Here is a 112,199-nt window from a genome sequence, read left to right as displayed (position 1 = left end):
TGGGATCGCCCTCGAACCGTTCGTGCCATGGCCGGGATCAGCCTCGCACGTGGCCGGGGGCCGTCGGCGAAGCATGGCGGGCAGGGTGGTGTGGTCGGTGCTCTCCATGGTCACGACGACTTCCCGGCCCGTGGAGGTCCCCAGCCACGTCACGAAGTCGCGGACGGGCGCGAACGTGTTGCGGTCCACCACAGCGCGGGGGTCGAAGGTGAACCCGATCTCCTCGATCTCGAAGAAGTAGGAGGTGAACCACATGCCTCCGATCTCGACGGCCAGGCTCACCGATTCCTCCGGGTCCTGTTCAAGCCGGGCCCAGACCGCAGAGGCGTCCGGAACGCCGGTGTCCGTGGTGCCGGCGAGCGTCCACGTCAGGACGTGCCGGCCGGGCAGGACGCGCAGCCCCTCGGTCATGCGCCGCCAGTCGTCGAGCGTGGTGCCGAGGACGCAGACGTCGCGCAGAGCTCCGTCGACGACGAAATGTTCGGGCCGGTACCGCAGTTCGTCCGCCCGGCGCCCGGCGCTCACCCCGTCCCGCCCGGTACGAGGGGGCGGAACGCGGCGAGGGTGGCTTGCCAGTCGGATGTGACCGTGTCCTCCGGAGGGAGGGCGCGCCCCAGGTCCTCCGCCGCGCGCAGCACGGCGGAGATGAGTTCCGGCGCCGTCGTCCGGGCGACGACGACGCCGTCCTTGCCGGCGACCGACAGACCGTCCTTCGTCCGCCGTACGAGAAAACCGAACCGCGTGTCGAAACCGGTGAAGTTCAGCACGCGGGCGTTGCCCCGGAGGAAGTCGCCCAGGCCGTCGAGCAGCTGGATGACCGAGAGGTAGATCATCATGCCCTGGTGGGGGACCTGGCCGGCCGAGTCGGCCGTGCCGAAGTCCCCGGTGACGGCCATGTCGCCCATGTCGAACCCGCTGTCCTCGCCCTGGCCGGGCCACACGGTGAACCGCACGGTGAACACGGGATCCAGCTCCTTCCTGTCGGGACGAGGGCGTGCGTATCGATCGGGTAACACCGCTCGCCGAGTGGGGTGTGATGCGCGTAGACAATCCCTGACCTGGTACATCACTCTCATCATTCAGATCCGGAGAATCCATGCGGAAGTCTCTCAGAACGCTCGCCGTCGGTGCCGCCTGTGTCGTCGCCGGTGGCGCGCTGTACGGCGCGGGCGCGGCCACCGCCGGGCAGTCGACGGCGAACTCCACCCACGAGCCCTACAACATCGGGCAGTTGGTGAAGGACATCGACACCTACTACGGCACCACCGCCGACAGCAACGGTGTCTACCAGGCGTCCCCGGACAGCCCGTACGCCAAGGATCTGGCGCACCTCGACGCCGACGCGAAGCGCTATATCGACAAGGAGGCCCGCAAGGCGTACCGGCACGGCGAGAAGCCGGCCGTCATGTTCGACATCGATGACACGCTGCTGCTCAGCCTGGATTACGAGAAGCGGTACAACTACACGTACAACTCCGGCACTTGGAACGACTATGTGAACCGTGCCGACCGCCCCGCCGTCTTCGGCAGCCCCGAGCTGGTCCGGTACGCCGAGTCCAAGGGCGTCGAGGTCTTCTACAACTCCGGTCTGACCGAGGCCCAGCGCACCGCCGCCGTCGCCAACCTGAAGAAGGTCGGCGCCGATGTGAACCTCGACGCCGACCACATGTTCCTCAAGGACGCGGCCAACCCGCCCGCCTACCTGTCCGGTTGCGCCACCCCGGGTGCCTGGAAGTGCACGACCGTCCAGTACAAGTCCGGAACCCGCAAGCACATCGAGGACGACCTCGGCTACGAGATCATCGCCAACTTCGGCGACCAGTACTCGGACCTGGACGGCGGCCACGCCGACCGGACGTACAAGCTGCCCAACCCGACCTACTTCGTCTCCTGACGGTCATCCCCAGGTCCTGAGCAGCCGCTCGTACCCGGCCCCCGCCACCGGCAGCGCCGCGCCCTGGCGGGGGCTCGCGGGAAGCGCGTGGTCGGATTCCGTAACACGCAGAAAACCTGAATCAGGCCGAACGAGGGAACAATCCAGCCAGCATCCGCACAGCGCCCCTCAGGCGACGAGGAGTTGGACCATGTCCCCAGCGCGGCACGGCGTCGACCGGTACTTCAGCATCTCCGCACGTGGATCGACGGTCGGCCGGGAGATACGCGGCGGCTTCGCCACGTTCTTCACCATGGCCTACATCCTTGTCCTGAATCCGATCATCCTGGGCAGCGCCAAGGACAAGTACCAGCACACCCTCGACACCGGCCAACTCGTCACCGCCACCGCCCTGGTGGCCTGTGTGATGACGGTCGTCATGGGGGTCGGCGGCAACCTCCCCCTCGCGATCGCCGCAGGCCTCGGCCTCAACGCCGTCGTGGCCTTTCAGCTCGCCCCGCTGATGAGCTGGCCGGACGCGATGGGCCTGGTGGTCCTGGAGGGCCTCGTCATCTGCCTGTTGGTCCTCACCGGGCTCCGGGAAGCGATCATGAACGCGATCCCGCAGCAGCTGAAGCAGGCCATCGGCGTCGGCATCGGTCTGTTCATCGCCTTCATCGGCTTCGTCGACGCCGGCTTCGTCAGCCGTGTTCCGGACGCCGCGAACACCACCGTGCCCGTGCAACTGGGCGCCGTCGGCCGGCTCACCGGCTGGCCCGTGCTGGTCTTCTGTCTCGGCGTGCTGCTGACCATCGGCCTGCTCGCCCGGAAGGTGAAGGGCGCGATCCTCATCAGCATCGTGACGATGACCGTCGTCGCGATCGTCATCAACGCCGTCGCCGACATCAAGAGCTGGGGTCTGACCACGCCCAAGGTCCCGGACAAGATCGTCGCCGCCCCGGACTTCGGACTCATCGGTCACTTCAGTCTGTTCGGCGGCTTCGGCAAGGCCGGCGTGCTCACCGCCGTCCTGCTCGTCTTCACCCTGATCCTGTCGGACTTCTTCGACGCCATGGGCACCATCGTCGGCATCAGCGCCGAGGCCGGGCTGCTCGACGAGAAGGGGCAGGTGCCCGGCATCGGGCGCGTGCTGTTCATCGACGGCGCCGCCGCCGTCGCCGGCGGTCTTGGCTCCGCCTCCTCCAACACCGCCTACATCGAGTCCGCGGCCGGCGTCGGCGAGGGCGCCCGCACCGGCCTCGCCAACCTCGTCACCGGCGGCCTGTTCGGCCTCGCGCTCTTCCTCGCCCCGCTGCTCACCATCGTCCCGCTCCAGGCGGCGGCGCCCGCGCTGATCGCGGTGGGCTTCCTGATGATGACCCACGTCAAGCACATCGACTGGGACCGGTACGAGATCGCCGTCCCGGCGTTCCTCACCATCGCCGCGATGCCGTTCACGTACTCCATCACCGATGGCATCGGCGCGGGCTTCGTGTCCTACGTCGTCATCAAGACGGTGCTGGGGAAGGCGCGGGAGGTCAACTGGTTGTTGTGGGGCGTCTCGGCGCTGTTCCTCCTGTACTTCGCGATCGATCCGGTGGAGCAGATCCTCGGGGTGAAGTGAGGGGGCTACTTCAGCGCCGCCTGCATCATCGCCTTCGCCACCGGCGCCGCCAGCCCGTTGCCGCTGACCTCCGACCGCGCCGCGTCCGACTGCTCGACCATCACCGCGACGGCCACCTCCTTGCCGTTGCTGTCCGACTTGCCGAACGACGTGAACCAGGCGTACGGCGTCTTGCTGTTGTTCTCGCCGTGCTGGGCCGTGCCGGTCTTGCCGCCGACGGTGGCGCCGTCGATCAGGGCGTTCGTGCCCGTGCCGTCCTTGACCACCGTCTCCATCGCCGACTGGAGCTGCTCGGCGGTGGAGGAGCTGACGATCTGCTTCGTGCCCGCACTGTCGTCGTAGTTGTGCAACACATCACCGCCGCTGTCGGTGATCTGGGACACCATGTGCGGAGAGACCAGCTTGCCGCCGTTGGCTATGGCCGCGGACACCATGGCCATCTGGAGCGGGGTGGCGGTGACGTCGAACTGGCCGATGCCGGAGAGGGCGGTCTGCGCCTGGTCCATGTGCGAGGGGTAGACGCTGGTGTAGGCCCGGACCGGCACGTCCTGCTTGTCGTTGTTGAAACCGAACTTCTCGGCCATGGCCTTCACCTTGTCCTGGCCGAGCTGGACGGCCATGTGACCGAAGACGTTGTTGCAGGAGTACCGCAGGGCGGTGCGGATCGAGGCGTTCTTGCAGGGCGCCGACTTGTTCTCGTTCGCCAGCGGGCGCGTCGTGCCCGGCATGATGTAAGGGTCGGGGCTGTCGGTGTCCTCGTCCACGTTCTTGTACAGCCCGTTCTCCAGCGCGGCCGCCGCCACGACCAGCTTGAACGTCGACCCCGGCGGCAGCGGCTGGCGCAGCGCGCGGTTGGTCAGCGGCTTGTCCTTGTCCGCGGTGAGCTGCTTCCAGGCGGTCCCCGCGGTGTTGGCGTCGGTGAGCGACGAGGGGTCGTACGACGGGGTCGAGACCACCGCGAGGATCTTGCCGGTCTTCGGGTCGATCGCGACGGCCGAGCCCTTCTTGTCACCGAGGGCCTGGTAGGCGGCCTTCTGCACGGCCGGGTCGATCGTGGTGAGCACGTTGCCCGGGTCGGCGCGCTCGCCGGTGAGCGTGTCCAGCACCGTCTTCAGCTGGGTGTCCGTGCCGTTCAGCAGGTCCGTGTAGATGCCCTCCAGCTGGGTGGGGGCGTAGGCCTGTGAGGCGTAGCCCGTCACCGCGGCGTAGAGCTTGCCGTCCGTGTACGTGCGCTTGTACGCGAGGTCGCTTCCCTTCGTCCGCGTCGAGCCGGTGATCGCGTTTCCGGCCACGATGATGTTCCCCAGCGGCCGCGAGTACGTCTCTATCGCGTTGCGCCGGTTGTCGTTGTCGTCCGCGAGGGCCTTGCCGTCGTAGAACTGCACCCAGGTCGCCCTGACCAGCAGAGCGAGCACGAGCAGCAGCGCGAAGACGGACGCCCGCCTGATCGTCTTGTTCATTCCGATGAGGAAGACGATCGGGATGGTGGTAATCGTTCCCGTCCGCCCGGTTTTCTCATCGGGCGTTCAGGTCACCGCGGGAGCGGACCCGAGGGCCAGGACGACCTCCTCGATCGGCTCGCCCCGCGCGTCCGCGAACCCGACGGTCCGTTCCGTGACCCGGAAACCGCACTTCTCAAGCACCCGCAGGGATCCCGCGTTGTCCGCCGCCGCCCGCGCGTACAGCGGCCGCTGAGGGACCTCGGCCAGCAGGGCGCGCAGCGCGGCCGTCGCCACCCCGCGCCCCCAGTACGCCCGGTCGATCCAGTACGTCACCTCGCGCTCGCCCGGGTCCCCGTACACCGACGCGCTGCCGACGGCCTCCCCGTCCGCGAGGACCGTGCGGACGACGAGGCCGGCCGACGCGCGCATGCGCCTCCAGCGGGCGTCGAAGGCGTCCCGGTCGGCCGGATCCCGCGCGGTGAACGCGGCCATCCGCACGGACTCGGGGTCGGTCATCTGCCGGAAGAACAGCGGCAGATCGCCGTCGCGGACCTCGCGCAGGGTGACGTCCATGGTCACAGCCGCCGCGTCGCCAGCGCCAGCCGGTCGCGCGCGTCGAACAGCGCGTCCCTGATCGTCTGCTCGTGGGCGGGGGTCAGCCGGGCCACCGGCACCGAGCAGCTGATCGCGTCCCGGGCCGGGGTGCGGTAGGGGATCGCCACGCCGAAGCAGCGCAGGCCCAGCGTGTTCTCCTCGCGGTCGACCGCGAAGCCCTGCTCCCGGACCTGGTGCAGCTCCTCGATGAGCTTCTCCCGGTCGGTGAGCGTGTGCTCGGTCAACGCGGGCAGGGTCTCCGGGAGCAGCTTGCGGACCTGCTCGTCGGTGTAGGTGGCGAGGATCGCCTTGCCGAGGGAGGTGGAGTGCGCGGGCAGCCGGCGACCGACCCGGGTGAAGGGGCGCAGGTAGTGCTGGGACTGGCGGGTGGCCAGGTAGACGACGTTCGTGCCGTCGAGGCGCGCCAGGTGGATCGTCTCCGTGGTGTCGTCCGACAGCCGGTCCAGCGTCGGGCGGGCCGCCGCCACCACCTCGTCGCCGTCGATGTACGACGTGCCGACCAGCAGCGCCCGCACCCCGATGCCGTACCGCGTGCCGGTCGCGTCCGTCTCCACCCAGCCCAGCTCCACGAGCGTGCGCAGCAGCATGTACAGGCTGGACTTGGGGTACCCCACGGCCTCCTGCACGGCCGCGAGGGAGTGCATACCGGGCCGGCCGGCGAAGTATTCGAGCAGTTCAACCGTCCGTACCGCGGACTTGACCTGCGCGCCGCCCCCTGTGTCGCCTGCCGTCATCGCCCTTGACCCCTTCGTTCGACGAGGACCTGGATATTTGAGGACCCAGATATGTAGTCTCCGAGCAGCATATTCATCATCAGAGACAGCGTTCAGTATATCGAACGCGGCCGATGAGTGACCGGCATCTTGCGGCCTTTACTGGGAGGGACCCGCGGTGGCAGCAGCACCAGTCTGGAGTGTCGACCCGCGCACCGGGAAGCAGCGTGAACAGGTTGCGGTGGAGGCCACAGCCCAGGAGGTGGACGCGGCGGTCCGGGCGGCCGACGCCGCGCGCGGCGCCCTCGCCGACCGCACGGTGCGTTCCGCGTTCCTGCGCTCGGCCGCCGCGGGCCTGGAAGCGGCCAGGGACGGTCTGGTCGAGACCGCCGACGCCGAGACCGCCCTCGGCCCGGTCCGGCTGACCGGCGAACTCGCCCGCACCTGCTACCAGTTGCGGGCCTTCGCCGGCATCGTCGACGAGGGCGCCTTCCTCGACGTCATCATCAACCACCCCGACGACACCGCCACCCCGCCCATCCCGGACCTGCGCCGCTACAAGGTCCCGCTCGGCGTCGTCGCCGTCTACTCCGCCTCCAACTTCCCCTTCGCCTTCTCCGTCGCCGGGGGTGACACCGCGAGCGCGCTCGCCGCGGGCTGCCCGGTCGTCGTCAAGGCCCACCCCGACCACCCGGCCCTGTCCGAGCTGGTCGCCAAGGTGCTGCGCCGGGCCGCCGTCGAGCACGGCATCCCCGAGGGCGTCGTCGGCCTCGTGCACGGCTTCGAGGCGGGCGTCGAGCTGATCGGGCACCCGCGCATCGCCGCCGCGGGCTTCACCGGGTCGGTCCGGGGCGGTCGCGCGCTCTTCGACGCCGCCGCCGCGCGTGACGTGCCGATCCCGTTCCACGGCGAACTCGGCTCGCTGAACCCGGTTCTGGTGACCGAGGCGGCCGTCGCCGAACGGGCCGAGGCGCTCGGCTCCGGGCTGGCCGGGTCCATGACGCTCGGCGTCGGACAGTTCTGTGTGAAGCCCGGGCTGGTGCTCGTGCCGTCCGGCGCGGGCGGCGACCAACTGGTGAAGTCCCTCACCGCCGCCGTCAGCGACACCGACGCGGGGGTCCTGCTCGACCACCGGATGCGGGACGACTTCGTCGCCGGCGTCCGGGAGCGGGCCCGCCTGGCGGACGTCGACTCGCCCGTCACGCCGGGCGCGGGCGGCGAGCACACGGTCAGCGCGGGGATCCTCACGGTGCCGGCGGTGCGGCTGGCCGAGCAGGGGGCGTACGACCTGCTGCTGGAGGAGTGCTTCGGGCCGGTCACCGTGGTGGCCCGCTACTCCGACGAGGCCGAGGCGGCGGCGGTGCTGTCGCGGCTGCCGGGGAACCTGACCGCGACCGTTCAGCTGTCCGCCGAGGAGGCTGCCGGACAGGGGCGGGGCGCCGAGCTCCTCGCCGAGCTGACTCCGCTGGCCGGGCGGATCGTGGTGAACGCCTGGCCCACGGGGGTCGCGGTGGCGGCCGCGCAGCATCATGGGGGGCCGTACCCCGCGACGACCTCCACGTCCACTTCTGTGGGCGGTACGGCCGTCGAGCGGTGGTTGCGGCCGGTGGCGTACCAGAACGCGCCCACCGCTTTGCTGCCGGCCGAGCTGAGGGACGAGAATCCGCTGGGGCTTCCCCGGCGGTTCGACGGGGCTCTGGAGCGCTAGTCCGCGAGGCCGGCCGTCCCCCGGTCGGCCCCAGGGCTCTGCTGAGAGAATCGGACGATGGACGTGGAACTCCCAGAACTCCCTTTCCCCCTCCGCACCTACGGCCCCGACGGACACTGGGCCCACGAGGACGGCGTACTGAGCGGATGGGCAGGTCCCCGGCAGGACCGGTTCGTCACGCCCACCGGTGAGGCCCTCGACCCCGCCTCCGACGCGCCCCGGCTGCTGGGGGCGCCCGAGGGGGACTTCCAGCTGATCGCCCGGGTGACCGTGGGGTTCCGGGCGGCCTTCGACGCCGGGGTGCTGTACGTGCACGTCGGCGAGCGGGCCTGGGCCAAGCTGTGCCTGGAGTACTCCCCGGATGTGCCCACCATCTGCACGGTGGTCACCCGGGGACACTCCGATGACGCCAACTCCTTCACGGTGGAGGGGAGTTCGGTGTGGCTGCGGGTCAGCCGGACCGGACGGGCCTTCGCCTTCCACGCCTCCCGGGACGGCGAGCGCTGGACCTTCGTGCGGCTGTTCACCCTCGGCGACGAGAAGGAGACCGGGGACGCGCTGGTCGGCTTCATGACCCAGTCGCCGCTGGGGCAGGGGTGCGTGGTGACGTACGACCACCTCACCTTCAGGACCGGCTGGCCGGACGACCTCCGAGACGGGAGCTGAGCCAGAAGGTCGCGGCGAGCAGGGCCGCCGCCACGAGCAGGCTCGACCGCAGTCCCGTGCCGAACCCGCCGGCGACCAGCGCCCCGAACACCGCGATCCCCAGCCCGCCGGACACCTGCCGTGCCGAGTTGAGCACTCCGGCCGCGAGGCCCGCCCGCTCGGCCGGCACGGCGTCCAGCATCACGACCGTCAGGGTCGGGATGGCCAGCGCGACCCCGAGGGCCATCGGGACGAGGAGCAGCGCCACCACCACCGTCGGTGTGCCGGCGTCGACGAAGAGCAGCGCCAGCAGTCCCGCCACCCCGAGTGCCTGGCCGAGCAGCAGCGGCAGCCGGGGGCCGTAGCGGCCCGCGAGCTTGCCGGACACGACGTTCGTCACCGCGATCAGTCCGGTCATCGGCAGGAACAGCAGGCCGGCGTAGAGCGCCGAGTGGCCCTGTACCTGCTGGAAGAAGAGCGAGAAGAGGAAGATCATCCCGTAGAACGCGACACTGCACGCGGCGCCCGTGGCGACCGCCACCCGCACCGCCCGGTCGCGGAACAGCGCGAGCGGGACCACGGGGTGCGGCCGGCGGGACTCGATCCGCACGAACAGGGCGCCGGCGGCGACCGCGACGACGAAGGCCACGATCCCCGTCGTACCGCCCTCGATGACCGCGAAGGTCAGCGCCGTCAGAGCGAGCACGGCCGTCGCCTGGCCCGGCAGGTCCAGCGGAGCGGGCCTGCGCTCCGAACGGGGCGCGCGCACCAGCAGCACCAGGGCCGCCACGCCGAGCGGCAGATTGACGAAGAAGATCCCCCGCCAGTCCCAGGCCGTGGTCAGCGCCCCGCCCGCCACCGGGCCGAGCGCCAGAGCCGTCGAGCCGCCGGCCGCCCAGGTGGCCACCGCGCGGGCCCGCCGCACGGGGTCCGGGTAGGCCTGCCGTACCAGGGCCAGTGAGGCGGGCAGCACCACGGCCGCGCCCACGCCCTGCACCGCCCGCGCGCCGATCAGGACCGGGAGGTCCGGTGCCAGTCCGCAGGCCGCCGAGGCGAGTGTGAACACCGTGATGCCGAGGGCGTACGCGCGACTCGCCCCGGTCCGGTCGGAGAAGGCGCCCGTGGACAGCATCAGGGCGGCGAAGGCCAGCGTGTAGGCGTCGACCACCCATTGCAGACCGGACATTCCGCCGCCGAGCGACGAACCGATCGCCGGGAGGGCCACGTTCACCACGGTCGCGTCCAGGGTGATGAGCGCGGAGCCGAGCATGGCGGCCGCCAGCGTGAGCGCGGGAGCCGGGCGCTTCGTCAACTCGCTTGTTCTGGCGGCGAGTTGGGGTTCGGTGCGGGTCTGGTTGGTTGGCATGCCCCTATGGTGCGGATCTTCGGGGGCGTAAAGTAGTGGCCCGAATGCCATGCACCCGGAGGTTCTGGCCATGCTGCGCGTCGCGGTCGTCGCGTCCCCGCCCGTGTCGATGTTCAACCTCGCCATTCCCGAGCTGCTCTTCAGCAAGGTCGAGATCGACGGACAGCCCGGCTACGAGGTGGTGATCTGCGCACCCGACCCCGGATCCGTGCCCAGCACCGGCACCGTCGACCTGCACGTCCCGCACGGCCTGGAGACGATCCGGGAGGCGGACACCGTGATCGTGGCGGGCACCGGCGAGCCCTTCTCCCCCGATCCGCGCGTGCTCGAGGCACTGCGCGAGGCTGCCGGCGCGGGCGTGCGCATCGCCTCCCTCTGCACCGGCGCCTTCTCACTCGCCGAGGCCGGTCTGCTCAACGGCCGCAAGGCGACCACCTACTGGGCGCACGCCGACGAGCTGCGCCGCCGGCACCCCGGCGTCGAGGTCCAGGGCGACGTCCTCTACGCCCAGGACGGCCAGTTCCTCACCTCCTCCGGCTACGCCGCCGGCATCGACCTCTGTCTCCACCTCATCCGCACCGACTACGGCGCCGCCGTCGCCAACACCGTCGCCCGCCTCGCCCTGGTCGCCCCGGTCCGTCCCGGCGGCCAGACCCAGTTCACCCAGACCCCGCTGCCGCCCGAGCGCGGCACCGTCTGCGCCGACACCCGCGGCTGGGCCATGCGCAACCTGGACAAGCCGCTCACCCTCACCGACCTGGCCCGGCACGCGGGCGTCTCGGTGCGCACCCTCACCCGGCGCTTCCACGCCGAGAGCGGGGTCAGCCCGCTGCAGTGGCTGCTGCACCAGCGCATCGAGCGCGCCAAGGAACTGCTGGAGACCACCACCCTGGCCATGGACCAGGTGGCCACCGCCTGCGGCCTCGGCACCGCCGACTCGCTCCGCGCCCATCTGGTGCGCCGCACCGGACTCACGCCGAGCGCCTACCGCGCCCAGTTCAGCCGCCATGGAACCGGCGCGGTCGCGGTCACGTCCTCCGTTGCATGATCAGCGACCGGACGCCCAGCGACCGTGTGAAGGGCACCCGCGTGATCCGCACCGCCCTGCCGGCCGAGGCCGAGAAGATCGCCGCCCTGCACCACCGGGCGCGCTCGACGTACTACCCGGACGGCCTGCCGGACGACGGCACCGACTGGACCGCCGCCTGGCGCGGCGCGGTCCAGCGGCCCGACGGCCAGGTGCTGTGCGCCGTCGAACAGGGCGCGATCACCGCCGTCGCCTCCTTCCGGAGCCCGCAGGACGGCCCCGCCGACACGGTGAAGCTCTTCCAGTTCCACGTCGACCCCGAGCGCTGGCGCTCCGGCACCGGCACCGCCCTGCACGCGGCCTGCGTCGAGCAGTGGCGGGCCGACGGCCGGCGCGCGGCCGTTCTCGACGTGCACGTGGACAACCGGCGGGCCCAGGCCTTCTACGCCCGCCTCGGCTGGGTCCCGGACCCGAAGAACCCGCCCGCCGAGGGCGACCACCACCTGTTCCTGCGGTACGCCGTACGGACCGGGGAATGAACCCAGCTGCTTGAACGTTCACGTACCGGGAGCGGGGAGAGCCTTCGCGCCCGTACGACCTGGAGAAGAGCCGAGCACATGCGCGTCGAGATCTGGACGGACATCGCCTGTCCCTGGTGCTACGTAGGAAAGGCCCGGTTCGACAAGGCGCTCGCCGCCTTCCCGCACCGCGACGAGGTCGAGGTGGTGCACCGCTCCTTCGAGCTGGACCCGGGCCGTGCCAAGGGCGACGTCCAGCCGGTGATCACCATGCTCACGAAGAAGTACGGCATGAGCGAGGCACAGGCCGAGGCCGGCGAGGACAACCTGGGCGCCCAGGCCGCCGCCGAGGGCCTGGACTACCGCACCCGGGGCCGCGACCACGGCAACACCTTCGACATGCACCGCCTGCTGCACTTCGCCAAGGAGCAGGGCAGGCAGGACGAGCTGATCCAGGTCCTGTACCGGGCGAACTTCGCCGAGGAGCGGTCCGTCTTCACCGAGGGCGACGAGCGGCTCGTCGAGCTGGCCGTGGCGGCCGGACTCGACGCCGAGGCCGCCCGCGGGGTGCTCGCCGACCCGTCCCGCTACGCCGACGAGGTCCGCGCCGACGAGCGCGAGGCGGGCCGGCTCGGCGCGAACGGCGTGCCGTTCTTCGTCCTCGACCGGAAGTACGGCCTCTCCGGCGCCCAGCCCGCCGAGGTCTTCGCCCAGGCACTGACCCAGGCCTGGGGCGAGCACGCTCCGCTGAAGCTGGTCGAGCAGGGCGGCCACGGGGACGGGGCGGCCTGCGGACCGGACGGGTGCGCGGTCCCACAGGGCTGAAACCGCAGGTCGGCGCGGATGTATAAGCACGTCTGAGAGGACCTCGGGAAAAATTCGCAATGGACGAGAGGTTCGCCGCCCCGCACAGTGGGATCATGGAGACCTTCGAGAGCCTCGTCCGCGCCGAGTTCAGCCCGAAGAACACCTATCTGAACACCGCGAGCAGCGGCCTGCTGCCCGCCCGTACCGTCGCCGCCCTGCACGAAGCGGTCGCGATCAGGGCGGCGGGCCGGCCGCTCGACCCGCTGTTCGACGACGTGGAGCTGGCCCGCGCCGCGTTCGCCCGGCTCGCCGCAGTGCCGGTGACCCGGGTCGCGGCAGGGCCCTCCGTCGCCTCCCAGACCGCCCTGATCGCCGCCTCGCTGCCGGCGGGCGCCGAAGTCCTCACGGTCGAGGAGGACTTCACGTCCGTCATCAACCCCTTCTTCGCGCGGGGCGACCTCAAGGTGCGCGCGGTCCCGCTGGAGCGGCTCGCCGAGTCCGTGCGTCCCGGCACCGCGCTCGTCGCGGTCAGCGCCGCCCAGTCCGCCGACGGACGGGTCGCCGACCTGCCCGCCCTGCGCGAGGCCGCCCGCGCGCACGGCGCGCGCACCTACGTCGACGTCTCCCAGGCCGCGGGCTGGCTGCCGTTCACGGCCGACGCCTACGACTTCACCACCACCACGACCTTCAAATGGCTGCTCGGCGCGCACGGGGCCGCGTTCCTCGTCGTTCCCGAGGACTTCGGCGGCCTGTCCCCGCTGCAACCGAGCTGGGTCGCGGCCGAGGAGCCCTGGGCCAGCTGCTACGGCCCGGTGGCCGAACTCGCCCACTCGGCACGGCGGTTCGACGTCAGCCCCGCCCTGTTCGCCTACACGGCCGTGCGTCACTCCCTCGCCCTGATCGAGGAACTCGGCGTCGCCGCCGTACAGGCCCACGACCTGGCCCTGGCCGACCGGTTCCGCACCGGCCTCGCCGGACTCGGTCACACGCCCCTGCCCGCCGCCGGCTCGCCCATCGTCGCCGTGCCCGGACTCGGCGTCCGCCGGGGCGAGTTGAGCCGCGCCGACATCGAGGTCGCCGACCGCGCGGGCAGTCTGCGGGCCTCGTTCCACCTCTACAACACACCCGCGGACGTGGACCGGCTGCTGGATGTGCTGGCCGGCTGACGACGTGACCGGGCCGGAGCCTCCCGTCCCACACAGGAGGCCCCGGCCCGGTGTCACCGGTTCATCGGACGGGAGTGAAATCCCTCGCCCCGATGAACTCCGGCCGGCGGATCGGCGCCGCGAAGGGCTCCACCGCCGCGTTCTCCACGCTGTTGAACACGATGAAGACGTTGCTGCGCGGGAACGGCGTGATGTTGTCGCCGGAGCCGTGCATGCAGTTGCAGTCGAACCAGGTCGCCGAACCGGCCTTGCCCGTGAAGAGCTTGATGCCGTACTCGCTCGCCATCTTGGTCAGCGCCTCGTCGGACGGCGTGCCCGCGTCCTGCATCTGCAGGGACTTCTTGTAGTTGTCCTTGGGCGTGGCACCGGAGCAGCCCAGGAACGTCCGGTGCGAACCCGGCATGATCATCAGGCCGCCGTTGGTGTCGAAGTTCTCGGTCAGCGCGATCGAGACGGACACGGTGCGCATGTTCGGCAGGCCGTCCTCGGCGTGCCAGGTCTCGAAGTCCGAGTGCCAGTAGAAGCCGCTCGCGCCGAAGCCCGGCTTGACGTTGATCCGGGACTGGTGGACGTACACGTCCGAGCCGAGGATCTGCCGGGCCCGGCCGACCACGCGCTCGTCGCGCACCAGGTTCGCGAACACGCGGCTGATCCGGTGCACTTCGAAGACCGAGCGGATCTCCTGCGACGCCGGTTCCACGATCGAGCGTTCGTCGGCCCGGATCGCCGGGTCGGCGACCAGCCGGTCCAGCTCCTGCCGGTAGACCTCGACCTCGTCGGGGGTGATCAGCTGGTCGACCGCGAGGAAGCCGTCACGCTCGAACGACTGGAGACCGGCGGCCGGGATCGGGCCGGGCGTGTCCGGGGAGCCCCAGACGACCGGGTCCTGCCGGGGGACGGCCACCTCGGTGGCACCACGGCTGGGGTACAGATCGGTGAGCGCGGTCATGGACCTCACACCTCCTCGGGCTCGGTGAGCAGCGGGTAGACGCCGTTCTCGTCGTGGTCCTCCCGTCCGGTCACGGGCGGGTTGAACACGCACAGGCAGTGAAAGTCCTCCTTGACCCGCAGCGTGTGCCGCTCGTGGCCGTCGAGGAGGTACAGGGTGCCGGGCGTGATGGTGTACGTCTTCCCGGTCTCGCGGTCGGTCAGCTCGGCCTCGCCCTTGGTGCAGACGACGGCCTCGATGTGGTTGGCGTACCACATCGACGTCTCCGTCCCGGCGTACAGGATGGTCTCGTGCAGGGAGAAGCCGACCCGCTCCTTGGCGAGGACGATCCGCTTGCTCTCCCAGGTGCCGGACTTCGCCTTGACGTGCCGGTCGGTGCCTTCGATGTCCTTGAACGATCGGACGATCACGGTGGTGCTCTTCCTCCTAGGTGGTGCCGGTCAGGCGGATTCCCGGACGGCGCGGGCGAGGATCCTGAGGCCCTCGTCCAGCTCGTCCGGCGTGATGGTGAGGGCCGGCAGCAGCTTGACGACCTCGCCCTCGGGGCCGGACGTCTCGATGAGCAACCCCAGCTCGAAGGCCCGCCGGGCGACCTTCGAGGCCCGGTCCTTGGTGTGGAACTCCAGGCCCCACACCAGACCGCGCCCGCGGTACTCCTTGACGTCGGCGAGGTTCTCCTCGGTGATCGAGATCAGCGCCTGCTCGACCTGCTCGCCCCGGGCACGGGTCTGCTTCTCCATCGCCGAGCCGTCCGCCCAGTACGTCTCCAGGGCGGCGGTGGCGGTGACGAACGCGGGGTTGTTGCCGCGGAAGGTGCCGTTGTGCTCGCCGGGCTCCCAGATGTCCAGCTCGGGCTTGAACAGGCACAGCGACATCGGCAGCCCGTAACCGCTGATCGACTTCGACACGGTGACGATGTCGGGCGTGATCCCCGCCTCCTCGAAGGAGAAGAAGGCACCGGTGCGGCCGCAGCCCATCTGGATGTCGTCGACGATCAGCAGCATGTCCTGCCGCTCGCACAACTCCTTCAGCGCGCGCAGCCATTCGGGCCGGGCCACGTTGATGCCGCCCTCGCCCTGCACGGTCTCCACGATCACGGCGGCGGGCTTGTTCAGCCCGGACCCTTGGTCCTCCAGCAGCCGCTCGAACCACAGGAAGTCCGGGACCGTGCCGTCGAAGTAGTTGTCGAACGGCATCGGGGTGCCGTGCACCAGCGGAACACCGGCGCCGGCCCGCTTGAAGGCGTTGCCGGTGACGGCGAGCGACCCGAGCGACATGCCGTGGAAGGCGTTGGTGAACGACACGATCGCCTCGCGCCCCTTCACCTTCCGCGCCAGCTTCAGCGCCGACTCCACGGCGTTGGTGCCGGTCGGACCCGGGAACATGACCTTGTACGGCAGGTCGCGCGGGCGCAGCACCAGATCCTGGAAGGTCTGCAGGAAGGACCGCTTGGCCGTGGTCGACATGTCCAGGCCGTGGGTCACCCCGTCACGGGCCAGATAATCGATCAACGCCCGTTTGAGTACGGGGTTGTTGTGGCCGTAGTTGAGTGAGCCGGCCCCGGCGAAGAAATCGAGGTACGCGTGGCCGTCCTCGTCGTACATCCGGCTGCCCCGCGCCCGGTCGAAGACCGTGGGCCAGCCGCGGCAGTAGCTGCGGACCTCGGACTCGACGGTCTCGAAGACGCTGAGGTCGGGCTGGGTGATGGTCACGGTGAATCGCTCCTCAGTGGGCGGAGTGGGTGGTGACGTCGGTCAACGGGCCGATGCGGTACAGGACTTCGGGGTCGTGCGGGCCGTCCGGGAACAGCTCGGCGGGAAACAGCACCTCGCGCTCCAGGCGCGCCCCGTGCCGGGCGGCGAACGAGGTGAACAGCCGCTCGGAGGCCGTGTTGCCGGGGGTAATGGTGGTCTCCACGTCGGCGATGCCGCGCTCGGTGACGAGGCGCCCGGTCAGCCCGTCCAGCAGCGCGGCGGCGATGCCGAGACCCCGGTGGGCGGAGTCGACGGCCACCTGCCAGACGAGCAGTGTGCGAGGGCGCTCCGGCCGTACGTAGCCGGTGACGAAGCCGACCGGTTCCCCGTCCGCACCGCGCGCCACCGCCGAGGTGCCGGCGAAGTCCCGGCACCACAGCAGATAGCTGTACGAGGAGTTCAGGTCGAGGGTTTTCGATTCCTTGGCGAGACGCCAGAGCGCGGCTCCGTCGGTCACCGCCGGTTGGTCGATGAGCAGGTCTGCGGGTGCGGCAGTCATGCGGCACGAATTTAGCGAGGCGAATTGAGAAATGCACGGGAGCCTTCACCGCACTGTGCAGCAGGAGTAGTGAAATGCCCGAATTGCCCCACGGCAAATCCGGGCAAATCTATAGGTCTGTGGAGTGTGTCACAGCCCGGAAACCATCAGAAAACCGCTAGGAAACTCCCCCGTTTAGCCTTGCGAAAAGCGGGCAGAAGAAGATGGGAAGCTATCCTCCGTGAAATTGGCGGGAATTGTGAAACTAAATTGAATTCAGGCGCCGGTGGTTCCGTCGATTCGTTCACGCAGAATGTCGGCATGTCCGTTGTGGCGGGCGTACTCCTCGATGAGGTGGATGAGCACCCAGCGGACGCTGACCTCGACGCCGGTCATCGGCTCGTCGACGATCCGCCCGGTGTCCTCCAGGCCCCGTTCGGTCAGCAGCTCCCGGCCGCGCGCGATCTCCGCCCGCCACACGGTCAGGGCTTCCTCCAGCCCACGCTCCGGATCGAGGCCCTCCCCCGTCCTCTCCGCGAACACCGGCGGTACGTCCAGCCCGCCCAGCACCCGCTGGAACCAGTTCCGTTCGACCTCGGCGAGGTGCTGGACGAGCCCCAGCAGGGTCAGCGACGACGGCTGTGCCGAGGCGAGCCGCACCTGCGCGTCGTCCAGCCCCCGGCACTTCAGCTCCAGCGTGGCCCGGTGGAAGTCCAGCCAGCTTTCCAGCATGGGGCGTTCGGGCCCGGTCAGGAGGGGGGCGGGGCGGCCGTCGGGGAGGGTGGGGGGAGTCTGCGATGCTGTCATGGCCGCAGCATGGCAGCCGGGTACGACAACGGCCCGCGCGGTGCGCGGGCCGTTCGCTCTCCCGGCAGGCGCCTAGCGCCAGACCGCCTCCACGGCCCGGCGCGCCGCCCCCGGGTCCACGGTCAGGTTCTGCTCGGCGAGGGCGGAACCCAGCGCTGCCAGCGACCCCTGCACGGCCCCCGGCGTGGCATCCGCCCCGTAGTGGTTGACCCGGATCATCTCCTTCGCCAGCGCGCCACCGCCGGCCGCCAGCGGCAGCGCCGGGTCGCTCGCCAGGGCGCGGGCCACCAGCTCCGACGCCACCACCCCCGACGGCACCCGGAGCGTCGTGGCCACCGGGGCGGCGTCCGCGGCCTCGTGCACATACGGCTCCAGCCCCCCGCCGAGCGCCACCGCGCCCGCCCGCGTGGCCAGCGCGGCGCCGCGGTGCCGGGCCATCACGGCGTCCAGGCCCGCCGACTCGATCCGCTCCAGACACGCTTCGAGCGCCAGCATCTCCAGCTGCGCCGGAGCGTGCGGCAGCGCCTTGCGGCCGGCGTCGGTCCAGCGCTCCTTCCAGTCCAGCAAGGACAGGTAGGAGCGGCGCGGCGCGTTCGGGTTGGCCGCCATCCGGGCCCAGGCCCGCTCGCTCACCGAGATCGCCGACACGCCCGCCGGACCGCCCATCGCCTTCTGCGCCCCGATCACGCACAGGTCCACGCCCCACGCGTCCGGCAGCACCGGCTCCGCGCCCACGGACGCGACCGCGTCCAGGTAGAAGAGCGCGCCGTGCCGCCGTACCACCTCGCCGATCTCCGCGACCGGGTTGGTGTTGCCGGTCGCGGCCTCCGCGTGCACCAGCGACACGAAGTCGGTCTCCGGGTGCTCGGCGAGGGCCTCCCGGATCTGCTCGGCGGTGACCGCCGTGTGGAAGGGGACCGGGATGTCGTGGACGGTCGCGCCACAGGAGCGCAGCCAGTCGCCGAACGTCTGCCCGTAGGGGCCCGTGATCACGTTCAGGGCCACCGTGCCGGGACCGGCCGCCGCACGGATCGCCCCCTCCAGCGGCAGCAGCGCCTCACCCTGGGTGATCAGGACGTCCTGCCGGGTGCCGAGCAGCCGGGCCACCGCGTCCTCGATCGCGGCGAAGCGCTCGGCGCTGAGCGGGGGCAGGTCGAGGAAGGGGTGGGTCACGGCGCTTCTCTCTTCTCGTTCATGAGGGCTTCGTACGGGGGCCGACTCCACCGATCTTAAGTCGGATGCCTCCGCAACCATGGGTTTGATTTGAGAGACTCAAACTCTTCCTTATAATCGGAACCCACACTTCCCCCACACGGAGATCCCCCCATGAAAACGCTCGGACGCCGGACCCGCCTTCTGGCAGCCACCACCGCGACGGCCGGGCTCGTGCTCGTGGCCGCCGGCTGCTCCTCCAGCTCGGGAAGCGGTCCGACGACCGTCAAGGGGGTCCACCTCGCCAAGGGCGGTCAGCTGACCACCTGCACCCATCTGCCCTATCCGCCGTTCCAGTCGGAGATCGACGGCAAGGTGCAGGGCTTCGACGTCTCCCTCATCGACCTCGTCGCCAAGAACCTCGGCGTCAAGCAGCAGATCCTCGACACGCCGTTCGAGAACTTCAAGACCGGTGCCTTCCTGAACTCGGGCCAGTGCGACCTGGCCGCCGCGGGCATGACGATCACCGCCGAGCGCAAGAAGAACGTCGACTTCTCCGACCCGTACTTCGAGGCCACGCAGGGCGTGCTCGTCGCCAAGGACAGCGGCATCACCTCGTTCGCGGGCCTCAAGGGCAAGAAGCTCGGCGCGCAGGCGCAGACCACCGGCGAGGACTTCGCCCGGAGCAAGGGTTACGACCCGGTCTCCTTCGCCTCCTCCGACGCGGTCCTCAACGGCCTGCGCACCGGCCAGGTCCAGGCCGTCGTCATCGACTACCCGGTGGTCCAGGGCTGGCTGAAGGACAAGGCCAACGCGGACAAGTTCAAGGTCGTCGACAACATCAAGACCGGCGAGCAGTACGGCTTCACGGTCAAGAAGGGCAACAAGGCCCTGCTCGACGCCATCAACAAGGCCCTCAAGGACGCCAAGGCCGACGGCACCTACAAGAAGATCTACGAGCAGTGGATCGGCCCGTACAACGCCTCCGTCGCCTCCCCGGCCGCCTGACCCCATGACCGACACGGACACCCGCATCCAGCCGAAGAAGAGCGGTCTGACACCCCGGCAACGGCGTCGCCTGTCGCGCGGGGCGCAGTACGTCGTCTTCGTCGCCGCGGTGATCGCGTTCGCGTCCTCCGCGGACTGGGGCCGGCTGCGGAACCAGTTCGCGCAGGCCCACATCGCGCAGCAGATGTTCCCGGACCTCATCACGGTGGCCCTGAAGAACACCGTGCTGTACACCCTGTCCGGGTTCGTGGTCGGCCTGGCCCTCGGCATGGTCATCGCCCTGATGCGCCTGTCGTCCGTGGGGCCGTACCGCTGGGTCGCCGGCATCTACATCGAGATCTTCCGCGGTCTGCCCTCGCTGCTGATCTTCATCTTCGTCGGCACCGGCGTACCGCTGGCCTTCCCGGACATCCAGTACCCGGGCGGCATCTACGGCAAGGTCGCCGTCGCGCTCGGACTGGTCTCCGCCGCCTACATGGCGGAGACGATCCGCGCGGGCATCCAGGCCGTGCCCAAGGGACAGATGGAGGCCGCCCGTTCGCTCGGCTTCTCGCCCGCCCGGGCCATGATCTCCATCATCCTGCCGCAGGCCTTCCGCATCATCCTGCCGCCGCTCACCAACGAACTCGTCCTGCTCTTCAAGGACTCCTCGCTGGTGCTGTTCCTCGGCGTCACCCTGGAGCAGCGCGAACTGTCCAAGTTCGGCAACGACCTGGCCAGTACGACCGCCAACTCCACCCCGATCCTGGTGGCGGGCCTGTGCTACCTGCTCATCACCGTCCCGCTCGGCTTCGTCGTCCGCCGCATGGAGTCCAGGACCCAGGAGGCGATCCGTTGAGCCGCTCCGAGATTCAGGTGCAGGCACTCCACAAGTCCTTCGGCGACAACCAGGTGCTCAAGGGCATCGACCTGGAGATCGGGCAGGGCGAGGTCGTCTGCGTCATCGGCCCCTCCGGCTCCGGCAAGTCGACCCTGCTGCGCTGCGTGAACCTGCTGGAGGAACCCACCGAGGGCCGGGTCCTCGTCGGCGGCACCGAGCTGACGGACCCCGACGTCGACATCGACGCCGTACGCCGTCGTATCGGCATGGTCTTCCAGCAGTTCAACCTCTTCCCGCACCTGAACGTCACCGAGAACCTCACGCTGCCCCAGCGCCGGGTCCTCGGGCGGGACAAGGCGAGCGCCGAGCGGACCGCCGCCGAGAACCTGGCCCGCGTCGGTCTCTCCGAGAAGGCGCACGCGTACCCGTCCTCCCTCTCCGGCGGCCAGCAGCAGCGTGTGGCCATCGCCCGTGCCCTCGCCATGGGCCCCGAGGTGATGCTGTTCGACGAGCCGACCTCCGCGCTCGACCCGGAGCTGGTCGGCGACGTCCTCGCGGTCATGCGCTCCCTCGCCGAGGAGGGCATGACGATGATGGTCGTCACGCACGAGATGACCTTCGCCCGCGAGGTCGCCGACCGGGTCGTCTTCATGGACGGCGGCGTGATCGTCGAGGACGGCAGCCCCGAGCAGGTCATCGGCAACCCGCGGCACGAGCGCACCCGCCACTTCCTCTCCCGCGTCCTCGATCCGGCGATGGCCGAGGTGGAGGAGGAGGCCTCGGACCAGGTGGGGAAGGACCGGCCGTAGGCCGTTAAGGTGCGGGCATGAGCGATGGCGCCGTGCTGCACGTGAAGGGGCGGGTCCTCGTGGGGCCCGAGGACGTCCGCGACGAGCTGTGGGTGGTCGGGGGCCGGGTGTCCTACGACCGGCCCGCCGGCGTCCGGGACATCCGGACCGTGGCGGGCTGGGCGCTGCCCGGCCTGGTCGACGCGCACTGCCACGTCGGCCTCGACGCGCACGGCCCGGTGGACGCCGACACCGCCGAGAAGCAGGCGCTCACCGAGCGGGAGGCGGGGGCCCTGCTGCTCAGGGACGCCGGCTCGCCCTCCGACACCCGCTGGACCGACGACCGCGCCGACCTCCCGAAGATCATCAGGGCCGGCCGGCACATCGCCCGCACCCGCCGCTACATCCGCAACTACGGCTGGGAGATCGAACCGGAGGACCTGGTCGCCTATGTCGCCCAGGAGGCCCGGCGCGGCGACGGCTGGGTCAAGCTCGTCGGTGACTGGATCGACCGCGACCTCGGCGACCTCTCCGCCTGCTGGCCGCGCGAGGCGGCCCGGGCGGCGATCGCCGAGGCGCACCGGCTCGGCGCCCGCGTCACCGCGCACTGCTTCGCCACGGACTCCCTGCGCGACCTGGTCGAGGCGGGCATCGACTGCGTCGAGCACGCCACGGGCCTGACCGACGAGCTGATCCCGCTCTTCGCCGAGCGGGGCGTCGCGATCGTCCCCACCCTCGTCAACATCGCCACCTTCCCGCAGCTCGCGGCCGGCGGAGACAGCAAGTTCCCGCGCTGGTCCGCGCACATGCGCCGACTGCACGCGCGCCGCTACGACACCGTGCGCGGCGCCTACGACGCCGGGATCCCGGTCTACGTCGGCACCGACGCCGGCGGCTCACTGGCCCACGGCCTGGTCGCGGGCGAGGTCGCCGAGCTGGTCACCGCCGGCATCCCCGCCGTGGACGCCGTGTCGGCGACGACCTGGGGTGCCCGTGCCTGGCTCGGCCGCCCGGGCCTGGAAGAGGGCGCGCCGGCCGACCTCGTGGTGTACGAGGGCGATCCACGGGCCGACGTACGGGTGCTGGCGGCGCCGCGCCGGGTGGTGCTGAACGGGCGGGTCGTGGAGTGATCGTGGCGTGCGGGAACAGATGTGCTTCACGATTCGAAGAGGTGTGCTGAAACTCCCCGATTGAGTGAAGTGACCGTGGATTGCTGACCGTTCACCCACAATGCGTACAAGGTTGACGGGTCCCAAACATGTTCATTCTGGGGGTCCCACCGCCTTGAACAGCAACAACTTCCGCATGCCCGCACGCCGTCTCGCCACCGTCGCGACGGTCACCGCCCTCGCCGCGGCGCCCGCGGTCCTGGGCGCGGGCGCCGCGCACGCGACCGATGACCACGGTCGCGCCTCCGCCGTCGTCCTGCGCACCGGGCTCGACGTGTCCCTGCTCGACAAGACCGTCGACGTCCCGCTCGCGGTCTCCCTCAACGAGGTCCAGGCACCCGAGAGCGCCGACAGAACCGCGCTGTCCGCCCGGCTCGACGGCGTGGCCGGCGGCAAGCCGTTCACCGTCCTCGGCGCGGACGTCGCCTCGGCGAAGGCCACGGTGACGGCGCGCAGAGCCGAGGGCTCGGTCCGGCTCGCCCACGCCCGGCTGCACGTCCCCGGTCTGCCCCTGCTGTCCCTGGTCGAGGCCGACGCGGTCACCGCGCGGGCGACCTGCGAGGCCGGCAAGGCGCCCGTCGCCTCCGCGAACGTCCTCGGCGCCGTCACGGTCCTCGGTAAGCGCGTCACGCTGACCGCCGGCGGCCCGACCGAGGTGAAGGTGCCCGGCGTCGGCGAGGTCCGCCTCGACCTCGCCCAGCACACCACCACGAGCCGTACGGCCGCCGCCACCGCGCTCGAACTCAAGGTCTCCGTCAACCCGTTGAAGCTCAACGTGGCCGACGTCGAGGGCACGGTCACCCTCGCCAAGGCGACCTGCGAGTCCCCGACGGCCCCGCCCGCCGGCCACCCGGCGCCGAGTCACGACCCGGCCGCGGGCACGAAGGCCGACACCGCCTCCGACGTGAAGCCCCAGGGCGGCACGGCGAAGACCGACCTCGCCGAGACCGGGGGCAGTCCGGCGACCCCGTACCTGGCGGGCGGAGCACTGGTGCTGCTGCTGGTCGGCGGGGGAGCGGCTGCGGTGGCCCGGCGCCGCAGGGGCTGACGCCACGACCTGGTGCCGCTTCCCGCCCGGCCGTCACTCCGGGCCGGGAGCGGCCTCCCGCCCAGGCGTGGCAGCCCGCTCCGGCATGGCAGCCCGCCCCGGCGCGGCCGCCCGCCAGGACGGCTGGTCGCTGCCCCGGCCTCTCAGCCGAGCGAGGCGGACGGGCGGGTGGGTGAATGCAGCGCGGCCGACAGCGCCTTCAGGAAGCCGTTCGCCGTTCCCCGGTCCCGTACGGCCACCCGTACCCACTCCTCGCCGAGTCCCGGGAAGGTGTCACCCCGGCGCACGGCGTAGCCGAGCTCGCGCAACCGGTGCCGTACCCCGGCCGCCCCCGGCATACGGACCAGCACGAACGGTCCTTGCGCGGGCTCCGCCACCCGTACACCCCGGTCGGCGAGGGCCGTCAGCCCCGCCACCAGATGGGCCCGGTCGGCCGCGATGCGATGCGCCGCATGGCCCGCCTCGGCCAGCGCCCGGGACGTGACACAGGCCTCGGCCGCGGCCAGGGCCGGCGTCGACACGGGCCACAGCGGCTGGGCCTGCTCCAGCGACGCAATGATCTCCGGCGCGGCCAGCACGTACCCGATCCGCAGCCCGGCCAGCCCCCACGTCTTGGTCAGGCTGCGCAGCACGACCAGGCCGGGGACGTCCGTCCGCCCGGCCAGCGCCTCCCGCTCACCCGGCACCGCGTCCATGAACGCCTCGTCGACCACCAACGTCCGCCCCGGACGGGCGAGTCGGGCGATTGCGGCCGCCGGGTGCAGCACCGACGTGGGGTTGGTCGGATTCCCGATCACCACCAGATCGGCGTCCTCGGGCACCGCCGCGGGATCCAGCCGGAACCCGTCCGCCTCCCGCAGCAGCACCCGGTCCACGGTGTGCCCCGCGTCCCGCAGCGCCGCCTCCGGCTCGGTGAACTGCGGGTGCACGACGACCGGTCGACGTACCTTCAGGGCGCGCGCCAGGAGCACGAACGCCTCCGCCGCCCCGGCCGTCAGCAGCACCCGTTCCACCGGCAGCCCGTGCCGCGCCGCCACCGCCGTCCGCGCGGCCCGCCCGTCCGGGTAGGCCGCGAGCGCACCCAGCGACCCGGCGATCCGCTCGCGCAGCCAGACCGGGGGAGTGTCGGCGCGCACGTTGACCGCGAGGTCGACCAGCGCGGAGCCGTCGTCACGGACCTCGGCGTCGCCGTGATGGCGCAGATCGTGCCCCGTGTCCTCAGTGTGCATGGCTGTGCGCGTGCCCCCCGTGATGGTGGTGCCCGTGTCCGTGGTGGTCCCCGTCGTCGTCCGGGTGGAAGTGCGGCTGCTGCGGCAGCCCCACCTTGTCCTCGAAGCCCGGCAGCGCGATCCGGTACACGCACGAGTCGCAGTTCATCCGCAGATCACCCTTGACCGCCTCCCGGTACCGCTCCGTCACCAGGTCCAGCAGCTCCGGCTCGGGCCCGATGACATCGGCGGAGCGCACCTCGACCTCCGGGTGCGCGGCCGCCCAGCCCTCGGTCTGCTGCCGCACCCGGTCCGGCAGGATCCCGGTGAACAGGAAGTAGGGGAGGACGACGATCCGCTGCGCCCCCAGCTTCGCGCACCGGTCCAGCCCGCTCGGCACGTCCGGCGCCGCCAGCGACACGAACGCCGTCTCCACACCGGCGTACCCCCGTCCCTCCCACAGCAGCCGGGCCGCCTTGTGCACCTCGGCGTTGGCGTCCGGGTCGGTCGAGCCGCGCCCGACCAGCAGCACGGTCACGTCGGCCCGGTCCTCGGGCGTACGTCCGGTGCCCCCGAGCGCCTCGTCCAGCCGCCGCTCCAGCACGTTCAGCAGCGCCGGGTGCGGGCCCAGCGGACGGCCGTAGGTGTACGTGATCCCCGGGTGCCGTTCCTTCTCGCGGGCCAGCGCGGCCGGGATGTCCCCCTTGGCGTGCCCGGCGGACACCAGCATCAGCGGCACCGCGGCGAACCGTCGTACGCCCTGTTCGACCAGCTCGGTGACGGCGTCGCCGAGCGGCGGCGGGGACAGTTCGATGAAGCCGCCCGCGACGGGCAGTTCGGGGTGGCGACGGCCCAACTCCCGTACGAAGTCGCGGAACGCCTCGGCTCCGGCCTCGTCCCGGGTGCCGTGGCCGGCGATGAGCAGAGCGGGCGGCGGGGTGGTCACTGGGTCTCCTCGGATGAAGTGGGGTGGTACAGCAGGGCGTTGAGCGCGGCGGCGGCGACCGCCGACCCGCCCTTCTCGGACACGTTGCTCACGGCGGGCAGCCCGCTCGCGCGGAGCGCGGCCTTGGACTCGGCCGCCCCGACGAAGCCGACGGGCAGCCCGATGACGAGCGCGGGGGAGGCGTCCAGGGCGAGCAGCTCCTCCAGGGCGGTCGGTGCGCAGCCGATCACCCACAGGGCACCGGGCCCCACCTCCTCGTACGCGAGCCGGATCGCATGTGCCGAACGGGTCAGCCCCGGACCCGACGTGGCGTCCTTCAGCCGGCAGACGGTCCCTCGGCGGGTGATTCCGGCCGCGACCATCTCCACGTCCACGACGACGGGCGCCCCGGCGTGCAGCGCGGCGTGCGCCTTCGCCAGGTCGTCCTCGTCGGTCACGAGGTCGCTCGCGTACTCCAGGTCGGCGGCGGAGTGGATGACCCGCTCCACCACCGCCCGGGTCAGCGGCGGGAAGTGCGAGGTGTCCAGGCGGGCGCGCAGCCGCCGGAAGGACTCCTGCTCGATGGGGTGCACGATCCGGTTCACCGGGCCTCCTCCTGCCTGCCGTCCTGCCAGCGGTAGCCGCGCGGGGTCACCATGCGGCCCGCGATCGTACGGGTCGCGGTGTTGCCCACCGTCACGACCGTCATCATGTCGACCGACGCCGGGTCGAGCGCGCCGAGGGTGGTCACCCGGCTCGACTCGTCCGGCCGGGTCGCGCTCCGCACGACACCGACCGGCGTCGTCGGCTCGCGGTGCCCGGCGAGGATCGTGAGCGCCTTGGGCAGCTGCCAGTCGCGGCCCCGCGAGCGCGGGTTGTAGAAGGTGACGACGAGGTCCGCCTCGGCCGCCGCCCGCACCCGCCGCTCGATGACCTCCCACGGCGTGTGCAGGTCGGACAGGCTGATGGACACGTGGTCGTGGCCCAGCGGCGCGCCCAGGATCGCCCCGGCGGCCAGCGCGGCCGTCACCCCGGGCACCCCGACCACGTCGATGTCGTCGGACGCCTCGGCCAGCGCCGGGGAGGCCATGGCGTACACGCCCGCGTCCCCGCTGCCGATCAGTGCCACCGCGTGCCCCGCACGGGCCTCGGCGACCGCCGCACGGGCCCGCTCCTCCTCGGCTCCGAGCCCCGACTCCAGCACCCGGGTGCCCGGCCGCAGCAGGTCGCGGATCTGGTCGACGTACTGGTCGAGCCCCACCAGCACGGAGGCGCGCCGGAGTTCGGCCTCGGCACGCGGGGTGAGCAGATCCCGGGCGCCGGGTCCGAGCCCGACCACCGCGAGCCGCCCGCGCCCCGGGCGCCGTACGACGGCACAGGTCGCCATCGCGGGCCGGGCCGCCGACTTCCGCTTGGGCACGAGGAGTTCTCCGCCCCGGACCAGCGCGGCGGCCTCCGCCACCGAGGGCGTACCGACCGCCGCGAGCGGAGCGTCGGACGGGTTGGGCACCTCGACGGCCGCCAGCTCCTCGGCGGAGTACGTCACCAGGGGCACGCCCAGCCGCTCGGCGGCCGCGACGATGCCGGGCTCCGCCGCCTTGGCGTCCACGGTGGCCAGTTCGGCGACCGACCGGACCGACAGACCCGCGTCCCGCAGCGCCTCCTCGACCAGCCCGAGGACCTCCTCGACGGGCGCGCCCCTGGACGCGCCGACACCGACCACCAGCGACGGCGGCCTGAGCAGCACCTCGCGCTCGCCCGGCGCGACGGCCCGGTCCGTGAGCCGGACGGTGTACGAGCCCTGCGCCGAGAGCGGCAGCGGCGGCAGCGGCCAGGCCACCTCGGCCTCCAGCGCCACCGGTTCGCCGTCCAGCAGGGCGCGGCAGACCGCGGCCACCGCACCCTCGTAGGGGAGTCCGAGCATGTCCAGGCCCGGCAGTCCCACGGAGTCCGTCGCCGTCGTCACCACTGGCTCCGCGGCCAGCAACGCGCCCACCTCGCGGGCGAGTTCATTGGCGCCGCCGCCGTGCCCGCCGACCAGCGACACCGCGTACCGGCCGCCCTCGTCCACGCACACCACGCCCGGGTCGGCCCTCTTGTCGCCGAGCAGCGGCGCGAGCAGCCGTACCGCCGCCCCCGTCGCGAGGAAGCACACCAGCTGCTCGCACTCCGCGAACGCGGCCCGCACCGCCTCCCCGACGGGACCCTCGTACACCCGCGTGCGGTCCGGCCACGCCGCGGCCAGCCGGTCCCGCGCCGCCGCACCCGCCGCAGTGGCGGAAATGAGGCCGATCACTCGTCAACTCCCTTACTGGATACCTGGGTTCGCACGCCCCAGAGCAGAAACACAGGATTGGTCGCCGCGAGCCGGGTCACATCGCCCGGCAGCGGTGCCAGCCGCGACGACTGCAACAGCAGCCCGTCGCAGGTGAGGCCGGCGGCCATGAGCGCCTCGCGCGCCGCCGGCACCCGGTCGAGCGCGGCCATGGCGACGACGACGGTGCGCCGGGCCCGGCGCGCGCACGCGCCGATGATGTCCGCCAGCTCCCGGCCGCCACCTCCGACGAACACCGCGTCGGGATCGTCCAGCCCGTCCAGGGCCTCCGGTGCCGAGCCGTGCACCACGGCCACGTCGACGCCGTGGGCGCGGGCGTTGGCGCGGACGCGCTCCACCCCGTCCGCCGCCTTCTCCACGGCGACGACGGCCGCACCGAGCCGCGCGCACTCCACCGCCACCGAGCCCGAGCCGGCGCCCACGTCCCACACCAGGTCGCCGAGCCGGGGCCCGAGCCGGGCCAGGGCCAGCGCGCGCACCTCGAACTTGGTGATCATCGAGTCCCGGTGCGCGAACTCGCCCTCGTCCAGCGCCCATCGAGCGGGCTGCGCCGGTACCCCGGCGACCGTGCGCACCGTGCCGAGCGCCCGGGTCTGGTCCAGGCACAGGACCACGCTCACCGCCGTACCCCAGTCCCGGGCCGCCGCCTCGGCGGGCGTCACCCGTTCCACGCGCTCGCGCGCCGGATCGCCGAGCGCGCTCGCCACGACCAGGACCCGGTCGGCCGGCAGCGCGGCGCCCAGTTCGGCGGGACCGGCGCCCGGGCCGGTGAGAACGGCCACCTTGGGGCGCGCCCGGCAGACGTTCACCGCCGTGCGCAGCTCCCGGCCGTGCGCACTGACCACGACCGCGTCGTCCCAGGGCAGCCCGATCCGCGCGAACGCGGTGGCCACCGAGGACACCCCCGGCCGCACGTCCAGCCGCCCGGCGCCGAACCGCTCGGCCAGCGCCCGCACGATCCCGAAGAACCCGGGGTCCCCGGAGGCCAGCACCACGACCTTCTGGCCGGCGTACCGCGCGATGGTGTCCAGGGCGGGCGCCAGCGGCCCGAGCACGACCCGCTCGGCCGCCTCCGGCAGTCGTACGGCGTCCAGGTGCCGCCGCCCGCCGACGACGAGCGCGGCCCCCGCCACGACGTCCTCGGGAACCGGCGCGCCCGTGCCCGTGCCGACGACCGTGATCAACTCTTCGCCCGCTGCTCGCGCAGGGCGCGGCGGGCCTCCGGGTCGGCCTTGCGGTACCCGTGGAAGTGACCCGGGTGGTACAGGTGCGAGCGGGTGCCGTGCGCGTCCAGCGCCGGACCGACCAGGAAGAGCGTGTGCTTCCAGAGCTTGTGCTCCTTGACCGTCTCCTCCAGCGTGCCGATCGTGCACCTCACGACCAGCTCCTCCGGCCAGGTCGCCTGGTACGCCACGACCACCGGGGTGTCCGTCGGATAGCCGCCCTCCAGCAGCTCGCGCACCAGCTGGCCACTGCGCGCCGCCGACAGGAAGACCGCCATGGTGGTGCCGTGCCGGGCGAACTCGCGCACCTCCTCGCCGGGCGGCATCGGCGTCTTGCCGCCGCCCAGCCGGGTGAGCACCACGGACTGCGCGACCTCGGGAATGGTCAGCTCGCGCCGGGCGAGCGCGGCCACGGCGGAGAACGCCGAGACACCCGGTACGACCTCGGTCGCGATCCCGATCTCGTCGCACCGGTCCAGCTGTTCCTGCGTGCCGCCCCACAGCGCGGGGTCGCCGGAGTGGATCCGGGCCACCTTGCGGCCCTCGGCGTGCGCACGCCGGTAGACGGCGACGACGTCCTCCAGGGACATGGTCGCCGAGTCCAGGATCTCCGCCTGCGCGCGGGCGTGCTCGAGGACCTCCGCCTGGACCAGGCTCGCCGCCCAGATCACCACGTCCGCGTCCGCGATGGCACGCGCGGCGCGGAACGTCAGCAGGTCGGCGGCGCCGGGGCCGGCACCGACGAACGTCACCTTGCCGGCGGGGGCGTCGCCGCCGGCACCGGCAGAGGCATCGATGGTGGCATCGACCATGGGAAAGGTCCTCTCGTACGGAAAACACACAGCAGAAGTGGGCGAAACGTCAGGGTGTGGGGCAGTATGCGAGGCACCGGATGTGCGCGAACGCGCCTCGATCGGATAGCAAGGGCCTATGGCGGTCTTCGTCGCGCTCGGCGCGTTCCTGATGACGCTGGCCGGCGGCTGGACGGCACAGCGCGTGACCGACCGTCGCCATCTCGTCCTGGGACTGGCCGGCGGCCTGATGCTGGGCGTGGTCGGCCTGGACCTGCTGCCGGAGGCACTGCACGCGGCCGACCGCGTGATCTTCGGCGTACCGGCCGCCCTGCTGCTCTTCGTGGCCGGCTTCCTGCTGGCCCATCTGGTGGAACGCACGCTGGCCGCGCGCCAGGCGGCCCACGGCGGTGACGAGCACAACCACCGGGCGCCCGAGGTGGGCCTGACGGCGGCCGCCGCGATGGTGGGCCACAGCGCCATGGACGGCGTGGCGATCGGTGCGGCCTTCCAGGTGGGCGGCGGCATGGGCGCCTCCGTCGCGCTCGCCGTGATCGCCCACGACTTCGCCGACGGCTTCAACACCTTCACCATCACGAGCCTGTACGGCAACGCCCGCCGCCGGGCCCTCGCGATGCTGGTGGCCGACGCCTGCGCACCGGTGCTGGGCGCGCTCTCGACGGCCTTCGTCCACATCCCCGAGGCGGTGCTCGGCGGCTATCTGGGCCTCTTCGGCGGCGTACTCCTCTATCTCGCCGCCGCCGAGATCCTGCCCGAGGCCCACCACGAGCACCCGGCGCGCTCCACCCTGCTGTGCACGGTCGCGGGCGCGGCCTTCATCTGGCTGGTGGTGGGCATCTCCGGCGGCTGACCCGACCGGACGGCTCACAGTTTCCCGCCCCGTCCGCCGTCCCGGCGCGGCGGCGCGATCAGCGTCGACAGATACGGCAGCGGCGTCCCGTCCAGCTCGGCGGCCGCCCGCACCGACTCCTCCGGCAGGCCCAGCGCCGAACCCCACACGGCGTCGTCCAGCCGCCCGGTCTGCGCGAGCGCCTCGGCCACCTCGGCGGCCTGCCGCCCGAACTTGTACGCCACCACGGTCCCCGGCCCGGCCAGCGCCTCCTTCAGCACCGCCGAACCCGCCGTCACCGGCACCAGCGTCAGCGGCTCGGTGCCCTCCGTCAGCACGGCCCCGGAGCGCGCCGCGAGATCCTGCATGGCGGTGATCCCGGGCACGGTCTCCACGACGACACCCGGCACCAGCCCGGCGATCGTCTGCGCGAGATACGTGAACGTCGAGTACACATTGGGATCGCCGATGGTGGCGAAGGCGACGGACGCGTGCCGCCCCAGCAGTTCGGCGACCTGCTCGCCCGCCGCGTCCCAGGCGGCCTCCCGGCGCGCCCGGTCGGTCCGCTCGTTGAGCGCGAACACCACCCGCAGGACCTTCTCGGCGGGCACGTAGTGCAACACGGTCGCCTCGGCCCGCCCCCGTTCGCCCGTGTCCATGACGGGTACGACGACGACGTCGGCCGAACGCAGTGCGTTGACCCCCTTGACGGTCACCAGCTCCGGATCTCCGGGGCCGACCCCGATTCCGATCAGCCTGCTGCTCATGACGTCCGGCACCTCTCCACGAACCGACGGGCGACACCGGGCTCGGACGCCCAGTGCGTGTGCAGATAACTCGCGTGCACGCCCTGCTGTACGAAACCTTCCACCCGCCGCACCGGCGCCCGCACACCCCACGCGGGAGCGGCACCGGCGCCGGGCTCGACGACCGTGCGATGGAACTCGTGCCCCCGCATCCGCGTCCCGGCGACCGCCAGCACACTGTCCCCGACGGCCACCGCGTCCCGGTAGCCCAGGGTGAGCCGTTCCGCCATCCGGGCCGTGGCATCCAGCACGCCGCACATGGGCTTGCCGTCCAACTCCCGGCACAGATAGAGCAGTCCGGCACACTCGGCGGCGACGGGCGCGCCGCGGAAGGCGAGTTCGGCAACGGCCTCGCGCAGCGGCGCGTTGGCGGACAGCTCGGCGGCGTACATCTCGGGGAAACCGCCGCCCATGACCAACCCGGCCGTCCCTTCGGGCAGTCGCTCGTCGTGGAGCGGATCGAAGGTGACGACCTCGGCACCGGCGGCGGTGAGCAGTTCGGTGTGCTCGGCGTAGGAGAAGGTGAAGGCGGGGCCACCGGCGACGGCGACGCGCGGCGCTCGCCTCTCGGCCGACAGCGCCGGGTCGTGGACGGCCGAGGCGGGGGTCCAGGGGGCGGAGCCCCCCGGTACGGGACCGGCGGCACGGGCAAGCGCTTCCAGCGCGCCCAGGTCACACCCCTGAGCCACGTGCGCCGCCATGGCCGCGACGGAGCCGACCGCGGCGGAGTGCCGCTCGGCGACCGGCACCAGCCCGAGGTGCCGAGAAGGCGTGTTCACCTGTCCAGCCCGCCGCAAGGCACCCAGCACCGGCACCCCGGCCGCGTCCAGCGCCTCCCGCAGCAGCTCCTCGTGCCGGTCGGAGGCCACCTTGTTCAGGATCACGCCCCCGACCCGCACCTGCGGATCCCAGGAGGCGAAGCCGTGCACCAGCGCCGCCACCGACCGGGACTGCGACGACGCGTCCACGACCAGCACCACCGGCGCCCCCAGCAGCTTGGCGACATGAGCGGTGGAGGCCAGTTCGCCCTCGCCGGCCGCCCCGTCGTACAGCCCCATCACACCCTCGACCACGGCCAGGTCGCACCCGCGCGCCCCGTGCTGGAACAGCGGAGCGATCAGCTCCGGACCGCACAGGTACGCGTCCAGGTTCCGCCCCGCCCGCCCGGTCGCGAGCGCGTGGTACCCGGGGTCGATGTAGTCCGGCCCGACCTTGTGCGGGGACACGGCGAGCCCCCGCGCGGCGAACGCGGCCATCAGCCCCGTGGCCACGGTGGTCTTGCCGCTGCCCGAGGAGGGCGCGGCGATGACCAGCCGTGGCACCGACGACCTCACCACTCGATGCCCTTCTGGCCCTTCTGCCCCGCGTCCATGGGGTGCTTGACCTTGGACATGTCGGTGACGAGATCGGCGAAGCCGACGAGCTTCTCCGGGGCGTTCCGTCCGGTGATCACCACATGCTGGGTACCGGGCCGGTTCCGCAGCACCTCGATCACCTCGTCCGTGTCCACCCAGCCCCAGTGCATGGGGTAGGCGAACTCGTCCAGCACGTACAGCCGGTACGTCTCGGCAGCCAGGTCCCGCTTGACCTGCTCCCAGCCCTCCCGGGCCTTCTCCTCGTTGTCCATCTGGGCGTCCCGCTGGACCCAGGACCAGCCCTCGCCCATCTTGTGCCAGTCGACGGTGCCGCCCTCGGCGGAGGCGCCGAGCACGCGCAGCGCGTTCTCCTCGCCGACCTTCCACTTCGCCGACTTCACGAACTGGAACACCCCGATGGGCCACCCCTGGTTCCAGGCGCGCAGCGCGAGCCCGAACGCGGCGGTGGACTTGCCCTTGCCGACGCCCGTGTGGACGACGACCAGCGGACGATTGCGGCGCTGACGGGTCGTCAGGCCGTCCTCCGGTACGACACTGGGCTGTCCCTGCGGCATTACGCGGCCCTCCTCGACGTCCCCTGCACATCCCTGACCAGCCCGGCGATCGAGTCGGCCCGCAGCTCGTCCAGCGTGACGGCGCTGCCGCCCAGCTCACCCGCGAGCTGCCCGGCCAGCCCCAGCCGCACCGGACCCGACTCGCAGTCCACGACCACCGACGCGGTGCCCTCGGCCGCGAACAGCCGCGCCGCCCGCCCCGCGAGCGCCACCGGCTCGGGGCCGCCCGTGGCCCGCCCGTCGGTCACCACCACGACCAGCGCCCGCCGGGCCGGATCCCGCAGCCGCTCCACGCGCAGCACCTCGTGCGCCTTCAGCAGCCCGGCCGCCAGCGGCGTACGACCACCGGTCGGCAGCGACTCCAATCGCACGGCGGCCGCGTCGACGGACGACGTCGGCGGCAGCGCCACGTCCGCGCCGGACCCCCGGAACGTCACCAGACCCACCTTGTCCCGCCGCTGATAGGCATCGAGCAGCAGCGACAGCACGGCACCCTTCACGGCGCTCATCCGCTGCCGCGCCGCCATCGACCCCGAGGCGTCGACGACGAACAGCACGAGGTTCCCCTCGCGCCCCTCCCGCGTCGCCTGCCGCAGGTCGTCCCGGCGCAGCACCAGCCCCGGCCCGGACCGGCCGCGCGCCCGCTGGTGCGGGGCGGCGGCCTGCACGGTCGCGGCCAGGTGCAGCTTGGTCAGCGTCCCCCGGGGGCGCCGGGCCCCGGTGGTCCGCCCGTGCTCGGTGCGCGCCCGCGAGCGGCGCCCGGCGGCACCCTCACCGAGCCCCGGCACGCTCAGCACCTTGGTGCGGAACGGCTCGGCGGCCCGTACGGCCGACTGCTCCCGTGCGCCGGAGGCCTGCGGCTCCCCGTCCTCACCGGCCTCGGGCCGCGCGGCGGTGTCGCCGCCGCCCTGCCCTCCGGACTCGGGCGCCGGCTGCCCGCCCCCGCCACCGGGACCGTCCGGATCGGGGTCGTCGTCGCCCTCGTTCTCCTCGCCGGAGAACTGCTCCAGCGTCTCGTCCAGCTTGTCCTCGTCCAGACCCGGCGCGTCGAACGGGTTGCGCCGCCTGCGGTGCGGCAGCGCGAGCAGCGCGGCCTGCCGGACGTCCTCGGCGAGTACGTCCGTCCGCCCGGCCCACGCGGCCAGCGCGGTCGCGGTGCGCGCCATCACGATGTCGGCACGCATACCGTCCACCTCGAAGGCCGCACAGGTCGCCGCGATCTGCCGCAGCGCCCCGTCACCCAGCCGCACCTGCGGCAGCAACTCCCGTGCCGCCACGATCCGTTGCCGCACGACGGCCTCCTCCTCGGCCCACCGCGCGGCGAAGCCGGCCGGATCGTCGTCGTACGCCAGCCGGCGCCGCACCACCTCGACCCGCTGGTCCGGTTCCCGCGAGGCCGCGACCTCCACGGTCAGCCCGAACCGGTCGAGCAACTGCGGCCGCAGCTCGCCCTCTTCGGGGTTCATGGTGCCGACGAGCAGAAAACGGGCCGCGTGCCGCACGGAGACGCCCTCGCGCTCCACGTACGACGCGCCCATCGCCGCCGCGTCCAGCAGCAGGTCGACCAGGTGGTCGTGGAGCAGGTTGACCTCGTCGACGTAGAGGATCCCGCGGTGCGCGTCGGCCAGCAGGCCCGGCTCGAACGCCTTCACGCCCTCGGCGAGCGCCCGCTCGATGTCCAGGGCGCCGACCAGCCGGTCCTCGGAGGCGCCGACGGGCAGTTCGACCATCCGCGCCGCACGGGCCGTACCGGAGGCCGGCTCGTGCGCGCCGTCCGGGCAGGACGGGTCCGGCGCCGCCGGGTCACAGGAGAACCGGCAGCCGGGAACGACGGCCACCTCGGGCAGCAGCGCCGACAGGGCGCGTACGGCCGTCGACTTGGCCGTGCCCTTCTCGCCGCGCACCAGCACGCCGCCGACCGCGGGGCTGACCGCGTTCAGCAGCAGCGCGAGCCGCAGATCGTCCTGGCCGACAACGGCCGTGAAAGGAAAGGGAGTCGTCACTGGTCGTCGCCCTCCAAGTCGCCTTCCAGCTCCAGATAGGTGGCGCGCAGCCGCTCCAGCGTCTGCGCGTCCGGCTCCGCCCACAGCCCCCGGTCGGCCGCCTCCAGCAGGCGTTCGGTGATGCCGCGCAGCGCCCAGGGGTTGGACTTCTTCATGAAGTCCCGGTTCTCCGGGTCGAAGACGTACTCCGCGCTGAGCTTCTCGTACATCCAGTCGTCGACCACGCCCGCCGTGGCGTCGTAGCCGAACAGGTAGTCCACGGTCGCCGCCATCTCGAAGGCGCCCTTGTAGCCGTGCCGGCGCATGGCCGCCATCCAGCGCGGGTTGACCACCCGGGCCCGGAACACCCGGTGCGTCTCCTCGCCGAGCGTTCGTGTCTTCACCTGGTCCGGCACGGCCGAATCACCGACGTACGCCTCGGGGTTGGCGCCGGTCAGATGCCGGACCATGGCGACCATGCCGCCGTGGTACTGGAAGTAGTCGTCGGCGTCGACCAGGTCGTGCTCGCGGGTGTCGACGTTCTTCGCGGCCACCGCGATCCGCTTGAACGCGGTCTCCATGTCGCCGCGCGCCGCCCGCCCGTCGAGCCCGCGCCCGTAGGCGTAACCGCCCCACACCGCGTACACCTCGGCGAGGTCGGCGTCCGAGCGCCAGTTGCGGGCGTCGATCAGCGGCAGCAGCCCGGCGCCGTACGCCCCCGGCTTCGAGCCGAAGATCCGGGCCGTCGCGCGCCGCCGGTCGCCGTGCTCGGCGGCGTCCTCGTCGGCGTGGGCCTTCACGAAGTTGCCCTCGGCGGGCTCGTCCAGCTCCGCCACCGCCCGCACCGCGTCGTCGATCAGCCCGACCACGTGCGGGAACGCGTCCCGGAAGAAGCCGGAGATACGGACCGTGACGTCGATGCGCGGCCGGCCCAGCTCGGCCAGGGGGATCACCTCGAAGCCGGTGACCCGGCGCGAGGCGTCGTCCCACACCGGGCGGCAGCCGAGCAGCGCCAGGATCTCGGCGATGTCGTCACCCTGGGTGCGCATCGCGGACGTACCCCACACCGTGAGGCCCACCGACTTCGGGTACGCGCCCGTGTCCTGCAGATAGCGGGCCACGAGCGAGTCGGCCAGCGACTGGCCGACCTCCCAACTCAGCCTGGAGGGAATGGCCTTGGGGTCGACCGAGTAGAAGTTCCGGCCGGTCGGCAGGACGTTCACCAGGCCACGGGTCGGCGAACCCGACGGACCCGCCGGGACGTATCCGCCGTCCAGCGCCCGCAGGATGTGCCCGATCTCGTCGGTGGTCCGCGCGAGCCGCGGTACGACCTCGGCGCAGGCGAACTCCAGCACGGCGAGCGCGTCGGGGAGTTCGAAGCCGAGCGCGTCGCGCAGGACGGCGGGTACGGCCGTGCGCTCCCACGCCCGCTCCTCCATGCCCTGCGCGATCCGCCGGCACAGCTGCTCCAGCAGGTCGATCGCGTCGGCGGCCGACCGGGACGGGCCCTGAACCAGGTCGGTCAGCTCCACCGGCACCTTCACCGGCGCCCCCGGCTCGGCCAGCAACTCCTTCTCCACCAGCCCGAAGTGCTCGGCGAGGCAGGCCCTGAGCCCCGGCAGCGCGTTCGCCTGCCCGCCCCACACCTGTGCGGCGCGCAGCACGGCCAGGACGAGGTTCACCCGCGCCTCGTCGACCGGGCCGCCGCCCAGGATGTGCAGGCCGTCCCGGATCTGGACGTCCTTGATCTCGCACAGATAGCCGTCGATGTGCATGACGAACTCGTCGAAGTCGCCGTCGTCCGGCTGCTCGTCCACATGCAGGTCGTGGTGCAGCTCGGCCGCCTTGACCAGGGTCCAGATCTGGGCGCGCACGGCCGGCGCCTTCGCCGGGTCCAGGTCGGAGACGAGCGCGTACTCGTCCAGCAGCTGCTCCAGCTTGGCCAGGTCGCCGTAGGTGTCGGCGCGGGCCATCGGCGGCACCAGGTGGTCGATCACCGTGGCGTGCCCGCGCCGCTTGGCCTGGGTGCCCTCACCGGGGTCGTTCACGATGAACGGGTAGAGGAGCGGCAGCTCGCCGAGGACGGCGTCCGGCGCGCATCCGCGCGACAGCCCCAGCCCCTTGCCCGGCAGCCACTCCATCGTGCCGTGCTTGCCCATGTGCACGATCGCGTCGGCACCGAAGCTGTTCTCGAGCCAGCGGTAGGCGGCCACGTAGTGGTGCGAGGGCGGCATGTCCGGGTCGTGGTAGATCGCGATCGGGTTCTCCCCGAAACCGCGCGGCGGCTGGATCATCACCACGACGTTCCCGAACCTGAGCGAGGCGAGGACGATCTCGTCCCCGTCCACGTACAGGTTTCCCGGCGGCTCGCCCCACGCCTCGGTCATCGCGTCCCGCAGCTCCGGGTCGAGCTTGTCGAACCACGCCAGGTAGTCCGCCAGTGGCACCCGCGCGGGCGCGGAGGCCAGCTGTTCCTCCGTGAGCCACTCGACGTCGTGGCCGCCGGCCTCGATCAGCCGGTGGATCAACTCGTCGCCGTCGTCGGGGTATTCGGTGAGCGCGTACCCGGCGTCCCGGAGCGCGTCGAGCACCCGCACCGCCGACGCGGGCGTGTCCAGACCGACCGCGTTGCCGACCCGCGAGTGCTTGGTCGGGTACGCGGTGAAGACCAGCGCGATCTTCTTCTCCGCGTTCGGCTTGTGCTTCAACCGCGCGTGCCGTACGGCGATTCCGGCCACCCGTGCGGCCCGCTCCGGGTCGGCCACGTACACCGGGACCTCGTCGGGGCCCTGCTCCTTGAAGGAGAACGGCACGGTGATCAGACGGCCGTCGAACTCCGGGATCGCGACCTGCATCGCCGCGTCCATCGGCGACAGCGCCGCGTCCGACTCGTCCCAAGCGGCCCGCGAGGAGGTGAGGCACAGCCCCTGCAGCACCGGGACATCGAGGTCCGCGAGGGCGCCGATGTCCCAGGCCTCCTCGTCGCCGCCCGCCGAGGCCTGCGAGGCGTGCGTGCCGCCGGCCGCGAGCACGGTGGCGACCAGCGCGTCGGCCGTGCCCAGCAGCTCGTACAGCGCGGGATCCGCACCGCGCAGCGAACCGCAGTACACGGGGAGCGCGTTGGCGCCCTTCGCCTCGATCGCCTCGCACAGGGTGTCCACGAAGGCGGTGTTGCCGCTCAGCTCGTGCGCCCGGTAGAAGAGCACGCCGACGGTCGGACGGCCGTCCTGGATCCCGTACGAGCCGTGGACGCCGTACTCCGGCATCTTGCACGGCTCCTCGAAGCCCTCGCCGGTCAGCAGCACGGTGTCGGACAGGAACCGGGACAGCTCCAGCAGGTTCGCCGGGCCGCCCTCGACCAGGTACCTCAGCGCCTCGGCCACCACGCCGGCGGGCACCGACGACTCGGCCATCAACTCCGCGTCCGGTACGGCCTCGCCGCCCAGCAGCACGGTCGGGATCCCGGCCGCCCTCAGCGCGGCCAGCCCGTCCTCCCAGGCGCGCTTGCCGCCCAGCAGCCGTACGACGGCGAGGTCCGCGCTGTCGAGCAGTGCCGGCAGCTCTCCGGTGACGTCCACCCGGGTCGGGTTGCCGATGCGGTAGTCCGCGCCGGAGGCCCGGGCCGCCAGCAGATCCGTGTCGGCGGTGGACAACAACAACACTGTGCTCATGCGGGCGCTCCCGGTGGAATGAAAGGCAGTCCTTGCGGCGCGCCCGACTCGATGAGCCGCCAGAGCGCGTCCGTGTCCGCGTGCTGTTCGATCAGGTCGCCGAGCCGGTCGAGCTGCTCCTCGCGCAGCGCGGCGAAGGAGGTGTCCGGCGCGGGGACGAAGCGGCGGCCCGCGGCGGCGGCCACCTCGCGCAGGAAGGCCCGCCGGAAGCCGTCCGACTCCAGCGAGCCGTGCCAGTGGGTGCCCCAGGTCTGTCCTACCCGGCAGCCGTCCAGGAAGGGGGTGCCGCCGAGGACTTCGGCGACGCCGTGGTGGATCTCGTACCCCTCGACCGGCCGGCCGAGGGCCTCGCCGGTCGGCCGGGCCAGGGTCTTCTCGCGGGCGAACCGCACCCGCACGGGCAGCATCCCCAGCCCGTCCACGTGCCCCTCGCGGCTCTCGACCTCGTCCTCGATGTGCTCGCCCAGGATCTGGAAGCCGCCGCAGATGCCGAGGACGGGCTGGTGCCGGGCGGCCCTGCGCACGAGGGCGTCCGCCAGCCCCCGCTCCCGCAGCCACTCCAGCGCGCGCACCGTGCCCCGCGTGCCGGGGACCACCACGAGGTCCGCGTCCGCCAGCTCCTCCGGCCGGTCCACGAACCGCACCACGACGCCCGGTTCGGCGGCCAGGGCGTCCACGTCCGTGAAGTTGGACATCAGCGGGATCGCGCACACGGCGACCCGCAGCACGTCCTCGCCGACGGGCGGGGCCACGGTGGACTCGCGCACCGTACCGCGCAGCGAGACCCGGAGCCCGTCCTCCTCGTCGATGCCGAGCCCGTGCCGGAACGGCAGCACGCCGTAGGTGCGCCGCCCGGTGAGACCCTGGAGCATCTCCAACCCGGGCTCCAGCAGGCTGACATCGCCCCGGAACTTGTTCACCAGGAACCCGGCGATCAGCTCCTGGTCCTCGGGCGAGAGCAGCGCGACGGTGCCGAAGAAGGAGGCGAAGACGCCGCCGCGGTCGATGTCGCCCACCACCAGCACGGGCAGGCGCGCGTTCCGCGCGATCCCCATGTTCACGATGTCGGTGCGCCGCAGATTGATCTCCGCCGGCGAGCCCGCCCCCTCACAGATCACCGCGTCATACGTGCCCCGCAACTCGGCCAGACAGTCCAGCACCGTGCCGAGCAGCCGCTGCTGGCGTCCGCCGTGGTAGCCGCGGGCGCTCAGCTCGCCCACCGGCTTGCCCAGCAGCACCACCTGGCTGCTCTGTTCGCCGCCGGGCTTGAGCAGCACGGGGTTCATCGGCGCGGTCGGCTCGATCCGGCACGCCTGAGCCTGCATGGCCTGGGCCCGCCCGATCTCCGCGCCCTCACGGGTCACGAAGGAGTTGAGCGACATGTTCTGCGCCTTGAACGGTGCGACCTTCACACCCTGGCGCACCAGCCACCGGCAGATCCCGGCCGTCACGACGCTCTTGCCGGCGTCGGAGGTGGTGCCGGCGACGAGGAGACCCCCGTTCACTTCCCACGTCCCTTCGGGCTGTTGACGCTCTTGAAGTTCTGGACGAGCAGGCGCGCGGCGACCGTGGTGCCGAGCGCGAGCAGGCCGACGCGGCGGGAGAGCCGTACGGCCCGGTCGATGTCGCCGACCCGGACGGCCCGCCCGGTGTCCCCGTTGAGGACGGGCCGGTGCTCGACGCGGCCGGCGTAGGACAGCGTCCCGCCCAGCCGTACGCCGAGCGCGCCCGCGAACGAGGCCTCCACGGGACCGGCGTTGGGGCTCGGGTGCTTGCGGGCGTCGGCCTTCCAGGCGCGCAGGGCACCGCGCGGGTCGGCTCCGGCAGCGGCGGCGAGTACCGCGGTCAGCCGCGCCCCCGGCCAGCCGGCCACGTCGTCGAGGCGGGCGGAGGCCCAGCCGTAGCGGCGGTGGCGCGGGGACCTGTGACCCACCATCGCGTCCAGGGTGTTGACCGCCCGGAACCCGAGCAGCCCCGGCACCCCGGCCACCGCGCCCCACACCAGCGCCCCCACGACGGCGTCGGAGGTGTTCTCGGCGACCGACTCGACCACGGCCCGCGCGATTGCGTCGGCGTCCAGCGCCTGCGGGTCCCGGCCGCACAGACGGGGCAGCCGCTCCCGGGCCGCCTCGACGTCCGCGCGTTCCAGCGCGTGCCCGATCGCGCGGGCCTCGCGGGCGAGCGAGGTGCCGCCGACGACCGCCCAGGCGGCGGCCGCGGTCAGCGCCGCGGAGGCGGTGGGGGAGGGGCGTACGGCGCGTGCGGCGACCGTGCCGAGTGCGACGGCGCCGCCCGCGCACACGACGGTGTGCAGCGTGCCCCAGCCGCGGTGGTCGTGCCACAACGCGCCTTCCACGGCCGCCGCCGCACGCCCGAAGACGGCGACCGGATGACCGCGGCGCGGATCGCCGAGGATCAGATCACCGAGAAGGCCGGCGGCGGCGCCGTACGCGTAGGAGCGATCGGCACCCATGGGCTCAGCCGGCCGTGGGTACGGGGGCGGGCCTGGTAGGGGTCCTTCGGCAGCCGGGCATGGCGATCGATGTCCTCACTCAGGGTGTCCGCGCCCTGGTTCGACGAGATGCGGCGGCGAGAGTTCCTGGCTCCCGGGGGTTCTTCCCCGGTGACAGTGGCGGGACCGCGCCGGATTCGCACCGGCTTCCTCTGCTGCCGCCGTACATGGCCCGGGCAGTCCACCACGCGCCCGGAAGGGCCGTCAACTTGCCGTTGACCTGCGAGGGGAGAGTGTGCCGATCCCCACATCGCGGGCGTGCGGACATGCGGAAGGCTCCTCTGCGGATGTCGCCGGAGAGGAGCCTTGCCGAGGTTCGGGCGCTGTCAGGCCTTGGCCACGATCAGGAAGATGCCGTACGCCACCGCCGCCGCGCAGGCCGCGAAGCAGACGTAGGCGCCGGTGACGGCGAGGGCGGCGGAGTCACCCTGCGCCGCGGCCTTCTCGCGCCGGGCCAGACCGTTGATGCCGAGGGTGAACAGGGCCACCAGGCCCACCGTGAACACGAGGCTGACGCCGAAGACGGAGCCGATGGCCGACCAGTCGATCTTCATGGGGATGCTTCCTTGTTAACCGGAGTGGCCGGGTCAGACGGTGGCGGTCGGCGGGGCGGCCGGAGCGGCGGTCTCGGCGGTGGCCGGGGACGCGGCCGGGGAGGCGATCGTGGCCGTCAGGTCGTCGCCGATCGTGCCGGCCGGGGGCGGGGTCACCGCGGCGATGGCGGTGGTCACCACGCCGGCCGGCGGTGCGCTCTCCTCGACGACGTTGGTGGCGTCGACGACCTCGCGGCGGGAGATCTTCCAGATCGCGGCGCTCGCGGCGACCAGGAAGACCGCGACCACGGCGGTGCCCCAGTCACCGAGGTCCGTCACGGACTCGGCGCCCGCGCCGACCAGCGCGGCGGCCGGGAGGGTGAGGACCCAGGCGACGAGCATGCGGGTCGCGGTGGACCAGCGGACCACGCCGCCCTTGCGGCCGAGGCCCGTGCCCATCACGGCGCCGGAGACGACGTGCGTGGTGGACAGGGAGAAGCCCAGGTGGGAGGAGGCCAGGATGGCGGTCGCGGCACTGGTCTGGGCGGCGAAGCCCTGGCGCGGCTCCAGGTCGGTCAGGCCCGTGCCCATGGTGCGGATGATGCGCCAGCCGCCGATGTAGGTGCCGAGCGCGATGGCCAGGCCCGCGGAGAGGATCACCCAGGTGGGAGGGTTCGAGCCGGGGGCGATGGCGCCGCCCGCGATCAGCGCGAGCGTGATGATGCCCATCGTCTTCTGGGCGTCGTTGGTGCCGTGGGCGAGAGAGACGAGTCCGGCGGAGGCGATCTGGCCGGCGCGGTAGCCCTTGCGGGTGGCCTCGCCCTCGGACTTGCCGCCGATCCCGTACGAGAGGCGGGTGGACAGCAGGGCCGCGACGCCCGCGACGACCGGCGCGGCGACCGCCGGGAGCAGCACCTTGGTCACCAGCACGTCCCCGTGCACGGCGCCGAAACCGGCGGAGGCGACGGTGGCGCCGATCAGGCCGCCCATCAGGGCGTGCGAGGAACTGGACGGCAGGCCCACCAGCCAGGTCAGCAGATTCCAGAGGATCGCGCCGACCAGGGCGGCGAAGATGACCTCGGGACGGATGCCCTTCTCGTCGACGAGCCCCTTGGAGATCGTGTTCGCGACCTCCACGGAGAGGAAGGCGCCCACCAGGTTCAGGACGGCGGACATGGCCACTGCGATCTTGGGCTTCAGGGCGCCTGTCGAGATGGTGGTCGCCATCGCGTTGGCGGTGTCGTGGAAACCGTTCGTGAAATCAAACGCGAGTGCGGTTACCACCACAATCGCGAGGATCAGCGAGAAGCTTTCCATTTACCCAGGCAATCGTTCGAGGTCGTTGGCTGGACGAACGTAGGCAACCTGGATGAACGGAAGGTGAACTGGGCCGGGCGTAGCGGTGTCCGGAGGGAGGGGGTGAGGTTCCGTTCGTCGCTGGCGACCCAGGCGCCCCTTGACTACCGGCCCCGCGCGAAGGTACGCAGTCGGCCGACCGAGCCGTCGAAGAGATTCTGGTCACCCGGCAGGCTGCCCCGGGTGCCGTTCTGCCAGAACGTCCAGTGCCGCCAGCCGCCCGGCAGCGGCCCCGGCCGCGCGGTGCCGTGGCGGGCGATCCACAGGGGGTTCTTGGAGGCGAACGCGCGGCTGTTGCCGGTGCAGAGCTTCCACCACTGGGCCGTCGTGTAGATCACCGGGCGGCGGCCGGTCTGCCGCTTGACCTCGTCGCTGAAGGACCGGATCCAGCGGACCATCTTCTTCTTGCTCACGCCATAGCACTTGTGCTTCTTGCTGTACGGGTTGTACTCGATGTCCAGCGCGGGCGGCAGCGTCCAGCCGTCGGCCTGCCAGTCGCCCCCGTTGTCCAGGAAGTACTTGGCCTGCTGGGCGCCGGAGGACTCGTCCGGGAGCGCGAAGTGGTACGCGCCACGGATCAGGCCCGCCTCGCGCGCGCCGTCGTACTGCCCGCCGAAGTAGGGGTTGTGGTAGTCCGTGGACTCGGTCGCCTTGATGTAGACGAACCGTGCCCCCTTGTCCTGTACGTCCTCCCAGTCGACGTGCTTCTGGTGCGAGGAGACGTCGTGCCCCCGGGTCCGGGGCGAGGCCAGTGCCGGGGGACCGGCCGCCGCGGCCGTGGGCACCGTGAGGGCGAGCACCGCCGTCGCCGCCGCGAGGACACCGCGGCGGCGACGGATCAGGGTGCGTTCACTGGCCATGTGTCTCCCCGGGTCGGCGGACGAGCGTGTCGTCCGGCGAGCAAGAGGGATCATTCAAGGCCCGGTTATCAGCGAATCGGTGCCGCATTCCGGTGATTCGCGACAAGTTCCGCCCATTCGGAGGCACGTCGTCCACGCGTGGCTTCCGGCAGGATCGCGGCATGGCTGAACAGCGGCGGGACGCGCAGGACGCGGAACAGGAACGTATGTGGGCGGAACTGGTCGCCACGGCGCGGCGGACCGTCGCCGACGGGCTGGTGGTCGGCACCTCCGGCAACGTCTCGGCGCGCGTCGGGGACCTCGTGCTGGTCACCCCGTCGGGCGTCCCCTACGACCGGCTCACCCCGGACGACCTCACCGGCGTCGACCTGGCCGGCCGCCAGGTGTTCGGCACGCTGGTGCCGACCAGCGAGCTGCCCATGCACCTCGCCGTCTACCGCACCACCGACGCCCGCGCGATCGTCCACACCCACGCCGTGCACGCCACCGCCGTCTCCACGCTGGTGCCCGAACTCCCGCCGGTCCACTACATGACCGGCGCCCTCGGCGGCTCCGTCCGCGTCGCCCCCTACGCCACCTACGGCACCGACGAACTGGCCGAGAACATGCTCCGCGCCCTGACCGGCCGCTCCGGCTGCCTCCTGCAGAACCACGGCACGATCACCTACGGCACCACCCTCGACCAGGCCTACGACCGCACCGCCCAGCTGGAGTGGATGTGCCGCCTGTGGCTGACGGCATCGAGCGTGCCGGGCCTGACCCCGTCCCTGCTGACCGAGACACAGCTGAGGGAGGCGGGGGAGCGGCTGCGCGGGTACGGGCAGCGGAAGTGATCCGCCCCGCTCCGCCGCACGGTCCGACTCCGCCCGCCCCTCCGCTGGCCGGTGGCACGAACCCCCACGAGACTGGAGGGGTGCGTCCCGTCAGAGCGACCGCCACGGCAGTCACGGCGTTCCTGGCCGCCGGCGCGGCATCCGTCGCCGCCGGCCGGTTCGCCAGCGATGCCGCGCTGAAGGCCCCCGCGGGCCGCCCGCTGCCCACCGAACCCCGCCTGACCGTGCACGGCACGGCCGCCGGCCGGATCGCGCTCACCCGCGCCCTCGCCTCCCTGCGCCCCGGCACCTACGGCCTCGCCGGCGACGGCTCCCACGCGGTCGTCGGCCCCGTCCTGGCGGCGGCCCGGCACAGCGCCGACACCGTCGTACGCCGCCTGGAACGCGTCACCCACGGCTCCTTCACCCCCGGCGACGCGGCCTGGCTCACCCCGAACCTCTACGTCGGCAATCCGGACACCGCCCTCGGCCTCGACCACGCCGACATCGACGTGCCCGGCGAACTCGGCAACCTGCCCGCCTGGTTCGTGCCCGGGGCCCGGGACACCTGGGTGATCGCCGTGCACGGCCTCGGCACCACCCGGGAACAGGCCATGAACCTCATGGGCCCCCTGCACGCCCGCCGGGTGCCCGTCCTCGCCCTCGCCTACCGCGGCGACCTCGGCGCCCCGCGCCCGCCGGACGGGCTGAACCACCTCGGCGAGACCGAGTGGCGGGACGTCGACGCGGCGATACGCTACGCCGTCCGCTACGGCGCCCGCCGGGTCGTCCTGCTCGGCTGGTCCACCGGCGCCACCATGGCCCTGCGCGCCGCAGAGCACTCCGCGGTGCGCGAGCGCATCGCCGGGCTGGTCCTCGACTCACCCGTGCTGAGCTGGGAGGCCACGCTGCGCGCCCTCGCCCGGGCCCGCCACACCCCGCAGCCGCTGCTGCCGCTGGCGGTGCGCGCCGCCCAGGGCCGGACCGGCCTGTACGCCGACCGGGCCGCCGAGCCCACCGACCCCGACCTGCTCACCGTACCGACCCTGATCTTCCACGGCCCCGACGACCAGGTCGCCCCCTGGGAGTACTCCCGCCGCCTCGCCGCCCGCCGCCCGGAGCTGGTCGCCCTGCACACCGTGGCGCAGGCCCCGCACGCGGCGATGTGGAACGCCGACCCGCAGGCGTACCAGGAGCGGGTGCGCCGCTTCATGACCCCGCTGGTGTGAGGCGGCTCGTACGACCCCGCCGATGGGCGGCCATCCCCCGGTGCCGGCCATTCCGTTTAAGGCCGTACGACTGGCTTGATCAGCTCACCTCGCCCCGCGTCGAACCCCGTGCGTTGGCCAGCCCCGTCGCCCGCCGTGACATTCCGTTTGGGTTTTCGGACCGTCAACCGGAAGACTGCACCTGTGACGTCCCGTATCCCGCGCGACTCCAGGCTTCGACTCGTCCGACCGCGACCCCTGGCCGCCACCCCCAGAGCTGTGAACCAGCGTCGCCCGAGGCGCCCCTCACCCCGGCCGCCGGAAGGCACCCCCGCCCCGGCCGAACTGGCCAGAATGGCGCGCACCGGCCTGGCGGGCGCGGTCCGCGTCGCCCGCTGGGCCGACGCCGTCCTCGGCCCCGGCAGCGCCGGCGCCACCGCCGACGGCAAGGCCACCCTCTCCGACCCGACCGCCGAACGTGCGGGCGCCGACCTCGGCCTGAGTGCCGCTCAGATCCGCGCCGAATGGGACACCGCCCGCCTCGCCGGACTGGTCGAGGTGCACGGCGACAGCGCGCGCCCCGGCTGGCGACTGCGCGCCTGGGACCGCGACGACAGCGCCGTACTGCGCGGCTGGGTCGCCCTCTTCGACGCCTGGTCGCTCGCCTCCCCGGAGCCGGAGGAGCACGAGGCCGCCGCGGTCGCCGAGGTCGTCTCGGCCATGCCCCAGGTACTCTCCTTCCTCCAGCTGTCCGCCGGGCCCGTCCCGGTCGTGCAACTGCTCGACCTGCTCCAGCAGCGGGTCACCGAACTGCGCACCGAACGCTGCGAGGTCTCCTACGAGCCCGGCACCGAGCGCTCCGCCGCCGCCCGGGTGGACCCCGCCCCGGCCGTGGACACCCCGCTGGAGCCCCTCCTCGACTGGGCGCTGCGGGCCCTCGCCGCCGTCGGCGCGCTGACCTACGGCGACGGCCAGGCCACCCTCACCCCGCTGGGCAGCTGGGCGGTGTGGGTCAAGCTGGAGCAGATCTGCGTGGCCGCGCAGAGCCCCGCCGGCAACATCGAGCAGTCCGCCGAGGACATGCTCCGCGGCTGCGCCCAGCTGCGCCCCAACGCGGCCCGCGCCGAGTACCGAGCCTGGCTCGCGGCCCGGCCCGTCGGCAGCGCCGTCACCCAGCTGATCGACGCCGCGCGCGGCGAGGACGCCCTGCTGCGCGGTCTGGCCTTCGAGGCGCTGCGCGTCGTCGGCGGCCCCGCCGAGCCCGACGTGCACGCGGTCGTCGACGAGCCCGCCCTCAGGCCGTACGCCCTGCTGTGGCTCGCCGAGCACGACGGGGCCGACCCGGAGGACGCCCACGAGGCCCTCACCCGTGAGGAGGCGACCTGGCTGTGGGTGGACACCGCGGCCGCCGTCGCCGACCACGGCGAGGCGCCGATGCTGGTCCGGCATCTGGAATCCGCGGTGCAGCCCACCGTCCCCCAGCTGCTCGACGAGGTCCGCGCCGTCGGTCACCCGCGCACCGTCCAGGTCCTGGTCGCGCTCGCCGCCGCCCATCCCGACCCGGCCCTGGCCAAGGCCGTGCGCCGGGCCGCGTTCCAGGTGCACACCGGCGGCTGAGCGGCGTGCGTCCGCCCCGGGCGCCTCGGGTGCGGCAGACGTCTCAGGCGCCGATCTCGGGGGCGTACGTCCCGAAGCTCCAGATGTTGCCCTCGAGGTCCCGGGCCATGTAGTCCCGCGAGCCGTAGTCCTGGTCGGTCGGCGGCATGAGGATCTCCACGCCGTGCTCCAGTGCCCGCTGGTGGTGGGTGTCCACGTCGTCCACGACGACGTACACCCCGGCGGGCCCCGCGTCCTTCATCGCGGCGTCGAAGCGGCCGCCCCGGCCCTTGGAGCCGATCATCACCGCGCCGTGGCCCTGGACCAGCTCGGCGTGCATCACCTGGCCGTCCGCCGTCTCGTACACCGACAGCTCCGTGAAGCCGAGGGCCTCCGTCAGCTGTCTGATCGCCGCCTTCGCGTCCGCGTACAGCAGCGAGGGATAGATGCTCGGCCGTCCACCACCCATGCCCGCCATGCCGATCACTCCTTCGTACGCCGGCTGTGCGGCGTCTCGTTCAGTCTCGCAGCCGCCACTGACAACGCCTCAGCGGAACGTGTCGCACTGCCTCATGTCGCCCGTGCGGTAGCCCTGCCGGAACCACTGCTGCCGCTGCTGGGCCGACCCGTGCGTCCACGTCTCCGGCGTCACCCGGCCCTGGTACCGCTGCTGGATCCGGTCGTCGCCCACGGCGGCCGCGGCGTCCAGCCCGTCCCGGATGTCCGCGGCGCTCAGGCTCGTGACCAGCGGTCTGCCGGTCGACGCGGCCGGCGTCGTCGTCGCGTGGTGCGCCCACACCCCGGCGTAGCAGTCGGCCTGGAGTTCCGTGCGCACCGAGTTGCTGTTCGCCCCGGTCAGCCCGTCCTGGGAACGGCCGAGGAGGCCCTGCAGATCCTGGACGTGGTGACCGTACTCGTGCGCGATCACGTACGCCTGCGCGAACGGGCCGCCGGTGGACCCGAACTTCGTGCGCAGCTCGTCGAAGAAGCCCAGGTCCAGATAGACCTTGCGGTCACCCGGGCAGTAGAACGGCCCCACCGCCGAGGTCGCCGCGCCGCACGCGGTGGCGACCCGTCCGCTGAAGAACACGGTCGGCGAGGCGCTGTACGTCCCCCCGCGCCGCCGGAACTCCTGGGTCCAGTAGTCCTGCACGCTGTTCACCACGGCCACCGCCCGGCAGTCGTCCCGGACGTTCGCGTCCCTCCCGGTACGGCAGGACTGCTGGACCTGCGCGAGCGAGGAGGCGGTGGGCTCGGCCGGGCCGCCGGAGGACAGCCCGAGCTGGTCCGGGCCCACGCCCAGGTACAGCCCCAGCAGCAGCGCGATCACCCCGGCCAGGCCGCCCCCGATGGTCGCCCTGCCGCCGGGGATCCGGCTGCCGCGCTGGTCCTGCACCTCGGAGGTGTCCAGGTTCGCGTCGTCGTCGAACTGCACGCGTCACCGCCCTCTGCCCACGCCGTCGCGCCCGTCGTGCGAAGCCTGGCGGCATCCCTACCCGCCGCGCCGCCCCGCCCCCGGACGAACACCCGAACGGGGGACCTCCCGCCCGGCCCGCACCGGGCTCGCCGACCGATCCGGGGCCGTGGGCAGCGAAAGGACGTCCTCGCGCGCGTGCCGGGACGGCCGGGCCGCGCGCGAGGCACTGCCCAGGCCGGTGATCACGCCCGGACCGGGCGGCCGACGGCCCCGGACGACCTCGGGTGGATCACCCCGGGCCGTCCGCCCCCAGCAACGACCTGCGGGAACGGCGCCCGAGGGCACGGGCCGGAGCGGGACCGAACGCACGGACGTAGAAAAACCGCTTGCACGGCCCCGTTAGACTGCTTCCATGGCCATTCTCCTCGCGCATTAGACGGCGGGAACGCCCTCAGCCGTCCACCCGACCCTTCCTGTACGCCCTGGAGTCTGTCCGTGATCTCCGCCTCCGGTATCGAGCTGCGCGCCGGTGCGCGCGTCCTCATCGAGAACGCCACCTTCCGTGTCGCCAAGGGCGACCGCATCGGCCTCGTCGGCCGCAACGGCGCCGGCAAGACCACCCTCACCAAGTGCCTGGCCGGCGAGGGCATCCCCGCCGGGGGCCAGATCGCCCGCTCCGGCGAGGTCGGCTACCTCCCGCAGGACCCCCGCACCGGCGACCTCGACGTCCTCGCCCGCGACCGGATCCTCTCCGCGCGCGGCCTCGACGTCCTGCTCCGCAAGATGCGTGACAACGAACAGCGCATCGCGGGCGGCCAGGGCGCCACCCGCGAGAAGGCCCTCAGGCAGTACGAGCGCCAGGAGACCGAGTTCCTCACCAAGGGCGGATACGCCGCCGAGGCCGAGGCCGCCACCATCGCCGCGGCGCTGAACCTGCCCGACCGCGTGCTCGGCCAGCCCCTGCACACGCTCTCCGGCGGTCAGCGCCGCCGTATCGAGCTGGCCCGGATCCTGTTCTCGGACGCCGACACCCTGCTCCTCGACGAGCCCACCAACCACCTCGACGCGGACTCGATCATCTGGCTGCGGGACTACCTGAAGACCTACCGCGGCGGCTTCATCGTGATCAGTCACGACGTCGACCTGGTCGAGACGGTCGTCAACAAGGTGTTCTACCTGGACGCCAACCGCGCCCAGATCGACGTCTACAACATGGGCTGGAAGCTCTACCAGCAGCAGCGCGAGGCCGACGAGAAGCGCCGCAAGCGCGAGCGCGCCAACGCCGAGAAGAAGGCCGCCGCACTGCACTCGCAGGCCGACAAGATGCGCGCCAAGGCCACCAAGACGGTCGCCGCGCAGAACATGGCCCGCCGCGCGGACAAGCTGCTGGCCGGCCTGGATGCGGTCCGGCAGTCCGACAAGGTCGCCAAGCTCCGCTTCCCCGAGCCCTCGCCGTGCGGCAAGACCCCGCTGATGGCCGAGGGCCTGTCGAAGTCGTACGGCTCGCTGGAGATCTTCACCGACGTCGATCTCGCCATCGACAAGGGCTCCAGGGTCGTCATCCTCGGCCTCAACGGCGCCGGCAAGACCACGCTGCTGCGGCTGCTCGGCGGGGTGGAGCAGCCCGACACCGGCGAGGTCGTCCCCGGCCACGGCCTCAAGCTCGGCTACTACGCCCAGGAGCACGAGACCCTGGACCCCGAGCGCTCGGTCCTGGAGAACATGCGCTCGGCCGCCCCCGACCTGGACCTGGTCGAGGTCCGCAAGGTGCTGGGCTCGTTCCTGTTCTCCGGCGACGACGTCGACAAGCCCGCCGGCGTCCTCTCCGGCGGCGAGAAGACCCGCCTCGCGCTCGCCACGCTGGTGGTCTCCTCGGCGAACGTGCTGCTCCTGGACGAGCCGACCAACAACCTCGACCCCGCGAGCCGCGAGGAGATCCTCGGCGCGCTGCGCACCTACAAGGGCGCGGTCGTCCTCGTCACGCACGACGAGGGCGCCGTCGAGGCGCTCCAGCCGGAGCGGATCATCCTGTTGCCGGACGGCGTCGAGGACCTGTGGGGTTCCGACTACGCGGACCTCGTCGCCCTCGCGTGATCCACTGCGTATGGATCATTCGGCCGATCCGTGATCCATCATCTGTGTGAGATCTCCTCGTATCGGCGTGTGTCGTACACGGATTTCGCGGCCGATCCCTTTGTTGCCAAGGGATCGGCCGTTTCGCGTCTCTGACCTGGCACTTCGCGAATCCACCCGTTCAGCCCCGTTGACAGCCGCCCTTGGAAGCCCTTGTTCCGCTTGTGGGGATCCACTCCTGTCGTCACAACGATGTCCCACCGACCTTGCCGAATGGGTGGCCATCACGCCCCGGAGGGGTGATCATGAGGAGACCAGAGCGCACTTCCCATGAGGAGGCACGGGTGGCCGAGACTCTGAAGAAGGGCAGCCGGGTGACCGGCGCCGCGCGCGACAAGCTCGCGGCAGACCTGAAGAAGAAGTACGACTCCGGTGCGAGCATCCGGGCGCTGGCCGAGGAGACCGGCCGCTCGTATGGCTTCGTGCACCGGATGCTCAGCGAGTCGGGCGTCACGCTCCGTGGGCGTGGCGGAGCGACCCGGGGCAAGAAGGCCGCATCGTCCTGACTTCGGGCGGCCCATCGGCTTCGATGGTGGCCACCCGGTCGGCGGTCTGATCGACCGGGTGGTTACTGTGCAGTCACTTAAGCGTGCGCGGCACGCCTGACTGACCGCACCCATCGGAGGCGCCCCATGGCTTCGCCCGACCAGGACCTCGCTCCTGTACTCGACAAGGACGGCGTACGGCTCACCGTCGACGACGCGCTCGCCACGGTGACGCTGACCAATCCGGCCAAGCGCAACGCGCAGAGCCCCGCCCTGTGGCGGGCGCTCACCGAGGCCGGTCGGCTGCTGCCGGGCTCCGTTCGTGTCGTCGTGCTGCGCGGCGAGGGCAGGTCCTTCTCCGCGGGTCTCGACCGGCAGATGTTCACGCCGGAGGGGATCCCGGGCGAGCCGACCTTCACCGATCTCGCGCGCCGTGACGACGCCGGGCTCGATGCGGCCATCGCCGAATTCCAGGAGGCGTTCACCTGGTGGCGGCGCAGCGACATCGTGTCCGTCGCCGCCGTTCAGGGGCACGCCATCGGGGCCGGCTTCCAGCTCGCGCTCGCGTGCGACCTGCGGGTCGTCGCGGACGACGTGCAGTTCGCCATGCGCGAGACCAGCCTCGGCATCGTCCCCGACCTGACCGGTACGCATCCGCTGGTCGGTCTCGTCGGGTACGCCCGCGCGCTGGAGATCTGCGCCACCGGACGGTTCGTCGGCGCCGAGGAGTCGGTGACGAGCGGCCTGGCCAACCTCGCCGTGCCCGGCTCTCAACTGGACGAGGCCGTGCGGGACTTGGCCGTGGCGCTGCTGGCCGCGCCACGGGACGCGGTCGTCGAGACCAAGGCGTTGCTGCGCGGTGCGGTGGATCGTACGTACGACGAGCAGCGTGCGGCCGAGCGTGCCGCTCAGGCGCGGCGGCTGCGGGACCTGGCCGGCGTCGGCGAGTAGCCGCCGCGCCGGGCAGGCGCCCGGAGCGGTCAGCTCACCGCCGTGATCAGCACGGTCACCGTCGGTCTGTCCTCCAGCGCTTCGCGCACGGCCGCGCGGACCTGCCGGGCCACCTCGACGGCCCGGTGATCCGCGCCGGTCGCCAGCTCCACGCGCGCGTGCCGGTGCGGCAGTGCCGTCCCGGCCGTGCGCTCCTCCAGACGCAGCCCCGTCAGCACGCTCACCCCCGGGACGGACAGCGCGGCCGTGGCCGCGCCGGCCTCGTCCGGGTCCGTGGGTTCCCGGGCCGGCGTCGGCCGCGGGGCGGGTACCTCCCTCGACGGCGGCTCCGCTGCCAGCAGGTCGGTCACCCGTAGGTCCACGTCCGTCAGCACGAGCCCGAGGCACCGCGTCGCGGCCGTGGCCAGGGCCAGCCGCAGCCGGGACGCCACCGCCGGCAGCGGCTCGGCGGCCGTCGCCGCGAAGTCCGCCGTCAGCCGGAGCGCGCCCGGCGGCAGCGCGCCCGGCGGAGCCGGTACGACGGGCTCGTGCACGTCCTCCGGATCGGCGAGCGCGATCCGCACCGTGCCCAGCCGCGCCCCGGGCACCTCGTCCGCCGCCGCGTGCCCCAGTACGGCCACGGCCGCACCCTCCGCGATCCACGCGCCGTCGCGCGGCCCGCCGAGCGGCAACAGCCTGCCCAGTCCCACGTGGTGCCGCACGGTCTGTGTCCACCGGTCCGCCGTCATTCCACCAGCCTGCCGCATCCCCGGCGCGCTGCCGGGCAACCATGCGTACCGTGGTCGGGAGACGACGACCGGAAGGGACGTACGGCGATGACCGACATGACGGCGACCCCCGAGGGCGATCACGAGGAGCGGCTGTCGACCCGCAAGCCCACCCGGCGTGGTGGCGGCGACCCGGCGGTCCGCGGCCGGACGACCATCGCAGACGGCGTCGTGGAGAAGATCGCCGGGCTCGCCGCCCGGGACGTGGTCGGCGTGCACGCGATGGGCAGCGGGCTGGCCCGCACCTTCGGCGCCGTGCGCGACCGGGTGCCGGGCGGCTCCAAGTCGGTGACACGGGGCGTCAAGGCCGAGGTCGGCGAGGTGCAGACCGCACTCGACCTGGAGATCGTCGTGGACTACGGCGTCTCGATCGGCGACGTCGCCCGAGCGGTGCGCGAGAACGTGATCGCCGCCGTGGAGCGTATGACCGGCCTCGAGGTCGTGGAGGTCAACATCGCGGTGAGCGACGTCAAGCTGCCCGAGGAGGAGGACGAGGAGCCCGAGCCCCGGATCCAGTGATCGGCTCGGACACAGCCCTGGACCCCGCACGCCGACGAGCTGAGGAGCGTTGCATGAGCATGGCCGTGGTCGGCATGATCGCCGGAATGGCGCTGGGATTCGCCGGGTACTTCGGCGGTTTCGGCGCGTTCCTGCTGGTGGCGGCCCTGGGGGCGATCGGGTTCGTGGTCGGCCGGTTCGCGGAGGGCGACCTGGAACTGGGCGACTTCTTCCGGACCCGTGACGACCGGCGCGACCGGCGGCGGTGACCTGAGGTGAGCGCCGGGACCGGCGTGGCGCGGCCGCGCCCGCCCCTCGCGCCGCCGGGCGAGCGAGGGGCCCTGCGGATCGCCGACCGGGTCGTGGCGAAGATCGCCGCACAGGCCGCCCGCGAGGTGCTGCCACCCCTGCCCGCCGACGCCGCCGCCCCGCACGCCACGGTCGTCGTCCACCACCGGGCGGCCCGCATCCGCGTGCACCTCGAACTCGGCTACCCCTGCGACATCGGCGCCCACTGCGCCGCCGTGCGTCGCCAAGTCGCCGAGCGGGTAAGGGCGTTGGTGGACATGGAGGTGCCCGAGGTCGCCGTGGAGGTCGAGCGGCTGCATCCGGCACCGGCAGCCGACGCGGTCCACGGGAGGGCAGGATGAGCGAGCCCCAAGGCCCCCCGACCCTCGACAAGGCCCCGGCCGCAGCGCCGCCCGCTGTCCAGGGCAGCGGTCGCTTCTGGTCGCCGCGCCGCGTTCCGTCCGTCGTCGTCGCCGTCCTGCTCCTGGCCGGCGCCGGCCTCCTGCTGTACGACATCGCCGCCGTCCGCGCCCACCACCCGGCGATGCACTGGCGCCGCGCGCTCGCCCGGCAACTGGCCGAGCGGCAGCTGGACGACACCTGGGTGCTGGCCGGCGCGGGTGTCGCCGTCGCCCTCGGCCTGTGGCTGATCGTCCTCGCGGTCACGCCCGGCCGGCGCGGCCTGCTGCCCATGTGGCGCCCGCACCCCGAGGTCCGCGCCGCCCTCGACCGGGAGGCGGCTGCGCTGCTGCTGCGCGACCGGGCCCTGGACGTGTCCGGGGTCCGGTCGGTGCGGGTGCGGATGCGCCGCACGAGGGCCGACGTCCGCGCCGAGTCGCACTTCCGTGACCTGGACGACGTACACGCCGACCTGGCCCTGACGCTGGGCGACGCGATCCGGGGCCTCGGCCTGGCCCGGCCGCCCACCCTGTCGCTGCGGGTGGCCCGGCCCGGACGGAAGGGGTGAGGCGATGCGCACGGGCCGCCTGAACCGCGTCGTGCTTGCTCTCGCCGGCCTGCTCCTGCTCGTGCTCGGCGGTGCGGTGCTGGCCGTCGGCCTGGGCGCGCCGGTGCCCTCCTGGTGGATCCACACCGGCGCGCACGACGTCCTGCTGAGCCGGGCCGAGCGCACCCGCTGGCGGCACACCGACTGGTGGTGGCCGACCGCCCTCGCCGCGCCGGCCGTTCTGGTCCTGCTCGCCCTGTGGTGGCTGACGACGGTGCTGCGCCGCCGCCGGCTGGCCGAGATCCTCGTCGACACCGGCGACGGCGAGTCCGCCCTCCTGCGCGGCAGGGCCCTGGAGGCGGCGCTGGCCCGGGACGCCGTCCGGCAGGAGGGCGTGGCCCACGCCGAGGTCCTCCTGCGCGGCCGCCGTACGGCACCCACGGCGAGGATCTGGCTCCAACTGGAGCCGCACGTGGACCCGGCGACGGCCCTGCGGGACTTCACGGCGCGGGCACTGACGCACGCACGCGAGTCGGCGAGGACGGGGTCCCTCCCGGCGGAGGTACGTCTGCGGACGGTCAAGCACCGTGCGGAAAGGGTGATTTGACCGTTCAGAACCCGTGCCGCATGCCCCCGTCCACGGGCACCATGATCCCCGTCAGATAGGACGCGGCCGGAGACAGCAGGAACGCCGCGACCCGGCCGAACTCCTCCGGCGTCCCGTAGCGCCGCAGCGGGATCCTGGACTCGTGCGCGGCCCGCGTGGCCTCGGGGTCGGCGGACAGACCGTCCAGCTCGCGCACGCGATCCGTGTCGATGCGCGAGGGCAGCAGCCCGAGCACCCGGATCCCGCGCGGTCCCAGCTCGTCGGCGAGGGACTTGGCGAAGCCGGCGAGTCCCGGCCGCAGCCCGTTGGAGATGGTCAGCCCGGGGATCGGCTCGTGCACCGACGCGGACAGCACGAACCCGATGACCCCGCCCGGCTCCAGCTCGGCCGCCGCCGCGCGCGCGAGCCTGACCGCGCCGAGGAACACCGACTCGAACGCGTGCTGCCACTGCTCGTCGGTGTTGTCCGCGACGAACCCGGGCGGCGGCCCGCCCACGCTCACCAGCACGCCGTGAAAGCCGCCGAACTGCTCACGGGCGGCCGCGACGAGCCGCTCGGCGGCCCCGGCGTCGGCGTTGTCCACGGCCACGCCCAGCGCGTTCGGGCCCAGTTCGGCGGCGGCGTCGGCGACCCGCTTCTCGTCCCGGCCGCTGATCACGACCTTCGCCCCGTCGGCGACGAGTTCCCGCGCGGCGGCGTTGCCCAGCCCGCGCGTCGCTCCGGTGACGACGTACACCCGGTCCTTCAGTCCAAGATCCATGGCCCCTATCCTGCCTGGTCGTCCCCGAAGAGGGTGAGGGCGGTGTTCACGAGGGCGATGTGGCTGAAGGCCTGCGGGAAGTTGCCCACCTGGCGGCCCAGCTCCGGCTCGTACTCCTCCGCCAGCAGCCCCACGTCGTTGGTGAGGCCCACCAGCCGCTCGAACAACTCCCGGGCCTCGTCCCCGCGACCGGTCACGTGCAGGGCCTGCGCGAGCCAGAACGAGCAGGCCAAGAAGGCGCCCTCGCCGCCCGGCATGCCGTCCACGCCGACGGCGTCGATGTCGTAACGGCGCAGGAAGCCGCCGTGGTCCAGGTCCGCGCGGACCGCGTCGACCGTGCCGATCACCCGCGGATCGTCGGGCGGCAGGAAGCCGACACGGGGGATCATCAGCAGGGCGGCGTCCAGCTCGCGCGAACCGTAGTACTGGGTGAACGTGTTGCGCCGCGGGTCGTAGCCCTGTGCGCACACCTCCCGGTGCACCTCGTCGCGCATGGCCCGCCAGCCGTCCAGATCGCCGCTCAGCTCCGGGTACCGTTCCAGCGTCCGTACGGCGCGGTCGGCGGCCACCCAGACCATCACCTTCGAGTGCACGAACTGGCGCCGGCCGCCGCGCACCTCCCACAGGCCCTCGTCGGGCTGGCGCCAGGACGACTGCAGGAACTCCATCAGCGCGCGCTGGAACGCCCACATGTGGGGCTTGGCGCTCAGCCCTGAGTCCCGGGCCAGCCACAGCGAGTCCATCACCTCCCCGTACACATCCAGCTGAAGCTGGTCCACGGCGCCGTTGCCCACCCGCACCGGCGCGGAGCCGGCGAAGCCGGGCAGCCAGGGCAGCTCCCATTCCGGCAGCCGGCGCTCGCCCGCCACGCCGTACATGATCTGCAGGTCCGCCGGATCGCCCGCGACCGCGCGCAGCAGCCAGTCGCGCCAGGCCTCGGCCTCCTTGTGGTACCCCGCGGACAGCATGGCGCCGAGGGTGAGGGTGGAATCGCGCAGCCAGCAGAAGCGGTAGTCCCAGTTGCGCACGCCCCCCAGCTCCTCGGGCAGCGAGGTGGTGGCCGCGGCGACGATCCCGCCCGTCGGGGCGTAGGTGAGCGCCTTGAGGGTGATCAGGGACCGTACGACGGCGTCCCGGTACGGCCCGGCATAGCGGCAGCGGGCCGCCCAGCGCCGCCAGTCCCGGACACTGCTGCTCAGCGCCGCGTAGGGGTCGGTGAGCGGCGGGCGCGGCTCGTGCGAGGGGTGCCAGGTGAGCACGAACGCGACCCGCTCGCCCTCGGCGAGGGTGAACTCCGAGTGGGTGCCGTAGTCCTCGCCCCAGGTGCGTACCGACGGCTCCGAGCGCAGCCAGACCGAGTCCGGCCCCGCGACGGCCACCCGGTGCCCGTCCGAGCGGCGCACCCACGGCATGATCGAGCCGTAGTCGAAGCGCAGGCGGAGCGTGCTGCGGACGGTGACGCGGCCGCTGATCCCCTCGACGATGCGCACGATGTCCGGGGCGCGGTCCCGCTGCGGCATCAGGTCGGTGACGCGGACCGTGCCGTGGGCGGTGTCCCACTCGGTGTCGAGGACGAGCGTGTTGGGCCGGTAGGCGCGGCGGGTGCACACACCAGCGTCCTCGGGAGCCATCCGCCAGTACCCGTGGTTCTCGTCGCCCAGCAGCCGGGCGAAGCAGGCGCCGGAGTCGAAGCGGGGCAGGCACAGCCAGTCGATCGAGCCGTCGGTGCCGACCAGGGCCGCGGTCTGCTCGTCGCCGATGAGGGCGTAGTCCTCGATGCGCGCGTTCACGGGATGCGGTTTCCCGGCTTTCCCGGCGGGCAAGAGGGCCGAACAGGTGGTGCGCCCGGGGAGCCCGCGCCGCTCGGTGCGGCGGTACGGCTATACGGCGGCCGGTTCCGGCTCCTCCGGCGCGGTCTCGGCGGCGGCCTCCTCGCGGTCGCGGATCTCACGCCGGACCAGGAACCACCAGCCGACCGGGACGCCCGCGGCGAACAGCCACCACTGGATCATGTACGCGTAGTTCAGCGGGGCGTCCTCGCTGCCCGGGTCCGAGATCTGCTCCGGGGAGTCGGTCTGGGGCCCCGTCTGCTCGACATAGCCGCCGAGCACCTGGGCGCCGAGCCGGTGCGCCTCCTCCGTGCTGTTGATCAGCATGATCTGCCGGTCGGGCAGGCCCTTGACGTTCTTGATGCCGCTCGCCGCGGTCGTCTCGTCGGCCATCAGCCGTCCGGTGATGGTGGTGCGGCCGGCCGGCGGGGCGGGGATCTTCGGGAAGGCGGTCTGCGCGCCGTTCGCGGGGATCCAGCCGCGGTTGACCAGCACCACCTTGCCGTCGGCGAGGACGAGCGGGGTGAGCACGTGGTAGCCGACCTCGTCGTCGGAGTTGGTCCGGCGTCGGACCACGACCTCCTTGGCGGTGTCGAAGGTGCCGGTCGCGGTGACCGTGCGGTACTTCTCGGTGCGGGTCACGGCGTGCCCGGGAGCGGACAGCTGCTCGACCGGCACGGGCTTGGCGTGCAGTGCGGAGGAGACCAGGTTGTTGCGCGCGGTCCGCTCGTCGTACCGGTGCCCCTGCCAGATGCCGAGCCGGATCATCGTCGGGATCAGCGCGATCGAGACGAGGGTGAGGATCACCCACTGGGCGGACAACAGGAAGCGGTAGCGGCGCACCCCACGACGGTACCTCCGGGCCGTGGGGCGCCTTCAGGGGGGTACCCGGGTCACACCCGGTCCACCACTCCCGTCTTGCCGTCCTGGCGGGCGCAGTGGGCGCCGCAGTACCAGCTGCCCTCCGCCTCCACTCCCTGGCCGATGATCTGCACCCGGCAGTGGTCGCAGATCGGTGCCATGCGGTGGATCGCACAGGAGAAGCAGTCGAAGACGTGCACCGCGCCCTGCGCGTGGACCTCGAAGGTCATTCCGTAGTCGTTGCCGCAAACTTCACATTTCGCCATGCGCCACAGGGTGGGCCGTCGCCGGGGTGCGGGCGAGTGGCCGGTGGGTGAGTCCTACGACAATCACCCGTTCGTACGGTCATGTGGCGTACGGTCCCGCACCCCTCGGTCGCGCATCGGCCGGTCACCCGTCGGCGGGCTCGACATCCCGCAGTAGCTGCCCGAAGGCGGCCTCGTCGAGCACCGGTGTGCCGAACTGCCGCGCCTTGACCACCTTGGACGTGCCCGAGTCGGGGTCGTTGGTCACCAGCAGGCTGGTCAGCCGGGAGATGCTGGTCGCCACGTGCAGTCCGGCCTCGGCCGCCCGGTCCTCCAGCAGCTCGCGGTCGACGGAGGTGTCACCGGAGAACGCCACCCGCATGCCCTGTTTGAGGCGTTTGCCGTCCTCGTACCGTCCGGGGTTGGGGTAGGGGCAGGCGGGCCGCTTCCGGGGCGCGCGCCAACTGCCCGGACGGAAGCCTCCGTAGCCGCCGGACGACTGCCGGGGCACCGGGCGGTCCGACCACTCCGTCAACGACCGGCACTCCAGCAGCGGCAGCCGCACGCCGCCCGCCGCCGCGGCCAGGAGGCTCGGCCGGAACGCCTCCGCCAGCACGCGCGCGTCGTCCAGCGCGTGGTGCGCACGTTGCTGCACGACCCCGTAGTGCGCCGCCAGCGACTCCAGTTTGAAGTTGGGCAGCGGCAGCCCCAGCTCCTTCGACAGCGCGATGGTGCACAGGCGCTGGCGCACCGGAGCCTCGCGCTTCGCGCGCGCGTACTCCCGCGCGATCATCTGCCAGTCGAAGACGGCGTTGTGCGCGACGAGCACCCGGCCGTCCAGCCGGGCGGCGAACTCCTCCGCGATGTCTCCGAAGAGCGGCGCCCCTTCCAGGGTCTCGCTCGTCAGGCCGTGTATCCACACGGGTCCCGGATCGCGCTCCGGGTTGACCAGCGTGTACCAGTGGTCCTCGACCGCGCCGCGCTCGTCCAGCCGGTAGACGGCCGCCGAGATGATCCGGTCGTCCCGGGCCAGGCCGGTGGTCTCCACGTCAACGACCGCGTATCCCTTCGGGTACGCGGCCGGCCACTGGGTGGGGGAGGACACTGCGGTCGCACGGTCTTCGAGCATGGTCATTGAGGATACGGGCCCTCACTGACAGCACGGTCCCGCAGGTACCGGTCCCGGTGACCCGGCTCCGTCCGGGCGCTCGGGAGCCGCACACGCGTGCGTGCTTGCGGCCGTGCCGCTCAGCCGACCGGGTCGGACGGACGGGCGGGTGAGCGGTCGGCCGGTGCCAGCAGGGACCGTACCAGCGCGCGTACGGCCGTCCGGAACAGCCGTTCCGTGTCCACCGGGCGGGCCAGCGCGCGGGCCAGCGCGGGGTCGTCCCCGGCGGTCTCGGCGCCCCACAGCTCCTCCTCGCCGGGATGCTGCGCCGGAGCCCGCTCGCGGTTACGCTCCACCAGCACATGCCCGACGACCTGGAACTGCACGGCCCGTACGAACTCGGCGGCCCGGGTGCCGCGCAGCCCGGCCGCGTGCGCCTCGCGCACCAGGACCCGCTGGGCGGGCAGGAACATCCGCTCGGTCAGCCCCCGCTCGTGCACCAGCGCCACCAGATGCGGATGGTCGCGCAGTTGGCGGCGCAGGGCGCACGCGACGCCGACCACGCGCTGCTCGGGGGTGTGCCCGGACGGCCGGATCTCGCCCAGCTCGGCCATGGTCCGCTCCACGAGGGCGTCGAGCAGCGCCTCACGGCCGCCCACGTGCCAGTAGATCGACGTCACGGCCGTGCCCAGCTCGGCGGCGAGCCCCCGCATGGTGAGCGCGTCCGGTCCGTGCTCCTTCACCAGACCCGCGGCGGCCGCCAGCACCGCCTCCCGGCTCAGTGCACCTCTCGCCCCGTTCGGCATGATCCCCCCAACTCGCGTTCGTACACGGGTCTTTACCCCGCACGAGGTCTGCTGTAACTGTGTTACAGGTGACGGCCAGTCAGGAACTGGGCTGCCGGAAGAAGGGCGGTACGGCGTATGACACGCGCACGGTACGGCGCACGGACCGAGCGGGAGGTCTCCGCCACGCGCACCGCGAGCGCGCGGCTTCCCGACATCTGGTCCACCGGTGTGGTGGCCGTCTGGGAGACCGACCCGGACGCCGTCGCGGCGGTGCTGCCGCCACCTCTGAAACCCACCGGTCTCCCGCTCGTCCGGGTGAACATCAGCACGGTGGACCTGCCCGGATACCCGCTCGGCGCGGGCTCGTTCGCGGTCGCCGCCGCGCACGGCACGGTCGAGGGCTGGTATCCGCTGGTCATGCCGATGACCCACGAGCGCGCCCTCACCGGCGGCCGCGAGGTCTTCGGCGAGCCCAAGAAGCTCGGCGAGGTGACCGTCGAGCGCGACGGCCCGGCCGTGCGCGCGGCCCTGGCCCGGCACGGCATCGCCTTCGTCGAGGTGCGTGGCGCGGTGAGCGGGGAGCTGCCCGTGCCCGAGCCCTCCCGCAAGACCGACTTCTACTTCAAGTTCCTTCCCGCCGTGGACGGTTCCGGCTTCGACACCGACCCGGTGCTGGTGCACTGCGTGCGTCACGAGAAGGTGCGCCGGCTGGAGCGGATCGGCGGCGACGTCGTCCTGCGCGAGTCGGCGTACGACCCCGTGGCCGACCTGCCGGTGCTGCGCCTGCGCGAGATCACCATCGGCGAGAAGACCAGCGACCAGAGCGGCCGGGTGGTCGAACGCGTCAACGCCCAGGCGCTGTTGCCGTACATCCATCAGCGCTACGACGATCCGCTCCAGATCCTCGACGCGCCGCCCGAGGGGAGCCACTGATGGATCTGCAGGCGGGACAGGTCGCCGTCGTCACCGGGGCGGCGAGCGGGATCGGGCTCGCGATGGCCCGGCGGTTCGCGGCCGAGGGCCTGAAGGTGGTCCTCGCCGACGTGGAGGAGGCCGCCCTCGGCAAGGCCGCGGCCGAACTGCGCGCGGCGGGCGCCGACGTGCACACGCGCGTGGTGGACGTCGGCGAGCGCGCCGAGGTCATGGAGCTGGCCGAGACGGTGTACGACACCTACGGCGCGGTGCACGTCCTGTGCAACAACGCGGGTGTCGGCTCCGGAGCCGAGGGCCGGATGTGGGAGCACGAACCGAACGACTGGCAGTGGGCGTTCGCCGTCAACGTGTGGGGCGTCTTCCACGGTGTCCAGGCGTTCGTTCCACGGATGATCAACTCCGGTCAACCCGGTCATGTGGTCAACACGTCCTCCGGTGACGGCGGTATCGCACCGCTGCCGACCGCCTCCGTCTACGCGGTCACCAAGGCGGCCGTCGTCACCCTGACCGAGTCCCTGTACGCCCATCTCAAGGCCGAGCACGCGCGCGTGGGCGCTTCCGTGCTCTTCCCGGGCCCGCACATGCTGCGCACCGGCCTGTGGGAGTCGCACCGCAACCGCCCCGCCCGCTACGCCAAGCAGCGTCCCCGGAAGACGCCGTACCGCAGCCTCGACCAGTGGGAGGCGGCGATGCGCGCATCCGGCAAGGAGGTCCGCTTCACGCCGGTCGAGCAGGTCGCCGGCCTCGTCGTGGACGGCATCCGCGCGGACCGCTTCTGGCTGCTGCCGGCGAGCGAGCACAGCGACGCCCAGATCCGTGCGCGGGCCCGCTCGATGCTGGACCGAGCGAACCCGTCGTACCTCGAAAACTTCATCCTGGACTGAGAGGGGGCCGCGATGACCGACGCCGTTTCCGGCGGGGACCCGTATCTGATCATCTCCTCCGACTGTCATGCCGGACTGCCCACCGAGGAGTACCGGCCCTATCTGGAGTCCCGTTTCCACCGGGACTTCGACGAGTTCCTCGCGGGCCGCGACCGGCGCCGCGAGGAGATGAACCGGCTCGGCATCCGCAACGAGGCGTTCGCGGCCAAGTGGTTCGAGGACAACGAGGAGGGCCTGCGCGGCGGCTGGGACAGCGCGCAGCGGCTGAAGGAGCTGGACGGGGACGGCGTGGCCGCCGAGGTGGTCTTCCCGGACGCCGACGCCGTCGACAGCCGCACCGCCGCCCCCTTCGGCGTCGGCCTCGGCCTGAGCGGCGACCAGGACCCCGAGCTGGGCATGGCGGGCGCCAAGGCGCACAACCGCTGGCTCGCGGAGTTCGTCTCCGCGCATCCCGAACGGCACTGCGGCGTCGCCCTGTTGCCGATCACCGGCGAGGTCCGCGAGGTCGTCGCCGAGGTCCAGCGTGCCAGGGAGTCCGGCCTGGGCGCCCTGATGATCCCCTCCATGTGGGTCGACAAGGAGCCGTACCACGACCGCCGTTACGACCCCGTGTGGGCGGCCGCCGCCGAGTGCGCCATGCCGGTGCTCACCCACTCCGGCGCCGCCCCGCGCGAGGAGTACGGCGACCACCTCGGCATCTACGTGAGCGAGGTGACCTGGTGGCCGGCCCGGCCGCTGTGGTTCCTGCTCTGGTCCGGCGTCTTCGAACGCCACCCGGGCCTGCGCTTCGGCGTCGCCGAGTCCGGCTGCTGGTGGCTGCCGAACCTGCTGTGGTTCATGGACCGCCTCTACCTCGGCGCGCACGGCGGCAAGAAGCTCTCGCCGTTCGAGGAGCTGAAGCGCCCGCCGCACGAGTACCTGGACCGGCAGGTCTTCGTCTGCGCGACCAACACCAAACGGCGTGAGCTGGCCCAGCGCTACGAGATCGGCGTCGACAACATCCTGTGGGGCAGCGACTTCCCGCACCCCGAGGGCACCTGGCCCGACACGCGCGCGTGGCTGCGCCGCACCTTCCACGACATCCCCGTCAGCGAGACCCGCCGGATGCTCGGTCTCGCCGCCGCCGAGGTCTTCGGCTTCGACACCGAGGGGCTCGCGCCCCTGGCCCGCCGCATCGGCCCCACCCCCGCCGACCTCGGCCAGCCGGCCGACCAGGCGGCCGTCGAGGCCTCCTGGGCGCGCTCGCGCGAGACGGGCCGGCACTGGCTGACCGGCCACGACTTCCCGGTCCTGGGGGCGACGCGATGAACGACGACCGCTACACGGTGATTTCCGCCGACTGCCACGCGGGTGCCGACCTGCTGGACTACAAGCCGTACCTGGAGAAGCGGTACCACGACGACTTCGACGTCTGGGCGGCCACCTACGTCAACCCGCACGAGGACCTGCTCGCCGACTACGCCGACCGGAACTGGAACTCTGAGCGGCGCCTCGCGGAGCTGGAGGCGGACGGGATCGTCGCCGAGGTGATCTTCCCGAACACCATTCCGCCGTTCTTCCCGTCCAGCTCGCTCATGGCCCAGCCGACCGGTCCCGAGGACCTCGCACGCCGCTGGGCCGGCCTGCGCGCCCACAACCGCTGGCTCGCGGACTTCTGCGCCGCCGCGCCGGGCCGCCGGGCGGGTGTCTTCCAGATCCTGCTGGGCGACGTCGAGGAGGCGGTGAAGGAGATCCGCCGGGCCGCCTCGGCGGGCCTGAAGGGCGGTCTGATGCTGCCCGGCACCCCGCCCGGCTGCGGGCTGCCCGAGCTGTACTCGCGGACGTACGACCCGGTCTGGGCCACCTGCGCCGAACTCGGCGTCCCCGTCAACCACCACGCCGGCTCGGCCTCCCCGCCGCTCGGCGAGGAACCGGCCGCCCGCGCGGTGTTCATGGTGGAGACGACCTGGTTCTCCCACCGCGCCCTGTGGCACCTGGTGTTCGGCGGCGCCTTCCGCCGCCATCCGGAGCTGCGGCTGGTCCTGACCGAACAGGGCTCGGGCTGGATCCCCGGAGTGCTCGGCATGCTGGACTACTACCACGCCCGGCTGGTCGCGGCGGCCACGAAGGCCGAGACCGCCGAGGCCAGGTTCGGCGCCGGTCTGGCCGCCGGCATGGGCGCGGCGCCCTCCCGGGTGTGGCGGGACAACTGCTACGTCGGCGCCAGCTTCATGCGCCCGCACGAGGTGCCGCTGCGCGACCGCATCGGCGTCGACAAGATCATGTGGGGCAGCGACTACCCGCACGACGAGGGCACCCACCCGTACACCCGCGAGGCCCTGCGGTTCGCCTACGCGGGCGTCCCGCGCGCGGAGCTGGCGGCCATGCTCGGCGGCAACGCGGCCCGCGTCTACGGCTTCGACCTCGCCCTCCTGGACCCCATCGCGGCGAAGGTGGGCCCGACGGTGGCCGAGATCGCCGAGCCGCTGGCGCAACCCCCGGCGGACGCGACCAGCCCGGTGTTCGCGCGGGGGGCGTCGCTACGGGTGTGGTGAGGCAGGAGAGGCCGTGACCCCGCGCGCGGGGCATGGGGGCGTCGGTCCGGTGCGGGCGGGCCCGGGGGTGCGATCCTCCCTGCTGTGACGGAACCCACCCACGAAGAGGCCCACGGCGGCGCACTCGGCTCGCGGCTGAACTGGCTGCGGGCCGCCGTGCTCGGCGCGAACGACGGCATCGTCTCCACCGCCGGAATCGTCGTCGGTGTGGCCGGCGCGACCGGGAGCCGGTCCGCCCTGCTCACCGCCGGGCTGGCCGGCCTGCTCGCCGGCTCGATGTCCATGGCGGCCGGCGAGTACGTCTCCGTCTCCACCCAGCGCGACTCCGAGAGGGCCGCGCTGGCCACGGAGAAACGGGAACTGCGGGAGCAGCCGGAGGCCGAACTGCGGGAGCTGACCGGTCTGCTGCAGGAGCGCGGCCTCACCCGCGAGGTGGCTCGGGAGGCCGCCGAGCAGCTCACCGCGCGGGACCCGCTGCAGGCGCACGCGCGCGTGGAGCTGGGTATCGACCCGAACGAGCTGGCCAACCCCTGGCACGCGGCCTGGGCGAGCTTCCTGGCCTTCACCGTGGGCGCGCTGCTGCCGCTGCTGGCCATCGTGCTGCCCCCGGCCGGCTGGCGGCTCCCCGTCACCGTCGTCTCCGTCCTGGCCGCCCTCGTCCTCACCGGCTGGAGCAGCGCCCGCCTCGGCGCGGCGGACCCCCGGCGAGCGGTACTGCGCAACGTGGTCGGCGGGGCCCTGGCCATGGGGGTCACCTACGCGGCCGGCCGCCTCCTGGGCGCGGCGGGCGTGTGAGCGGTCCGCGCGCCGTGCCGGCCGTGCCTGCGCCGGTCAGAGCACCCTCGGCGCGCGGGGCGCCGACGCCGCGGCGTACCGTGAGGTGCGCTCGAACACCCCCCGGGCGCATCGCACGACCTCCGCACGAGAAGGACCCTCGCCATGCGCGCCACCACCATCCACGCTCCCTACGACATGCGCGTGGAGAACGTCCCCGAGCCCGTGGTGCAGCTGCCCACCGACGCCGTCGTACGGGTCCTGCGCGCCTGCATCTGCGGCAGCGACCTGTGGGCCTACCGCGGCGAGGCGGCCCGTCAGCCGGGGCAGCGCATCGGGCACGAGTTCCTCGGCGTCGTCGAGGAGACCGGCTCCGAGGTGGGCACCGTCCGGCGCGGCGACCTGGTGGTCGCGCCCTTCATGTGGTCCGACGGCGTGTGCGACTACTGCCGCGAGGGCCTGACGACCTCGTGCGAGCACGGCGGTTTCTGGGGCTCGGTCGGCTACGACGGCGGCCAGGGCGAGGCGGTGCGCGTGCCGTTCGCCGACGGCACCCTCGTCCAGCTCCCCAAGGACGCGGCCTCCGACGACCATCTGCTGTCCGCCCTGCTGACCCTCTCCGACGTCCTCGGCACCGGACACCACGCCGCGCTCGGCGCGGGTGCCCGCCCCGGCGCCACGGTCGCGGTCGTCGGTGACGGCGCGGTCGGCCTGTGTGCCGTCCTGGCCGCCAAGCGGCTCGGCGCCGAGCGGATCATCGCGCTCGGCCGCCACGAGGTCCGTACCGACATCGCGCGCCGCTTCGGCGCCACCGACATCGTCGCCGAGCGCGGGGACGCGGCCGTCGAGGCCGTCCGCGAGCTGACCCGCGGCCAGGGCGCGCACGCCGTCGTGGAGGCCGTCGGCACCGAACAGTCCATGCGGACGGCCGTCAACATCGCCCGCGACGGCGGCGCGATCGGCTTCGTCGGCGTGCCGCACGGCAGCGGCACCGGCCTGGACCTCAGCGTCATGTTCGACCGGAACATCGCCCTGCGCGGCGGTGTCGCCCCGGTCCGCGCCTACATCCCCGATCTGCTCCCCGACGTTCTGGACGGCACGATCGACCCCTCGCCGGTGTTCGACCTGACCGTCGGCATCGAGGGCGTGCCCGGCGGCTACAAGGCGATGGACGAGCGCACCGCCCTCAAGGTGCTCGTCACCAACGGCTAGCCACCCGGCCAGGACCAGCGGATCGGCAGCGGCAGCGCCGTGAGCAGGCCCGAGACCGCCACGACCGCGCCCAGTGCGACCACCTCGGCCCGCGCGGGCGCGGACGCGGTCAGCGGGTCCCGCGCGCGGCGCAGCCGGATCCGTGCCCACAGGGCGAGCAGGGCGACGACGGCGACCAGGACGACCTTGGCCAGCACGGTGCGCCCGTACGCCGTCGTCGTCAGCTGGTCCAGGACCGTGGCCGCCGGCATCCGCCGCAGCGCACTGCACACGCCCGTCGCGGTGATGGCCGCGAGCAGGACGAGCGCCACGCGCGCGTAGCGGCCGAGCAGCGCGGCACCCGCCGGGTGGCCGCGCCACACCCCTAGCAGGCGCAGGGCGTGGAGCAGACCCCCGGCCCACAGCGCTGCGCACGTCAGGTGGACCAGGGTCAGCGCGGAGCCGGTCAGCGGGCTCTGCTCGGTCGCGGGGTGCGCCCGCAGCGCCTCCGCGACCACCACCGCGGCCAGCGGCCACACCTGCGCCGCCGGGCGCCGCGAGAGGGCGCACAGGGCCGTCAGGAGGAAGGCGTTGACCTCCAGCAGGGCCAGCTTTCCGTCGCGAGAGCCGTACAGGCCGCCGACGTCGATCTGGCCCGGGCCGTGCGGGACCAGATTGCCCGCGGACACCACCGAGGCGAGCGCCAGCGCGGCGCCGAAGCCGGCCCAGGCGGCGAACGGCGCCCAGCCGCGCGGCCGTTCGGGCGGGGCACCGGGCAGGCGCCGGGCGATCCGGTGCACGAGCAGCTCTCCCAGCGGCACGCTCAGCGCGGCGAACAGCACCGCGCGCAGCAGACCGATGCCGCCCGCCCCCGGCGCGGCGGCCTCCCCGGTACCGTGCAGTGCCGCCAACGGTCCGAGCAGCGGGATCAGGGCACCCAGCGCAGTCAGGACCAGAACGGCGACGGTCCGGCCGGTGCCGCCCTCCTCGGTCGCCTCGGCGGCCGGTCGTAGCGTGCTCATCCCGAGATCTTCGCCAACCGCCGCAGAACCGGGCAAGTCCCTGAAAACAACTGGCGGTACGGCATTCCGTGCATCCGTACGTTTCCGGCCATCCGCGCTCACCGCCAGCGCGCCGGCTCCGACCCCCAGGGCACCGGAGGCGCCGCCCAGCCGGCCGGGCCCCCCGCGAAGGCCACCGGCGGCCTGGCGTGCCGCAGCCGGCCGAGCGGGCCGTCCGTCTCGGTCAGCCAGGCGTCCGGGCCCCCGTACGGCGCACCCGTGGCCCGAGCCGGCCGGATCCCGTCCGTCAGCCAGCGTGCGGTCCGGGCCAGCGCCAGCCGCACCGACCGGCCGCCGCCGTCGTACGACTGCTCGGTCAGCGACCGCAGGACGGCCGCCGCGAGCAGATAGCCGGTGCCGTGGTCCAGCGCCTGCGCGGGCAGCGCGCCGGGCTCCTCGGCCGAGCCTTCGGTCGTCGCGATGCCGGTCGCGACCTGCACCAGGCTGTCGAAGCCGCGCCGCGCGCCCCAGGGCCCGTACGCGCCCCACGCCGAGACCTGCGCCACGACCAGCCCGGGCCGGCGCGCGATCAGGGCCTTCGGGGAGAGCCCGAACCGGTCCAGGGTGCCCGGCCGGTACCCGGTGACGACGACGTCCGCCGACGCCAGCAGTTCCTCGAAGGCATCGCGGCCGGTGCCCAGGTCGAGCGTGGCGGACCGCTTGCCGAAGCCCGTGTCGGCGTGCTGGTCGGGGAGTTCGGGCAGCCAGGGGGCGTCCAGGCGCAGCACGTCCGCGCCCAGCAGCGCGAGGGTGCGGGTGGCGACGGGACCGGCGAGGACCCGGGTCAGGTCGAGGACCCGCAGCCCGGCGGCGGGCAGCAGGGGAGCGGTCCCGGGGCCGAGCGGGGTGAACACGCGCGCGTGCGTGGCGTCCAGGTGGGCGCGCTCGACCAGCGGGCGCGCGGCCACCTCGGCGGCCTGCTCGGTGGCCGCCCACTCCTTCGGGGTGCGCAGGGCCACGGCCAGGCCGCCGGCGCCGTAGACCGCCTCCTCGACCTCCAGGGCGGGCCGTTCGGCGAGCCGTGCGGCCGCGTCCTGTGCCGAGGCGTCCCCGGGCAGGCCCAGCGCGCCGAGCAACCGGGCCCGGTGGTGCGGGTAGTTGGCGTGGGTGCGCACCCAGCCGTCGGCCGTCCGCCAGAACCGCGACAGCGGCGCGAAGGCGACCGGCGCCCGCCCGTCGACCAGCAGCTGGCGCTCACTGTGGAAGGCGGCCGCGACGGCGCCGTCGTCGATCCGGACGGCGGGCACCTCGGCGAGCCCGGCCCGGCGGGCCGCCAGCTCCGCGGCGGCCAGCGCGCAGGCGCCGACACACGCGCGCGCCAGCTGCCGTACGGGAAGGCGCGACGGAAGAGCGCCGGGGCGCTCGACCGTCGTCACCCGGGAGAGGAGGGCAGGATCGCCGCCCAGCGCGGTCCATGCGAGCGCGATGTCTGACGAGATGTCGGACGAGATGTCTGACGCGGTATCTGTCATGACTACACTATGCATGATTGATCGATCAATATTGATTCAATCAACCTGTGCGGTAGATGCGAACGGGCAATCCGTACGGGTGATCCGAACGAGGGAGCCCTACTCGGTCACCGCGGCCAGCGCGTCCGCCGTGCCCCAGCCGTAGAAGCCGTTGTAGTTCTTCGCCCCCTCGCACACCGCGTCGACCTTGCCGTCCCCGTCGATGTCGTACGGATCCGTGCACGGCGTGGCGTCGGCCTCCGCGTACAGCAGGGCCTTCACGAGGGCCGCCGGGGCGTGTGGATGGGTTGACTTGATCAATGCGGCGACGCCCGCGACGTGCGGGGTCGCCATCGACGTCCCGGCCATGTAGCCCCACTTGCCGCCGGGCAGCGGGCCCAGGATGAGGCCGCTCGTCGCCGGGGGCTGCGGCTTCTGGTAGGCGGTCGAGTCGCCGCCGGGCGCGGCGATGTCGATCACGCCGAGGCCGTAGTTGGAGAACGACGACTTCAGGCCCTTCGCGCCGGTCGCCGCGACCGTCACGACACCCGGCAGCTGGGTCGGTATGTCGGAGCACCTGTGCGGGTCGATCACGCGGTCCGACGGGGTGCCGTCGTTCGGGGAGGCCGGGTCGGTGATCGAGTCGGACGCGAGGTCGTAGCTCTCGTTGCCCGCCGCCGCGACGTTGACCGTGCCCTTCTTCTCCGCGTACCGCGAGGCCCGGGTGATGGCGTCGACGAGCGCCTTCTGGTCCGGATCGCCGGTGCAGTTGAAGTACCACGGGTCGGTGTAATAGCTGTTGTTGGTCACGTCGACGTGGTGCTCGGCCGCCCACATGAAGCCGCACACCACGGCCTCGGTGTAGAAGTACCCGTTCGGGTTCGCGACCTTGATGCCGGCCACCTTGACGCCCGGCGCCACCCCGGTGACTCCGACGCCGTTCTTCGCAGCCGCGATCTCACCGGCCACGTGCGTGCCGTGCGGGCTCTCCGACGCACTCGGCCGCCAGGCGCCGTCCGTCGTGTCGGGCCTGCCGGACACGCAGTTGGCCGAGGCCGCGCGGTCGAAGTTGGGCGCGATGTCCGGATGGGTGTCGTCCACGCCGGTGTCGATGACCGCGACCGTGACGTCCGGGCTGCCCAGGGTCTTCTCGTGCGCCTTGTCCGCCTTGACGGCCGGCAGATCCCACTGCAGCGGCTCCAGCGGGTCCTGCCCCGCCGTCGCCCGCGCACCGGCCGCGGCGATCTCCTTCGCACCGAGCGCCTTCGGGGTACCCACGTCGGTGGTGGACTGGGCGGGCAGCGGCGCGGTGCGCGTGGCACCGGCCGAGTCCACCCCGCGCACCCCGCGGATCTCCGCGGCGAAGTCCGGGTCGGCCGAGTGGGCGACGATCACGCCGATCCGGTCGTACGCGATCACCACCGAACCGCCGGCCCGGGCGATCGCCTCCTGCACGTGCGCCGAGACGCCGTGTCCCGGGCGGACGTTGACGACATAGCTGAGCGCGGTCCCCTCGGAGGCGGCCGCCGGGGTGTTCTCCGTCGCGGACGCGGTGACGTTCGGCAGGAACGCGAGTGCTGTGGCCAGGGCCGTCCCGGCCGGGATCGCGAGGGCGCGGCGCAAGCGCGGCTTGGGCGCTGTCATGGGTCGGTTCTCTCCAGTTCGTTCGCGGTCGGTACGAGCATGCCGTGCGGGAAGTCCCGGAAGAAGAGGCCTACTTGACGGTGCGCGGCGCGTTGACGGGCGTGGCGAGCGCGAGCCCGCGTCTGGAGCGCAGATGAGCCATGGGATCTCCACATCATCCGGGTACGAAACCGCCCGAGACACAGGTGGTGCTCGGGCAGGTACATCACGGGTAGCGCAGGGCGAAGCTATCTCCCCGGCTCAGTGATCGGCAATGACTTGGCAATGACTCATCAAGACCGCTTGCGGTTCAACTCATAGGACTTGAACCGGTCCTTGCGTGGCGCCGTGGACCTTGGGCAGGGGGCATGAGCACCATCGAGCCCCCCCGTCGTTCATGGCAGACGCAAACGCGAGGAGACTCCGTGGCCACCGAGACACCGCCACCCGCCCGATCCGGGACCCCACTTCCCTCCACCGAGGAGTTCACCGAGGTGCAGCAGAGCGCGGAGTTCGGTGAACTGCGCCGCGCCCACCGCTCCTTCGCCTTCCCCCTGACGATCGCCTTCTCCGCCTGGTACCTGCTCTACGTGCTGCTCTCCAACTACGCGGACGGCTTCATGGGCACCAAGGTGGCCGGCAACATCAACGTCGCCCTCGTCCTGGGCCTCGCCCAGTTCCTCACCACGTTCCTCATCGCCTGGTGGTACGCCCGGCACGCCGCCGCCGAGCTCGACCCCAAGGCGGAGGCCATCAAGTCCCGGATGGAGGGCGGAGCATGAGCCCCGCACAGCACACCCTGCTCGCCGCCGGCGAGGCCAGTCAGCACCGGACCCTGATCATCACCCTGTTCGCGGTGTTCGTCGCCGCGACCCTCGTCATCACGGTCTGGGCGGGCCGCCAGACCAAGGACGCCGCCGACTTCTACGCCGGCGGCCGCCAGTTCACCGGTTTCCAGAACGGACTCGCCGTCTCCGGCGACTACATGTCCGCCGCGTCCTTCCTCGGTATCGCGGGCGCCATCGCCCTCTTCGGCTACGACGGCTTCCTGTACTCCATCGGCTTCCTCGTCGCCTGGCTCGTGGCCCTGCTCCTGGTCGCCGAGCCGCTGCGCAACTCCGGCCGCTACACCATGGGCGACGTGCTGGCCTACCGGATGCGCCAGCGCCCGGTCCGCACGGCCGCCGGCGTCTCCACGATCGTCGTCTCGATCTTCTACCTGCTGGCCCAGATGGCGGGCGCCGGCGTCCTCGTCTCGCTGCTCCTCGGCATCACCAGCGACGGCGGCAAGATCGGCATCGTCGCCCTGGTCGGCGTCCTGATGATCGTGTACGTCACGATCGGCGGCATGAAGGGCACCACCTGGGTGCAGATGGTCAAGGCGGTGCTGCTGATCATCGGTGCCCTGCTGCTGACCTTCCTGGTCCTGCTGAAGTTCCACTTCAACGTCTCGGACCTGCTCGGCAGGGCCGCCGACAACAGTGGCAAGGGCGCGGCCTTCCTGGAGCCCGGCCTGAAGTACGGCGCCACCGGCACCACCAAGCTGGACTTCCTCTCGCTCGGCATCGCCCTGGTCCTCGGCACCGCCGGCCTGCCGCACATCCTGATCCGCTTCTACACCGTCCCGACCGCGAAGACCGCCCGTAAGTCGGTCATCTGGGCGATCGGTCTGATCGGCGCCTTCTACCTGATGACCCTCGCCCTCGGCTTCGGCGCGGCCGCCCTCATCAAGCCGGACGAGATCATCGCCTCCAACAAGGCGGGCAACACCGCGGCCCCCCTCCTCGCCCTCCACCTCGGCGGCGTGGACTCCAACTGGGGCGCCGTCCTGCTCGCCACCATCTCCGCGGTCGCCTTCGCCACGATCCTCGCGGTCGTCGCGGGCCTGACCCTGGCCTCGTCCTCGTCCTTCGCGCACGACATCTACGCCAACGTCATCAAGAAGGGGCAGGCCACCGAGAAGCAGGAGATCGGCGCGGCCCGCTGGGCGACCGTCGGCATCGGCGCGGTCTCCATCGTCCTCGGCGCCCTCGCCCGCGACCTGAACGTGGCCGGCCTGGTCGCCCTCGCCTTCGCGGTCGCCGCCTCGGCAAACCTTCCCACGATCCTCTACAGCCTGTTCTGGAAGCGGTTCACCACGTCGGGTGCCCTGTGGTCGATCTACGGCGGCCTGGTCACCGCGGTCGGCCTGGTGCTGTTCTCGCCGGTGGTCTCCGGCAGCCCGGCCTCGATGTTCCCCGGCGTCGACTTCCACTGGTTCCCGCTGGAGAACCCCGGCATCATCTCCATCCCCGTCGGATTCCTGCTCGGCGCCCTGGGCACCCTGCTGTCGAAGGAGGTCCCGGACGCCGGCAAGTACGCCGAACTGGAGGTGCGGTCCCTGACCGGCACCGGAGCGCACTGACACCCTCGCTGACACCTCTTCGTACGACGGCCGCGTCGCCCGGGACTGTACGGTCCTACGACGCGGCCGCGTCCGGGCTCGTGGGATCAGGCCGCTGTCGTTGTCAGTGGTGTCACGTAGGCTCGCAGGTAACGGGAAACGAATGCTCCGGGAACGAGGGAGGGGGCCCACGTGCTCATCGACACCTACGGCCGAGTGGCCACCGACCTGAGGGTCTCACTGACCGATCGGTGCAATCTGCGTTGCACCTACTGCATGCCCGAGGAGGGCCTGCAGTGGCTGGCCAAGCCGGACCTGCTCACCGACGACGAGATCGTCCGCCTCATCGACATCGCGGTGCGGATGCTCGGCATCGAGGAGGTCCGCTTCACCGGGGGCGAGCCCCTGTTGCGCCCGGGCCTGGTCGGCATCGTCGAGCGCGTGGCGGCGCTGACCCCGCGCCCCCAGATGTCGTTGACCACCAACGCAATCGGCCTCAAGCGCACCGCGAGTGCCCTGAAGGCGGCCGGCCTGGACCGGGTCAACGCCTCCCTGGACACCCTGCGCCCGGACGTCTTCAAGACCCTCACCCGGCGCGACCGCCACAAGGACGTCATCGAGGGCCTGGAAGCCGCCCGCGCGGCCGGCCTCACCCCCGTCAAGATCAACTCGGTCCTGATGCCGGGGCTGAACGAGGACGAGGCCCCCGACCTGCTGGCCTGGGCGATCGAGCACGGCTACGAGCAGCGGTTCATCGAGCAGATGCCGCTGGACGCCCAGCACGGCTGGAAGCGTGAGGGCATGGTCACCGCCGGAGACATCCTCGCCTCCCTGCGCACCCGCTTCGACCTCACGCCCGAGGGCGCCGACGAGCGCGGCTCGGCCCCGGCGGAGCGCTGGCTGGTCGACGGCGGCCCGCACCGGGTCGGTGTCATCGCCTCGGTGACCCGCCCGTTCTGCGCGGCCTGCGACCGCACCCGCCTCACGGCCGACGGTCAGATACGCACCTGCTTGTTCGCCACCGAGGAGACCGACCTCCGCGCGGCCCTGCGCTCCGGTGCCCCGGACGAGGAGATCGCCCGCATCTGGCGACTGGCGATGTGGGGCAAGAAGGCGGGAGCGGGACTGGACGACCCGTCGTTCGTCCAGCCGGACCGGCCGATGTCGGCAATCGGCGGTTGAGCAGACGGCCAAAAGACCGCGGGACGGCGCGACCGGCCCACGACGACACGTGGACCGGACCCGGCCTCAGCCGTCCCCGTCCTCCCGCTCTTCCCACTCCTTGAGCAGAACGACGTCCTTCAGAAAACCTCGCACCCCGAGGAACTGGGAAAGATGCTCGCGATGTTCCTCGCACGCGAGCCACGTCTTGCGCCGCTCCGGCGTGTGGATCTTCGGGTTGTTCCACGCCAGCACCCACACGGCAGCGGCACGGCAGCCCTTGGCGGAGCAGATCGGGGTCTCGTCAGTCACAGGTTCGTCTCGCAGAAAGAGGCCCGGACAAGGCGACGCCGAGCAGCCACGGGGGGAGCTGCCCGGCGTCGGTCCGTCGCTCCGACGGGGGATGCGGAGCGCGTACGCAGTATGTCACGGGTACCCCGCCGCCCGGCACTGGAACTGCATGATTGATCTGAGCTTTTCTTGAGCTTCATGGGTAGCCCGCATTCCGCTTCCGCGGCGGCCGCCGGGGTCACACCGGGTCGGGCCGCTCGCCGCCCGCCCCCGTCGGATGAGCCGCGGCGTCCTGCGCGGCGGACTGCGCCCGGGCGTCCCCGGTCTGCGGCGGCAGGATCATCGGAGGCGTCGGCATGCTGACAAATGTCGACGGAAGGGACTGCGGCCGCTCGCGGCCCGCGTTCGCGATCACCACGGCGACGTAGGGGAGCAGCGCGCCGAGCACCAGCGCGACGATCGCGACGTACCGCTCGACGTTCCACAGGGCGACCGCGAGGATCACCGAGAGGGTGCGCAGCGTCATCGAGATGACGTACCGCCGCTGCCGGCCCCGTACGTCTTCGGCGAGGCCCGTCCGGGCTCCGGTGATCCGGAACACCTGGGCGCTGCCACCGTGCTGTTTCCGCATCACAATCCACCATCCGCCCGCATCGGACTCTCCCCGGCCCGCACCGTCGTCCACGCCCGGCCGGGAACCGGGCAGGGACACGTTCCACGTTACGCCGCGGCCGTTCCGCCGACGAGACCGGGGCACCCACTGCCTGCGACAACGGCGTGGGACCCGCCCCGCATGGGGCACCCGACATGCGTCGTACGGCCTGCCCGACCACACTGGCCCTAATGCTCACGTCGAGCCGTACGAGGAGGCAGCCATGGGCTGGTTGTGGGCGATCATCGTGGGATTCGTGCTCGGCGTCATCGCCAAGGCCGTCATCCCGGGCAAGCAGCACAGCCCGCTGTGGCTGACCACCATCTGCGGCATCCTCGGCGCCATCGTGGGCAACGCCATCGCCCGCGCCGTGGGCGTCGCGTCCACCCGGGGCATCGACTGGAGCCGGCACATCTTCCAACTGGTGGCGGCCATCATCATCGTGGCCGCCGTGGACGCCCTCTACATGGCGACGCTGGGCAAGAAGAAGGCGCAGCGCATTTGAGAACCTGCTGAGCAGGCGCGCCCCGGAAGGGGCGCGGGGGCCCGCGCGACGACGACGAAGCCGCAGCCCGCAGACAGCCCCACGCCCAACGGCGCTAACCGGCGACAACCTCCACCGCGGCAAGGTTCTTCTTCCCGCGCCGCAGCACCAGCCACCGCCCGTCCAGCAGATCCTCCTTCGCCGGGACGGCGTCCTCGGAGGGGACCTTCACGTTGTTCACGTAGGCCCCGCCCTCCTTCACCGTCCGCCGCGCGGCGGACTTGCTGGCGACGAGACCGACCTCCGCGAACAGGTCGACCACCTGGCCCAGCTCGGCGACCTGGATGTGCGGCACCTCGGACAGCGCCGCGGCCAGCGTCGCACCGTCCAGCTCCGTCAGCTCGCCCTGCCCGAAGAGCGCGCGGCTCGCGGCGATCACCGCGGCCGTCTGGCCGGCCCCGTGCACCAGCGTCGTCAGCTCCTCGGCGAGCGCCCGCTGCGCCGCCCGGGCCTGCGGCCGCTCCTCGGTCTGCCGCTCCAGCTCCTCCAGCTCCGCACGGGACTTGAAGGACAGGATCCGCAGGTACGTCGAGATGTCCCGGTCGTCCACGTTCAGCCAGAACTGGTAGAACGCGTACGGCGTCGTCATCTCCGGGTCGAGCCAGACGGCGCCGCCCTCGGTCTTGCCGAACTTGGTGCCGTCCGCCTTGGTCATCAGCGGGGTGGCCAGGGCGTGCACCTCGGCGCCGGGCTCCAGCTTGTGGATCAGGTCCAGGCCCGCCGTGAGGTTGCCCCACTGGTCGCTGCCGCCCTGCTGGAGCGTGCAGCCGTGCCGCCGGTAGAGCTGGAGGAAGTCCATGCCCTGCAGGATCTGGTAGCTGAACTCGGTGTAGCTGATGCCCTGGTCGGACTCCAGACGGCGGGCCACGGAGTCCTTCGTCAGCATCTTGTTGACGCGGAAGTGCTTACCGATGTCCCGCAGGAACTCGATCGCGGACAGGCCCGCGGTCCAGTCGAGGTTGTTGACCATGACCGCGGCGTTCTCGCCCTCGAAGGACAGGAACGGCTCGATCTGCGCGCGCAGCCTGCCGACCCAGCCGGCCACCGTCTCCGGGTCGTTCAGCGTGCGCTCCGCCGTCGGGCGCGGATCGCCGATCAGACCCGTCGCGCCGCCCACCAGCGCCAGCGGCCGGTGCCCGGCCTGCTGGAGGCGGCGCACGGTGAGCACCTGCACCAGGTGCCCCACGTGCAGCGACGGCGCGGTCGGGTCGAAACCGCAATAGAACGTGACGGGACCGTCCGCGAGCGCCTTGCGCAAAGCGTCCTCGTCGGTGGACAGGGCGAACAGCCCGCGCCACTTCAGCTCGTCGACGATGTCCGTCACGGTTCTCGTGTCTCCTCGATGATCTTCGGGCGATCGGACGACACCCTGACGGCGAGATCCGACCACGAACGCCTACGAGGTTATACGCCCTGACTGACAGAGCTCATATTGAAATCCGGGATCCGCAGCGCCGGCATCGCGGCCCGGGTGAACCAGTCGCTCCACTCGCGCGGCAGCGTCTTCTCGCTGCGCCCGGCCTCCGCGGCCCGCCCGAGCAGGTCCACCGGCGACTCGTTGAACCGGAAGTTGTTCACCTGCCCGGTCACCTCGCCGTTCTCCACGAGGTAGACCCCGTCCCGGGTCAGGCCGGTCAGCAGCAGCGTCGCCGGATCGACCTCGCGGATGTACCACAGGCAGGTCAGCAGCAGCCCGCGTTCGGTGCTCGCGACCATCTCCTGGAGCGAGCGGTCCTGCCCGCCGTCCAGGATCAGGTTCCCGAGCGCCGGGGCGACCGGCAGCCCGGTCAGCGCCGCGCTGTGCCGGGTGGTGGTGAGGTGCTTCAGCACACCCTCGCCGATCCACTCGGTGGCCCGCGCCGGCAGCCCGTTGTCGAACACCGACTGATCGCCGCCGGAGGAGTGGGCGACCGCGAACGGCGCGCACTCCAGGCCCGGCTCGTTCGGGTCGCTGCGCAGCGTCAGCGGCAGCTCGCTCAACCGGTCACCGACCCGCGTGCCCCCGCCCGGCTTGGAGAACACCGTCCGGCCCTCGGCCGCGTCCCGGCCCGACGCCGACCACAGCTGGTAGATCAGCAGGTCCGCGACCGCGGTCGGCGGCAGCAGCGTCTCGTAGCGGCCCGCGGGCAGTTCCACGCGCCGCTGCGCCCAGCCGAGCCGTACGGCCAGCTCGGCGTCCAGGGCGCCCGGGTCGACGTCCTTGAAGTCCCGCGTGGAGCGGCCGGCCCAGGCCGAGCGCAGCCGGTCGGGCGACTTGGCGTTCAGCTCCAGCGTGCCGGTGGGCTGGTCGTGCCTGAGGCGCAGCCCGGTCGACGTACCCATGTAGGTCGACACCAGCTCGTGGTTGGCGAAGCCGTACAGTTCGCGGCCGCCCGCACGCGCGCGTGCGAACGCCTCGCCGAGCGCCGGGGCGAAGTCGGCGAACACCGCGGAGGAGGTCTCGGCGGGCGCGTCCGTGAAGTCGGGGGACTGCGGCACCCCGGCGACCAGGGGCTGCGCGTCCTCGGCGGGCCCGGCACCGCGTGCGGCAGCCTCGGCGGCCCGCACCAGCGGCTCCAGCTCCTCGGCGGTGACCGCCGAGCGCGACACGACACCGGAGGCGGTGCCCTGCTGCCCGTCCACGGTCGCGATCACGGTGAGTGTACGACCGCGCGTCACCCCGTTCGTGGTGAGCGCGTTGCCCGCCCAGCGCAGGTTGGCGGTCGACTGCTCGTCGGCGATGACGACACACCCGTCGGCCCGCGACAGCGCGAGCGCCTGCTCGACGATCTCGTGCGGCTTGTTGCTACGGGCACTCATCGACCGGCCTCCTGCGTGGTGTTGAGGATGTTGACTCCCTTGAACAGGGCCGAGGGGCAGCCGTGCGACACGGCGGCCACCTGTCCGGGCTGGGCCTTGCCGCAGTTGAAGGCGCCGCCGAGGACATAGGTCTGCGGACCGCCCACGGCGGCCATCGACCCCCAGAAGTCGGTCGTGGTCGCCTGGTACGCCACGTCCTTCAGCTGCCCGGTGATCCGCCCGTTCTCGATCCTGAAGAAGCGCTGCCCGGTGAACTGGAAGTTCACCGCAGGGTCGGGGGGCATACGTCTCTGAACGGCGTTTGTGCAGGTCAGGCGGCTATTCAAGGTCTGCCCTCAATCCCTGTTCATACGGGGTGAAACCGGACTGTACGGGGTCTGGTGATGACCTGGTGTCGACCTCCGGGATCCGCCTTGGGGCTGCCTGGGGCGGGTCCTGGAGACTGGCTCCAGATCGGATCAGAGACTACCCATCGCTGGTCCGGGCTGGGATGCAGATATCGCCCTGACCTCAGACTCTCCAGTTGCATGACAAGGCAGCCTGCGGGAGTGACGAGCGGTGAAGGCTGCCCGGACGGACGGCGGGCGCCGTACGCTCGAATCATGAGTGCCGACATTGGCAAGCGGCTCCAGGACGTACGCAAGCGACGCGGCATGACGCAGCGTCAGCTAGCGAGCGAGTCAAGCGTGTCCCTGTCCTTGATCCGGAAGCTGGAGCAAGGGGAGCGGTCTGACACGCGCCTGGAGACTGCGCGTCGACTGGCGCAGGCCCTGCGGGTGCCTACGACGAACCTCATTGCTGATCATGAGGACGATCCCGAGACGCCGCCTGGCGCTGATGATCGTTGGGAGGCTGTCCGGCGTGCGCTCGTAGCGCCGGTACGGGCGAACGGTTCGACGGAAGAGCCGACCGTGGGCGGTGTCCGGGATGCGCTGGAATCAGCCCTGCCGCTCTTCTCCGGTGATCGTTTCGCAGAGCTGAGTGTGATCCTTCCGCCCCTGCTGCGGGATGCTGATCTGATCGCCGAGAGTGGCCCGGAGGGGCGGGCCGTACGTGTCCGGCTCTCACAGCTCACAGGCTGGCTGCTCACACAGACTCGGCAGTTCGAGGCGGCCGACATCGCTCTGTCCCGGTCGCTGGAGGAGTCGTCGGATCGGCTTCAGGCGGCGGCGACGGTGAGCACACAGTGCTGGCTCTTGCTGCGGCGCGGTCGGTTGTCTGAGGCGCGGGAGCTGGCAACGCGGTGGGCGGATGAGGTCGAGCCTCGCATTTCGCGGGCGACCCCGGCGGAGCTGAGCGCCTGGGGCTGGCTGCTGCTGCGGGCCTCCGCTGCTGCGATCCGGGACAACCGGTCTGGGGAGGCCGAAGACGCGTTGCGCTACGCCAACTCGGCGGCGGTCGCGATGGGGCGGGAGTTCGCTCCGCGTGACGACTTCTTGCAGGCGTTCGGGCCGGTCACGGTGGCTCTGAAGCGGGCCGAGAATGCCATGATCGTCGACAAGCCGGACTTGGTGCTCAAGCTCTCGAAGCGCATCCCGACCAGCGGCATGCGGCCCACCTCCAACAACCGCAACCGTCACCTCCTGGACGTGGCAGAGGCCCATGCCCGCTCGCGTGACTACGCGAAAACGGTTGAGGTCTTGCAGGGCATTCGCGCGGACGCCCCACAGTGGCTGCCCAATCAACGCTACGCGCGGGACATCTTCGGCCGAGTGATCGCGCGTCGGCGCACCCTGACTCAGGAGATGCGGGACCTGGCCGACGCGATCGGCGTACCCGTGTGACCCGGTGTGGCGCTTCGGGCTGGCCCCCCATCAAAGTGCCATTGAGGTGTGTTCCTGCCGTTACATAGCGTCATATGCATGGCGACCCAAGGTAGAGCAGCAGAGACAGCTGTCCGTGAGCGCATGACCACGGCCGATGCCGACGCGCGTCAGTGGGAGTACACGACCTACGCCCCGGCCGGTGAGACGTGCCCGGCATGCGGTGTGCCGATCAAGTCCCTTGAGAGCTGCCGCCGGGGGATGCTGGCTCGCCGGAACTCGTCTCCGATCGTGGCGTACTGGCACACGGCTTGCGCACTGAAGGGGGCGGGGCAGTGATTCCCATGGAGATCTACAAGAGCAGCAAGAGGGCCGCTGCTGACGCGCATGAGGTGTTGCGGCAGGCGTTGCTGGCGATCGGGATTCCGGCGCGGGATCTTGGCTGGTTGGCTCCGCGCGTGGCGCCGGACGGCCGTCCGATGGTGGCCATGGGGACGTGGAACGCTGATGTGGTGCAGAAGGTAGCGGCGCATCTGATGGCGTCACCTGCGCACGTTCAGACGGCGCCGGACGGCCGTGTCGTGGCCGATCACACCTGCGTGACTCATGAGGAGTAGACCCCGGCGCGCTGAGTGACGGCGAACCAGGACTCGGCGCGTCGGTTGCCCCGTCTATGCGTCTCCCCCGGCGCACGGGCGGGGCTCTTTCGTGTTTGGGCGTGTGGTGCCGTGGTGGTGCGCTTGGGCACGCCGCCGGCCGGAGAGGATTTTGGGCTGGAGCTGCCATGGGGCGAGTGAACAGGGGGCCTTACGCTCGCCAGCGGATCGGGCAGTCTTTGGGACCTGCCCGCAATAGCCCGATCGGCCCCCTGTTCTTCGAGGCTCGCCCCATGGTGGCTGCCTAAAATCCTCGTAGGCCGTCGGCCCCAGCCCGAGAGGGTGAACATCAGCCTCGTCCCTCCGGAGCGGGGCCGAGTCGCCCGATGCCGCGCGGGGCGGGCTCTCGGGCTGGCCGGTGTGGGTGTCGTGGTCCGGGTCGGTGGCTGAGCTGCTGGAGGCCGTGAGCCTCGGGCCACAGCCCTCGCGATCGGGGCGGGCAAGGTGGGTCGTGCTGGATCTGGCGTACGTCTCCAGGGTCGTCTGGTATACGCCGGGGCGGCGGCGCCCCGGACCGGACCGGCCGAAGGCCGCATGCCGGGCCGGGGTGCGGCAAGCCGCATCCGGCGGCGCGCCGAAGGCGCGCCCTGGAAAAAGTAAAGCCAGATTCCGCCACGCCCCGAACCGCTGACCGCTCCCCTCTCCCGATGGGCGCGTGGCACGCTGCGCAACCGGCCGGACAGACAGGCTCAGTTCACCGCTGCCGGGCCGTGCGACTTCCCCTCTCCGGGCGTGCCCTCAGATGCCCTGCCTCCGGCGGTAACTCGGTTGACAATCGGCCCTCGTTCTGATTTTGCGAGTGTCACGGAAAAATCACAGGCCGTTGTCGGTGCCAACTCATATAATTCCAAGGCAAGTTGGCTGCGCCTGATCAGGGCGTATGCAGGATAAGCGCCCTGTAAGCGCAAAGGAGAAAACCCATGAACACCCGCTATCTACTTCCTGACTTGAGGCTCTGGAGGCCGCGTCATGTCTGCCGAATCCGGCAACAGCACCACGCGCAAAACCCGCCTGTCCGCCGCGTCGTCCGCTCCGGCCGAGCGTTCCGGCGTGCTGGCACGCGAACTACGTCTGCAAGCTCTCTCAGAGGCGGACCGTGACCTTATACGGCTCGTCAGTGATCCCCTCTATCCGCGCTGGCGGGAGCAGATCAAAGCCATCGGTGGCTGCGCCCATCCGATTTACCTGTCCGGCTCCACGGTCACCCGCGATGCCGTTACGGGTGAGGTGATCTCGTCCTACTCGACCGCCGGGGAGCCTGGTGAGCGGCTGGCCGTGCGCTGCCGTAACCGGCGTGCCTCGGTGTGCGAGCCGTGCTCTCGCCTGCATGCGGGGGATACTTTCCAGCTCGTTCGTGCGGGCCTGTCCGGTGGTAAGGGCGTGCCCGATGTGGTGCGGGATCGGCCCCGGCTGTTCGTCACGCTCACGGCCCCCTCGTTCGGGCCGGTGCATCGGGTACTGGACGGGGAGCGCTGCCGTCCTCGCCGTGATGATCCGCGCTGCGAGCACGGGCGGCGGCTCGGCTGCGGCCTGGTGCACACCGAGGATGACCCGCTGGTGGGTCTGCCGCTGTGCCCGGACTGCTACGACTACGTGGGCCATGTGCTGTGGCACGCGCACGCGGGGCGGCTCTGGGACCGGTTCACCACCGCCGTGCGCCGCTATCTGGCCTCCGCCGGTGGCATACCCCGCTCCAAGCTCGGTGACCACCTGGTGGTGTCCTTCGCCAAGGTCGCCGAGTTCCAGCGGCGCGCGGCCGTCCACTTCCATGCCGTCGTGCGCCTGGACGGCCCGGACGGCCCCGGCTCGTCGGCTCCGGCCTGGGCGAGTGAGGACGTGCTCTTGGATGCGGTCGAACATGCCGCCGCGTCGACCTTCGTCACGGTGGCGGACTCCGACGCCTACGGCACGGAACGACTCGGCTGGGGCGGGCAGTTCGACGCCCACCCCATCCGCCCCTTCCCCGATGGTGGCGTTCCGTCAGATGCGGCCGTTGCCGGGTACGTGGCCAAGTACGTGACCAAGGGGGCTGCCGAGACGGCCGGCGGCCTGGACTGCCGGGTCACCAGCCTGGATGACATCCGCGCGGCGGTTGTCAACGGCCACGTACGGGCCCTCATGGGTACCTGCTGGCGCCTGGGCGGCCTGGCCGAACTGGAACACCTCCGGCTGCGCACCTGGGCTCACAGCCTCGGCTACCGGGGCCACATCCTCACCAAATCCCGCCGCTACTCCACCACGTACGGCGCACTGCGCGAGGAACGGGCCGACCACCGCCGGGGCAGCGCCAAGCCCGTGGACGACCCGAACACGGTCACGGAATCGGCCTGGCGCTACGTCGGCTCGGGCTACACCCCCGGCAAGGCTGGCCTCGCCCTCGGGATCGCCGAAGACCACGCGCAGAGTCTCCAACTGGGCAGGGAGGCGCGGGAGGACGCGCAGAAGTGGGGTGAGCGGTGGTGAGGGGCGGTAGCAACCTGCTCATGACGCCGGATGAGGCGGCGGCGGAACTCGGTGTGACGAAGCGCGTCCTCATGGACTCGTACCGGCGCTGGGGCATCCCGTTCCTCAAGGTCGGCAAGCATGTCCGGTTCCGAACTCGTGATCTACACAACTGGGTTGAGGAGCGTATGCAGCAAGAGTAGGCTGACGATCAGTCACCAACCAATCAACATGTGAAGGGTTAACACGCGTGGCGACCATCAAGAAGGAAGACTGCTCCTGCCCCCGGCGCAAGAAACCCACGTGCCCTCACAAGCCCTACCGGGTGACGTACCGGGAGCCCGGGGGCAGGGCAGGCAAGCCTCGGCAGGTGTCCTTCAAGAAGCTCGAAGACGCGGAAGCGTTCGCAGTCAAGGTCGAGCGGGACAAGGACTTGGGGACCTACATCAACCCCAAGGCGGGGCAGCGGACGTTCGAGCAGGTGTGGCACGAGTGGGTTGAGGCGGGAACCCTGGAAGAGTCCTCGAAGAGGAATTACCAGAGCGTCTACGGCAACCACTACGGCCCCTTCTTCGGGACCAAGCCCATCGGCAGTATCACCCCTACGACCATCCAGGAATGGGAGGCGGACCAGAAGGAACGCGGCTACAAAGAAACCGGAATCAACGGACGTAAGAACGTCCTGTCGTCCGTTTTCAACTATGCGGTAGCCGCCGAAATCATCGGCCGCAATCCGTGCAAGAAAGCGAACCCCCGTCGGCGCTCGGGGCAGCAACTCACCCCCGTGACCGACGAAGACATCCCGAGTATGGAAGAGGTGTTGGGGATCATCGCGGAAGCCCCAAAGCTGATCCGAGCCGGCTTCTGGGCCATGGCGGGCTGCGGTGTGCGCCCAGGGGAAGCCTTGGCCCTCTCTGATGAGTCCATGGACTGGGAGCGCAGCGTCCTCGCTGTGGATCACCAGGTCTCGGCCTACGGCTGCCAGGAAATCTCCGGCTACAGGCGAGGCGTGAAACGAGGCACGAAACATCGCGCCTTCGAGCAGACTCGGAAGACTCCGGTGCCTGAATCAATCAACGAGATCTTCAATGATCACATTGATACATTCGGGACCTGGGGGGACCGAGGCTGGTTCTTCGAGTCCCCTCGGCTGAATGACCGCCACCCGTCCTATGACTGGTTCCTGGATCAGTTCAAGGCGGCGGCCAAGCTGGCCGGGACTCCGCAGTACACCCCGAAGAGCTTCCGGCACTTCTTCGTCTCCGAGGCGATCCATGCTCAGATCCCGCTCTTCGAGGTGGCGGCGTGGGTCGGTCACCGCACCACTCGGACTACGGAACTGGTCTACGGCCACCTCGTCCGCCGCGCCATGGACCGTGGCGCCCGCACCATGCACAACCGCCTGGGGCTGAGGCTGGAGCCGTTCAAGGGCCTGATCGTCCCGCCCTCCCCGACGCCCACGGAGGACGACATCGAGGACTGGGACGACGTGGCGTAGGTGGTTGGCTGTGACTGCGTGTCGACCCGGTGCAGACTTCGAGCCGGATCGGTCGCCCTCTCAGGCGCGGCCGGACTCGTTCGCAGTGTTCAGGATGTTCACACTCCGAAACATTGCGGACGGGCACCCGTGGGACACGGAGGCGACCTGCCCAGGCTGGGCCTTTCCACAGTTGAAAGCCCCTCCTAGTACGTAGGTCTGGGGTCCTCCGACTGCTTCCATGGAGCCCCAGAACTGAGGGGTGACTCCCTGATATGCAAAGTCCTTGACCTGTCCCTCAAGGCGGCCGTTCCGGATCATGTATGCCCTCTGACCCGTAAACTGGAAGTTGTACCGCTGCATGTCGATCGACCAGGACCGGTCCCCGACGACGTAGATGCCCCGGTCGACACCGCCGATCAGGCCCTCGGTGGACAGCCCGGCCGGGTCCGGCCGGAGCGAGACGTTGGCCATGCGCTGCACCGGCACGTGCCCGGGGGAGTCGGCGAACGCGCAGCCGTTGGAGCGGTCGAAACCGGTCAGCTTCGCGATCCTGCGATCCAGCTGGTAGCCGACCAGCGTGCCGTCCTTCACCAGGTCCCAGGACTGCGCCTCGACACCCTCGTCGTCGTACCCGACGGTCGCGAGGCCGTGCTCGGCGGTCCGGTCGCCGGTGACGTTCATCAGCTCGGAGCCGTACCTCAGCTTGCCCAGCTGGTCGAAGGTGGCGAAGGAGGTGCCGGCGTAGGCGGCCTCGTAGCCGAGGGCACGGTCCAGCTCGGTGGCGTGGCCGATGGACTCGTGGATGGTCAGCCACAGATTGGAGGGATCGACCACCAGGTCGTACAGGCCCGGCTCCACGCTCGGCGCCCGCATCTTCTCGGCGAGCAGCTCCGGGATCTGCTCCAGCTCGCCGTCCCAGTCCCAGCCGGTGCCCGTCAGGTACTCCCAGCCGCGTCCGACGGGCGGCGCGATGGTCCGCATCGAGTCGAACTCGCCGCTCGACTCGTCGACCGACACCGCCGTCAGCTGCGGATGCAGCCGCACCCGCTGCTGGGTGGTCACGGTGCCGGCGGTGTCCGCGTAGAACTTGTTCTCGTGCACGGTGAGCAGCGAGGCGTCCACGTGGTCGACACCCTGCGCGGCCAGCAGCCGCGTGCTCCACTCCGCCAGCAGCGCGGCCTTCTCCTCGTCGGGCACCGAGAACGGGTCGATCTCGTACGACGAGATCCACGTCCGCTCGGCGTGCACCGGCTCGTCGGCCAGCTCGACCTGTTCGTCGGCCCCGGCAGCCCTGATGACCTGGGCGGACAGCTTGGCCATCGCCACCGCCTGCGAGGCGACCTTGGCCGCCGCGTCCAGGGTCAGGTCGACCCCGGAGGCGAAGCCCCACGTGCCGCCGTGCACGACCCGGACCGCGTACCCGAGGTCGGTGGTGTCCGAGGAACCGGCGGGCTTGGCGTCCCGCAGCCGCCAGGACGCGCTGCGCACCCGCTCGAACCGGAAGTCCGCGTGCGCGGCGCCCAGCGCACGCGCGCGTGCGAGTGCGGCGTCGGCAAGGGCCCGTAGCGGAAGCGCTGTGAAGGCTTCGTCGATGGAATGGGGCACGGAGGTCTCCCTGCTGTCGTGGCCTGTCGGGTCCGATCATGTCGCGGACCCGGCCTCGCGGACTACACGGTTTCGGTCCCGTCCTGCTCCTTTCTGTAGGGATCCGACAGGGACTCACCCGCGCCACTGTCGGTGCCCGCTTGCCCGAGCGCGCGGCGCTACCGATAGGTTTTCGATGAAGCCGCCTGTCATCGACGTGTTCGGGCGGGCAGTCCAACTGCTTCAGACCGCTATCGAAAGGGTGATCCGTTGAGCCGCTCGGTTCTCGTCACCGGAGGAAACCGGGGCATCGGCCTCGCCATCGCCCGCGCGTTCGCCGACGCCGGCGACAAGGTCGCGGTCACGTACCGCTCGGGTGAGCCGCCGGCCGACTTCCTCGCCGTCAAGTGCGACATCACCGACCCGGAGCAGGTGGAGCAGGCCTACAAGGAGATCGAGGACCAGCACGGCCCGGTCGAGATCCTGATCGCCAACGCCGGCGTGACCAAGGACCAGCTCCTGATGCGCATGTCCGAGGAGGACTTCACCTCGGTCATCGACACCAACCTCACCGGCACCTTCCGTGTCGTCAAGCGCGCCAACCGGGGCATGCTGCGTGCCAAGAAGGGCCGCGTCATCCTTATCTCGTCCGTGGTCGGACTGCTCGGCTCGGCGGGGCAGGCGAACTACGCCGCCTCCAAGGCCGCCCTGGTCGGCTTCGCGCGCTCCCTCGCCCGTGAGCTGGGCTCGCGCAACATCACCTTCAACGTCGTCGCGCCCGGCTTCGTCGACACCGACATGACCAAGGTGCTCACCGACGAGCAGCGCGCGAACATCGTGTCTCAGGTGCCGCTCGGCCGGTACGCGCAGCCCGAGGAGATCGCCGCGACGGTGCGGTTCCTCGCCTCGGACGACGCCTCGTACATCACTGGAGCCGTCATCCCCGTTGACGGCGGACTGGGAATGGGTCACTGATCACCATGAGCGGAATCCTCGAGGGCAAGCGCGTCCTGATCACCGGTGTGCTGATGGAGTCCTCCATCGCCTTCCACGCGGCCAAGCTGGCCCAGGAGCAGGGGGCGGAGATCATCCTGACCGCGTTCCCGCGGCCCACGCTGACCGAGCGCATCGCCAAGAAGCTGCCGAAGCCGACCAAGGTCATCGAGCTGGACGTCACCAACGACGAGCACCTCGGCCGCCTGGCCGACGTCGTCGGCGAGGAGCTGGGCGGCCTCGACGGCGTCGTGCACTCCATCGGCTTCGCGCCGCAGGACGCGCTCGGCGGCAACTTCCTGAACACGCCCTTCGAGTCCGTGGCCACCGCCATGCACGTCTCGGCGTTCTCCCTGAAGTCGCTGACCATGGCCTGCCTGCCGCTGATGCAGAACGGCGGCTCGGTCGTCGGCCTCACCTTCGACGCGCAGTACGCCTGGCCGCAGTACGACTGGATGGGCCCGGCCAAGGCCGCCCTCGAGGCGACCAACCGCTACATGGCGCGCGACCTGGGCAAGCAGAACATCCGCTGCAACCTCATCTCCGCGGGCCCGATCGGCTCCATGGCCGCCAAGTCCATCCCGGGCTTCGCCGACCTGGCCGCGGTGTGGGACTCGCGCTCCCCGCTGGAGTGGGACCTGAAGGACCCGGAGCCGGCCGGCCGCGGCATCGTCGCCCTGCTGAGCGACTGGTTCCCGAAGACCACCGGCGAGATCATCCACGTCGACGGCGGTCTGCACGCGATCGGCGCCTGATCGCTCCCACGCCGCACACGACGCCCCGTCTCCCGCCCCGCGCGGGAAGCGGGGCGTCACCCGTCCGGCCCGCCTGCCGGGCGGGCACCGGCTGCGACGGCGCACGCTGGACTACGCGTTCACCTCACGCCGCGACCCTCCCCAGCCCGGCCGAGGAGGTCCCCTTGTGCGCCTGTCCAGAACCCCGGCCCCGGTGACCGCGGCCGTGGCCCTCGTGCTCTGCCTGCCGTACGACGCCCTGTCGTACGCGCGCGTGGACGACGTGAAGCCGCCCGCGCCCAGCCTCTTCGGCGCCGCCTGCCGGACCGCCGTGCGCGGCTCCCAGGTGGTGGCCTACTGCCACAACCCCTATGTCGACACCGATCGCGTACGCCTGCACGTCCAGTGCGCCCGCTGGTGGGACATCGGCACCGACAGCGCGCCGGTGGACACCGCGCCCGCCCTGACCGTGCGGCTCACGGGCCGGTGCTGGAAGGAGGTCCGCCTGGTGTGGATCAGCCACCAGAAGGAGCGCTGAACCGCTCCGGGCGACACAGGAACGGATAGCTCGCGGCCTCGGCCGCCGCGGCCTCCGCGTCGCCGGTGCGGATCGCGTCCACCAGCCGCGTGTGATCCATGTGCGTCCGAGGGGTCAGCTCCGCCCCGACGTCCGCGCGCAGCCAGTCGCGCAGCACCTCGCCCAGGTCGGCGTACATCGCCGTCATGACGTCGTTGTGGGAGGCGGCCACGACGGCCAGATGGAAGGTGGCGTCGGCCGCCACGAAGGCCTCCGCCTCGCCCGTGTCCCAGGCCTCCTCGCGCCGCTCCATGAGCGCGTCCAGCTGCTTGAGGTCCTTCTCGGTGCGCCGCTCGGCGGCCAGCTTCGCCGCGGCCGACTCCAGTGCGGCGCGCAGCTCGGCGATGTGCCGGGGGTCGGCGTCGGCGAACCGGCGGTGCATCACACCGGCCAGCTCGCTCGTCGCCACCACATAGGTGCCGGAGCCCTGCCGGATGTCCAGCAGACCGTTGTGCGCAAGCGCGCGGACGGCCTCGCGGACCGTGTTGCGGGCGACACCGAGCTGCTCGACCAGTTCCGGTTCCGTCGGGATGCGTGAGCCGACCGGCCACTCGCCGGAGGTGATCTGGTTGCGCAGTTCGGCGATGACCTGCTCGGACAGCGCCGAACGGCGCGGGTGGCTCAGCGGCATGGCACACCTTCGCACGTAAGGCCCGGGCCCGGACGACCCGGGGATGGACAGTCAATCATCCCATCATTCTATGATGGGTCTCATGGCTAGTGAGGAAACCCGGACCGCGCAGACCGGTATGGCGCACACCCCTACGGCGACGTCGTCGACGTCATCGGCCGAACGCGGTGCCGCCGCCGTGGCGAGCACCCCCGAGACGACCCCCGGCACAGGCCGCACGCGCGCGTGGGCGACCCGCCTGGTCGTCGTCGGCATCGTGCTGTCCGCGCTGAACCTCCGCCCGGCCATCACGAGCCTCGGCGCCCTCCTGGAGGAGGTCCGCGACGGGCTCGGCATGAGCGGCAGCGTCGCCGGCCTGCTCACCTCCGTGCCCCCGCTCTGCTTCGCCGTCTTCGGTGTCACCGCGCCCCGCCTGGCCCGCCGCTTCGGCCCGGCCGCGGTGGTGTGCGCCGGCATGGCCGCCATCGCCACGGGCCTGCTGATACGGCCGTACATCGGCGGCACGGCCGGCTTCCTGGCCGCCAGTGCGCTCGCCCTCATGGGCATAGCGGTCAGCAACGTGCTCATGCCGGTCATCGTCAAGCGCTGGTTCCCCGACCGTGTCGGCTCCATGACCGGCCTGTACTCGATGGCCCTCGCCTTCGGCACATCCCTCGCCGCAGCGGTCACCGTGCCGCTGACCCACGCCATGGGCGGCGGCTGGCAGCCCGGCCTCGCCGTGTGGTCCACCATCGCGGCCGTCGCCGTCCTGCCCTGGCTGCCGCTCGTCCGCGACCGCGGCACCGCGCCCGCACAGCAGCCGGTGCGCGCGGCGGAGGAACAGCCCGCGCCCCTGCGCATCACCCGCAGCCGTACCGCGTGGGCGCTCGCCGTCTTCTTCGGCCTCCAGGCCACCGCCGCCTACATCACCATGGGCTGGATGCCGCAGATCTTCCGGGACGCCGGTGTCCCGGCCGGCACCGCGGGCGTGCTGCTCGCCGTCACCATGGTGATGGGCGTGCCGCTGGCCTTCGTCATCCCGCGCGTCGCCACCCGGCTGCCCCAGCAGGGGCCGATCGTGCTGGTCCTCGGCGTGTGCGGCCTCGCCGGATACGCCGGCCTGTACTTCGCGCCGGCCGCCGGTGCCTGGGCCTGGGCCGTGCTGCTCGGCATCTCCAACTGCGCCTTCCCGCTGGCCCTCACGATGGTCGGCATGCGTGCCAGGAGCGGTGCGGGCGTGGCCCAGCTGTCCGCGTTCGCGCAGAGCACCGGCTATCTGATCTCCATCCCCGGCCCGCTGCTGGTCGGCGTGCTCTACCAGCAGAGCGGCGGCTGGGGACTGCCGATCGCCCTCATGGCGGGCCTGATGGTGCCGCAGATCCTGGTCGGCTTCCTGGCGGGCCGCAACCGCACGGTGGAGGACGAGGCGGCCGCGAGCTGAGCGGCCGACCCCGGAGGCACGCGCGCGCGGGACGGGTGCGAGACTGACCGCATGCAGCCTGTGCTCGACCCGAACCCGCAGAACGGCCAGAAGAAGATGCTGCTCGTCTTCGGCTCGTTCTTCGCCATCTTCGCCGTCATCGCCGTCGTCGCGATCATCCTCTCCCCGTGAGGACCGCCTCCCGGTGACGATCGCTTCCCGTGACCGTCGTCTCCCGGCCGCCTCTCGCGGCGGATGGTGGGGCTAGCTCCACCATCCCCTAGGGGGCGAGGCTCAGGGTCAAGTGGGTGGATCTCCGGATGGGTTGGCGGCCTCGGATTCCGTAGCTTCGAGATGTGACCGCACACGGCGGTCACGGACCTGCTCGAAGCCCCACGGAGGCGATCATGTCGGCCCGCACCCACTCCCGGCCCCACCCGGCGCCCACGGGCGGTGTCGACATCAGGCTGCCCTGGTGGGCCCTCGCTCTGCCGGCGCTCGCGTTCATCGCACTGCTGTTGCTGATACTGAACCCGTCGGACGCCCAAGCGGCGAGCGGCGACCCCGCGATCACGCACCTCTTCGAGCGCGCCCAGCAGCTCCTCGCGCGCTGATCCGGAGCCCCGTGCGCGGTGAATCCGCAAGTCAACTCCCTGCGCCGCATGGCTCGTTTCATGCGAAGCTGGGCGCCATGAGCGTTGAAGAACCTCGCAAGATCGTCCTCCTCCGGCACGCGAAGGCCGACTGGGGCCAGGAAGCCGACCACGAACGGCCCCTCGCCGAGCGCGGCCGTCAGGACGCCCCCGCCGCAGGCCGCAAACTGGCCGAAACCGGGATCACCTTCGACCTGGCCCTGTGCTCCACCGCGGCCCGGACCCGGGAGACCTGGAAGCTCGCGGTCCAGGAGCTGGCGACGCGACCGAGGACCGTCTACGAGGAGCGGGTCTACGAGGCTTCCCTGGGTGAGCTGATCGCCCTGCTCAACGAGACGCCGGACGACGTGCGCAACGTCGTCCTGATCGGTCACAACCCGGGTATCCACGCCCTCGCCGACGCCCTCGCGGGAGAGGCCGAAGGTGACGCCCTGCCACGGATGAACCGCAGCGGCTTCCCGACCGCCGCCTTCGCGGTGCTCACCTTCGAGGGCTCATGGAAGGCCGTGGAACACGGCGCGGCCACGCTGGTCGACTTCTGGGGCCCGCACGCCTGACGGACCGGAAGAGGGGCCCGGCATCCCGCAGGCGCGGCACCGGGCCCTCTCGTGTCCGGGCCGGTGTCCGGGCCGGGCGGAGCGGCTCAGCCCTCGTCGTGCGTGTCCGCCGCCTCGACCTCTTCGCGGGTGACGCCCAGCAGATAGAGCACGGTGTCGAGGAAGGGGAAGTTCACCGCCGTGTGCGCCGCCTCGCGGACCACCGGCTTGGCGTTGAAGGCGACGCCCAGACCGGCCGCGTTCAGCATGTCCAGGTCGTTGGCGCCGTCGCCGATCGCCACCGTCTGCACCAGCGGCACCCCGGCCTCCGCGGCGAACCGGCGCAGCAGCCGCGCCTTGCCCGCCCGGTCCACGATCTCGCCGACGACCCGGCCGGTGAGCTTCCCGTCGACGATCTCCAGCGTGTTGGCCTGCGCGAAGTCCAGGCCCAGCCGCTCCTTCAGATCGTCCGTGACCTGGGTGAAGCCGCCAGAGACGACCCCGACCTGGTAGCCGAGTCGTTTCAGCGTGCGGATCAGGGTGCGCGCGCCCGGCGTCAGCCGGACCTCGTTGCGCACCTTCTCCACCACGGAGGCGTCCAGTCCCCTCAGCAGCGCCACGCGCGCGTGCAGCGACTGCTCGAAGTCCAGCTCGCCGCGCATCGCCGCCGCCGTCACCTCGGCGACCTCGTCCTCGCAGCCGGCATGCGCGGCGAAGAGTTCGATGACCTCGTCCTGGATCAGGGTGGAGTCCACGTCCATGACGACCAGCCGCTGAGCGCGCCGGTGCAGGCCCGCCGAGACGACCGCGATGTCGACACCCAGTGCCCCCGCGTCGGAGGCCAGGGCCGTGCGCAGCACCTCGGTCTCCACGCCGGAGATGGCGAACTCCACTGCCGTCACCGGGTACTTGGCGAGCCGGAAGATACGGTCGATGTTGCCGCCGGCCTTCGCGATCCGGGCGGCCACCGCGGCCGTCGACTCGGCGGTGAGCGGATGGCCGAGAACGGTCACCAGGGAACGCCCGAGACCGCGCGGCCGGTTGTCGCCGTGCCCCGAGATGATCTCCGCCTGCATCTTCATCGACTCGGCCCAGCTGTGCACGGTGGCCCGCAGGTCGCCCTCCAGACCGGCCGGCGGCTGCGTCACCAGCACACACAGCACCAGGCGGCCCCGGGTGACGACCTGCTCGATGTCGACCACGTCGACGAGGTAGGCGGCGAGGGTGTCGAAGAGCCCCGCCGTGATGCCCGGCCTGTCCTTGCCGAAGATCTTGACGAGGAGAGTGGGGGCCTCGGGGGTCTGTGAGACGGGAGTCTGCGAAGCGCTCATGGTGTCACCACCGTATCCGGCACCCAGTGCCTTCCGCCGCCGAGGTCCGCCTGACGGACACGGAACAATGGATGGCGGACCGGTGTCAGGGATCTTGCTGTCGGAAGACGGTCGGGGGCGAGGGTCACCCTCGGCGTTTCGGCTTCCCCGGGGGTGGAGGCGGCGGTGGTGGTGGCGGTGGTGGCGGCCATGCGGAGCGGTCCGGCCCCGGCGAGCGGTCGTCCGGCCGGGGCGCGGGACGGCGCCGAGGGCGTGGGGGAGCGGGGTCGAGCGGCCCGGCGACGGTCGGGGCGCCGTACACGTCGTCCCGGGCCCCCGGCGGCCGCGCGTCCTCAGGCTCCTCACGCGGCTCTTCCGGTACCTGGAGGTAAGGGTTCGTGCCGGGGTTCGGCGGCCGGTACGGCACGCCCGGCACGTACGGCCCGGCGCCTTCGCCGTATCCCGGGGAATCGGCCCCTTCGCCGTAGCCACTGCCGGACGGCGAACCCTCCGACCCGCTGCCGGGCGGCGAACCCCCGTAGCCACTGCCGGGCGGCGAACTCTCCGACCCGCTGCGGGGCGGTGAACCCCCGTACCCGCTGCCGGGCGGTGAACCCTCGTAGCCGCTGCCGGATGGCGAACTCTCCGACCCGCTGCGGGGCGGTGAACCCCCGTACCCGCTGCCGGGCGGCGAACCCTCCGACCCGCTACCGGGCGGCGAACCCCCGATCCGGCCGCCGTACCCGGAATATCCGCCCCCATCCGCATCGCCGCTCCCGGCACCCGCGCTGTCCCCGCCGTCCCAGCTGACCCCCGCAACCCCCGTGGCCCCCCGAGCCGCCCATACCGCTTGGGATCCCGCCGCCCCAGTGGCCCAGGCCAGCAGTGCTCCCGCCGCCCCCGCGCCCGCGCCCCATCCGGCCCCCAGCAGGAGGGCGGCGGCGAGGTGGCCGTGCAGGGTGATGCCCGCGCCGAAGGCGTCGAAGCCGAGCACGGACAGGGACGCGGTCACGGAGACGTCCGTCAGCCAGGCGAGCAGGGGGAGGGCGAGGGCGGTCGCGATGCCGAGGCGCAGTGCGCAGCGGGCGGCCAGGGTGAGGACGGTGCCGGGCTGCCCTGCCACCGGGGTGCGGACCGCCGTCAGCACCCCGGCCAGCAGCATCGCCAGCCCGGACGCCACCGCCAGCAGCCACACCCGGCCGTCCAGGGCCGCCAGCCGGTCCAGCGTCACGGGCTGGTCGGACCCGCTGCCGAGGAGCTGGTCGAGGGGGTGGGGGAGGAACGTGCGCAGCAGCCCCGTGGCGTGGCCGTCCCAGGGGACGAACAGACCGAGGGGCAGGCCGAGCCAGACGCCGTTCGCGGCGCCGAGCAGGGCCGCGCCGGCGATCCGCCGCGGATGGTCGTCGCCGACCGCCGCGTACGCCGCCGCGGCGAGCCCGGCCGCGACGGCCAGCAGCAGTACGGCGACGAGCGCCGAGACGGCCGGCCGTACCACCCGGTGCAGGGCGGACCAGCCCGGCGGCAGCGGAGCGCGGCGGGCGGCCAGCAGGGCGATCAGCAGGACCCCGGCGCACCAGCCGAGGCCGCCCAGCACCGTGGCCGGGGTGTCCACGGTGAAGCCGACGCCGGCCTTGGCGTGGATCAGGGCGCCGATCCGGTGCGGCAGCGGTCCGCCCACGTCCCCCAGTCCGGGAATGCTGAGCCCGCCGGTCTTGCCGCCCGAGCCCGGGAGTTCGTCCACGCCGAGCGAGTCGCCGTCGATGGTGACGACGTCGTGCCCGGCCCAGGCGAGACCGCCGAGCATCGCCACGAAGAAGGCGACCACGGTGCCCGCGCGCGTGAGCAGTTCGGCGGGTGCGATCACAACTCCGGCCGTGCGCAGGGACCGTAGGAAGAACCACGACAGCAGCAGCGCCCCGACCAGGCTCACCCCGAGTGGCGTGATCTCGATGGCGGTGTGCGCCTCGGCGCCTTTCAGTCCGAAAGCGGATACATCGCCCGACGGTACGACCGAACCACCCGCCCCGAGCGCCACGACGGCCGCCGTCATGGGGCCCAGCGCACCCGCCGTGTCCGCCTGGAGCAGATGCAGACCGAGCGCGGCCGTACCAGCCATCCCGATCAACGCCCAGCTCACCGCGGCGATCGCGGACACCAGGACGTCCGTCCAGGGCACCCTCCCGGCACGCCGCGCGGTCCCGGTACGCAGGGCAGAACGCATGGCAGACCCCCGATCGCCTCATGGCGGATCCCACCGGCCCGTGGCGCGGCCGCGCTTGTCCCCCTCGCCGGGATTACCACTCTCCGGCCGGGTTTCAACCCCGTCAACGGCGCGAGTTGGAGCGCACGGGCGCACCCGTGGCAAGGCCCGGGTTTCGGTCAGGGGGCGGAGCCTGAAATAGTTCCCCACGATGTTCGACATCCCTAGACTCCCTGCGATGGGGGTAACTCGGGGGACAACTCAGTGGGGCTATGGAGTGCCTGAACTCGTACTGGAATCAAACGGACGGACCTGGACGTTGGACCCGTCCAGGCCCTACACCCTCGGCCGCGATCCGCAGGGTGACATCGTCTTCGACGACGCCAGGGTGTCCTGGCGGCATGCCACGATCAGCTTCGACGGCCGCAGTTGGGTCATCGACGACCACGGCAGCACCAACGGCACATTCGTGCAGGGGCGGCGGATCGAGCACACGGAGATCGGCCCGGGTACGGCGCTGCATCTCGGTAACGCGACCGACGGGCCGCGGCTGAATCTGTCCGGTGCCGCGGCCGCCCAGCAGCAGTCCGCGCCGTACGCCGCGCAGGGCGCCGGGGCTCCGGGCTGGGCCCAGCAGGCGCCGGTACCGCAGCAGGCCATGGCCCAGCAGGCACCGGTACAGCAGGCACCGGTACCGCAGCAGGCACAGCACGCCGGGTGGCAGCAGCAGCCGGCGCAGGCGTCGGCGTTCCCGCAGCAGCAGGTAGGGCCCGCCGATCAGCACGCGCAGACGCCCGGTGGTGGCGCGGGGGCACCGCCGGTCCACGGCGACCGGAGCCCGACCACGTTCCACCAGTTCTCCATCGGCCGCGTGATGCGCATCGGCCGTGCCCTGGAGAACGAGCTGGTCGTCTCCGACCTCCAGGTCTCCCGGCACCACGCCGAGTTCCACTCGACGCCCGACGGCCGCTTCGAGATCCGTGACCTGGGATCGCACAACGGCACCTACGTCAACGGCCAGCCGATCGCCAAGGGCGGCTCGGTGCTGCTCGGCCCGAGCGACATCGTCGGCGTCGGCCACTCCACCTTCCGGATCGTCGGCGACCGCCTCGAGGAGTTCGTCGACACCGGTGAGGTCTCCTTCTCCGCGCGCCATCTGACCGTCACGGTCGACGGCGGCAAGCAGATCCTGAAGGACGTCTCCTTCGGCGTCCCGGAGAAGTCGCTGGTCGCGGTCATCGGCCCGTCCGGCTCCGGCAAGTCGACCCTGCTCAAGGCGCTCACCGGCTACCGGCCCGCCAACCAGGGCGAGGTGCTGTACGACAACCGGAACCTGTACAAGCAGTTCGCCGAGCTGCGCCAGCGCATCGGTCTGGTCCCGCAGGACGACATCCTGCACAAGGAGCTGACCGTCAAGAAGGCCCTGAAGTACGCGGCCAAGCTGCGCTTCCCGGCCGACACCACCGGGCAGGAGCGCGACGCCCGCATCGACGAGGTGCTGCGCGAGCTGAAGCTCGACATCCACAAGGACAAGAAGGTCACCTCGCTCTCCGGTGGCCAGCGCAAGCGTGTCTCGGTGGCCCTGGAGCTGCTCACCAAGCCGTCGCTGATCTTCCTGGACGAGCCGACCTCCGGTCTCGACCCGGGCATGGACCGCGATGTCATGCAGCTGCTGCGCGGCCTCGCCGACGACGGCCGCACCGTCCTCGTCGTCACCCACTCGGTGGCCGAGCTGGCGCTGTGCGACAAGCTGCTGGTGATGGCGCCGGGCGGTGCGGTCGCCTACTTCGGCCCGCCCGAGGAGGCGCTGAACTTCTTCGGCTACGACAGCTGGGCCGACGTCTTCTCCGCCTTCGAGAACTACCGCGACTACGACTGGGCGGACCGCTGGAAGGGCTCGCAGCACTACCAGATGTACGCGGCGGACATCGACGCGGTCGCCCCGCAGTCCGTACACATGCCTCCGCCGCAGGCCATCAAGCCGCCCAAGCCGCAGGCGTGGGGCTCGCAGCTGATGACCCTGATCCGGCGCTATGTGTCGGTCATCGTCTCCGACAAGGGCTTCCTGGCGCTGACGGTGATCCTGCCGGCGGTGCTCGGCTCGGTCAGCCTCCTGATCGACCACAAGCGGGGCCTGCTGGTGAACCCGGTGATCAACAAGATCACCGGCACGCACGTCCCGAACGGCACGGCCACCACCGTGCTGCTGATCCTCGCCGTCGGCGCGTGTTTCGCGGGCGCCGCGAACTCGGTCCGTGAGCTGATCAAGGAACGGGTCATCTACGAGCGGGAGCGCGCGACGGGTCTGTCCCGGTCGGCGTACCTGATGTCCAAGGTCGTCGTGCTCGGCGCCGTGACCGTGCTCCAGGGCCTGCTGGTCGGCGTGATCGGCTTCTCCAGCCGGGAGATCCCGGACCAGGGGGTCGTGCTCGGCGGCTCGACGCTGCTCGAGCTGTGCCTGCCGATCATGGCGCTGGGCTTCACCTCGATGATGGTCGGCCTGGTGATCTCCTCGCTGGTGAAGACCGCCGAGAAGACCATGCCGCTGCTGGTGATGTTCGCGATCATCCAGGTCGTGTTCACCGGCTGCCTGTTCACCCTGCACGGCACGCTCGGTGTCAACGAGTTCTCGTATCTGATGCCGTCGCGCTGGGCGGTGGCCGCGGCCGGTGCCACGCTGGACTTCAACAACATCGCGCCGAACACCGACGACCCGAGCAGCACCGACCCGCTGTGGAACCACACGGGCGGGGCCTGGACCCTGGACATGGTCGCGCTGATCGTGCTCGGCGTGATCTGCGGCTTCTTCGTGGCCCGCTTCCTGCGCCGCCACGAGCCGGAGGTCATGCGCAAGTAGGCACGCGCGCGGCAGGAAAGCCGAAGGGCGGCACCCCGTTTCCGGGGTGCCGCCCTTCGGCGTCACGTCGCTGAGGTCCGCGCCAGGCCTCAGTACGCGCTGTTGACGTTGTCCATCGAGCCGTAGCGGTGCGCCGCGTAGTTGGCGGCGGCGGTGATGTTGGCGACCGGGTCGTAGATGTTCCACGACGTGCCGGACACGTGGTAGGTGTTGAAGGTGGGCTGGATCACCTGCAGCAGGCCCTTGGACGGGATGCCGTTGATGGCGTTGATGTCCCAGTTGTTGATGGCCATCGGGTTGCCCGAGGACTCGCGCATGATGTTGCGGTGCAGGCCGTTGTAGGAGCCGGGGATGCCCTTGGCCTGCATGATGCTCAGGGCCTCGCGGATCCAGCCGTCGAGGTTGTTCGCGTACGTCGTCGTGGCGGCGACCGTCTCCATCTGCGGGCGCTGCGCGGAGCGGCTCGCGGCCTCGTCCGCGGTGCGCTGCTGGGCGGCCTTCTTCGCGGCGGCCTCGTCGGCGGCCTTCTTCGCCGCGGCCTCGTCGGCGGCCTTCTTCTTCGCGGCGAGGGCGTCGAGCTTGACCGTGTCGGTGGCGAGCTGGTCGGTGACCGTGCCCTTGACGTTCTTCAGCGGCGCGCTGCTCGCGACCTGGGCGGTCGTGGCCGTGGCACCGGTGGTGACGGTCCCGGCGTTGCCGGGGGCGGCCGAGAAGGCCAGGGCGGCCGTGCCGAGAGCGACGGCACCGGCGACGGCGATCTTGCCCTGCTTGGTCAGGGCACGACTATGAACTCGGCCGAGGATGTTCTTGGGCATGGCTGCTGGACCTCTCGTTAGCGCGGAGGTCGCTCCTGCGTCCGCCGGGGGAATCGCTCCTCCCGCACGAACGCTGCGGGGCGGAAACCCACGGCGCTGAGCGACGGGAGCCATTCTTAGCTGGCGCAAAATGCCCAGGCAAAGGTGTGACCTACGATCCCCGGTAGTGGATCGGGTAAGGGCAAAACGGGACAGACTAGACCGTCTGTCCCGTTCATGTGGGGAAGCTTTATCTCCTATGTCCGTTCGTACGTGATGTGGACCCTATGTGCGGGCTCACATCGGTGACGTAACGGTTTCACCAGGAGTTGCCATCGCAACGCTCTGTGTGAGGGTTCTCCTCCCGGAGGATGAGGTGCGTGTCGCCGAACTCGTGCCACAGGTAGAGCCCACGCAGTGCCTCCTCGTACGCGCGGTCGACCGCGGCCCGCCCCGCGATCGCCTCCAGCATCAGCAGATGCGAGGCCTGCGGCTCGTGCAGCCCGGTCAGCAGCCCGTCCACCACCCGCACTCCGCGTTCCGGCGTGACGACCAGGTCCGTCCACCCCTCGGCCGCCCGCACCACCCCGCCCGGCCCCGCCGCCGACTCCACGGCCCGCACGGCGGTCGTGCCCACCGCGATCACCTGCCCGTCACCGGCCCGCACCGCGTTGATCAGCCGCGCGGAAGCCTCCGGCACCACGAACCGCTCCGGATACGGCGGCTCGTGCGCCTCCGCCGACGCCACCCCCGTGTGCAGCGTGACCGGCGCGAACTGCACCCCCCGGCTCACCAGCTCCGCCACCAGCCGCGTGGTGAACGGCCGCGCCGCACTCGGCATCTCCGCACTGGCCTGCCCGTCCGCCGACGGCAGCGCGAACACCGTCTGGTACGCCGACAGCGGCTGGTCCCGCTCCGTATAGGAGTAACGGATCGGCCGCCCGTGCTCCCGCAGCACCTCCGTCACGTCCGCCCCGGCGGCCCGCGCCCACCACAGCCGCTCCCCGCGCTCGCTCAGGGGCTCCTCGAGGACCAGTCGCGTCCCGCCCGGCAGCGACACCCCTGTTCCCGCATATGTACCCGTACGCGCGCGTGTGGTGCCCCGTCCGTCCGGTTCCCGCAGCTCGACCGCCCACCGGCCGTCGTCGCCGAGCGTGGAGAAATGCACCACCACGCGCGCGTACCCGACCCGCCCGTTCACCGCGGCGGCCCGCGTGGGCGAGGTGTTCACCACCAGCAGGTCCCCGGCCCGCAGCAGCCGCGGCAGCGCACGGAAGGCGTGATGCGTCACCTCCGTACCGCGCGAGACCAGCAGCCGTACGGCGTCCCGGTCCAGCCCCGGCCCCCGCTGCTCGGCCGGCACCCGCGCGGCCAGCTCCTCCGGTACGCGCACGGGGGTCCTCATCGCTCCTCCAGCAGTGCCGGAGCCGCGTACCGCCCGCTGGCGGGCCGCTCCGCCAGCAGCCGCAGGAACGCCGGTACGACAGCCTCCGGCGCCTGACGCGGATCGTGGTCGTCGGGTACGGCCGCCGTGTACAGGTCCGTCGCCATGTCCCCGGGGTCCACCGCCCACACCCGCAGCCCCGGCTCCTCCACGCCCAGCACCGCCGCGAGCTGGTCCAGGGCCGCCTTCGAGGCGCCGTAGCCGCCCCACGTCCCGTACGCCTCGGCCGCCGCGTCCGAGCTGACCGCGATCACCGTCCCGGCCGGCGACTCGCGCAGCGGCGACAGCGCCTCGCGGACCAGGCCCAGCGCGGCCACCACGTTCACCTCCAGCGCCCGCCGCAGCCCCTCCAGCGGCAGCTCGGCCAGCGGTACCAGCGGCTCGGCACCCAGCGCGCTCGCATTGCTCACCAGCAGATCGACGCCGCCCAGCCGGCGCGCGGCCGCCACCAGCGCGGCCCGGTGCCCGGCGTCCGTGACATCGCCGGGCAGAGCCTCCACGCGCGTACCGTGCCCGGCGACCGCCTCCACGGCCTCCTTCAGCGCCCCGGCGCCCCGCGCGTCGAGCACCAGATCCCAGCCGCGCGCGGCCAGTGCCTCGGCGAGCGCCCGTCCCAGCCCCTTCGAGGCCCCCGTGATGATCGCTACCGGCATGACAACCGTCCCCTCGTCGCCGACCGCCCGGTCGGGCGGTGAGCACACCGTAGGAACGGCACCGCCCCGGCCGCCTCGGACGCGGGCCGCAAAGCCCGGGGGCCCTTCGGCGTACGCCGCCCGCCCCGGGCCGCGGGACCTACGCCACCCGCCCTAGGTCCAGCGGACCGGTCCGGGCCCCCAGCGGTCCGATCCGCGCTGTCACACCCCGCCGGTACCGTGAGGACATGAGTCAAGGCCCCCGGTCCGGCCTCGCCGCGGTGAGCGCCGCGTTGCTGGCCATGAGCAGGCATCTGGAGGTGCGCGACGTCCTGAAGACGATCGTCGCCTCCGCCCGCGAGCTGCTCGACGCGCAGTACGCCGCCCTCGGCGTCCCCGACGACCACGGCGGCTTCGCCCAGTTCGTCGTCGACGGCGTCAGCGACGACCAGTGGAAGGCCATCGGCCCGCTGCCCCGCCAGCACGGCATCCTCGCCGCGATGCTGCAGGAGGCCCGCCCCGAGCGCCTCGCCGACGTGCGCAAGGACCCCCGCTTCGAAGGCTGGCCGGCCGCACACCCCGACCTGGTCGACTTCCTCGGCCTGCCCATCCGCGACGGCGACGAGGTCATCGGCGCCCTGTTCCTCGCCAACAAGCTGCGCTCCGCCGGGGGACACCCCCCACACCCCCCGAGCCCGAAACCGGAAGGCGGTTGCGGTTTCACGGAAGAGGACCAGGAACTGCTCTCCATCCTCGCCCAGCACGCCGCCATCGCCCTCACCAACGCCCGGCTCTACGAACGCAGCCGCGAGCTCACCATCGCCGAGGAACGCTCCCGCCTCGCCCACGAACTGCACGACGCGGTCAGCCAGAAGCTCTTCTCGCTGCGCCTGACCGCCCAGGCCGCCACGGCCCTCGTCGACCGCGACCCCACCCGCGCCAAGGACGAACTCCATCAGGTCGCCGCGCTCGCCGCCGAGGCCGTCGACGAACTGCGCGCAGCCGTCGTGGAGCTGCGCCCCGCCGCCCTCGACGAGGACGGCCTGATCGCCACCCTGCGCACCCAGACCCAGGTCCTCGACCGCGCCCACACCGCGCGCGTGACCTTCGCCAGCAACGGCTTCCGCGCCCTGCCCGCCGCCCAGGAGGAAGCCCTCCTCAGGGTCGCCCAGGAGGCCCTGCACAACGCGCTGCGCCACTCCGGCGCCGAGCACGTCGCGGTGCGCGTGGACCGGCGTGGCGGCGGCGCCGTGCTGCGCGTCAGCGACGACGGCACCGGCTTCGACCCGCAGAAGGTCCGCCGCGCCGGACGGCATCTGGGCCTGGTCTCGATGCGGGACCGGGCGAGCGGGGCGGGCGGCACACTGACCGTGGAATCGGTGCCCGGCAAGGGCACCACGATCGAGATGGAGGTCCCCGGTGGCTGACCCGATCAAGGTGCTGCTCGTCGACGACCACCAGGTCGTCCGCCGGGGCCTGCGCACCTTCCTGGAGGTGCAGGACGACATCGAGGTGGTCGGCGAGGCCGTCGACGGCGCCGGGGGAGTCGCCCGCGCCGAGGAACTGCGCCCGGACGTCGTCCTCATGGACGTCAAGATGCCGGGCATGGACGGCATCGACGCCCTGCGCAAGCTCCGTGAACTCGCCAACCCCGCGCGCGTGCTGATCGTCACCAGCTTCACCGAACGGCGCACGGTGGTCCCGGCCCTGCGCGCGGGCGCCGCCGGGTACGTCTACAAGGACGTGGACCCCGACGCCCTCGCCGGCGCCATCCGCTCCGTGCACGCCGGCCACGTCCTGCTCCAGCCGGAGGTCGCCGAGGTCCTGCTCTCCCAGGAGGAGGCCAACTCCGGCCAGGGCAGAGGCACCTCGCTCACCGAGCGGGAGCGCGAGGTGCTCGGTCTGATCGCGGACGGCCGCTCCAACCGCGAGATAGCCCGCGCCCTCGTCCTGTCCGAGAAGACCGTCAAGACGCACGTCTCCAACATCCTGATGAAACTCGACCTCGCCGACCGCACCCAGGCCGCGCTGTGGGCCGTACGCCACGGCGTGACCGGCTGAAACGCCCTCCGCAACGCCTCGCCGCGGCGGTCACTCACGGCAACCTCGAGGGTCAGGCTCCGGACTGAGGTTCATACCGTCGTGGGAATGTCACCCGGACGGCGCATCCTTCGGCGGGCCACACCGTTTTCCAGTGCGTGCTGCGGCGAACCGCCGTGGTGAACGTCTAGGAGGGGTTGGAAAGTGAAGAACCTGAAGAAGGCAGCGGCCGTGACGATGGTGGCCGGTGGTCTCATGGCCGCCAGTGCGGGCCTGGCCTCCGCCCACGCCGGCTCCCAGGCCGCCGGCCAGGCCGAGGGCTCCCCGGGTGTCGTCTCGGGCAATGTCGCTCAGGTGCCGGTGCACATCCCGGTGAACGCGGTCGGCAACAGCGTGAGCGTCGTCGGCGTGCTGAACCCGGTCTTCGGCAACCTCGGTGTCAACCAGTGAGGTCCCGCCGCCAGTGACCACAGGCCTCCCGGGTGACCGGGAGGCCTGTCCGCTTGTCGTCCGACCGCACCGAACGGGCAGTCGGACCTGCAGCCGCCGTACCTGTTCGGATCGCTCCGGCGTCGATCAGCGCACGACCCACGGTCGGCTCGGCCCAGCACCCGCAGGAGGAACCCGTCCTGTGAACGCCGCCGAGAAGGCCGCTCCCGCCGTGACCGCCACCGGTATCGCCGTCGGCGCTTCCGTCGGCGCCGCCGTCACCGACACCAACGCGAAGGACGCGGCCGAGAACTCCCCGGGCGTCGCCTCCGGCCTGGTGGCCCGGGTTCCGCCGGACGTCCCGGTGCACGCCACGGGCCCGACCGCCAACCTGATCGGCGCCCTGAACCCCGCGTTCGGCGACAAGGTCGCGAACAAGCAGGGCGGTGGGCTCCGCAGGCCACGCACGATCCGTGGAGCCCCGCTCCCGCTGTCCGCCGCGACCGGCTACCGCACCCCGCGCTCCCGCTCCTCCACGATGGAGTTGTACGCCGCGACCTGCGCCCGCCGAGCCGTCCGCTCCACCGGCCGCAGCGCCTCCGCCCGGGCGGCGATCTCGGCGGAGCTGACCGCACCCCCGTGCCCGTTGCCGTACGCCAGCGAGATCAGCAACGCGACCCGCTGCGCCAGCTCCAACACCCGTACCGCACGCGGCGGATACCCCGGCGCCAGCAGCTGCCGGCCGCACTCGGCCCGCGCCCGGTACGCGTCGATCGCCGCCTCCGCCACCGGACCCGACCCGGCGACGTCCAGCTTCGAGAGCACCTCGGTCGCCTCGCGCAGCGCCTCCGCCAGCTCCCGCTCGGCCTCGCCCAGCGACGGCACGTCGGCGGGCGGCGCCTCCCGCACCGGCAGCACGTGCCAGACCACCTCGGCATGCACATCACCGGCGGGACCGGCCTCGTACACCTGAGGCACCAGCCCGAACGCGGCCCCGAAGCAGACCACCGCCTCCTCGGCCTCCAGCGCCCGGGCATTGAACTCCGGCGGGCCGCTCAGCCCCAGCGGATGGCCGGGCGCCGGCAGCGCCACCCGCAGCCCGGTCGCCCCCAGCGTCCGCAACCGCCCCAGCGCGAGCGTGAGCCCGACCGGCGCGGACTCACCGGGCAGCCCCTCCACCCGGTGCACCGTGTCTTCGCCCACAATGGCGAGCGCGGCGTCATCCGGAGAGACAAGTCCGGCCAATAGGGCATTTCCCCAAGCGGCAAGGCGTCCTGAGCGCGGTTCCGAGAGCATGCCCCCACCCTAAGGACCGGACCGATGGAATGGAGCGGGGCACTCGTGGCGTAGATTTCATGAGGGCCGCGCCCACCGGCACTGCGGCCCGAGCCACAGGCGTACGCGACAGCCGAGACCGGCCACACTGCAAGGGGAGACAACGCGCTCATGAGCGATGTTCTGGAGCTTCAGGACGTATCCGTGGTCCGTGAGGGCCGGGCTCTGGTGGACCAGGTCTCCTGGTCGGTGAAGGAGGGCGAACGCTGGGTCATCCTCGGCCCCAACGGCGCCGGCAAGACCACCCTCCTGAACGTCGCCTCCAGCTACCTCTACCCGAGCAAGGGCACCGCCACCATCCTCGGCGAGACCCTCGGCAAGCCCGGCACCGACGTCTTCGAGCTGCGGCCCCGCATCGGCGTGGCCGGCATCGCCCTCGCCGAGAAGCTCCCCAAGCGCCAGACGGTCCTGCAGACGGTCCTCACGGCCGCCTACGGCATGACCGCCGGCTGGCAGGAGGAGTACGAGGACGTCGACGAGCAGCGCGCCCGCGCCTTCCTCGACCGCCTCGGCATGAGCGACTACCTCGACCGGAAGTTCGGCACCCTCTCCGAGGGCGAGCGCAAGCGCACCCTCATCGCCCGCGCCCTGATGACCGACCCCGAGCTGCTCCTGCTGGACGAGCCCGCCGCCGGCCTCGACCTCGGCGGCCGCGAGGACCTGGTCCGCCGCCTCGGCCGCCTCGCCCGCGACCCGATCGCCCCCTCGATGATCATGGTCACGCACCATGTCGAGGAGATCGCCCCCGGCTTCACCCACGTCCTCATGATCCGCCAGGGCAAGGTCCTCGCCGCCGGCCCGGTCGAGCTGGAACTGACCTCCCGCAACCTCTCCCGCTGCTTCGGCCTCCCGCTCGTCGTCGAGCAGGCCGGCGAGCGCTGGACCGCCCAGGGCCTGCCCCTGTCCTGAGCCCTCCGCGCTCCTCTTCGCGCCCTGTCCGCCGCCCCGGCCCCGGCCCTACCATGACCATGTGAACGACATCGACGCATGGGTGTGGTGGCTCGTAGGCGCGGCGGCGCTCGGAATCCCGCTCGTGGTCACCGCGATGCCGGAGTTCGGCATGCTCGCGGTGGGAGCCGTCGCGGCCGCGGTCGTCGCCGGACTCGGCTTCGACGCCGTCATCCAGGTCCTCGCGTTCGTCGTCGTCTCCGTCGCCCTCATCGCCGTCGTCCGCCCCATCGCCAACCGGCACACCCGGCAACGCCCCCGACTCGCCACCGGCATCGAGGCGTTGAAGGGCAAACAGGCCGTCGTACTGGAACGGGTCGACGGCTCCGGCGGCCGCATCAAGCTCGCCGGCGAGGTCTGGTCGGCACGCGCCCTGGACACCGACCGGGCCTACGAAGTCGGCCAGGAGGTGGACGTCGTGGAGATCGAGGGGGCCACCGCGATCGTCATCTGAGCCATCTGAGCAGCGAGTTGGGCCGCGGTCTGTCAGACTCGACCAGCAAGATCTTCCACAGCCATAAGATCTGCCGAAGAGGTTGAGGCGGAGAGGGGTACGGGGAAACGATGGAACCGGTCATCATCGTCCTGATCATTCTGGTGGTGTTGGTCTTCATCGCCCTGGTCAGGACCATCCAGGTCATCCCACAGGCCAGCGCCGCCATCGTCGAGCGCTTCGGCCGCTACACGCGGACCCTCAACGCGGGACTGAACATCGTGGTCCCGTTCATCGACACCATCCGCAACCGCATCGACCTGCGTGAACAGGTCGTACCGTTCCCGCCCCAGCCGGTGATCACCCAGGACAACCTGGTCGTGAACATCGACACGGTGATCTACTACCAGGTCACGGACGCGCGGGCGGCCACCTACGAGGTCGCCAGCTACATCCAGGCCATCGAGCAGCTGACGGTCACCACGCTCCGCAACATCATCGGCGGCATGGACCTGGAGCGCACCCTCACCTCCCGCGAGGAGATCAACGCGGCCCTGCGCGGCGTCCTCGACGAGGCGACGGGCAAGTGGGGCATCCGCGTCAACCGCGTGGAACTCAAGGCCATCGAACCGCCCACCTCCATCCAGGACTCGATGGAGAAGCAGATGCGCGCCGACCGTGACAAGCGCGCCGCGATCCTCACCGCCGAAGGTACGCGCCAGGCCGCCATCCTCACCGCCGAGGGCGAGAAGCAGTCCCAGATCCTGCGCGCCGAGGGTGAGGCCAAGGCAGCGGCGCTCCGCGCGGAGGGCGAGGCCCAGGCGGTCCGCACGGTCTTCGAGGCGATCCACGCCGGCGACCCGGACCAGAAGCTCCTGTCCTACCAGTACCTCCAGATGCTCCCGAAGATCGCCGAAGGCGACGCCAACAAGCTCTGGATCGTCCCCAGCGAAATCGGCGACGCCCTCAAGGGCCTCTCCGGCGCGATGGGCAACTTCGGCCCCCTGGGCGGCGGTTCGGGCAACGGAGGCTCCGCCGCAGAACGCCGGGAGAAGCCGAGCATCGACTGAGGGATCCCTACGACGCCGATTCCGGCCGCACCCCTTCCCGGGGCGCGGCCGCAGTCATACAGAACCCGGCAGACGACTAGGCCGCATCCCGGGAGAGCCACTCAGGCAGCGCGGCGAAGTCCTCCTGCCCCAAGGTCAAGAGCATCGCGTCAGCAGGCGTCGGCTCGAACGGCTCCCGCAGCAAGGCCATCCCCGCCTCCGCAGGCGTCCTAGCAGCCTTGCGGTGGTTGTCCTCCGCACACGCGGCGACGGTATTCAGCCAGGTGTCCTGCCCACCCTGCGCCCGCGGCAGCACATGGTCCACCGTCGTAGCCCTGCGCCCGCAGTACGCGCACCGGTGCCGGTCCCGGACCAGCACTCCCCGCCTCGACCACGGGGCTTGTCTTCGGAACGGCACCCGTACATATCTGCACAACCTGATCACCCGTGGCGCAGGTATGTCCACATCGGCACCGCGCATGCGCAGTTCGGGATGGGCCTGCTCGACGACGGCCTTGTCCTGGAGCACCAGAACCACGGCTCGGTTCAGGGTCACCGTCGACAGCGGCTCGAAGCTCGCGTTCAGCACCAGCGTGTCACGCATCCAGCCCACCTCCCGTGTGCACCTGCCCACCCCCGGCGGGCTCGGATCAACTCTGGACGGGCGCGCCGAGATGGACAACGCAATAAAAAATGCCCGCCTCCGATCACTTCCAAGACCGGAGACGGGCAAACGTTCAATGAACGCTCGACTGAATTGTGGTGCTGCGCTCAGCCCTGCGCGGGGTTCTCGTACTCACCGATGAGCTGCGCACGCGCGATCGCGTGGAACCGCAGATTGAAGCCGACGACGGCGGGCGAGACGTCGGCATCCGGACCGAGCTTCTCCTGGTCCACCGCGTACACCGTGAAGACGTACCGGTGCGGCCCGTCCCCGGGCGGGGGCGCGGCACCGCCGAAGTCCTTCGACCCGTAGTCGTTGCGTACCTGCACCGCCCCGTCGGGCAGCCCGTCGAACTTACCGCTGCCCGCACCGGCCGGAAGCTCCGTCACCGAAGCCGGGATGTCGAACAGGACCCAGTGCCAGAACCCGCTGCCGGTCGGCGCGTCGGGGTCGTAGCAGGTCACGGCGAAGCTCTTGGTCTCAGGCGGGAAGCCCTCCCACCGCAGCTGCGGCGAGGTGTTGCCCTCCGCGTGGACCTGAGCGTCCTTGAGGGTGGCACCCTCCTCGATGTCCGCGCTCGTCACCGTGAACGACGGCACGGGCGGATGGAAATCGTGGGGGAGCGGCCGCCGCTTGAGCTCGGTCACCTCGGTACCTCCTGATCGATGATCTGGAATCAGCAGTTCCCGAGCCTAGAACCAGTTGCGCTTGCTGCCGACCTCGGACAGCCACTGGTTGAGGTAGGCCGCCCAGTCGGTCCCCTGCCAGTCGTACTGCCCCACCTGGAAGGACCGGTAGGTGTCCGAACCCTCGCTGAACAGACCCGGCTTCTTGTCCATCTCCAGGACGACGTCCATCGCGTGCTCGTCGGCCACGAAGCTCAGCTCGACCTGGTTCAGACCCCGGTACTGCGCCGGCGGGTGGAACTCGATCTCCTGGTAGAACGGCAGCGTCTGCCGCGTCCCCCGGATGTGACCGCGCTCCATGTCCGCGTTCTTGAAGCGGAAGCCCAGCTGGATGAAGGCGTCCAGGATGGCCTTCTGCGCCGGCAGCGGGTGCACGTTGATCGGGTCCAGATCGCCGGAGTCCACGGCCCGCGCGATGGCCAGCTCGGTGCTCACCCCGATGTGCATGCCGCGCAGCGCCTGCCCGTCGATCATCGTGACCGGCGTCTCCCAGGGGATCTCGAGCCCGAACGGCACCGCGTGCACGGCGCCTGCCTGCAACTCGAAGGCACCACCGAGCCGCACCTTGGTGAACTCGATGTCCTGCTTGTACTCCTGGTCGCCGCTCTCCACCTCGACCTTGGCCTGCAGCCCGACCGACAGCCCCTCGATGTCCTGGCTCACGGAACCCCCCTGGATCCGCACCTCACCCTGGACGACACCGCCCGGGACGACGTTGACCTCGGTCAGCACCGTCTCGACGGACGCCCCGCCGGCCCCGAGGCTCGCGAGCAGCTTCTTGAACGCCATTGACTCTCCCTTTACGAACGGACCTCGCCCCTACAAACGCGATCCGCCCCTGACCGGTTCCGCCGGCGACATGCCGCGTCTGCACTACCCTCGGGCGGCATGATCGCGTCCCCGGACCGTACGCCACTGCCCAGAGAGTTCTTCGACCGCCCGGTCCTGGAGGTGGCACCGGACCTGCTCGGCCGCATCCTGGTCCGCACGACCCCCGAGGGCCTGATCGCCGTGCGCCTCACCGAGGTCGAGGCGTACGACGGCCCGAACGACCCCGGCTCACACGCCTACCGCGGCCGCACCGCCCGCAACGAGGTGATGTTCGGCCGGCCCGGGCATGTGTACGTCTACTTCACCTATGGCATGTGGCACTGCATGAACCTCGTCTGCGGTCCCGAGGGCCGGGCGAGCGCCGTCCTGCTCCGCGCCGGCGAAGTGATCGAGGGTGCCGACCTCGCCCGCAAACGTCGACTTTCGGCCCGCAACGACAAGGAACTGGCCAAAGGCCCGGCCCGTCTGGCCACGGCTCTCGGGATCGACCGTGCCCTGAACGGCACGGATGCGTGCGCCCCGGGCGAGACGCCCCTGCGCATGCTGACCGGTACGGCGATCCCCGCTCACCAGGTACGGAACGGTCCCCGCACCGGCGTGTCCGGCGAAGGCGGCGACGGCGACGTCCATCCGTGGCGCTACTGGGTCGCTGACGACCCGACAGTCAGCCCCTACCGGGCCCATGCACCCAAGCGGCGCCCAAGTTGACGCGTCCCTGGAAGGTGCGTAATGTATCCCGAGCCGCTGAACCGGGTACGGCAATCGCCTGCAGCCGGAGCGGCCAACCCACTACCTAGTCACAACCCCTCGTCGGGGTCGATTTCGGCGCGCCCGCGTGCCCGGAATTCGAACTCCGAGACCCGATTATGGGCCGCCGAGAAAATGGGCTAACGTAGTGAATGTCGAAAGGCCGACGGGCGAAAGCCCAAAGCCCCGAGACAATCCCGCCGACCGGGAATCGGACGCCGAAAGGATCTGATAGAGTCGGAACCGCCGGAAAGGGAAACGCGAGAGCGGGAACCTGGAAAGCACCGAGGAAATCGGATCGAGAAAAGATCTG

General features: G+C 71.8%; 110 protein-coding genes, 2 pseudogenes and 1 riboswitch (1 of these 113 running past the window's edge). Of the genes and pseudogenes, 56 read left to right on the top strand and 56 right to left on the bottom strand.

The features are described 5' to 3' along the window. Window positions 1–525 carry the 5' portion of a hypothetical protein gene (locus tag ADK64_RS04555; protein WP_063789857.1) on the bottom strand. The gene continues 21 nt to the left of window position 1, outside the view, so only the first 525 of its 546 coding nucleotides appear in the window; the start codon lies at window positions 523–525; its stop codon lies off the left edge, out of view. Continuing rightward, window positions 522–962 (bottom strand): hypothetical protein, encoded by a 441-nt coding sequence (locus tag ADK64_RS04550; RefSeq protein ID WP_053655037.1) that lies wholly within the window; start codon window positions 960–962, stop codon window positions 522–524. The genes ADK64_RS04555 and ADK64_RS04550 overlap by 4 nt, the downstream gene beginning before the upstream one ends. Before the next feature lie 134 nt (window positions 963–1,096). Here ADK64_RS04550 and ADK64_RS04545 point away from each other — a divergent pair, with 134 nt between their 5' ends. Both ADK64_RS04545 and ADK64_RS04540 read left to right on the top strand, forming a co-directional pair. Continuing rightward, entirely contained in the window at window positions 1,097–1,894 is a 798-nt protein-coding gene (locus ADK64_RS04545; RefSeq protein ID WP_053655035.1) for an HAD family acid phosphatase, read from the top strand. Between the two features lie 190 nt (window positions 1,895–2,084). After that, window positions 2,085–3,497 carry an NCS2 family permease gene (locus ADK64_RS04540; protein ID WP_053655033.1) on the top strand — a complete coding sequence of 471 codons (1,413 nt, stop codon included), beginning with the start codon at window positions 2,085–2,087 and terminating at the stop codon, window positions 3,495–3,497. Window positions 3,498–3,502: 5 nt separating this feature from the next. On the opposite strand, the gene ADK64_RS04535 is transcribed toward ADK64_RS04540, so the two are convergent. The 3 genes from ADK64_RS04535 to ADK64_RS04525 all read right to left on the bottom strand — a co-directional run bounded on the left by ADK64_RS04535 (window position 3,503) and on the right by ADK64_RS04525 (window position 6,288). Next, window positions 3,503–4,957, bottom strand: a complete 1,455-nt coding sequence (locus ADK64_RS04535; RefSeq protein WP_053655031.1) for a peptidoglycan D,D-transpeptidase FtsI family protein — start codon at window positions 4,955–4,957, stop codon at window positions 3,503–3,505. A 66-nt stretch (window positions 4,958–5,023) separates the two neighbouring features. After that, entirely contained in the window at window positions 5,024–5,512 is a 489-nt protein-coding gene (locus ADK64_RS04530) for a GNAT family N-acetyltransferase (RefSeq protein WP_053655029.1), read from the bottom strand. Between the two features lie 2 nt (window positions 5,513–5,514). Continuing rightward, window positions 5,515–6,288 carry an IclR family transcriptional regulator gene (locus ADK64_RS04525; protein WP_053655028.1) on the bottom strand — a complete coding sequence of 258 codons (774 nt, stop codon included), beginning with the start codon at window positions 6,286–6,288 and terminating at the stop codon, window positions 5,515–5,517. Between the two features lie 157 nt (window positions 6,289–6,445). Between ADK64_RS04525 and ADK64_RS04520 the strand changes: the two genes are divergently transcribed. Then, window positions 6,446–7,975 (top strand): aldehyde dehydrogenase (NADP(+)), encoded by a 1,530-nt coding sequence (locus ADK64_RS04520; RefSeq protein ID WP_078992482.1) that lies wholly within the window; start codon window positions 6,446–6,448, stop codon window positions 7,973–7,975. A 57-nt stretch (window positions 7,976–8,032) separates the two neighbouring features. Beyond that, window positions 8,033–8,641 carry a DUF1349 domain-containing protein gene (locus ADK64_RS04515; protein WP_053655024.1) on the top strand — a complete coding sequence of 203 codons (609 nt, stop codon included), beginning with the start codon at window positions 8,033–8,035 and terminating at the stop codon, window positions 8,639–8,641. Here the strand turns inward: ADK64_RS04515 and ADK64_RS04510 are convergent. Then, entirely contained in the window at window positions 8,601–9,986 is a 1,386-nt protein-coding gene (locus tag ADK64_RS04510) for an MFS transporter (RefSeq protein ID WP_053655022.1), read from the bottom strand. The two genes, ADK64_RS04515 and ADK64_RS04510, sit on opposite strands and share 41 nt — an antisense overlap. 49 nt (window positions 9,987–10,035) lie before the next feature. On the opposite strand from ADK64_RS04510, the gene ADK64_RS04505 reads away from it, so the two are divergent. The 4 genes from ADK64_RS04505 (at window position 10,036) to ADK64_RS04490 (ending at window position 13,504) form a co-directional block, all read left to right on the top strand. Next, the gene (locus ADK64_RS04505; protein ID WP_234384457.1) at window positions 10,036–11,034 is read left to right on the top strand and encodes a GlxA family transcriptional regulator; all 999 of its coding nucleotides are present in this window, start codon (window positions 10,036–10,038) and stop codon (window positions 11,032–11,034) included. Then, window positions 11,031–11,552 carry a GNAT family N-acetyltransferase gene (locus ADK64_RS04500; RefSeq protein WP_199829478.1) on the top strand — a complete coding sequence of 174 codons (522 nt, stop codon included), beginning with the start codon at window positions 11,031–11,033 and terminating at the stop codon, window positions 11,550–11,552. The genes ADK64_RS04505 and ADK64_RS04500 overlap by 4 nt, the downstream gene beginning before the upstream one ends. A 78-nt stretch (window positions 11,553–11,630) precedes the next feature. Next, complete coding sequence (locus ADK64_RS04495; RefSeq protein WP_053655019.1) at window positions 11,631–12,356, top strand: DsbA family oxidoreductase; 726 nt, start codon at window positions 11,631–11,633, stop codon at window positions 12,354–12,356. 95 nt (window positions 12,357–12,451) lie between these two features. Further along, window positions 12,452–13,504, top strand: coding sequence for an aminotransferase class V-fold PLP-dependent enzyme (locus tag ADK64_RS04490; protein ID WP_053655166.1), 1,053 nt, complete (start codon window positions 12,452–12,454; stop codon window positions 13,502–13,504). A 61-nt stretch (window positions 13,505–13,565) separates the two neighbouring features. On the opposite strand, the gene thpD is transcribed toward ADK64_RS04490, so the two are convergent. The 6 genes from thpD to ADK64_RS04460 all read right to left on the bottom strand — a co-directional run bounded on the left by thpD (window position 13,566) and on the right by ADK64_RS04460 (window position 18,665). Next, window positions 13,566–14,453: an ectoine hydroxylase gene (thpD, locus tag ADK64_RS04485; protein ID WP_053655017.1), complete on the bottom strand. Its 888-nt coding sequence runs from the start codon at window positions 14,451–14,453 to the stop codon at window positions 13,566–13,568. A 5-nt stretch (window positions 14,454–14,458) separates the two neighbouring features. Continuing rightward, window positions 14,459–14,863: an ectoine synthase gene (locus ADK64_RS04480; RefSeq protein WP_053655015.1), complete on the bottom strand. Its 405-nt coding sequence runs from the start codon at window positions 14,861–14,863 to the stop codon at window positions 14,459–14,461. A 30-nt stretch (window positions 14,864–14,893) separates the two neighbouring features. Continuing rightward, the gene (gene ectB, locus ADK64_RS04475; protein WP_053655013.1) at window positions 14,894–16,165 is read right to left on the bottom strand and encodes a diaminobutyrate--2-oxoglutarate transaminase; all 1,272 of its coding nucleotides are present in this window, start codon (window positions 16,163–16,165) and stop codon (window positions 14,894–14,896) included. A 13-nt stretch (window positions 16,166–16,178) separates the two neighbouring features. Next, window positions 16,179–16,706 (bottom strand): diaminobutyrate acetyltransferase, encoded by a 528-nt coding sequence (ectA, locus tag ADK64_RS04470; RefSeq protein WP_053655011.1) that lies wholly within the window; start codon window positions 16,704–16,706, stop codon window positions 16,179–16,181. A gap of 255 nt (window positions 16,707–16,961) precedes the next feature. Further along, the gene (locus ADK64_RS04465) at window positions 16,962–17,492 is read right to left on the bottom strand and encodes a DinB family protein (RefSeq protein ID WP_053655009.1); all 531 of its coding nucleotides are present in this window, start codon (window positions 17,490–17,492) and stop codon (window positions 16,962–16,964) included. Between the two features lie 72 nt (window positions 17,493–17,564). Next, window positions 17,565–18,665 (bottom strand): pyridoxal-phosphate-dependent aminotransferase family protein, encoded by a 1,101-nt coding sequence (locus tag ADK64_RS04460; RefSeq protein ID WP_053655007.1) that lies wholly within the window; start codon window positions 18,663–18,665, stop codon window positions 17,565–17,567. 153 nt (window positions 18,666–18,818) lie between these two features. On the opposite strand from ADK64_RS04460, the gene ADK64_RS04455 reads away from it, so the two are divergent. From ADK64_RS04455 to ADK64_RS04435, 5 genes are all read left to right on the top strand, one after another. Then, complete coding sequence (locus ADK64_RS04455; protein WP_053655005.1) at window positions 18,819–19,652, top strand: basic amino acid ABC transporter substrate-binding protein; 834 nt, start codon at window positions 18,819–18,821, stop codon at window positions 19,650–19,652. Window positions 19,653–19,656: 4 nt separating this feature from the next. Beyond that, window positions 19,657–20,490: an amino acid ABC transporter permease gene (locus tag ADK64_RS04450; protein WP_053655003.1), complete on the top strand. Its 834-nt coding sequence runs from the start codon at window positions 19,657–19,659 to the stop codon at window positions 20,488–20,490. Continuing rightward, window positions 20,487–21,281: an amino acid ABC transporter ATP-binding protein gene (locus ADK64_RS04445; protein WP_053655001.1), complete on the top strand. Its 795-nt coding sequence runs from the start codon at window positions 20,487–20,489 to the stop codon at window positions 21,279–21,281. The genes ADK64_RS04450 and ADK64_RS04445 overlap by 4 nt, the downstream gene beginning before the upstream one ends. A 17-nt stretch (window positions 21,282–21,298) precedes the next feature. Continuing rightward, window positions 21,299–22,390 carry an amidohydrolase family protein gene (locus tag ADK64_RS04440; RefSeq protein ID WP_053654999.1) on the top strand — a complete coding sequence of 364 codons (1,092 nt, stop codon included), beginning with the start codon at window positions 21,299–21,301 and terminating at the stop codon, window positions 22,388–22,390. A 154-nt stretch (window positions 22,391–22,544) separates the two neighbouring features. Beyond that, window positions 22,545–23,477 carry an SCO1860 family LAETG-anchored protein gene (locus ADK64_RS04435; RefSeq protein ID WP_053654997.1) on the top strand — a complete coding sequence of 311 codons (933 nt, stop codon included), beginning with the start codon at window positions 22,545–22,547 and terminating at the stop codon, window positions 23,475–23,477. A gap of 143 nt (window positions 23,478–23,620) precedes the next feature. Here ADK64_RS04435 and cobC read toward each other — a convergent pair whose 3' ends face one another. From cobC to cobM, 6 genes are read right to left on the bottom strand one after another with little or no spacing between them, the layout of a single operon-like run. Continuing rightward, window positions 23,621–24,706: an Rv2231c family pyridoxal phosphate-dependent protein CobC gene (cobC, locus tag ADK64_RS04430; protein WP_053654995.1), complete on the bottom strand. Its 1,086-nt coding sequence runs from the start codon at window positions 24,704–24,706 to the stop codon at window positions 23,621–23,623. Next, on the bottom strand, window positions 24,696–25,631 hold the full coding sequence (locus ADK64_RS04425; RefSeq protein WP_053654993.1) for a sirohydrochlorin chelatase: 936 nt from the start codon (window positions 25,629–25,631) through the stop codon (window positions 24,696–24,698). Before ADK64_RS04425 ends, cobC begins: the two co-directional genes overlap by 11 nt. Further along, entirely contained in the window at window positions 25,628–26,215 is a 588-nt protein-coding gene (locus tag ADK64_RS04420) for a precorrin-8X methylmutase (protein WP_053654991.1), read from the bottom strand. The genes ADK64_RS04425 and ADK64_RS04420 overlap by 4 nt, the downstream gene beginning before the upstream one ends. Then, a complete protein-coding gene (gene cobJ, locus ADK64_RS04415; protein ID WP_053654990.1) occupies window positions 26,212–27,906 on the bottom strand; it encodes a precorrin-3B C(17)-methyltransferase in 1,695 nt (564 codons plus the stop codon). The genes ADK64_RS04420 and cobJ overlap by 4 nt, the downstream gene beginning before the upstream one ends. Beyond that, window positions 27,903–29,129, bottom strand: a complete 1,227-nt coding sequence (locus ADK64_RS04410) for a bifunctional cobalt-precorrin-7 (C(5))-methyltransferase/cobalt-precorrin-6B (C(15))-methyltransferase (protein ID WP_053654989.1) — start codon at window positions 29,127–29,129, stop codon at window positions 27,903–27,905. The genes cobJ and ADK64_RS04410 overlap by 4 nt, the downstream gene beginning before the upstream one ends. Then, window positions 29,126–29,980, bottom strand: a complete 855-nt coding sequence (gene cobM, locus ADK64_RS04405; RefSeq protein ID WP_053654988.1) for a precorrin-4 C(11)-methyltransferase — start codon at window positions 29,978–29,980, stop codon at window positions 29,126–29,128. The genes ADK64_RS04410 and cobM overlap by 4 nt, the downstream gene beginning before the upstream one ends. A gap of 118 nt (window positions 29,981–30,098) precedes the next feature. Between cobM and ADK64_RS04400 the strand changes: the two genes are divergently transcribed. Continuing rightward, window positions 30,099–30,830 carry a ZIP family metal transporter gene (locus ADK64_RS04400; RefSeq protein WP_053654987.1) on the top strand — a complete coding sequence of 244 codons (732 nt, stop codon included), beginning with the start codon at window positions 30,099–30,101 and terminating at the stop codon, window positions 30,828–30,830. Between the two features lie 14 nt (window positions 30,831–30,844). On the opposite strand, the gene cobI is transcribed toward ADK64_RS04400, so the two are convergent. The 10 genes from cobI to ADK64_RS04350 form a co-directional block, all read right to left on the bottom strand. Next, window positions 30,845–31,576, bottom strand: a complete 732-nt coding sequence (gene cobI, locus ADK64_RS04395; protein WP_107092922.1) for a precorrin-2 C(20)-methyltransferase — start codon at window positions 31,574–31,576, stop codon at window positions 30,845–30,847. Then, entirely contained in the window at window positions 31,573–32,952 is a 1,380-nt protein-coding gene (locus tag ADK64_RS04390) for a cobyrinate a,c-diamide synthase (RefSeq protein WP_053654984.1), read from the bottom strand. Before ADK64_RS04390 ends, cobI begins: the two co-directional genes overlap by 4 nt. After that, window positions 32,946–33,545, bottom strand: a complete 600-nt coding sequence (cobO, locus tag ADK64_RS04385; RefSeq protein WP_053654982.1) for a cob(I)yrinic acid a,c-diamide adenosyltransferase — start codon at window positions 33,543–33,545, stop codon at window positions 32,946–32,948. The genes ADK64_RS04390 and cobO overlap by 7 nt, the downstream gene beginning before the upstream one ends. Further along, a complete protein-coding gene (locus ADK64_RS04380) occupies window positions 33,545–35,548 on the bottom strand; it encodes a putative cobaltochelatase (RefSeq protein ID WP_053654980.1) in 2,004 nt (667 codons plus the stop codon). Before ADK64_RS04380 ends, cobO begins: the two co-directional genes overlap by 1 nt. Next, window positions 35,545–39,198 (bottom strand): cobaltochelatase subunit CobN, encoded by a 3,654-nt coding sequence (gene cobN / locus ADK64_RS04375; protein WP_053654978.1) that lies wholly within the window; start codon window positions 39,196–39,198, stop codon window positions 35,545–35,547. The genes ADK64_RS04380 and cobN overlap by 4 nt, the downstream gene beginning before the upstream one ends. After that, window positions 39,195–40,703, bottom strand: coding sequence for a cobyric acid synthase (locus ADK64_RS04370; RefSeq protein ID WP_053654976.1), 1,509 nt, complete (start codon window positions 40,701–40,703; stop codon window positions 39,195–39,197). Before ADK64_RS04370 ends, cobN begins: the two co-directional genes overlap by 4 nt. Then, window positions 40,700–41,671 carry a cobalamin biosynthesis protein gene (locus ADK64_RS04365; RefSeq protein WP_053654974.1) on the bottom strand — a complete coding sequence of 324 codons (972 nt, stop codon included), beginning with the start codon at window positions 41,669–41,671 and terminating at the stop codon, window positions 40,700–40,702. The genes ADK64_RS04370 and ADK64_RS04365 overlap by 4 nt, the downstream gene beginning before the upstream one ends. Window positions 41,672–41,791: 120 nt before the next feature. Then, window positions 41,792–41,864: riboswitch (cobalamin riboswitch) on the bottom strand. Window positions 41,865–42,036: 172 nt separating this feature from the next. After that, window positions 42,037–42,264, bottom strand: a complete 228-nt coding sequence (locus tag ADK64_RS04360; RefSeq protein ID WP_053654972.1) for a hypothetical protein — start codon at window positions 42,262–42,264, stop codon at window positions 42,037–42,039. Window positions 42,265–42,297: 33 nt separating this feature from the next. Next, window positions 42,298–43,560, bottom strand: a complete 1,263-nt coding sequence (locus ADK64_RS04355) for an inorganic phosphate transporter (RefSeq protein ID WP_053654970.1) — start codon at window positions 43,558–43,560, stop codon at window positions 42,298–42,300. A gap of 143 nt (window positions 43,561–43,703) precedes the next feature. Then, window positions 43,704–44,459: a lysozyme gene (locus tag ADK64_RS04350; RefSeq protein WP_053654968.1), complete on the bottom strand. Its 756-nt coding sequence runs from the start codon at window positions 44,457–44,459 to the stop codon at window positions 43,704–43,706. A 161-nt stretch (window positions 44,460–44,620) separates the two neighbouring features. On the opposite strand from ADK64_RS04350, the gene ADK64_RS04345 reads away from it, so the two are divergent. From ADK64_RS04345 to ADK64_RS04335, 3 genes are all read left to right on the top strand, one after another. Next, window positions 44,621–45,292, top strand: a complete 672-nt coding sequence (locus ADK64_RS04345) for a class II aldolase/adducin family protein (protein ID WP_053654966.1) — start codon at window positions 44,621–44,623, stop codon at window positions 45,290–45,292. An 80-nt stretch (window positions 45,293–45,372) separates the two neighbouring features. Continuing rightward, the gene (locus ADK64_RS04340; RefSeq protein ID WP_053654963.1) at window positions 45,373–46,500 is read left to right on the top strand and encodes an alpha/beta hydrolase; all 1,128 of its coding nucleotides are present in this window, start codon (window positions 45,373–45,375) and stop codon (window positions 46,498–46,500) included. Between the two features lie 183 nt (window positions 46,501–46,683). Continuing rightward, a complete protein-coding gene (locus tag ADK64_RS04335) occupies window positions 46,684–48,096 on the top strand; it encodes a hypothetical protein (RefSeq protein WP_199829477.1) in 1,413 nt (470 codons plus the stop codon). Between the two features lie 43 nt (window positions 48,097–48,139). Here the strand turns inward: ADK64_RS04335 and ADK64_RS04330 are convergent, their stop codons facing one another. Together ADK64_RS04330 and ADK64_RS04325 are read right to left on the bottom strand one after the other, a co-directional pair. Continuing rightward, window positions 48,140–48,553, bottom strand: coding sequence for a VOC family protein (locus ADK64_RS04330; RefSeq protein ID WP_053654959.1), 414 nt, complete (start codon window positions 48,551–48,553; stop codon window positions 48,140–48,142). A 69-nt stretch (window positions 48,554–48,622) separates the two neighbouring features. Next, window positions 48,623–49,510 (bottom strand): neutral zinc metallopeptidase, encoded by an 888-nt coding sequence (locus tag ADK64_RS04325; RefSeq protein WP_053654957.1) that lies wholly within the window; start codon window positions 49,508–49,510, stop codon window positions 48,623–48,625. A 477-nt stretch (window positions 49,511–49,987) separates the two neighbouring features. Here ADK64_RS04325 and ADK64_RS04320 point away from each other — a divergent pair, with 477 nt between their 5' ends. The 3 genes from ADK64_RS04320 (at window position 49,988) to ADK64_RS04310 (ending at window position 53,061) form a co-directional block, all read left to right on the top strand. After that, window positions 49,988–51,586 carry an ABC-F family ATP-binding cassette domain-containing protein gene (locus ADK64_RS04320; RefSeq protein ID WP_053654955.1) on the top strand — a complete coding sequence of 533 codons (1,599 nt, stop codon included), beginning with the start codon at window positions 49,988–49,990 and terminating at the stop codon, window positions 51,584–51,586. Window positions 51,587–51,909: 323 nt separating this feature from the next. Continuing rightward, entirely contained in the window at window positions 51,910–52,131 is a 222-nt protein-coding gene (locus ADK64_RS04315; protein ID WP_004002281.1) for a helix-turn-helix domain-containing protein, read from the top strand. 126 nt (window positions 52,132–52,257) lie between these two features. Then, on the top strand, window positions 52,258–53,061 hold the full coding sequence (locus ADK64_RS04310; protein WP_053654953.1) for an enoyl-CoA hydratase/isomerase family protein: 804 nt from the start codon (window positions 52,258–52,260) through the stop codon (window positions 53,059–53,061). A gap of 29 nt (window positions 53,062–53,090) precedes the next feature. On the opposite strand, the gene ADK64_RS04305 is transcribed toward ADK64_RS04310, so the two are convergent. Next, the gene (locus ADK64_RS04305) at window positions 53,091–53,789 is read right to left on the bottom strand and encodes a hypothetical protein (protein WP_053654951.1); all 699 of its coding nucleotides are present in this window, start codon (window positions 53,787–53,789) and stop codon (window positions 53,091–53,093) included. A gap of 87 nt (window positions 53,790–53,876) precedes the next feature. Between ADK64_RS04305 and ADK64_RS04300 the strand changes: the two genes are divergently transcribed. Genes ADK64_RS04300 through amaP form a run of 5 tightly spaced genes read left to right on the top strand, consistent with a single transcriptional unit; the run spans window position 53,877 to window position 56,167 of the window. After that, window positions 53,877–54,347: an Asp23/Gls24 family envelope stress response protein gene (locus ADK64_RS04300; protein ID WP_053654948.1), complete on the top strand. Its 471-nt coding sequence runs from the start codon at window positions 53,877–53,879 to the stop codon at window positions 54,345–54,347. A gap of 53 nt (window positions 54,348–54,400) precedes the next feature. Continuing rightward, complete coding sequence (locus ADK64_RS04295) at window positions 54,401–54,595, top strand: hypothetical protein (protein ID WP_053654947.1); 195 nt, start codon at window positions 54,401–54,403, stop codon at window positions 54,593–54,595. A 6-nt stretch (window positions 54,596–54,601) separates the two neighbouring features. Next, the gene (locus ADK64_RS04290) at window positions 54,602–54,976 is read left to right on the top strand and encodes a hypothetical protein (RefSeq protein ID WP_053654945.1); all 375 of its coding nucleotides are present in this window, start codon (window positions 54,602–54,604) and stop codon (window positions 54,974–54,976) included. After that, complete coding sequence (locus ADK64_RS04285) at window positions 54,973–55,581, top strand: DUF6286 domain-containing protein (RefSeq protein ID WP_053654943.1); 609 nt, start codon at window positions 54,973–54,975, stop codon at window positions 55,579–55,581. Before ADK64_RS04290 ends, ADK64_RS04285 begins: the two co-directional genes overlap by 4 nt. A 4-nt stretch (window positions 55,582–55,585) precedes the next feature. After that, the gene (gene amaP, locus ADK64_RS04280; RefSeq protein WP_053654941.1) at window positions 55,586–56,167 is read left to right on the top strand and encodes an alkaline shock response membrane anchor protein AmaP; all 582 of its coding nucleotides are present in this window, start codon (window positions 55,586–55,588) and stop codon (window positions 56,165–56,167) included. Between the two features lie 4 nt (window positions 56,168–56,171). Here the strand turns inward: amaP and ADK64_RS04275 are convergent, their stop codons facing one another. The 6 genes from ADK64_RS04275 to ADK64_RS04250 all read right to left on the bottom strand — a co-directional run bounded on the left by ADK64_RS04275 (window position 56,172) and on the right by ADK64_RS04250 (window position 61,776). Further along, window positions 56,172–56,927 (bottom strand): SDR family oxidoreductase, encoded by a 756-nt coding sequence (locus tag ADK64_RS04275; protein WP_053654939.1) that lies wholly within the window; start codon window positions 56,925–56,927, stop codon window positions 56,172–56,174. A 5-nt stretch (window positions 56,928–56,932) separates the two neighbouring features. Further along, window positions 56,933–58,717: a glycoside hydrolase family 15 protein gene (locus tag ADK64_RS04270; RefSeq protein ID WP_053654937.1), complete on the bottom strand. Its 1,785-nt coding sequence runs from the start codon at window positions 58,715–58,717 to the stop codon at window positions 56,933–56,935. 90 nt (window positions 58,718–58,807) lie between these two features. After that, complete coding sequence (locus tag ADK64_RS04265; protein ID WP_053654936.1) at window positions 58,808–59,599, bottom strand: SURF1 family protein; 792 nt, start codon at window positions 59,597–59,599, stop codon at window positions 58,808–58,810. A 50-nt stretch (window positions 59,600–59,649) separates the two neighbouring features. Further along, entirely contained in the window at window positions 59,650–59,883 is a 234-nt protein-coding gene (locus ADK64_RS04260; protein WP_053654934.1) for a hypothetical protein, read from the bottom strand. A gap of 124 nt (window positions 59,884–60,007) precedes the next feature. Further along, window positions 60,008–60,991: a DEDDh family exonuclease gene (locus ADK64_RS04255; protein WP_053655163.1), complete on the bottom strand. Its 984-nt coding sequence runs from the start codon at window positions 60,989–60,991 to the stop codon at window positions 60,008–60,010. Between the two features lie 119 nt (window positions 60,992–61,110). After that, window positions 61,111–61,776, bottom strand: coding sequence for a TetR/AcrR family transcriptional regulator (locus tag ADK64_RS04250; protein ID WP_053654932.1), 666 nt, complete (start codon window positions 61,774–61,776; stop codon window positions 61,111–61,113). Between the two features lie 117 nt (window positions 61,777–61,893). On the opposite strand from ADK64_RS04250, the gene ADK64_RS04245 reads away from it, so the two are divergent. The 6 genes from ADK64_RS04245 (at window position 61,894) to ADK64_RS04220 (ending at window position 68,095) form a co-directional block, all read left to right on the top strand. Beyond that, window positions 61,894–62,691: an acetoacetate decarboxylase family protein gene (locus tag ADK64_RS04245; protein ID WP_053654930.1), complete on the top strand. Its 798-nt coding sequence runs from the start codon at window positions 61,894–61,896 to the stop codon at window positions 62,689–62,691. Continuing rightward, the gene (locus tag ADK64_RS04240) at window positions 62,691–63,575 is read left to right on the top strand and encodes an SDR family NAD(P)-dependent oxidoreductase (protein ID WP_053654928.1); all 885 of its coding nucleotides are present in this window, start codon (window positions 62,691–62,693) and stop codon (window positions 63,573–63,575) included. The genes ADK64_RS04245 and ADK64_RS04240 overlap by 1 nt, the downstream gene beginning before the upstream one ends. A gap of 12 nt (window positions 63,576–63,587) precedes the next feature. Then, window positions 63,588–64,883 (top strand): amidohydrolase family protein, encoded by a 1,296-nt coding sequence (locus ADK64_RS04235; protein WP_053654925.1) that lies wholly within the window; start codon window positions 63,588–63,590, stop codon window positions 64,881–64,883. Then, entirely contained in the window at window positions 64,880–66,109 is a 1,230-nt protein-coding gene (locus tag ADK64_RS04230; RefSeq protein ID WP_053654923.1) for an amidohydrolase family protein, read from the top strand. Before ADK64_RS04235 ends, ADK64_RS04230 begins: the two co-directional genes overlap by 4 nt. Window positions 66,110–66,193: 84 nt before the next feature. Beyond that, the gene (locus ADK64_RS04225) at window positions 66,194–66,904 is read left to right on the top strand and encodes a VIT1/CCC1 transporter family protein (RefSeq protein ID WP_053654921.1); all 711 of its coding nucleotides are present in this window, start codon (window positions 66,194–66,196) and stop codon (window positions 66,902–66,904) included. Window positions 66,905–67,048: 144 nt separating this feature from the next. Then, entirely contained in the window at window positions 67,049–68,095 is a 1,047-nt protein-coding gene (locus ADK64_RS04220) for a zinc-dependent alcohol dehydrogenase family protein (protein ID WP_053654919.1), read from the top strand. Here ADK64_RS04220 and ADK64_RS04215 read toward each other — a convergent pair. From ADK64_RS04215 to ADK64_RS04205, 3 genes are all read right to left on the bottom strand, one after another. Beyond that, a complete protein-coding gene (locus tag ADK64_RS04215) occupies window positions 68,092–69,096 on the bottom strand; it encodes a CopD family protein (RefSeq protein ID WP_053654915.1) in 1,005 nt (334 codons plus the stop codon). The two genes, ADK64_RS04220 and ADK64_RS04215, sit on opposite strands and share 4 nt — an antisense overlap. 98 nt (window positions 69,097–69,194) lie before the next feature. After that, window positions 69,195–70,607, bottom strand: coding sequence for a CoA transferase (locus ADK64_RS04210; protein ID WP_053654911.1), 1,413 nt, complete (start codon window positions 70,605–70,607; stop codon window positions 69,195–69,197). A gap of 99 nt (window positions 70,608–70,706) precedes the next feature. Next, complete coding sequence (locus tag ADK64_RS04205) at window positions 70,707–72,230, bottom strand: S8 family peptidase (protein ID WP_053654909.1); 1,524 nt, start codon at window positions 72,228–72,230, stop codon at window positions 70,707–70,709. A gap of 404 nt (window positions 72,231–72,634) precedes the next feature. Between ADK64_RS04205 and ADK64_RS04200 the strand changes: the two genes are divergently transcribed. The 3 genes from ADK64_RS04200 to moaA all read left to right on the top strand — a co-directional run bounded on the left by ADK64_RS04200 (window position 72,635) and on the right by moaA (window position 75,774). Further along, window positions 72,635–72,991 carry a DUF485 domain-containing protein gene (locus ADK64_RS04200; RefSeq protein ID WP_053654907.1) on the top strand — a complete coding sequence of 119 codons (357 nt, stop codon included), beginning with the start codon at window positions 72,635–72,637 and terminating at the stop codon, window positions 72,989–72,991. Next, window positions 72,988–74,613: a cation acetate symporter gene (locus ADK64_RS04195; protein WP_053654905.1), complete on the top strand. Its 1,626-nt coding sequence runs from the start codon at window positions 72,988–72,990 to the stop codon at window positions 74,611–74,613. Before ADK64_RS04200 ends, ADK64_RS04195 begins: the two co-directional genes overlap by 4 nt. A gap of 171 nt (window positions 74,614–74,784) precedes the next feature. After that, window positions 74,785–75,774, top strand: coding sequence for a GTP 3',8-cyclase MoaA (gene moaA / locus ADK64_RS04190; protein WP_053654903.1), 990 nt, complete (start codon window positions 74,785–74,787; stop codon window positions 75,772–75,774). A gap of 66 nt (window positions 75,775–75,840) precedes the next feature. On the opposite strand, the gene ADK64_RS04185 is transcribed toward moaA, so the two are convergent. Beyond that, window positions 75,841–76,065: a hypothetical protein gene (locus ADK64_RS04185; protein WP_053654901.1), complete on the bottom strand. Its 225-nt coding sequence runs from the start codon at window positions 76,063–76,065 to the stop codon at window positions 75,841–75,843. A gap of 217 nt (window positions 76,066–76,282) precedes the next feature. Continuing rightward, a complete protein-coding gene (locus tag ADK64_RS04180; protein ID WP_053654899.1) occupies window positions 76,283–76,675 on the bottom strand; it encodes a DUF3099 domain-containing protein in 393 nt (130 codons plus the stop codon). Between the two features lie 244 nt (window positions 76,676–76,919). Here ADK64_RS04180 and ADK64_RS04175 point away from each other — a divergent pair, with 244 nt between their 5' ends. Further along, complete coding sequence (locus ADK64_RS04175) at window positions 76,920–77,201, top strand: GlsB/YeaQ/YmgE family stress response membrane protein (RefSeq protein ID WP_053654897.1); 282 nt, start codon at window positions 76,920–76,922, stop codon at window positions 77,199–77,201. 94 nt (window positions 77,202–77,295) lie between these two features. Here the strand turns inward: ADK64_RS04175 and tyrS are convergent, their stop codons facing one another. The 3 genes and pseudogenes from tyrS to ADK64_RS04160 all read right to left on the bottom strand — a co-directional run. Continuing rightward, on the bottom strand, window positions 77,296–78,564 hold the full coding sequence (gene tyrS, locus ADK64_RS04170; protein ID WP_053654895.1) for a tyrosine--tRNA ligase: 1,269 nt from the start codon (window positions 78,562–78,564) through the stop codon (window positions 77,296–77,298). 80 nt (window positions 78,565–78,644) lie between these two features. Next, window positions 78,645–80,039 (bottom strand): TldD/PmbA family protein, encoded by a 1,395-nt coding sequence (locus tag ADK64_RS04165; RefSeq protein WP_053654893.1) that lies wholly within the window; start codon window positions 80,037–80,039, stop codon window positions 78,645–78,647. Beyond that, a pseudogene (locus ADK64_RS04160) lies at window positions 80,036–80,302 on the bottom strand (metallopeptidase TldD-related protein); the annotation flags it as partial. The gene ADK64_RS04165 and the pseudogene ADK64_RS04160, both read right to left, overlap by 4 nt. Window positions 80,303–80,641: 339 nt before the next feature. Between ADK64_RS04160 and ADK64_RS04155 the strand changes: the two are divergent. The 5 genes from ADK64_RS04155 to ADK64_RS04130 all read left to right on the top strand — a co-directional run bounded on the left by ADK64_RS04155 (window position 80,642) and on the right by ADK64_RS04130 (window position 86,398). Next, window positions 80,642–81,823, top strand: a complete 1,182-nt coding sequence (locus ADK64_RS04155) for a helix-turn-helix domain-containing protein (RefSeq protein WP_053654890.1) — start codon at window positions 80,642–80,644, stop codon at window positions 81,821–81,823. 323 nt (window positions 81,824–82,146) lie between these two features. Next, window positions 82,147–82,419 (top strand): hypothetical protein, encoded by a 273-nt coding sequence (locus ADK64_RS04145; protein WP_159046161.1) that lies wholly within the window; start codon window positions 82,147–82,149, stop codon window positions 82,417–82,419. Between the two features lie 1,089 nt (window positions 82,420–83,508). Continuing rightward, window positions 83,509–84,921 (top strand): replication initiator, encoded by a 1,413-nt coding sequence (locus ADK64_RS04140; protein ID WP_234384458.1) that lies wholly within the window; start codon window positions 83,509–83,511, stop codon window positions 84,919–84,921. Between the two features lie 20 nt (window positions 84,922–84,941). After that, a complete protein-coding gene (locus ADK64_RS04135) occupies window positions 84,942–85,103 on the top strand; it encodes a helix-turn-helix domain-containing protein (RefSeq protein ID WP_078992489.1) in 162 nt (53 codons plus the stop codon). 167 nt (window positions 85,104–85,270) lie between these two features. Next, the gene (locus ADK64_RS04130) at window positions 85,271–86,398 is read left to right on the top strand and encodes a tyrosine-type recombinase/integrase (RefSeq protein WP_053654879.1); all 1,128 of its coding nucleotides are present in this window, start codon (window positions 85,271–85,273) and stop codon (window positions 86,396–86,398) included. A 60-nt stretch (window positions 86,399–86,458) separates the two neighbouring features. Here ADK64_RS04130 and ADK64_RS04125 read toward each other — a convergent pair whose 3' ends face one another. After that, window positions 86,459–87,985, bottom strand: coding sequence for a TldD/PmbA family protein (locus ADK64_RS04125; protein WP_053654877.1), 1,527 nt, complete (start codon window positions 87,983–87,985; stop codon window positions 86,459–86,461). Between the two features lie 249 nt (window positions 87,986–88,234). On the opposite strand from ADK64_RS04125, the gene fabG reads away from it, so the two are divergent. The 3 genes from fabG (at window position 88,235) to ADK64_RS04110 (ending at window position 90,229) form a co-directional block, all read left to right on the top strand. Then, a complete protein-coding gene (gene fabG / locus ADK64_RS04120; protein ID WP_053654875.1) occupies window positions 88,235–88,939 on the top strand; it encodes a 3-oxoacyl-[acyl-carrier-protein] reductase in 705 nt (234 codons plus the stop codon). Between the two features lie 5 nt (window positions 88,940–88,944). After that, a complete protein-coding gene (gene fabI / locus ADK64_RS04115; RefSeq protein WP_053654873.1) occupies window positions 88,945–89,712 on the top strand; it encodes an enoyl-ACP reductase FabI in 768 nt (255 codons plus the stop codon). Window positions 89,713–89,878: 166 nt separating this feature from the next. Next, window positions 89,879–90,229: a hypothetical protein gene (locus ADK64_RS04110; protein ID WP_053654870.1), complete on the top strand. Its 351-nt coding sequence runs from the start codon at window positions 89,879–89,881 to the stop codon at window positions 90,227–90,229. Here ADK64_RS04110 and ADK64_RS04105 read toward each other — a convergent pair. Next, window positions 90,207–90,899, bottom strand: a complete 693-nt coding sequence (locus ADK64_RS04105; RefSeq protein WP_053654867.1) for a FadR/GntR family transcriptional regulator — start codon at window positions 90,897–90,899, stop codon at window positions 90,207–90,209. The genes ADK64_RS04110 and ADK64_RS04105 overlap by 23 nt on opposite strands. 70 nt (window positions 90,900–90,969) lie before the next feature. Here ADK64_RS04105 and ADK64_RS04100 point away from each other — a divergent pair, with 70 nt between their 5' ends. The 4 genes from ADK64_RS04100 (at window position 90,970) to ADK64_RS04090 (ending at window position 93,508) form a co-directional block, all read left to right on the top strand. Next, window positions 90,970–92,319, top strand: a complete 1,350-nt coding sequence (locus ADK64_RS04100) for a CynX/NimT family MFS transporter (protein WP_078992480.1) — start codon at window positions 90,970–90,972, stop codon at window positions 92,317–92,319. Between the two features lie 51 nt (window positions 92,320–92,370). After that, complete coding sequence (locus tag ADK64_RS48335) at window positions 92,371–92,490, top strand: SGM_5486 family transporter-associated protein (protein ID WP_267888518.1); 120 nt, start codon at window positions 92,371–92,373, stop codon at window positions 92,488–92,490. A gap of 215 nt (window positions 92,491–92,705) precedes the next feature. Next, a complete protein-coding gene (locus tag ADK64_RS04095; protein ID WP_053654864.1) occupies window positions 92,706–92,912 on the top strand; it encodes a hypothetical protein in 207 nt (68 codons plus the stop codon). Window positions 92,913–92,989: 77 nt separating this feature from the next. Next, on the top strand, window positions 92,990–93,508 hold the full coding sequence (locus tag ADK64_RS04090; RefSeq protein ID WP_053654863.1) for a SixA phosphatase family protein: 519 nt from the start codon (window positions 92,990–92,992) through the stop codon (window positions 93,506–93,508). 86 nt (window positions 93,509–93,594) lie between these two features. On the opposite strand, the gene serB is transcribed toward ADK64_RS04090, so the two are convergent. Continuing rightward, a complete protein-coding gene (gene serB, locus ADK64_RS04085) occupies window positions 93,595–94,818 on the bottom strand; it encodes a phosphoserine phosphatase SerB (protein WP_053654861.1) in 1,224 nt (407 codons plus the stop codon). Between the two features lie 124 nt (window positions 94,819–94,942). Next, window positions 94,943–97,018: a streptophobe family protein gene (locus tag ADK64_RS04080; protein WP_053654859.1), complete on the bottom strand. Its 2,076-nt coding sequence runs from the start codon at window positions 97,016–97,018 to the stop codon at window positions 94,943–94,945. Window positions 97,019–97,274: 256 nt separating this feature from the next. Between ADK64_RS04080 and ADK64_RS04075 the strand changes: the two genes are divergently transcribed. Then, complete coding sequence (locus ADK64_RS04075) at window positions 97,275–99,854, top strand: FHA domain-containing protein (protein ID WP_053654857.1); 2,580 nt, start codon at window positions 97,275–97,277, stop codon at window positions 99,852–99,854. An 89-nt stretch (window positions 99,855–99,943) separates the two neighbouring features. Here ADK64_RS04075 and ADK64_RS04070 read toward each other — a convergent pair whose 3' ends face one another. From ADK64_RS04070 to ADK64_RS04060, 3 genes are all read right to left on the bottom strand, one after another. Further along, window positions 99,944–100,669, bottom strand: coding sequence for a transglycosylase SLT domain-containing protein (locus ADK64_RS04070; protein WP_053654854.1), 726 nt, complete (start codon window positions 100,667–100,669; stop codon window positions 99,944–99,946). 298 nt (window positions 100,670–100,967) lie between these two features. Next, a complete protein-coding gene (locus ADK64_RS04065; protein ID WP_053654852.1) occupies window positions 100,968–102,053 on the bottom strand; it encodes an S-adenosylmethionine:tRNA ribosyltransferase-isomerase in 1,086 nt (361 codons plus the stop codon). Further along, entirely contained in the window at window positions 102,050–102,745 is a 696-nt protein-coding gene (locus ADK64_RS04060) for an SDR family NAD(P)-dependent oxidoreductase (protein ID WP_053654850.1), read from the bottom strand. The genes ADK64_RS04065 and ADK64_RS04060 overlap by 4 nt, the downstream gene beginning before the upstream one ends. 227 nt (window positions 102,746–102,972) lie before the next feature. Here ADK64_RS04060 and ADK64_RS04055 point away from each other — a divergent pair, with 227 nt between their 5' ends. The 4 genes and pseudogenes from ADK64_RS04055 to ADK64_RS48605 all read left to right on the top strand — a co-directional run. Further along, a complete protein-coding gene (locus ADK64_RS04055) occupies window positions 102,973–104,151 on the top strand; it encodes a GAF domain-containing sensor histidine kinase (RefSeq protein WP_053654848.1) in 1,179 nt (392 codons plus the stop codon). Beyond that, window positions 104,144–104,785 (top strand): response regulator, encoded by a 642-nt coding sequence (locus ADK64_RS04050; protein WP_053654846.1) that lies wholly within the window; start codon window positions 104,144–104,146, stop codon window positions 104,783–104,785. The genes ADK64_RS04055 and ADK64_RS04050 overlap by 8 nt, the downstream gene beginning before the upstream one ends. A 183-nt stretch (window positions 104,786–104,968) precedes the next feature. Next, the gene (locus ADK64_RS04045) at window positions 104,969–105,214 is read left to right on the top strand and encodes a chaplin (protein ID WP_053654844.1); all 246 of its coding nucleotides are present in this window, start codon (window positions 104,969–104,971) and stop codon (window positions 105,212–105,214) included. Then, window positions 105,201–105,617, top strand: a pseudogene (locus ADK64_RS48605) (chaplin); the annotation flags it as partial. The gene ADK64_RS04045 and the pseudogene ADK64_RS48605, both read left to right, overlap by 14 nt. A gap of 83 nt (window positions 105,618–105,700) precedes the next feature. On the opposite strand, the gene ADK64_RS04040 reads toward ADK64_RS48605, so the two are convergent. Continuing rightward, window positions 105,701–106,489, bottom strand: a complete 789-nt coding sequence (locus tag ADK64_RS04040) for a hypothetical protein (RefSeq protein ID WP_078992488.1) — start codon at window positions 106,487–106,489, stop codon at window positions 105,701–105,703. A gap of 150 nt (window positions 106,490–106,639) precedes the next feature. On the opposite strand from ADK64_RS04040, the gene ADK64_RS04035 reads away from it, so the two are divergent. The 3 genes from ADK64_RS04035 to ADK64_RS04025 all read left to right on the top strand — a co-directional run bounded on the left by ADK64_RS04035 (window position 106,640) and on the right by ADK64_RS04025 (window position 108,979). Continuing rightward, window positions 106,640–107,437 carry an ABC transporter ATP-binding protein gene (locus ADK64_RS04035; RefSeq protein WP_053654840.1) on the top strand — a complete coding sequence of 266 codons (798 nt, stop codon included), beginning with the start codon at window positions 106,640–106,642 and terminating at the stop codon, window positions 107,435–107,437. Window positions 107,438–107,498: 61 nt separating this feature from the next. Then, on the top strand, window positions 107,499–107,930 hold the full coding sequence (locus tag ADK64_RS04030) for an NfeD family protein (RefSeq protein WP_053654838.1): 432 nt from the start codon (window positions 107,499–107,501) through the stop codon (window positions 107,928–107,930). Window positions 107,931–108,040: 110 nt separating this feature from the next. Next, entirely contained in the window at window positions 108,041–108,979 is a 939-nt protein-coding gene (locus tag ADK64_RS04025) for an SPFH domain-containing protein (protein ID WP_053654836.1), read from the top strand. Window positions 108,980–109,055: 76 nt separating this feature from the next. Here the strand turns inward: ADK64_RS04025 and ADK64_RS04020 are convergent, their stop codons facing one another. From ADK64_RS04020 to ADK64_RS04010, 3 genes are all read right to left on the bottom strand, one after another. After that, the gene (locus tag ADK64_RS04020) at window positions 109,056–109,562 is read right to left on the bottom strand and encodes an HNH endonuclease (RefSeq protein WP_053655161.1); all 507 of its coding nucleotides are present in this window, start codon (window positions 109,560–109,562) and stop codon (window positions 109,056–109,058) included. 167 nt (window positions 109,563–109,729) lie between these two features. Then, window positions 109,730–110,269: a YbhB/YbcL family Raf kinase inhibitor-like protein gene (locus ADK64_RS04015; protein WP_053654834.1), complete on the bottom strand. Its 540-nt coding sequence runs from the start codon at window positions 110,267–110,269 to the stop codon at window positions 109,730–109,732. A gap of 45 nt (window positions 110,270–110,314) precedes the next feature. Beyond that, window positions 110,315–111,097 carry a sporulation protein gene (locus ADK64_RS04010; RefSeq protein ID WP_053654832.1) on the bottom strand — a complete coding sequence of 261 codons (783 nt, stop codon included), beginning with the start codon at window positions 111,095–111,097 and terminating at the stop codon, window positions 110,315–110,317. A gap of 99 nt (window positions 111,098–111,196) precedes the next feature. Here ADK64_RS04010 and ADK64_RS04005 point away from each other — a divergent pair, with 99 nt between their 5' ends. After that, complete coding sequence (locus ADK64_RS04005; protein WP_053654830.1) at window positions 111,197–111,847, top strand: DNA-3-methyladenine glycosylase; 651 nt, start codon at window positions 111,197–111,199, stop codon at window positions 111,845–111,847. Window positions 111,848–112,199: the final 352 nt, after the last annotated feature.

Origin of the sequence: Streptomyces sp. MMG1121 (genome assembly GCF_001280015.1) — a bacterium.
Lineage (GTDB): Bacteria > Actinomycetota > Actinomycetes > Streptomycetales > Streptomycetaceae > Streptomyces.
This window is presented reverse-complemented; position numbering and strand designations above follow the sequence as displayed.

Bases quoted from the DNA above. Each gene is read 5' to 3' on its own strand.
- ADK64_RS04545 (WP_053655035.1), top strand. From the start codon at position 1,097: ATGCGGAAGTCTCTCAGAACGCTCGCCGTCGGTGCCGCCTGTGTCGTC.
- ADK64_RS04540 (WP_053655033.1), top strand. From the start codon at position 2,085: ATGTCCCCAGCGCGGCACGGCGTCGACCGGTACTTCAGCATCTCCGCA.
- ADK64_RS04535 (WP_053655031.1), bottom strand. From the start codon at position 4,957: ATGAACAAGACGATCAGGCGGGCGTCCGTCTTCGCGCTGCTGCTCGTG.
- ADK64_RS04530 (WP_053655029.1), bottom strand. From the start codon at position 5,512: ATGGACGTCACCCTGCGCGAGGTCCGCGACGGCGATCTGCCGCTGTTC.
- ADK64_RS04525 (WP_053655028.1), bottom strand. From the start codon at position 6,288: ATGACGGCAGGCGACACAGGGGGCGGCGCGCAGGTCAAGTCCGCGGTA.
- ADK64_RS04515 (WP_053655024.1), top strand. From the start codon at position 8,033: ATGGACGTGGAACTCCCAGAACTCCCTTTCCCCCTCCGCACCTACGGC.
- ADK64_RS04510 (WP_053655022.1), bottom strand. From the start codon at position 9,986: ATGCCAACCAACCAGACCCGCACCGAACCCCAACTCGCCGCCAGAACA.
- ADK64_RS04505 (WP_234384457.1), top strand. From the start codon at position 10,036: ATGCACCCGGAGGTTCTGGCCATGCTGCGCGTCGCGGTCGTCGCGTCC.
- ADK64_RS04500 (WP_199829478.1), top strand. From the start codon at position 11,031: ATGATCAGCGACCGGACGCCCAGCGACCGTGTGAAGGGCACCCGCGTG.
- ADK64_RS04495 (WP_053655019.1), top strand. From the start codon at position 11,631: ATGCGCGTCGAGATCTGGACGGACATCGCCTGTCCCTGGTGCTACGTA.
- ADK64_RS04490 (WP_053655166.1), top strand. From the start codon at position 12,452: ATGGAGACCTTCGAGAGCCTCGTCCGCGCCGAGTTCAGCCCGAAGAAC.
- thpD (WP_053655017.1), bottom strand. From the start codon at position 14,453: ATGACCGCGCTCACCGATCTGTACCCCAGCCGTGGTGCCACCGAGGTG.
- ectA (WP_053655011.1), bottom strand. From the start codon at position 16,706: ATGACTGCCGCACCCGCAGACCTGCTCATCGACCAACCGGCGGTGACC.
- ADK64_RS04465 (WP_053655009.1), bottom strand. From the start codon at position 17,492: ATGACAGCATCGCAGACTCCCCCCACCCTCCCCGACGGCCGCCCCGCC.
- ADK64_RS04455 (WP_053655005.1), top strand. From the start codon at position 18,819: ATGAAAACGCTCGGACGCCGGACCCGCCTTCTGGCAGCCACCACCGCG.
- ADK64_RS04450 (WP_053655003.1), top strand. From the start codon at position 19,657: ATGACCGACACGGACACCCGCATCCAGCCGAAGAAGAGCGGTCTGACA.
- ADK64_RS04440 (WP_053654999.1), top strand. From the start codon at position 21,299: ATGAGCGATGGCGCCGTGCTGCACGTGAAGGGGCGGGTCCTCGTGGGG.
- cobC (WP_053654995.1), bottom strand. From the start codon at position 24,706: ATGCACACTGAGGACACGGGGCACGATCTGCGCCATCACGGCGACGCC.
- cobM (WP_053654988.1), bottom strand. From the start codon at position 29,980: ATGGTCGATGCCACCATCGATGCCTCTGCCGGTGCCGGCGGCGACGCC.
- ADK64_RS04400 (WP_053654987.1), top strand. From the start codon at position 30,099: ATGGCGGTCTTCGTCGCGCTCGGCGCGTTCCTGATGACGCTGGCCGGC.
- cobI (WP_107092922.1), bottom strand. From the start codon at position 31,576: ATGAGCAGCAGGCTGATCGGAATCGGGGTCGGCCCCGGAGATCCGGAG.
- cobO (WP_053654982.1), bottom strand. From the start codon at position 33,545: ATGCCGCAGGGACAGCCCAGTGTCGTACCGGAGGACGGCCTGACGACC.
- cobN (WP_053654978.1), bottom strand. From the start codon at position 39,198: ATGAGCACAGTGTTGTTGTTGTCCACCGCCGACACGGATCTGCTGGCG.
- ADK64_RS04365 (WP_053654974.1), bottom strand. From the start codon at position 41,671: ATGGGTGCCGATCGCTCCTACGCGTACGGCGCCGCCGCCGGCCTTCTC.
- ADK64_RS04360 (WP_053654972.1), bottom strand. From the start codon at position 42,264: ATGAAGATCGACTGGTCGGCCATCGGCTCCGTCTTCGGCGTCAGCCTC.
- ADK64_RS04355 (WP_053654970.1), bottom strand. From the start codon at position 43,560: ATGGAAAGCTTCTCGCTGATCCTCGCGATTGTGGTGGTAACCGCACTC.
- ADK64_RS04350 (WP_053654968.1), bottom strand. From the start codon at position 44,459: ATGGCCAGTGAACGCACCCTGATCCGTCGCCGCCGCGGTGTCCTCGCG.
- ADK64_RS04345 (WP_053654966.1), top strand. From the start codon at position 44,621: ATGGCTGAACAGCGGCGGGACGCGCAGGACGCGGAACAGGAACGTATG.
- ADK64_RS04330 (WP_053654959.1), bottom strand. From the start codon at position 48,553: ATGGCGGGCATGGGTGGTGGACGGCCGAGCATCTATCCCTCGCTGCTG.
- ADK64_RS04310 (WP_053654953.1), top strand. From the start codon at position 52,258: ATGGCTTCGCCCGACCAGGACCTCGCTCCTGTACTCGACAAGGACGGC.
- ADK64_RS04305 (WP_053654951.1), bottom strand. From the start codon at position 53,789: ATGACGGCGGACCGGTGGACACAGACCGTGCGGCACCACGTGGGACTG.
- ADK64_RS04300 (WP_053654948.1), top strand. From the start codon at position 53,877: ATGACCGACATGACGGCGACCCCCGAGGGCGATCACGAGGAGCGGCTG.
- ADK64_RS04295 (WP_053654947.1), top strand. From the start codon at position 54,401: ATGAGCATGGCCGTGGTCGGCATGATCGCCGGAATGGCGCTGGGATTC.
- ADK64_RS04285 (WP_053654943.1), top strand. From the start codon at position 54,973: ATGAGCGAGCCCCAAGGCCCCCCGACCCTCGACAAGGCCCCGGCCGCA.
- amaP (WP_053654941.1), top strand. From the start codon at position 55,586: ATGCGCACGGGCCGCCTGAACCGCGTCGTGCTTGCTCTCGCCGGCCTG.
- ADK64_RS04275 (WP_053654939.1), bottom strand. From the start codon at position 56,927: ATGGATCTTGGACTGAAGGACCGGGTGTACGTCGTCACCGGAGCGACG.
- ADK64_RS04260 (WP_053654934.1), bottom strand. From the start codon at position 59,883: ATGGCGAAATGTGAAGTTTGCGGCAACGACTACGGAATGACCTTCGAG.
- ADK64_RS04255 (WP_053655163.1), bottom strand. From the start codon at position 60,991: ATGCTCGAAGACCGTGCGACCGCAGTGTCCTCCCCCACCCAGTGGCCG.
- ADK64_RS04250 (WP_053654932.1), bottom strand. From the start codon at position 61,776: ATGCCGAACGGGGCGAGAGGTGCACTGAGCCGGGAGGCGGTGCTGGCG.
- ADK64_RS04245 (WP_053654930.1), top strand. From the start codon at position 61,894: ATGACACGCGCACGGTACGGCGCACGGACCGAGCGGGAGGTCTCCGCC.
- ADK64_RS04240 (WP_053654928.1), top strand. From the start codon at position 62,691: ATGGATCTGCAGGCGGGACAGGTCGCCGTCGTCACCGGGGCGGCGAGC.
- ADK64_RS04235 (WP_053654925.1), top strand. From the start codon at position 63,588: ATGACCGACGCCGTTTCCGGCGGGGACCCGTATCTGATCATCTCCTCC.
- ADK64_RS04230 (WP_053654923.1), top strand. From the start codon at position 64,880: ATGAACGACGACCGCTACACGGTGATTTCCGCCGACTGCCACGCGGGT.
- ADK64_RS04220 (WP_053654919.1), top strand. From the start codon at position 67,049: ATGCGCGCCACCACCATCCACGCTCCCTACGACATGCGCGTGGAGAAC.
- ADK64_RS04215 (WP_053654915.1), bottom strand. From the start codon at position 69,096: ATGAGCACGCTACGACCGGCCGCCGAGGCGACCGAGGAGGGCGGCACC.
- ADK64_RS04210 (WP_053654911.1), bottom strand. From the start codon at position 70,607: ATGACAGATACCGCGTCAGACATCTCGTCCGACATCTCGTCAGACATC.
- ADK64_RS04205 (WP_053654909.1), bottom strand. From the start codon at position 72,230: ATGACAGCGCCCAAGCCGCGCTTGCGCCGCGCCCTCGCGATCCCGGCC.
- ADK64_RS04195 (WP_053654905.1), top strand. From the start codon at position 72,988: ATGAGCCCCGCACAGCACACCCTGCTCGCCGCCGGCGAGGCCAGTCAG.
- ADK64_RS04180 (WP_053654899.1), bottom strand. From the start codon at position 76,675: ATGCGGAAACAGCACGGTGGCAGCGCCCAGGTGTTCCGGATCACCGGA.
- ADK64_RS04175 (WP_053654897.1), top strand. From the start codon at position 76,920: ATGGGCTGGTTGTGGGCGATCATCGTGGGATTCGTGCTCGGCGTCATC.
- ADK64_RS04165 (WP_053654893.1), bottom strand. From the start codon at position 80,039: ATGAGTGCCCGTAGCAACAAGCCGCACGAGATCGTCGAGCAGGCGCTC.
- ADK64_RS04155 (WP_053654890.1), top strand. From the start codon at position 80,642: ATGAGTGCCGACATTGGCAAGCGGCTCCAGGACGTACGCAAGCGACGC.
- ADK64_RS04145 (WP_159046161.1), top strand. From the start codon at position 82,147: ATGGAGATCTACAAGAGCAGCAAGAGGGCCGCTGCTGACGCGCATGAG.
- ADK64_RS04135 (WP_078992489.1), top strand. From the start codon at position 84,942: ATGACGCCGGATGAGGCGGCGGCGGAACTCGGTGTGACGAAGCGCGTC.
- fabI (WP_053654873.1), top strand. From the start codon at position 88,945: ATGAGCGGAATCCTCGAGGGCAAGCGCGTCCTGATCACCGGTGTGCTG.
- ADK64_RS04105 (WP_053654867.1), bottom strand. From the start codon at position 90,899: ATGCCGCTGAGCCACCCGCGCCGTTCGGCGCTGTCCGAGCAGGTCATC.
- ADK64_RS04100 (WP_078992480.1), top strand. From the start codon at position 90,970: ATGATGGGTCTCATGGCTAGTGAGGAAACCCGGACCGCGCAGACCGGT.
- ADK64_RS48335 (WP_267888518.1), top strand. From the start codon at position 92,371: ATGCAGCCTGTGCTCGACCCGAACCCGCAGAACGGCCAGAAGAAGATG.
- ADK64_RS04095 (WP_053654864.1), top strand. From the start codon at position 92,706: ATGTCGGCCCGCACCCACTCCCGGCCCCACCCGGCGCCCACGGGCGGT.
- ADK64_RS04090 (WP_053654863.1), top strand. From the start codon at position 92,990: ATGAGCGTTGAAGAACCTCGCAAGATCGTCCTCCTCCGGCACGCGAAG.
- serB (WP_053654861.1), bottom strand. From the start codon at position 94,818: ATGAGCGCTTCGCAGACTCCCGTCTCACAGACCCCCGAGGCCCCCACT.
- ADK64_RS04080 (WP_053654859.1), bottom strand. From the start codon at position 97,018: ATGCGTTCTGCCCTGCGTACCGGGACCGCGCGGCGTGCCGGGAGGGTG.
- ADK64_RS04070 (WP_053654854.1), bottom strand. From the start codon at position 100,669: ATGCCCAAGAACATCCTCGGCCGAGTTCATAGTCGTGCCCTGACCAAG.
- ADK64_RS04065 (WP_053654852.1), bottom strand. From the start codon at position 102,053: ATGAGGACCCCCGTGCGCGTACCGGAGGAGCTGGCCGCGCGGGTGCCG.
- ADK64_RS04060 (WP_053654850.1), bottom strand. From the start codon at position 102,745: ATGCCGGTAGCGATCATCACGGGGGCCTCGAAGGGGCTGGGACGGGCG.
- ADK64_RS04055 (WP_053654848.1), top strand. From the start codon at position 102,973: ATGAGTCAAGGCCCCCGGTCCGGCCTCGCCGCGGTGAGCGCCGCGTTG.
- ADK64_RS04040 (WP_078992488.1), bottom strand. From the start codon at position 106,489: ATGCTCTCGGAACCGCGCTCAGGACGCCTTGCCGCTTGGGGAAATGCC.
- ADK64_RS04035 (WP_053654840.1), top strand. From the start codon at position 106,640: ATGAGCGATGTTCTGGAGCTTCAGGACGTATCCGTGGTCCGTGAGGGC.
- ADK64_RS04025 (WP_053654836.1), top strand. From the start codon at position 108,041: ATGGAACCGGTCATCATCGTCCTGATCATTCTGGTGGTGTTGGTCTTC.
- ADK64_RS04020 (WP_053655161.1), bottom strand. From the start codon at position 109,562: ATGCGTGACACGCTGGTGCTGAACGCGAGCTTCGAGCCGCTGTCGACG.
- ADK64_RS04010 (WP_053654832.1), bottom strand. From the start codon at position 111,097: ATGGCGTTCAAGAAGCTGCTCGCGAGCCTCGGGGCCGGCGGGGCGTCC.
- ADK64_RS04005 (WP_053654830.1), top strand. From the start codon at position 111,197: ATGATCGCGTCCCCGGACCGTACGCCACTGCCCAGAGAGTTCTTCGAC.